A 103096-nucleotide genomic window follows, 5' to 3' on the forward strand; every position below is an offset into this window, starting at 1 on the left:
GTATTTCAATGTGCCGGCCGGCTACGCCATGCTGATCCCGCACCTGGAGAAAGACGCGGCGCTGTGCGAGCGCTTCTTCCGCAACCTGCAAATGATCTTCTATGCCGGCGCCGCCCTGCCGCCGGACCTGTGGGCACGACTGGAGGCGCTGTCGATCCGCACTCTGGGCCAGCGCGTGATCATGACCTCCAGCTGGGGCTCGACCGAGACGGCACCGCTGGCAACGGCGGCGCATTTCCCGATCGAACGCGCCGGCGTGATCGGCGTGCCGGTGCCGGGCGTGCAGCTGAAATTCGTGCCCAGCGGCGCCAAGCTGGAAATCCGCGTCAAAGGGCCGAATGTGACGCCCGGCTATATCGGCAATGCCGAGCAGACGCAGAAGGCTTTCGATGCGGATGGCTTCTACTGCATCGGCGATGCGGCCAAGCTTGCCGATGCCGACGATCCCGCCAAAGGCGTGGTGTTCGACGGACGGATTGCCGAGGATTTCAAGCTGACCACCGGCACCTGGGTGCATGTCGGCGGCGTGCGCGTGGCAGCACTGGCCGCCTGCTCGCCGCTGCTGCAGGATGCAGTGGTGACCGGGCAGGACCGCAGCTTCATCGGTCTGCTGGCCTGGCCCTCGGCGGCGGCCAAGGATATGGCACCGGAAGATTTGCGGCGGCAGATCGCGGAAAAACTTTCCGCCCATAATGCGACCCAGGGCGGTTCGTCCTTCAAAGTGCAGCGCGTGCTGCTGCTGCGCGAGCCGCCCTCGATTGATGCCAACGAGATCACCGACAAGGGCTATATCAACCAGCGCGCGACGCTGGAGCGTCGTCACGCCGATGTGATGCGGCTTTATGCCGATCCACCCGATGCAGACGTGATCACCGTCACCGACAGATAACATCCGCCGCCCTAGATTGCGCGTGCTGCCGAAGCCGTATTTCCGGCGTGGCATCGCAAAGTCTTGGGAGACACGCCGTGACGCGACGTTTGTTCGCCACGCTGGCGTTCGGCCTGACACTGGCCGCCGGATTCGCACTCGGCACCATCGGCCGGTATCCGGCCGGCATGCCGGCGCAAGCCATCGACACCGATATTCCGACCCTGCCGCCGCTGGCCGCAGTGATCGTGCCGACCAACCCGCTGGAAACCAGCGATGCCGAACGCAATCTCTATCCGGCACCGCAGACCGCGCTGCAGATGGCTGAAAGCCTCAATCTCGACGAAGCGCAGCGGCAGACCCTGCGCCAGCTGCAGCATGACCTGGATGCGGAAGTCTCAGCACTTGGTCGCCGCGTGGAAAGCGAAGAGCGCCGGCTGGCGCGCAGCTTCGCCGAGAACAACGTGGAGGCCACCCGCATCGACGCACTGACCGCCCGCATTGCCGCCCTGCAGGGCCGCATCCGCGCCGTGCGCCTGCGCGGCCATCTGGCCGCCCGCGATGCCCTGACGCCGGACCAGCTGCTGCGCTTTGCGTCCGTGCGCGGCTATGCCCCGGCACCGGAAGACCAGCGCGACGACGATCTTTTCCGCTGACCGGCCGCCGTCTTCATTCTGCCCCAATCCCTAATGTATACTGACGGCCATGGTCCGCCCATGCAGCCGCGCCGAGATTGTCGCCGATGCCATCGTGCATCTGCTGGGCCTGGCCTTTGGCATCGGCGCCAGCGTCACGCTGGTGATCCTGATCGCCCTGAACCCTGACCTGCCGCGCGGTATCAGCCTCGGCCTCTACGGCTTCGGCCTGCTGGCCATGCTGATCTGCTCGGCGCTCTACCACATGACCTCCCACGCCCGGCTGAAGGCGGTGTTCCGCCGCCTCGACCATGCCGCCATCTTCGTGATGATCGCCGGCACCTATACGCCGTTTTCGCTGATCCTGATCGGCGGCCTGTGGGGTGCGCTGCTGCTCGGCTTTGTCTGGACCGTGGCGCTGATCGGCGTGTTTCTCAAACTGCGCTATCCACTGCGCTTCGACCGGCTGTCGGTGGCGGCCTATCTGCTGCTCGGCTGGGTAATCCTGGCCGCGCTGCAGCCACTGATCAGCAATGCCTCGCTTGGCGCGCTGATCCTGCTGCTCACCGGCGGCGGGCTATACAGCCTGGGCGTGATCTTCCATCTGTGGGAACGCCTGCCCTATCAGAATGCGATCTGGCATGTCTTCGTGCTGGCCGCAGCCGCCTGTCATTATGCGGCGATCCTGGTCGACGTCGCGCTGGCCTAAGACTTTGCGCCGCGCGCCAGAAAGGCCGGATTGCGGAAATCCTTTTTGCCGTAGGCCAGCGCCGGGCCTTCTGTCGACCCATTCCAGGTGACGACCGCACCGCCGGCGGCTTCCAGCACCGCCTGACCGGCCGCCGTGTCCCATTCCGAGATCGAGGCAAAGCGCGGATAGAGATCGGCCGCGCCCTCGGCGATCTGGCAGAATTTCAGCGACGAACCGACCGTGCGGGTTTCCGGCGCCATCTGCTGCCTGAGCCAGGTATCGACCGCCGGTTCACGGTGGTTGCGGCTGACCAACACCAGCGCGCTGACCTTCGGCACCGGACGCGCCGTGATCGTGCGACCGGCCGCGCCGCTCTGACGGTCGAAACGCAGTGCACCCCGCGGCGTACCCAGCCAGGCAATCTCCAGCGCCGGCGCCAGCACGATACCGAGCACCGGACGACCGGCTTCGATCAGCGCGATATTGACGGTGAATTCGCCGTTGCGCTCGATGAATTCGCGCGTGCCGTCCAGCGGATCGACCAGCCAGAACGGCGCGCTGCCCACTGCCGGTGCCTCGCCGCGCGTCGCCAGCTCCTCGGCCACCACGGGGATCGCCGGCGTCAGCTTTCGCAGGCCGGCCAGGATGATCGCCTCGGCGGCATCGTCGGCATCGGTGACCGGGCTGCGGTCCTCCTTGGAGCGTGCCACAAACGGCGTCGCATAGATCGCCATGATGGCCGCGCCGGCCTCGCGGGCCAGCGGCAGCAACGCCATGGCCAGCTCATGGGGGGCAAGATCGTCATGCGTGGACGTCATCCGGACCTTCGCTTCAGTCTTCGGGTGGCTTGACCGGCCTGAGCGGCACCTGCTCGACATTGATCAGGCGCTTGCCGGCATGCAGGAAATTGACGGTGACGCGCGCACCGATGGCAGACTGCACCTGCCCCTGTCCCCAGTCGGGCTGCAGCGGGTTTTCCACCCAGTCGCCCGGAACGAACGGTGCCAGCATGTCTCTCGCTTGCGGTTGCCTGCCTGCTGCGGACATTCTAGACAGAGCATTGCCGTCCTGCCACCCATGGGTCGTGGGAATTGGGCTGGCGCGAATCACGGGAGCATGACTGCAATGGCCGCCGACGACCTCGATCTTGTCGCCCTGATCTGCTCGCGGCTGTGTCACGACCTGGCCGGCAGCATCGGCGCGGTCAACAACGGCGTCGAACTGCTGGCCGAGGAAACCGATCCGGCGATGCGCGAAGACGCCATCGGCCTGGTGGCGCAATCAGCCAGTGATGCGGCCCGGCGCCTGGGCTTTTTCCGGCTGGCGCTCGGCGCCTCGGGCGATGCTGCCGAGCCGATGGCCTTCGGTGAATTCTCGCGCGTGGCGAAAGCCTATTTCGATGGCGGCAAGCTGAGCCTGCTGCTGCCGGCCACCGTGGGCAACAGCCTGCCCAAGCCGCTGGGCAAGGCGTTGCTGCTCGGCCTGTCGCTGGCGGCCCAGGCGCTGCCGCGCGGCGGCAATCTCGCCCTGACGCAACAGGACAACCGCTGGCAGATCCGCGCCGAGGGCACCACCGTGCGCTGGCAGGACAGCGTGGCCGCCGGCTTCGGCGATGGCGCCCTGCCCGCCGATCCGCAGGCGGCGATGGCGCGCTATACAAAACGGCTGGCCGAAAGCGCGGGCTGTGCCCTGACCACCGGCGTGGCGGAAAACAGCGTCACGCTCGGTTTCGCGCCGCGATGAAGGTTTGACGGCCCAACTGCGACTGATTACCATCACGGGTGACGGTGCCCTTCGGGGCCGAACAGGGAATCCGGTGCGGCTGCATGTGCAGCCTATGCCGGGGCTGCCCCCGCAACTGTAAGCGGCGAGTTTTCGTCATCGAGCCACTGATGCCCCATGCATTGGGAAGGCGACGAACACTGTGACCCGTGAGCCAGGAGACCTGCCGTCAGCCGTGGTCACGCGTGCGTACAATGGGCGGGGTGTCTCATTGGGCATTGTTCATCGCCATCTGTGGCGCTGACGGTCTTACGTGCGAGTGACGTGCCACAACGAGGCCGTCGTCATGCCTGTCATCCTGACCAGTTTCCGCCCCCCCAACCCGCGTCTTGCGAATTGTTATAATATAACGTTATAAAATAACAACAAGCACGACGCCTGATCCATTTTTGGGGGATTACCAATGTTTACAAGAAAACCGGCGGCCCTTGTGGCCGTCTTCGGCCTGTTATCCGGTGCTGGCGATGCCATGGCGCAGGACAGCCGGCCGACCACGCTGCCGGCCATCACGGTTGAAGGCTCGGTGCCGGCCGCGACTGATACCGGTGAGGACTACCGCGTCTCGCGCAGCAGCAGCGCCACCAAGACCGACACGCCGCTGATCGACGTGCCGCAGACGGCCATCGCCGTATCCAAGCAGGTGCTTCAGGACACTGGCGGCACCACGGTGGAGCCGGCGCTGGACTATGTCGGCGGCCTATCCAAGGGCAACAATTTCGGCGGTCTCAATCTCTACGAGATGAATCTGCGTGGACTGAAAACCGTCAACGCGGCCAAGAATGGCTTCACCGCCAATCGCCGGTACGACGGCACCGCCGATGCCGCCAATATCGAACAGGTGGATGTGCTGCTCGGGCCCTCGGCTTCGTTATACGGCCGCGGCGATCCCGGCGGCTTCGTCAATGTCGTGACCAAGAAGCCGTTCACTGAAAACAGCAACACCGTGCAGGGCATGATGGGCAGCTATGGCCTGTTCCGCGGCACGCTGGACAGCAATTTCGTGCTGAGTGACGACAAGAGCCTGCTCGGCCGCGCCAATCTCGCCGTCGAAAGCCGCGACAGCTTCCGCGACCATGTATCATCCGACCGGCAGTTCTTCTCGCCGGTGCTGACCTGGCAGGCCAACAGTCTGACGCGCCTGACTGTGGAGGCCGAAGCGCTCAAGGATGAGCGCGTGTTCGACCGCGGCGTGGTGGCGGTGAATGGCCAGCTGGGCCGCATTCCGATCACCCGCTTCCTCGGCGAGCCGAACGACGGCAAGATCAGCAACGACAATTACCTTGCCTCGGCGCGACTGGAACATGATGTCAGCGATGACTGGACCCTGCGCGCCGGTTTCCTGTCCAAGACCGGATCGATGTATGGCTTTGCCACCGAACCCAATGCCCTGGATGCTTCAACCGGTGTGCTGACGCGCCGGCGCACGCTGCGCGACTACAACTGGAACAGCAACACGGCGCAATTTGAAGCGCTGGGCCATATCGAAACCGGCAGCGTGAAACACACCCTGCTGACCGGACTGGAATACGAACGTGCCCGGGCCAGCGAACATTTCTATCGCAGCAATGCCAGCAGTATTAACATCTACAATCCGGTGTACAGCCAGAGCAGCGTCAATCCTGTACCTTTTTCTGATCTGCTGGATGTATCGGACAGCTATGCCGTCTATGTGCAGGATCAGATCGAACTGAGCGAGCGCTGGCAGGCACAGATCGGCATCCGGGCCGACTGGTTCGAGCAGGATTTCCAGGATCGCGTCAGCCGCAAGTCGGCGCCACAGTCGCGCGAGGGTTACAGCCCGCGTGGCGGCCTCACCTACAAAGTGACACCGGATCTGGCCCTGTATGGCAGTGTGGCGAAATCCTTCCGCCCGGTGATGGATTCCAATACCGGATTCGTCACCACCAGCGATGGCAAGGCCTTCGAACCAGAAACCGGCCTGGGCTATGAAACCGGCATCAAGGCCGACCTGCTGGACCGCCGCCTGAGCGTAACGGCGGCCTTGTTCCACATCACCAAGCAGAATGTGCTGACCAGCGATCCGGCCACCGGCTTCAACGTCGCCGCTGGCGAAGTGCAGAGCCGCGGTCTGGATATCAACCTGGCGGGCAGCATCACGCCGGAATGGCGCATCATCGCTGGCTATGCCTTCACCGATGCGGAAGTGACAAAGGACAAGTCGATTCCGAAGGGCGCCTCGCTGCAGAATATCCCGCGTCACAGCCTGGGCCTCTGGAATGTTTATGAATTCCAGACCGGCAGCCTGAAGGGCTTTGGCTTTGGCGGCGGTGTCGTCACCATGGATGACCGTGCCGGCAGCGGCAACGGCGACGGCTTCACCCTGCCGGGCTTTGCCAAGGTCGATCTGCTCGGCTTCTACAAGCTGACCGAGGCCGCGAAGGTCTCGCTCAACATCTACAACCTGTTCGACACCGACTATTACGAACGCGCCCTGGGGCCCCTGCGTGTGGTGCCCGGCACGCCGCTCAGCGCCATGGCCGCACTGACGGTCACCTTCTGATCCGAATGCTCCACAACCAAAGGAAACCGATAATGATACAGATACGCGCTTATGCCCTGGCCCTCGGCCTTGCCTTGCTGGCCGGCCCCGTGGCTGCCCATTCCGTGTGGATCGAACCCGACCAGGCCGGAAAACTGATGATCCAGAATGGCGATCCGGGCGACCTCGACAGCTACGATCCGGCACGCGTGACCAAGGCCTGGGCTTTCGACAAGGACGGCAAGGCGGTGGCGGCCGAGGTCGAGCGGCTGGAAAAGGCCGCCGCCGTGAAACCGGCCGGCGGCGCCGCGCTGGTGGCGGCATTCTTCGACAACAAATACTGGGCCAAGGGCCAGGACGGCAAATGGAACAACGGGCCGAAGGGCACGGTGAGCAATCCCACCATTGCCGGACCGTCCTACAAGATGCCGAAAACCTATCTGGCACCGGTGGCGAGTTTCGCCAAGCCGCTCGGCCTCGATCTTGAAATCGTGCCGCAGGCCGATCCGGCCACGCTGAAGGCCGGCGACAAGCTGACCGTGCAGGTGCTGCTGAAAGGCCAGCCGCTGGCCGATGCGAGCCTGGTCGGCGACATCTTCCTCGGCCACGAAGTGAAGGCGGAGAAGCTCAAGACCGACAAGGATGGCAAGGTGACCGTGACGGTGCCCAAGCGCGCCTTCGCCGGTGTCGAGGTCAGCCACTTCGCCAAGGATGCAGGCAGCAGCGTGGAAGGCACCTTCTACAACGCCTCGCTGGTGCTGAAGGTCAAGCCATAAACGCTTTCCATCCGGGCAACAAAAAAGCCGGCCTTCACAGGCCGGCTTTTCTTTTGCGTTTTCTCGAACCGCTCAGTGCCCGCCAGCCGCCCGCTTGGCGCCCGCCGCTACCGGTTCGACCTGGTCGCGCAGCACATAGCCGCGACCCCAGACAGTTTCGATATAGTTGTCGCCCTCGGTGGCCGAGGCGATCTTCTTGCGCAGCTTGCAGATGAAAACGTCGATGATCTTCAGCTCCGGCTCGTCCATGCCACCATAGAGATGGTTGAGGAACATCTCCTTGGTCAGCGTGGTGCCCTTGCGCAGGCTGAGCAGCTCGAGCATCGCATATTCCTTGCCGGTCAGATGCAGGCGACCGCCTTCGACCTCGACCGACTTGGCGTCGAGATTGACGGTCAGCTTGCCGGTCTGGATCACCGACTGCGAATGGCCCTTGGCGCGCCGCACGATGGCGTTGATGCGCGCGATCAGCTCGTCCTTGTTGAACGGCTTGGTGATGTAGTCGTCGGCACCGAAGCCGAGACCCTTCACCTTCTTGTCCGCTTCGCCCATGCCCGAGAGAATCAGGATCGGCGTATTCACCTTGGCCGCGCGCAACTTTTTCAGCACGTCATAGCCGTGCATGTCGGGCAGGTTCAGGTCGAGGACAATGATGTCGTAGTCATACAGCTTGCCGAGGTCCAAGCCCTCTTCGCCGTATTCGGTCCGGTAGACGTTGAACCCCTCGGCACTGAGCATCATCTCGATGCTCTTGGCCATGGAGGCGTCGTCTTCGATCAGCAGCACGCGCATGGCGCTCTCCCGCGCTTTTTGATCGGGACACGATCCTGTCCGGATCGGGAATGGCGTTTTTCCGCCCGATTCGGCTTAGTTTACCATTGTTAATAAATGAAGTTAACGCATTCTTTAACGCCCCCCTTTATAGGGGCCGCCTGACCCCCGATATCCATGCTAGATTGGTCGCCGACCCCGCCCTGCCGGGAGGGGTTTACCGGCGGTTAAGGCTTTGACCTGTAGGGTGTTTTTCCCGTTAACCCTTTGAGGCGCCATGTACAGCCTGCTGATGGATCTCGACCGCATCAAGGATGTCAGTTTCACCGGCCGGGTGACCTCCATTCAGGGCCTGCTGGTCGAGGTGGCGGGCGTCGAGCGGCACCTGTCCATCGGCTCCCGCGTCCATGTCCAGACCCGCGACCACCGCAATGTGGAATGCGAGGTGGTCGGCTTCCGCCAGAACCGCGCCCTGCTGATGCCCTATGGCTCGCTGGAAGGCATTGGCCTGGGCAGCCGCGCCGTGGTGGGCGAAGACCAGCCGGTGGTCTATCCCGATGCGAGCTGGCGCGGCCGCGTGATCGACGGCCTGGGCCGGCCGCTGGATGGCGGACCGCCGCTGACCAACGGCACCCGCCCCTATCCGCTGCGCGCCAATCCGCCGCCGGCCAATTCGCGCAAGCGCGTCGGCCCCAAGATCGATCTGGGCGTGCGTTCGATCAACACCTTCATCTCCTGCTGCCGCGGCCAGCGCATGGGCATCTTTGCCGGCTCCGGCGTCGGCAAATCCGTGCTGCTGTCGATGATGGCGCGCTACACCGAGGCCGATGTGAACGTCGTCGGCCTGATCGGCGAACGCGGCCGCGAGGTGCAGGAATTCATCGAGGACGATCTGGGCAAGGCCGGCCTCGCCCGCACCGTGATCGTGGTGGCAACCTCGGACGAACCCGCCCTGGTGCGGCGCCAGGCGGCCTATATGACGCTGGCGGTGGCGGAATATTTCCGCGACCAGGGCAGCCAGGTGCTCTGCCTGATGGACTCGGTCACCCGTTTTGCCATGGCGCAGCGCGAGATCGGCCTGTCGGGCGGCGAACCGCCGACCACCAAGGGTTATCCGCCGACCACCTTTGCCGAACTGCCGCGCCTGCTGGAGCGCGCCGGCCCCGGCACCGGCGACGGCACCATCACCGGGCTGTTCACCGTGCTGGTGGATGGCGACGACCATAACGAGCCGATTGCGGACGCCACGCGCGGTATTCTCGATGGCCATATCGTGATGGAGCGCGGCATCGCCGAACGCGGTCGCTATCCCGCCATCAATATCCTGCGCTCGATCTCGCGTACCATGCCGGGCTGCAACACCGAGGATGAAAACCTGCTGGTGACCCGCGCCCGCCAGCTGATGGCGACCTATGACGACATGGCCGAGCTGATCCGCCTGGGCGCCTATCGCACCGGTTCCGATCCCAAGGTGGATGAGGCGATCCGCTACCAGCCGATGCTGGAAGCCTTCCTCAAGCAGCAGAAGGCCGAACGCGCCGATCTGCCATCCGGCTACGCGCGCCTGGCGGAGATTTTCATCCAGGCCGGCGAATAGGGATGATGGGCTGAAGCATGCGCGGCGTCGGCGGACTGATCCGGCTGTGGAAGTGGCGCCTTGACGAGCGCCGCCGCGTGGTGGTCGATCTGGAAATCCTGCGCGCCGGCATCGAGCGCCAGATGGTCGGCCTGGACGAGGAGCTGGAACGTGAGCGCAAGGTCGCCACCACCAACTATGCCGCCAGCTTCGGCTTCACCAACTATCGCCGCATGAACCGCGAACGCCATGCCAATCTGGAAGTGGCGCGCGAGGAAGTGATCGACCGCATCGCTGCCGCCCAGGAAGAGGTCAACGCCGCCTTCCGCGAGCAGAAGAAATACGAACTGGTGCTCGAGAACTGGGAACGCCGCGAGCGGCAGAAACAGGAAAAGCGCGAGCAGGACGAAATGGACGAAGCCGGCCTGCAGGGCTTCCGCCGCCGCCAGGACCAGGACGCCGAGCGGACGGAGTGATCAGCGCGCCGGCCTGATCCGCTGCAGCAGCCGGCCATCGATGGCGGCCAGGCCCAGCGCCACGGCGGCGATGCCGACGAAATGCCTGGGCGCCAGACTCTCGCCCAACACCAGCACGCCAAGCAGAATGGCGCTGACCGGCACCAGCAGGGTGACCAGATTGACATTGCTGCCGGCCGCCGCCATGACGCGGAAGAACAGCACATAGGCGAGTGCGGTGGAGAGGATGCCCAATGCAAGCAGGGCGGCTGTTGCCTGCAGGGATGGCAGCGGCAGCAGCCAGGTGTGATCGACCAGCAGCGCGAGCGGCAACAGGACCAGCGATGAAAGGCTGAGCTGTCCGGTCGCGACCACGATGGGCTCGACCTGCATGCGACGGAAACGGCGGCCATAGACACCCGAGCAGGCATAAGACAGCGTCGCCAGCAGCACCGCACATTGCGCCGGCACATTGTGTCCCAGGCCATCCAGCAGATCCGCCCCCAGCATCGCCACCACACCGGCAAAACCGAGCAGCACGCCGAGGATGCGATTGGGCGTCAGTCTTTCGTCTCTGGTGAAGGCATGCGCCACCAGGGCCGTCCAGATTGGCGTGGTGGCATTGAGGATCGAGGCCAGTCCGCTGGGAATCTGGCCCTGGGCCCAGATGATCAGAGTGAAGGGAATCACGTTGTTGAGCAGGCCGATGACCAGGCAGGCCCGCCACACCGCCGGATCGCGCGGCAGCCGGCGGCCCAGCAGATGCAGGGCCGGCAGCAGGATAATGGCCGCGATCACCACGCGGCTGGCGGCGATGCTGAGCGGCGGCCACTCGCGCACGGCCAGGCCGATGAAAAAGAACGAGCCGCCCCACAGGATCGACAGCACGATCAACAAACCCCAGACCCGCGCTGTCATCCTCACGCCTCACGCTGCATACTGAAACGATCGTCTCCGTATACCGGTTGCAACCTTGCCGCTATCCGCATCTTGCGCTGATGCGGCCTAGGCCTTGAGTTCGGTACTGGGGCCACGGCTTTCCAGCTCGGGGCTTGGCCAGGGCAGTGGCTTTTCGCGATCATGAAAGCGCAGCGAGCCGACCATGCCGGTGATCGCCAGCGCTTCCTCGAAAATGGCACTGACATCGAGACGGAAGGCGGGGCCAAATTCGGTTTCGCTGCGCAGGATCAGGTCGAGCTGCTTGACGCTGACAAAGCCGTCGAACTGGATCGGACCGGTACTTTCCAGGTCGAAATCGATGATGAAGCGGGTCTGCTTCTGCTGCTTCTTCGCATCCTTGCGGCGGCGCATGAAAATATGAATCGCCTCGACCTTGCCGCCGATCATCATAGGCATCACCAGGGCCTGCCAGTCGTTATCGCCCTGGCGCTGGTTGAGCCGGCCCAGCTCGCGGAAATCGTCGTCGAGTTTTTTCAGCAGCTCGCCCCGGCCGCTCTGCTCCAGCTTACGCACGGCTTCACTGCCGAGCCAGGCCTGCGCGCTGCCAGCAGCGGCTGCCGCCATGAACTGCAGGGCGCTAGAGGCCAGCCGCGCATTCGGCTGCGGCAGCAATTCGGTCTGCAGGCGCTGCGCCAGCGCCGGATCGGCGGCACGCACGGCATCCAGCGTCTGCTGCAGCAGCGGCCAGCCACCCTGCAGCCGCGTCAGGATGCCGGCCAGCGGCGCCGGGCCGAGCGCGGTGGGCGTCGGCGTCGGCGGCTTGGTGATGGCGGCGAGTTCGAGCGCAAGCTGGGTGCCAGGCGGCAGCGCCTGCGGCAGGTTGAGCGACAGCACACCTTGCGGTGTAGCAACCAGCACCTGGCCAGCCTGGCCCTGGCCGGTAACGATGCCGGTGAGCACCTGGCTGGCCGCGCCCGGCGCGAGCAGATTGGCGCTCGGAAGATTGAACGGCTGCGCGCCAGTGGGCTGCAGATGTGGCTGCGGCTGCGGTTGCGAAATCACTGCCTGCTGCAGGATCGCCGGCTGCAACGGTGTCTGCGGTGTCAGCGGCGGCGTCTGCGGCGGTGTGACGGCTGGCGTCTGCGATTGGGCCTGAGCCTGCACCAGCGCATTGGCAATCGCGGGCGCGGCTGGCACGGCGGCCGCCGGCAACTGCGGCGGAACCGCAGCGGGCGTCGCCGGTGTCGCGGGTGCGGCCGGCGTGGCATTTGGCGGCGGTGTCTGCGCCGCAGGCACAGTGGGCGCGGTCGGTATTGCCGTGGGCAGCGTCACGCTCTGCACCACCACCTGCAACTGGCTGCCCGGCGGCAAGGCCGGGGCTGCAGTGCCGACCGGCGGCGTCACCACCACGGCGGTCAGCGTCTGTCCCGGTTGCGGCAGCACCGGTGCGGCGGAGCCGCCCGGCTGCGGCGGTGAAACAGCAATGGCCAGCTGCGCGGCGGTGGGTGGCTGCGCCAGTGCCGGCACCGGCGGCTGCAGCGCTGTGCCGTTGACGCTGACGACCGTGGCCTGCTGCGGATTCTCAGGATTGAGCTGCAGCCTGAGCGCTGCATTCAGCACGGCGAGATTGGCCTGTTCCAGCGCCTGCGCCAGATTGGTGATCGCCAGCGTGTTGCCGGCGGCCGTGCGCACCAGCAGGGTCATGTTGTCACGCGCCACCACCTGCGCCGCGATCTGGCCGCCCTTGGTCAGTTCATTGGCGCTGGAGGCGATCTCGGTGGCCGCACCGCCACCCTGCGGACTGGCGCCCTGCAGAATGGTGTTGGGCGAAGCAGGCGTCTGCTGCGGCTGGCCGCTGACGCCCTGACCGGTCTGGCCCTGGCTTGGCTGCCCTTGGGGTGGCGCCGGCAGCACGCCGGCCGCGGTCTGCGCATTGCCCTGTGGTGATGCGGCGGGCGCGGTGCTCGTGCCGGCAGTCGTGGTGACCGGTGGCGCAGTGGGCGCAAGAGGGCCGAGATCGCTCACACGCGACTCCCGGCCATCAGCGCATGATCAGGGCTGCGCCGGCAGCGGCATGCGCAGCAGGCTGTTCATCAGCGCCTCGACATCCTCGGCCGCCTCGCACATCGGATGACGGGTCAGCAGCGGCACCTGGTTGCGGATGGCATCGCGCACCTTGTCGTCGCGGCGGATCACGCCGGCCAGCGGCGGCGAGTATTTCAGGAAATTCTCCGCCGCCTTGTTCAGCTTGGCATAGGTGCGTTCGCCTTCGCGCGTGGTCGGCGCGATGTTGATGACAACGCGCACATCGGCATTGCGGTCGGCCATGCGGGCCAGCTTGATATAGGCATAGGCATCGGTGAGCGCGGTCGGCTCGTCATTGGTGACGACCAGCGTAATGCCGGCCGCAGCCGAAAACGTGCGCACCACGGCATCGACGCCGGCGCCCAGATCGATGATGACGCGGTCATAGCTTTTCGCCAGCTGCATCAGTTCGTCGCGGATCGTGGTCATCGCCGTCTGGTCGAGCGTCGCCAGCGAGGCCGAACCCGACTTGCCGGCGATGATGTCGAAACCGGCTTCGGACGGCATCACGGCGTCGGCCAGGCTGAAGCGGCCGGCAATCACGCTGCCCAGATCGCGGTCGGGCATCAGGCCCAGCTGGATGTCCACATTCGCCAGGCCGATATCACCATCGAACAGCAGCACGCGCTGGCCCTGGCGCGCGAAGGTATGCGCCAGCGTCACCGACAGCCAGGTCTTGCCCACACCGCCCTTCCCCGAGGCGATGGCAATCACATTGGATTGACGCACGGCCGCGGCTGGATGGCGGACCGGGCGAGCGGGAGAGGACGGCGGCGGTGTCGGCGTCATGGTCATCACGGTCATTCGGCGGCCTTCAGGGCAGCGGGTTTCGGGGAAAAGTACTGCATATCGGTCTCGGGGTCGACGGCGCTGCGGGCATCGGGATCGGCCAGCAGGCGATGGGCGAGTGTGAGCGCATCGCACCGCTCGAAACCCTTGCCGATAAAAGCACTGGCGCTGACATCGGCAAAGGCCAGCCCGCCCAGATCGGCAGCGGCCACCAATGCACCCAGCCGGCGCGCGGCATCCAGGCGGGTCGCGACATAACGCCGCGCACCCAGCGCCACTGCCTGGGCGGCGAGTTCGCCGGCTTCCATGGCATCGGTGCCGGCGGCCAGCACGGCAACCGGTTCGGCACCGCTGGCCTGGATCAGGGCTTTCAGCGCCTTGCGCTCGGCGGCATCGTGCAGGTTGATGCCGGCGGTGTCGACGATCAGCTTGGTGGTGTCAGCGGTTTCGCTGACCACATGATGCAATTCGCGGGCATCGACGGCTTCGATGAAGGGCGCGCTCATCACACGGCAGAGCGCGGCGAGCTGATCGCCGGCGGCGGCGCGGCTGACATCGGTGGATATCACCTGCACGGCACGGCGTTCGATCACGCAGCGGGCGGCGATCTTGGCGGCCACCACGGTCTTGCCGCTGCCCGGCGGGCCGATCAGGATCAGCGGCCGGTTATCGGTGCTGAGCCCCGGGAAGCGGTAGGTTTCATCCAGGGCCTCGGCCAGCGCACCCACCGGATCGTCGAGGCCGACGCGGAGGGCTGCCTGGGTCAGGCGTTCGGCGACGCGACCCGGCACGCCATGCCAGTTCAGTGCGCCCAGGATCAGGTCGCCGACATGCTGCTCGTCCTGCGGCGCGAAATCATCCTCGGGCACGAACAGACGGCCATTGCCCTGGCCATAGCGCAGCGCCTGCGCCTCGGGCGTGACGAAATCGTCTTCACTCTGCTGTTCGATCGCTGCGGTGATCTCGACGCCGGCGCCGTTGCGATGCGTGAAGGTCGAAACGATGATCGCCTCGTCGCCCAGACTCTGGCGCACGAGGTCCATCGCCTCGGTCATCGTTGCTGCCTGGAATGTTTTGAGCCGCATGGTTCAGCCCGTTCTCAGATCTGCGCAATCGTCCGAAGCTTGGCCTTCGGATGGATTTCCTGTTGCGACATCACCACGGTGGCGGGGCGGAAGCGCTCGATGATCGAGCGCACATAGGGCCGCGCCGACGGGCTGGTCAGCAGCACCGGCATATGCCCCTCGGCTGCCAGGCGTTCAAAGGTCTGCCGTACCTGGGTGATGAATTCCTGCAGTCGCGACGGCTGCATGCTGAGCTGGCGATCCTCGCCCTGGCCGACCAGCGCCTCGGCGAAGTTCTGCTCCCATTGCGGCGACAGGGTCACCAGCGGGATATAGCCATCGGGGCTGACATTGGAATTGGAGATCTGGCGCGCCAGGCGGCCGCGCACATGCTCGGTGATCTGGGTGATCGACTGGGTATAGCCGCTGGCCTCGGCAATCGCTTCCAGGATGGTGGCAAAATCGCGGATCGAGATGCGTTCGCCCAGCAGGTTCTGCAGCACGCGCTGCACGCCGTTGATATTGGTGCGGGTCGGAATCACTTCGCTGACCAGCTTTTCGTTGCTCTTCTTCAGCTCGTCGACCAGTTTCTGGGTCTCGGCGAAGCTGAGCAGGTCGGACATATTGTCCTTCACCACTTCGGTCAGATGCGTGGTGATGACGGTGCCGGGATCGACCACGGTATAGCCGCGGAACATCGCCTCGTCGCGCATGCTTTCGTCCACCCACATGGCGGGCAGGCCGAAGGTCGGCTCGATGGTTTCCTCGCCCGAAAGCGCGATGCGCTCGCCGCGCGGGTCCATCACCAGCAGCAGGTTTGGCTTCACCTCGCCGCGGGCGGCTTCCACTTCCTTGACGCGGATCACGTAAGTGGTGCCGGGCAGCTGCATGTTGTCGAGGATGCGCACGCTGGGCATGATGAAGCCCATGTCGATGGCAATCTGGCGGCGCAGCGCCTTGATCTGATCGGTCAGTCGATAGCCGCGCGCATCGTTGATCAGCGGCAGCAGGCTGAAGCCCAGCTCCAGCCGCAGGTCGTCCATCGCCAGCGCGTTGGTGACCGGCTCGTCCAGAGGATTGGGCGCCGCCGGCGGCAGGGGTGGTGGCACGAAGGCGGCCACCGCCATCTTCTTCTCCTGCTCCCAGGCCAGATAGGCGAGACCGCCGGAAACAAGCGCCAGCATCATGAAGGGCAGGAAGGGCATGCCCGGGATCAGCGCGAAGCACAGCGACAGGCCGGCCGACATGCCGAGCGCCTTGACCGAGGACAACTGCTTGGACAGCGCCTTGTCGGCCGAACCGGTGACGCTGCCTTTCGAGACCATGATACCGGCGGCGACCGAGATGATCAGCGCCGGGATCTGCGCCACCAGGCCGTCACCGACCGACAGGATCGAGTAGGTGTTCAGCGCCGCGCCGAACGGCATGCCGTTCTGGATCACGCCGATCAGGATGCCGCCGATCAGGTTGATGAAGGTGATCAGCAGGCCGGCAACGGCATCGCCGCGCACGAATTTCGAGGCACCGTCCATCGAACCGAAGAAGCCGGATTCGTCTTCCAGCTCCTTGCGGCGGACGCGCGCCGTGGCTTCGTCGATCAGGCCGGCCGAGAGATCGGCGTCGATCGCCATCTGCTTGCCGGGCATGGCATCGAGGGTGAAGCGGGCCGACACTTCGGCGATACGCCCGGAACCCTTGGTGATGACGACGAAGTTCACGATCACCAGGATGGCGAACACGATGATGCCGATCACCAGGTTGCCGCCCATGATGAACTGGCCAAAGGCCTCGATCACATGGCCCGCCGCATCGGTGCCCTCATGGCCATGGCCCAGGATCAGGCGCGTGGAGGCCAGGTTCAGCGACAGGCGCAGCATCGTGGTGATGAGCAGCACGGTCGGGAAGCTGGAGAATTCGAGCGGACGCTGCACGAACAGGCAGGTCATCATCACCAGCACCGACATGGTGATCGACAGCGCCAGCGCCACGTCGAGCAGCCAGGTCGGCATCGGCAGGATGAGGACCGACAGGATCGCCATGATGCCGATGGCGAGCAGGATGTCGCCATGGCTGCCGATATTGCCGAGCCGGCCGAAAAAGCTGCCGCCACCGCCCGCTGGGGCGGCTGGAGCGTCAGCCGGCAAATTCTCCGCCATACCCGTCTCTCCTCAACCCGCGCGACCCGGCATCAGGCCGTGACGCGCGTGCCCTCGTTGGCCGCGGGAACCGCGAGGCCTTCGTCGGAATACTGCTTCAGCTTGTTGCGCAAGGTGCGGATCGAAATACCGAGAATGGTGGCCGCATGGGTGCGGTTGCCCAGGCAATGCTTCAGCGTGTCGATGATCAGGTCGCGCTCGACATCGGCCACCGTGCGGCCGACCAGATTGGGCGCGGCGCCGCCTTCGCCATTGGGCGCTTCCGCCGTGGCGCCGGCACTGCGGCCGATCGCATCGGTGAGCGCCGAACCATCGGGCAGGCGGATATCGGCCAGTTCGATCTGCGAGCCCATGGCCAGCAGCACGGCGCGATGCATGGTGTTTTCCAGCTCGCGCACATTGCCGCGCCAGGGTGCCATGCGCAGCGCCTCCAGCGTGGCGGGCGACAGCGGCCGTTCCGGCACGCCATTGGCTTCGGCATATTTCTTGACGAAATGGGTCGACAGCAGCTCGACATCGGCCGGGCGCTGGCGCAGCGGCGGCAGCTTGATGTTCACCACATTGAGGCGGAACAGCAGATCCTCGCGGAAGGTGCCCTTGGCCACTTCATCGGCCAGGTTGCGGTTCGAGGTGGCGATCACGCGGATATCCACCTTGACCGGCTTGCTGCCGCCGATGCGGTCGATCTCGCGTTCCTGGATGGCACGCAGCAGCTTGGCCTGCAGGCGCACGTCCATCTCGCTGATTTCGTCCAGCAGCAGCGTGCCGCCGTTGGCTTCCTCGAATTTGCCGAGCCGGCGCGCGACCGCACCGGTGAAGGCGCCCTTTTCGTGGCCGAACAGTTCCGATTCCAGCAGCGTATCCGGGATCGCGGCGCAATTGACCGACACGAAGGGCCGGTCGGCGCGCGGCGACTTGATATGGATATACCGCGCCATCACTTCCTTGCCGGTGCCGCTTTCGCCGGTGATCATGATCGAGGCGCCACTGGGCGCGACCTGCTCGGCCAGCTTGACCACCTGACCCATCGCCGGGTCGCGGAACAGCATCTGGTGGCTGTCTTCCGCCACCGCTTCCAGCACGGCGGCGATCAGATCGGCCTCGGGCGGCAGCGGCAGATATTCCTTGGCGCCGGCGCGAATGGCGGCCACGGCGGCGCGGGCATCGTTGCCGATGCCGCAGGCCACCACCGGCAGGTTGATGCGTTCAGCCTTCAGGCTGTCGACCAGGAGTTTGACATCGAGGCTGACATCGATCATGGCCAGATCGGCGCCACGGCCGGAGCGCAGCGTGTTGAGGCCCTGTTCAATATCCTCGACCTGGATGACCTTGGCGCCGCGCTGCAGCGCGATGCGCGTTGCCGCGCCGATCTGCCCGTTGAGCGTTCCAAAGATGATCAGCCGCATAATCCGCCCCGACTTCCCGACTTAAAGGTTTTGTGCGGCTCAGCCACCGCGGCCACCCTTGATGATTTCCGTCATGGTCACGCCCAGCCGGTCTTCCACCACCACGACCTCGCCACGCGCCACCAGGCGGTTGTTGACGTAGATATCGATCGCCTCGCCGACCTTGCGGTCCAGCTCGACCACGGCGCCGCGGCCCAGTTTCAGCAGCTGGCTGACCTGCATGTTGGCCTTGCCGAGCACGGCCGAGACATGCACCGGAATATCGAACACGGCCTGCAGATCGGCTGCGGTACGCGCCGCATTCGGATCGTCTTCTTCCATCATCCCGGCGCCCTGGCCGAGGTCCTTCAGGTCGAGATCGTCGCTATCAGCCATACTCGTTCACTCCCCGCCGCGGCTACTCGCCGGGCTCCGCCAGCTGCGCCTGCAGACCGGCCAGATACCGTTCGACGGCCTGATCGACTTCCTGTTCCAGCGCCGCCTGGCGCCGTTCGGCCGAACCATCCGCCCAGTTGATGCGGCAATCGGTCGGCGCCATCGTCTCATCGGGCACCAGAGCCACCTTGCCGCCGAAACCGGATTGCGCCACCAGCTGATCGATCTTGGCATCCAGTTGCTGTACCGCCGGCTCAGCGGCGCGGATCACCAGGCGCGGCTCGTCACGCATGTCATCCATGCAGCGCAGCACCAGGGCTTCCACCTGGTCCATCGGTTGGCGTTCGATCAGCCGGCCGGCCAGCTTGCGGGCAATCGCCACCGCCAGCTCGGTCGCCTCGGTGCGCGCGGCGACATGGGCACGCTGTTCGCTGTTGGCGATATCGCCCAGCATCATGCCGATATGGTGCAGGGCCGCTTCCAGATTGCGCTGATGCTCGCCATGCGCAGCCGCGCGGCCGGCGGCCTCGCCTTCGGCAAAGGCGGCGGCCTTGGCGGCATCGATTTCCTCGGCCGAGTATTTCGGCGGCGGTGCCTTGGGCGCGTAGTTGCGCTCCACCTTCGGGCGGCTGCCGTCGAAGGGCATGTCGAACAGGAATTTGGCCTTGCTTGCCATCAGGGGTTACGCTGCTTTCCCAATCATCAATTGATGCGGCATCAGTAAATAAGCTCGTCTTCGCCCTTGTTGTCGGCCAGCATGATTTCGCCCTTGGCCGCCAGTTCCTTCGCCGAATTCACCATCAGCATCTGCGCCTCGTCGACATCCTTCAGGCGCACCGGACCCATCGATTCCATTTCCTCGCGCAGCAGCTTGGACGCGCGTTCGGACATGTTCGAGAAGAACAGGTCGCGCAGGGTTTCCGAAGCGCCCTTCAGCGCCAGGCCCAGCTTGTCCTTTTCCACGCTCTTCAGTAGGGTCTGCACGCCAGACGGGTCCAGCTTGATCAGATCCTCGAAGGTGAACATCAGCGCCTTGATGCGCTCGGCGGCGTCGCGGCTGCGCTCTTCCAGGGCAGCAAGGAAACGCGCCTCGGTGTTGCGATCCAGGCTGTTGAAGATTTCCGCCATCATTTCGTGGGCGTCGCGGCGGTTGGTGCGCGCCAGGTTCGACATGAATTCGGTGCGCAGCGTCTGCTCGACCTTGTCGAGCACTTCCTTCTGCACCGATTCCATACGCAGCATGCGCATGACGACTTCCATCGAGAATTCTTCCGGCAGCGCGGCCAGCACGCGGGCGGCATGCTCGGGACGGATCTTCGACAGCACCACGGCGACGGTCTGCGGATATTCGTTCTTCAGGTAGTTCGCCAGCACGTTTTCGTTCACGTTGGCGAGCTTGTCCCACATGGTGCGGCCGGCCGGACCGCGGATTTCCTCCATGATCTGGTTGACGCGCTCGCTGGGCAGCGCCTTCATCAGCAGGCGTTCCGTGCTGTCGAAGGTACCGGTCAGCGACCCGGTGGAGGAGAAGTTGTTGACGAATTCGAGGAACAGCTTTTCCACGACGTCGGAATTCACCGCGCCGAGGTTGGCCATGTTCTGCGAGATTTCCTTGATCTCTTCGTCGTCGAGCAGCGGCCAGATCTTGGAGGAATGTTCCTCGCCCAGCGCAAGCATCAGCATGGCGGCCTTGTCCGGCCCCTTCAGCTGACGAAAATCTTTTTCTGCCATAGCGCGCTCCTAGCGACCCGTCAGGCGGCCTGATAGAGCCAGTTGCGGATAATCGACACGGCTTCTTCCGGATGCTTGTCGACGATCTCACCGATCTTCTTCAAGCTGGAGGCCTTCACCTGGCCTTCGATGCGGGCGATGTCGATCATCGACTCGATGCCGGGCGTCGGCGGCGCCATGCCGGCGTCAGGTGCGGCCGGCAATTCGGCGATCGGCGCGCCGCCAACCACCATCGGCAGGCCCGGCATCGCCGGCGTCAGCATGCCCGGCGGAATGTCTTCGCTTTCCTGCGAGGCTTCCAGCACGCGGCGGATCAGCGGGCGCACCACCAGCAGCATGGCGAGCAGTCCGAGCAGCACGTAGCCGGCGATCTCGCCGATGCGGAACAGCTCAGCCTTGGTCAGGCCAAGCAGCACCGGCAGATTGTTGGGGTCAATCTCATCCGGAATGTCGCCCGGCTCGGCAAAGCGCATGGTGACGACTTCGATGGTATCACCGCGCGCCTGGTCGAACCCGATGGCATTGCGTACCAGCGCATTGAGCTGCGCCATTTCTTCGGGCGAGCGCGCCTGGTAGGAGCGCTGGCCCGAACCGTCGACCTGCACGATATTATTGACCAGCACGGCGGCGGAAATGCGGCGCAGCACGCCGGCTTCGCGCACCTGGGTGCGGATGGTCTTGGAGATTTCGTAATTGACCAGTTCCTCGGTGCGGTTGCCGGTCGTGGTCGCCTGGGTACCGCCCTGGCCCTGGGCCTCGGGCAGGTTGTTGGCGACCGAGACGTTCTGCTGGCCTTCCTGGCTCTGGTTGTTTTCGGTGATGGTCTGGGTCGAACGCACCACTTGCTGGTCAGGATTGAACAGTTCCTGGTTGGTGGTGACGCGGTCGAAATCCATATCGACCGAGATTTCCGCGCGCACATTGCCGACGCCGACCGAGCGCTCGAGCAGCGCCTCGACATTCTTGCGCAGGCGTTCTTCCATCACGCGGCGCATATCGGCCATACGGTTGGCCGTGGCGGTGGCTGCATCGGGCTCTTCGCTGGTGCCAGCCAGCAGATTGCCGCGGTCATCGACGATGGAGATGCGGGACGGCTTCAGGTCGGGCACGGCGGAGGCGACGAGATTCTGGATCGCGCGCACCTGCGGCTGGTCCAGCCGGCCGCCCCTGGTCTTGACGATGATGGACGCCGAGGGCTCGCGCTGTTCGCGGCTGAACACCTCGCGCTTGGGCAGCACCAGATGCACGCGCGCCGACTGCACCTGGTCGATTGACCGGATGGTGCGGGCCAGCTCGCCCTCCATGGCACGCAGATGGTTGATGTTCTGCATGAAATTGGTGGCCGACAGCGCATTGGCCTTGTCGAAGATTTCATAGCCGGCGCCGCCGCCCGACGGCAGGCCGCCCTCGGCCAGCTGCATGCGGGCGCGCAGCACGCGGTCTTCCGGCACCAGGATCTGGGCGCCGTTGGCGGCGATCTGGTAGGGGATTTTCTGGGCTTCGAGGCGGGCGACGATCTCGCCCGAGGATTGCAGGTCGAGATTGCCATACAGCAGCGCCATCTTGGGCTGCGTGACCTTCATACCGAGGAATACGAAGAAACCGATCAGAATCGCAGCGGTCGCCGCCAGCATTGCCAGCCGGGCGGGACCGATGTTCCGCATCATATTCATAATTCCGTTCACGGCATCACCCCATGCACCAGGCACGCGTTGCGGACAGGCACCACCTGTCCCTCGACGCCAAAGTAGGAAGCCGGGATGAAAGAGAGGTTAACATCCCGGCAAAATTTGCCTACCGGAATGTTAACCTAAAAATATTGAACAGAATCTTATAGTTAGCTGAATTAGAGCGAACGGCCCGGCGGATCGCGCAGGGTGCCCGGGCGATAGTCCTGAAGACGGGTGGCGCGCAGGCCGGGCAGGCCATGCTGCTCGATGGCGCGTTGCCAGGACTGGAACTCCTCGATGGTCAGGATATAGCGCTCGCAGGCCTCCTCCAGCGTGAGCAGTCCGCCACGCACGGCGGCCACCACCTCAGCCTTGCGGCGAATCACCCAGCGCTTGGTATTGGGCGGCGGCAGCGATTCGCGGGTGATGCGCTGGCCCTCGGGACCGATGACACTGGTCGGCGCCGTCGCCGCACGCGTCTGGGGATTCACAGTCTCGATGATGTTCTGCATGGTGCTCATCCGCCTCTAACAAAAAACCTGAAATGCCGTGCTGACCCGATGGCGATCAGCTCGCCGCCTCTTCTTCTTCGTCATCGCCCGTATTGTCGTTGGTCGGCGCCGGGAACACCGACACCACCTTCTCAGGCAGGAACTTGTTGCCCGACACGACCAGGTATTGCGTGCCGTCGACGGTCTCGAGCGCCTCGACATAGCCGCGCGCATAGACCTTGACGCCATCGACGGTCTTGCCGCCGGCATCCTTGGCCACGACTTCCAGCTTGTAGGTGCCGGCCGGCAGCGCATTGCCCTTGCCGTCCTTGCCGTCCCAGGCGATTTCGGTCTTGCCGGTCTTGAAGCCGCCAGCCTGTTCCGAGGTCTGCGTCACGCTGCGCACGACCTGGCCGCTTGAATTGATGATGTTGTATTTCACGTTGTTGACGCCGGCCGGCAGCTCGTAGGACCAGAAGGCCGCGCCGCCCTGCTGCAGCTTCACCTGATTGTCGTCGACATCGACGATCTTGCCGATGAAATTCAGGTTGTTGCTGCTCTGCTGGGCCGAGAACATGGAGATCAGCTTCTCCAGGTTCTTGTTCTGATTGATCGACTGTTCGACCTGGCTGAACTGCACCAGCTGGGTGGTGAACTCTTTCGAGTCCATCGGCGAGGTCGGATCCTGGTTCTTCAGCTGCGTGGTCAGCAGCGTGAGGAAGGTGTCGAAATTCTTCGCCAGCGAGACACTGGAAGATTCGGACGCCGTCTGCGGTGTGCTGCTGGTGGTCGCGGTGGAGGTGACTGCGGTGACCATGATTTTTCTCCTTGCGGAAAATCAGATGCGGATGTCGAGCCCGCCGCGTGCCGCGGCTGCCCGTTGTGCATTGGTGGCGGCAACCTGTGCCGGATCAGTCTTCAAGCCGGTTTCGGCATATTCATCGCCGCCGCGACCACGATTGCGGCCATTGCCGCCGCCGTTCCCGTCGCGGCCGTTGTTGTCCTGACCCTGATCGCGCAGGGTGAAGCTCAGCGACTGCTGGTCGGTCTTCAGGCCGGAATCACGCAGCGACTGTTCCAGCTGGCTGGCGTCGCGCTGCAGCATCAGCAGCGTGTCGGGCTTGTCGGCGCTGATCACCGCCATCAGGCGACCGTCATGGCCGATCTCCAGCTTGATCTCGACCTTGCCGAGATTGCCGGGATCGAGCTTGATCGAAATCTTGTCGGCGCCTTCGGCAACGCCCTTCTTGATCTGCACCGCGACCTGTTCGCCGGCCGGGATATAGGGATTGAGATGTCGGGCGGCGGTTTGCGCGGCGGTATGCTGGGTGGCCTGCGTTGCCGGCGCGGAGGACGCGCTGACCGACATCGCCTGCTGGTTGGACGAACTGCTGTTATTGCCGGTGGTAGAGGTACTGCTCTGCAACTGCGCTTCCGCATTGGCCTGCAACAATGCGGCATTGAACTTCAATTCCGGGACCGCCGGCTGTGCCGGAGTCTGTGCGGCCTGGGCCTGCTGCTGCAGCAGTGCCGCATCATCGGCACTCTGGTCATCGCCCTGCATGGCGAACAGCGCGGCCTGATCGACCAGCGGCTTCACTGCCGTGGTGGTCGTTACAGCCTGCATATCAATCGTCAGCGCCGGCTTGTCGGCGGATTTGGCTTCGGCCTTCGGGGCGGCTTCAGTGGTCACCACCGGCTTGCCGCCCTGCTGCGCCTGCGCCTGGGTGGCGAGCGCCTGCTGGATGGCGGCGAAATCTTCCGGTGTCACCGTCTGCTGCTGCGACAGCAGGGCGGCGGCGCTGGTTGCGGTGGCGGTCTTGGCCATGGCCGCGGCATCGGCAGTGACCGTGGCGGCGGCGGCATCGTCGGCGATCTGCATCGTCGCGGCGGCGGCGGCCGCGGCAGCCGCAGCGGCGGTCTGTTCGGGCACGTCGCCATGCAGCGCATCGGCAGCAGCCACCAGCGCGGCAGCGGCAGCATCCAGCGGATTGACTGCGGGCACCGTGGCGACCGGCACAACCGGGGTGGCGACAGCGGTTTCCGTCGCCGGCGCGACGACCTGCGTTGCCGCCGGCTGCGTTGCCACCGGCTGCGCCTGCGTCAGCAGGTTGAGAAGGATCAGGGCGGCATCGGCATCCACCGCGACCACCGGCTCAGCCGTGTCGAGGGTTTCATCGGTGCTGGCCGTTTCATCGACCGGGACTTCGGTCTGTTCGCCGGCCGGCGCAGTGTCCTTGGCTTCGGTCTGCGGCGCGGCTTCGGCGGTCTTGTCGGTCTGATCGGCGGTGTCCTTGGTCGACTCCGTCGGCTGCGCCGCATCCTTGGCCGGCTTGGCCTCGCTCTTGGCCGGCTTTTCAGCCGGCTTGGCGGCGGTCGTCTCGCGCGGGCTCGTCTCGCGGGGGGCGGACTCGCTGCGCGGGGCGGCGTCGTCTTCGCTGCGCTGGGTTTCGGCTGCTTCATACTGGGGGCGGTCGGCCACCGGACGCTCAGGGGCGCGGGGCTCCCGGCGGGGTTCGGTGCGGGTGGCGGCCTCCGGCGCAGCGCGTTCGGCGGCCTTGGTCACCGCCTCGCTGCCCTTGCCGCTGAAGGCGCTCCGCAGCACCCGGGCAAACTCGTCGGCACGGCTCGCAGTGTCCTCGGCCGGGGTCTGGCCAAGGGCGGTGGTGGCGGCGTTGTTAACCTGGGTAACTTGCATGGGTAACCTCATTCGTCGCCGGGGTAGAAGCAAGCGACGGGCCAACTCCACGCCACAAAATAACTAATTGTTTTTGCTTGAATAATTGAAACGCCGGGGGCGTTTGAGGGCCGCTGCCTTTGCCGGGCGGCAATTTCTGCCGGTGCCCGGCGGGGCCCTGCCGGGCCGGGCCCGCCAGTCGCCTTGGGCGGGCGAAGCGGCTATGGTCCCGCCGATGTCCGACCCCTTCCAGACCGCCCTGCAGCACCAGCAGGCCGGTCGCCTGAACCAGGCGGCCGAGATTTACCAGAACATGCTGCGTGGCAATCCGCAGCAGCCCGACGTGCTGCACCAGTTCGGTCTGCTGCATCACCAGGCCGGCCGGCCGGCCGAAGGGGTGAAATACATCCAGCGCGCCATCGCCCTGCAGCCGGGCCAGACCGCCTATCTGAACAATGCCGCCCTGCTGTTCATTGCCGCCGGCCAGGCCAAAGAGGCGGTGCGCGCGGCCGAGCAGGCGCTGGCGCTGGACCCGACCGCCGCCGACGCCGCCAACAATCTCGGCCTCGCCCAGGCCATGCTGGGCAATCCTGCCGCAGCCGAAGCCGCCTATCGCCAGGCCATGCGCCTGCGCGCCGGTTTCATTGAGGCACAGTTCAACCTGGCCAACCTGCTGCGCGAGGGCGGCGCCCATGCCGCAGCCGCGGTGGAGTACCGCCAGCTGCTGGAACGCCAGCCGCAGTTCATCGGCGCCCGCATCAACCTGGGCGTCGCGCTCGAACTCTCAGGCGATCTCGATGGCGCCATCGCCGCCTATACAGAGGCGGCACGGCAGCAGCCCGATCTCGCCCTCGCCCATCTCAATCTCGGCCTTGCCTTCCAGAAGCGGCATCGTTTCCGCGAGGCGATTGCCGCCTTGCAGACGGCACTGAAGCATGATGCCGGCCTGGTCGCCGCCCATATGGCGATTGGCCAGTCGGCGCGCGAGCTGGGCGACAGCGCCACCGCGACCGCGGCATTCCAGGCCGCGGCGAAACTGGCGCCGGAATTGCCCGAAGTGCAGGAGGCATTGTCGGCGCTGCTGAGCGGCGCGATTCCCGGCTGGCATTTCCCGATGCTGGCCGATATGGCGCGCAACGATGCCTTCCAGGCCGCCCTGGAAAAGGCCATCACGCCGGAAACCGTCGTGCTGGATATCGGCACCGGTTCAGGCCTGCTGGCGATGATGGCGGCCCGCGCCGGCGCAAAACGCGTGATCGCCTGCGAGGCGCATCCGCTGATCGCCGGCACCGCGCGCGAGATCGTCGCCGCCAACGGCTATGCCGACCGCATCCAGGTGATCGCCAAACGCTCGACCGAACTGGACCTCGCCACCGATATGGGTGGTGTGGCCGATCTGGTGGTGGCGGAGGTGCTGGATGCCGGCCTGATCGGCGAAGGCATGCTGCCGACCAGCCGCGATGCGCTGAAGCGCCTTGCCAAGGCCGGCGCGAAAATCATTCCGGCCTCGGCGCAGGTCGTGGCACAGATCGTGACCCTGCCGCAGCAACGCCAGGTCAATCCGCTGCGCAGCCTGAGCGGCTTCGATCTTTCGGCCTTTGATAAATTCCGCAACCGCTCTGCCCATGGCAATGTGCGCCTCGACCATGAGGCGCATACGGTATTGAGCGAGATCCTGCCGGTGCAGCGTATCGATTTCGCCAATCCGCCCGACTGGACCCGGCCGCAGTGCCTGGCCTGGTCGGCGCCGATCACCCGGGCCGGCACGGCACAGGCCCTGGTCTTCTGGTTCGAACTCTGGCTCGATGAGGCCATCATGCTGTCCACCGGACCCGGCGGCGCCATGCGGCACTGGGGACAGGCTGTCTGCTGGCTGCCGGCCGATCGCACCGTGCAACCCGGCGATGCGCTGGACTTCCGGGTCACGCTGGCGGACACCTATATCGACTTCACGGCACTGTAAGAACGGCCTAGACTGGGGCCATGGCCGTTCCGCCCAAACCCGGCGCTCCACCGCGCCCGCTCGCACCGAAAGCAAATCCCCCCGCGCCCGATGACGAGGCCGCGGAAAAGGAACAGCTGGCCGCCAGCGAGCTGGACGACATCACCCATGCCGAATACCGCCTGCTCTATGACGCGGCCGCACGCAACGTGCTGTTCGCCAAGGATCAGCAGTGGCGCGTGCTGCAGTATTTCACCATCCTCGGCCTGTCACTGGTCGCCATCGGCATTGCCGCGCCTTTTGCGCATGACGTGGCGCGCTTCGTCGCCGGCTTCCTGGTCTTCGTGGGCATCTTCAGTGTGGTGGTGATCGCCATGCTGCAATCCTGGCAGGCCAACGAGCACGCAAAGATGGCCTATCTGGCAGCGGATTTTTCCAACTTCGCGCGCAGCGCCTTGCGGCGCAAGCCAAAGCTAAGCGGCGACATTCACCGCTACTTCATGCTGCTGGCGATGCTGCTGTATATCGTCGTGCTTGACGTGGTCATGGTGCGACTGCTGATCGATATCAGTCGCTGAACACGGCGCCTCAGGTAAAGCTGTAACTGTCCATCGCCAGCGCACCCAGCGCAAAGCTGGCATGTATGCGCTTGGCCGGCGCACCCGGCGTCGCCGCGCCCAGTGCCACATACAGCGGCAGCAGATGTTCATCGGTGGGGTGATTGCGGGTGGCAAACGGCGCCTGCTGGCGATAGTCCAGCAGGGCGGCATCGTCGCGCTGTTCCAGCTTCTGCGCCATCCATTCGGCAAAGGCCATCGCCCAGTCGGCAGGCGGGCCGCTGTCGCTACGATCCAGCTGCCGCAGGTTATGCGTCATTGATCCGGTCGCCATGATCAGCACGCCCTCGTCGCGCAAGGGCGCCAGGGCACGCCCCAGCGCCAGGTGATGCCCCGGATCGCGATGCGACTGGATGGAGAGCTGCAGCACCGGGATATCGGCATCGGGATAGACCAGCGTGAGCGGCGACCAGGCGCCGTGATCGAGGCCGCGTGAGGGGTCGAGCACCGACTTGAAACCGGCGGCTTCCAGCAGGCCATGGATGCGGTCAGCCAGCGCCGGTGCACCGGGTGCGGTGTAGTGCATCTGGTACAGCGCCGGCGGGAAGCCGTAGAAATCGTGGATGGTCTCGGGCTTTGCCGTCGCGCCGACTTCCGGCCATTCGGTTTCCCAATGGGCCGATATGGCGAGGATCGCCTGCGGCCGCGGCCACAGGGTTGAGGCGCTGCGCAGGAACTGATGCGCGGGACGCTGCGGTTCCAGCGTCAGCATGGGCGAACCATGGCTGATGAAGACGGCGGGCAGGCGCTGGGGCTGGGCTGACATCGGGGACTCCGCTGCGCCGCCTGAAATGACGGCGCAGCGTTCACCTAAGTCAGCGGCGGCGAGGCCGCAAGACGTTACTGGGTGGTGACGCCTTACTTGGCGGTAACGGCACCGGTCGGCGCCGACCACTCGGCGGCGCGGCTGCGGAACAGGCCGGCAAGCTTGGCGCCGATGGTCTTGAAGAAGGCCAGGCTCGCCTCGGACCGCAGGGTCACGGCGCGGGCGCGCAGATAGGCCATTTCATCGGCCGAGATGTAACGGACCGGCGAAACGGCGACGCTCATGTCGAAACGCTTGTCGATGTCGGTCATCAGGTTGGTGGACTGGGTGGTGCTGTAGGTCATGGGGGAGGCCTTCCTCTGCTGGGTGGCTGAGGCAAACTCTATCCCGCACTGCACTTTTCATTAATACAGTATTATGGCAGTATTTGATGACTTAAATTCATAAATAGAGCGATCATGAACCGTTACGGCGAAATGGAAGCCTTCGTGCAGGTGGTGGACCAGGGCGGCTTCACCGAGGCCGCCAAGGTGCTGGGCCTGAGCCCATCCGCCGTCAGCAAGCTGATCTCCCGCCTGGAAGACCGGCTGGGTGCCCGCCTGTTGCAGCGGACCACGCGCCGGGTCAGCCTGACCGCCGAGGGCCGCGTCTATGCCGAACAGGTGCGCGAGATCCTCGCCACGATCGATGCGGTGGAATCCAGCATCGGCGGCGCCGAGGCCGAACCGCGCGGCCTGCTGCGCATCAACGTTGCGCATGGCTTCGGCATGACGCAGATCGTGCCGGCAATTCCCGACTTCATCGCCCGCCATCCCAAGGTGGATATAAAGCTGACCTTCACCGATCACATTGTCGACCTGATTGCCGAGGGCGACGATGTCGGCATCCGCCTCAACGATGTGCGTGACGAGACGCTGATCGCGCGCAAGCTGGCAACCTATACACGGATGATCTGCGGCGCACCGCGCTATTTCGAACGATATGGCATTCCACAAACGCCCGCCGATCTTCTGCAGCATCGCGCGATCCACAGCAACGATGTCAATGCGCTGAACCAGTGGTCGATGCGCTGGCCCGACGGACGCGAGGAACAGATCGCCGTGCCGGGCCATATCTATTCCAACAGTGGCGATGCGTTGTTCCGTCTCTGCAGCGAAGGCCTCGGCCTGGCCTATCTTGCCGACTCACTCGCCTACCGCGAGATCGCCACGGGAAAACTGGTCACCGTGCTGAACGACTTCGTCCGCCACAACAGCTGGCCGATCTATGCGGTCTATCCCGCCCGCAAGCATCTGGCCGCGCGCGTGCGCGCCTTCGTCGATTTTCTGGCCGAACGCTTCTCGCCGACGCCGCCGTGGGTCATGACCCCGGAGAGTTAAGCCAGCGCGGCTTCGGCCGCCTGCACCAGCGCCGCCGTATCATCGGCAGTCTTGTCGAAGGAACAGACGAAGCGATACAGGCTGTCGGCCTCGCTCCAGGTGTGGAACAGCGCGCCGCGCTGGCGCATCGCCGCTGCCGCCGCAACCGGCAGCTGCACGAACACCTCGTTGGCCTGCACCGGCCACACAACTTTCGCACCGGGCAGTTTGCCCAGGCCATCGGCCAGTTCGCGCGCGCGCGCATTGGCCTGCCGCGCCAGCCGCAGCCACAGGCCATTTTCCAGCATGGCCAGCAGCTGCACCGACAGGAAGCGCGACTTGGAAAACAGATGGCCGCCACGCTTGCGGCGATAGAGGAAACTCTCCGCCAGCTCGGGCTTGAAGAACACCACCGCTTCCGCTGCCATCGCGCCATTCTTGGTGGCACCAAAGCTGAGCACATCGACGCCGGCACGCCAGGTGAGGTCTGCCGGTGCGCAGTTCAGCCCGGCCACCGCATTGGCAAAGCGTGCGCCATCCATATGCAGCTTCATGCCATTGGCCTTGCAGCGATGAGCGATATCGGCGACTTCATCGGGCGAATAGACGGTACCGGCCTCGGTGGCCTGGGTGATGCTGACCGCCGCAGGCTGCGGATTATGCTGTGAGCCCTTCCAGCCCAGCGCCAGCAGTGCATCCAGTGCGGCAAGGTCGATCTTGCCGTTCTCGCCCGGCACATTCACCAGCTTGGCGCCGCCGGTATAGAATTCCGGCGCATTGCATTCATCGGTGACGATATGGCTGTCCTGATGACAATAGATGGCGCCATAGCCCGGCGTGATGCAGCTTAAGGCCAGCACATTGGCGGCGGTGCCGGTGGCAACCGGAAACACCTTGCAGTCATGGTCGAACAGAACGGAGAAAGCGGCATCCAGTTCGACGCTCCATGGATCGGCGCCATAGGACGATACCGTGCCACTGTTGGCCGCCATCAGGGCGGTCATGATCTCGGGCGCTGCGCCGGCCACGTTGTCGCTGCGAAAATCCATTGCGCTAGTCCTGCTGCTCGATCGTCAAGGGGAGAAAGCCGAAACCGGTGGCCTGGCTGACCGCGCGGAAGGCATGCGGGGCCGAGGCCCGGCCATCATGCACGGCCGAGATCAGCCAGACGAGTCCCGGATCATTGATCATCGCGACATCTTTTGCAGAGGGCTCACTGCGGCCGTTGGGATGACTGTGCCAGTGACCAATAATTGAGTCGTGACCAATCATGGAATTGGTTCGCATCGGATCATCGCGCAGGCGGCGCAGGGTGGCGAAATGCACAGCGGGATCGAGTTCGAATTCGCGTTCTGGATCGGTGGAGATGTTGTCTGCCGGCACGATCTCGCTCACCTGCAGTGCGTCGCCGTCGCCATGCCCGACCAGCAGGGCGCAGGCCTCGCGCGGCCAGGCCGCCTGCCCCAGATCGGCGAGGCGCGCCAGCTGCGCTGCGCTCAGCCGCAGGAGGTTCACTTCTCGACTTTCACCGTGATGCTGCCCAGCGGCTTCAGCGTCTCGCCATCCAGGGCATACAGCCGCTCGGTGCCATCGGCCAGCCGCACGCGCAGGATGATGCGGTTGCCGGTGGCAAATACCTCGGCCACCCGGCTGTTGCGCGGCAGGCTGAACTCCAGGTCTTCCACGACCACGCTGCGCGGTGCCACCGTGCCGCTGCTGGCCGTGCGTTTCGGCCCGCCGGTCATGATCAGCACGATCAGCAGGACGGCAAGGCCCAGGAAGATGACACCCAGACCGATGACGGTGGCCTTTAACCACCGTATCCTCGTCGTCGACTCTTCCGTCGTCTGCTCGACCATGTAAAACACTCCGATGTCCGAACCCAACCCTATACAGCAGAGTAGCGTCCAGCACAGTCTGCCGCCGGTGCCGCCTGACGCGGCCGGCGAACGGCTCGACCGCTATCTGGCCGCCGTGCTGACCGAGCAGCTGGCCGCGGCCGAATCCGGGGCTTCGCTGTCGCGCTCGCGGCTGAAGTCGCTGATCCTCGATGGTCAGGTTCGTCTAGATGGCGCGACGATAACCGACCCCTCCCGCAAGATCAAACCGGGCGAACTCTATGTGGTGGGCGAGCCCAGTGCGGTGGCAGCCGATCCGCAGGCGCAGGATATCCCGCTCACCGTGGTCTACGAGGATGACCAGCTGATCGTGGTCGACAAGCCGGCCGGCCTGGTGGTGCATCCGGCGCCGGGCAATCCCGACCGCACGCTGGTGAATGCCCTGCTGCATCATTGCGGCGACAGCCTGTCGGGCATCGGTGGCGTGAAGCGGCCGGGCATCGTGCACCGCATCGACAAGGATACGTCGGGCCTGGTGGTGGCGGCCAAGACCGACCGTGCCCATCATGCGCTGGCCGCGCTGTTTGCCGAGCATGATATCGAGCGCAGTTACGATGCCCTGGTCTGGGACCATCCCAACCCGCTGCAGGGCACCATCGAGGGCGCCATCGGCCGCGACCCCAAGGACCGCAAGCGCATGGCCATAGTGGCGCGCGGCGGCAAGGCAGCGGTCACGCATTACGCCACACAGAAAATGATTTTCGATGCCCGCGGCCAGCCGGTCTGCGCCCTGGTCCGCTGCACCCTGGAAACCGGGCGCACGCACCAGATCCGCGTCCATATGACCGCCAAGGGCAATGCGCTGATCGGCGATCCGGTATATGGCCGGGCCCGCAACCTGCAGCGTTTCCAGCTCAGCGACCCGGCCCGCACCGCCCTGCTCGGCTTCAAACGCCAGGCGCTTCACGCGGCCACCCTGGGCTTCCGGCACCCGGTCAGCGGCAAGCTATTGCGGTTTGAAAGTCCGCTGCCGGCGGATTTCGCCACCCTGCTGAAACTGCTCTCCACCCAGCGCTCGACGCCGCGTTGACCGGCCATGGGGCAGGCCGGGCTTGACTGGCATCAATGGGTTTTCCTAATTTTCTGGTAAATTCCGCGACTGTGATCGCCGGCACAGTCCGGTCGGGCAGCCGTACTTCCGCCGCATTTGGCCGCTTTGCTCATTGCAAATGAAAGACACGACCACCATTTCTCACACTGGGTCGGGCCCCCAAACCAAGGGTCCGGTCGGGGGAGTTTCATCGATGTCTCGCACAGCCAGTCTGCCTGCCCTGTCCTCCGTCGAAGGGGGGCTATCCCGCTACCTGTCCGATATCCGCCGCTTCCCCATGCTGGAGCCGCAGGAAGAGTTCATGCTGGCCAAGGCCTGGCGTGATCATGGCGACGTGGACGCAGCGCATAAGCTGGTGACCAGCCATCTGCGCCTGGTGGCCAAGATCGCCATGGGCTATCGCGGCTACGGCCTGCCGGTGGGCGAACTGATCTCCGAAGGCAATGTCGGCATGATGCAGGCGGTCAAGCGCTTTGACCCCGACAAGGGCTTTCGCCTCTCGACCTATGCCATGTGGTGGATCCGCGCCTCGATCCAGGAATACATCCTGCGCTCCTGGTCGCTGGTGAAAATCGGTACGACGGCAGCCCAGAAAAAGCTGTTCTTCAACCTGCGCCGCCTGCGCGGCCAGATGAAAGCGATCGATGGTGGTCAGCTGACGCCGGAACAGGTGGAAAAGATCGCCACCCAACTGGCCGTCACCAAGGACGAAGTCATCACCATGGACCGCCGCCTGGCGGCGCCCGACCATTCGCTGAACGCGCCCTTGCGTGGCGATGAAGAGGGCAGCAGCGAGTGGCAGGACTGGCTGGTGGACGAGACTCCGAACCAGGAAGCCCGCCTGGTGGAAGGCGACGAATTCGACAGCCGCAAGCAGCTGCTCGCCACGGCCATGCAGCAGCTGAACGAGCGCGAGCGCGACATCCTGATGCAGCGGCGCCTGACCGAGGAGCCCACCACCCTGGAAGACCTGTCAGCGCGTTATGGCATCAGCCGTGAGCGCGTGCGCCAGATCGAGGTGCGGGCATTCGAGAAGCTGCAGAAAGCCGTGCGCAATGCCGCCCTGGAGCAGGGCATCAGCACCCAGGCCGGCATGGGCCAGATCGAAGGCCAGGCGACCGCCTGACCGCAGGTAAAAAAAGAGCGCGCTGCATTTCTTGCGGCGCGCTCCTGCGTACTGAGTCGGAACTGATCGACTCGAAGAAAATCAACCTCAAAGCATGTCGTCGTCGTCGAGATCGGCGAAAGGATCGATGGTCAGCGGCTCGACGCCCGGCACCTGCGGATTGAGGCCGAGGGCATCGAAGGCGGCGTCGGCCGTCATCGCCTGCAGCCAGATCGACGGTTCGGTGCCGCGGCGCAGCCACTCCAGATTCTGGCGGGCAGATCCCATCGGTGACAGGGCAACCGAAGGCACGGCCGGAATCGCCGGCACCGGATTGTAGCGCTGGCTGTGACGGCGGATGGCGGTAGCCAATGTCTGGGCCAGGTTGCGCAGCACGGTGATATCGCGCGGGCGCCATTCCTGGGCCGTATCGCAGCGCTCGCAGCGGAAAATCGCTGCCGGATTGTTTTGGGCATCCACCAGCAGAAGATCGATGCGGGCCTGCACCTGATCGCGGGCCGCTGGCGTGTCGCCCGGCAGTTCGGGGGCATTTTCGGTCTGCATCGAGGCAAGGCCGCGGGCGGCGGCATCGAGATAGGCAAGGGTGGCTGAGCGCGGAATCACGGCGCCCTCATTGAAACGACCGTCGCGCGAGTCGAGCAGGCGTTTGCAGATCATGTCGCCACTGTCGTCGAAGAACCAGATGCTGACGCGGGTGGCGGCGGCGACCTCGACAGCGTCAAGGCAGATCGCCTCGCACAGCGCGGTCATGCCATCATGGCCGAATGTGTATAAAGCTGCTTCCTGCGTCCTGAGCATCAACCCCTCCCGGGTCTGCAAACTCGATGGCTGCAGTGTCGTCCGGGTAGCGGCTTAGCGGCAGGTTACGGCTCGATAATAGGGTGTTACTTTTCAGTAACACCGACTTATCCACAGCTACAACCGCACCGCGATCAATCCTCGAAGGGATCCTTCATCAGGATGGTGTCCTCGCGCTCCGGCGAGGTGGAGAGCAGCGCCACCGGTGCACCGATTAACTCCTCGATCCGGCGCACATATTTGACCGCCGTCGCCGGCAGGTCGACCCAGCTGCGCGCGCCCTTGGTGGTTTCGCTCCAGCCTTCCATGGTCTCGTAGACCGGCTTGGCCGCGGCCTGGTCACCCATGCCGGCGGGGAAATAATCCAGCACCTTGCCGTTCACGTCATAGCCGACGCAGATTTTCAGTTCCTTCAGGCCGTCCAGCACATCCAGCTTGGTCAGCGCGATGCCATGAATGCCGTTCAGCTTCACGGTCTGGCGCACCAGCACGGCATCGAACCAGCCGCAGCGGCGCTTGCGCCCGGTGACGACGCCGAATTCATGACCCTTCTCGCCCAGCCACTGGCCGATATCGTCAGTCAGTTCAGTGGGGAACGGGCCTTCGCCGACGCGGGTGGTATAGGCCTTCACGATGCCAAGGATAAATCCGAGCGAGCCCGGGCCGAGGCCCGAACCGGCCGAGGCCGAGCCCGCCATGGTGTTGGACGATGTGACATACGGATAGGTGCCGTGATCGACATCGAGCAGCGAGCCCTGCGCGCCTTCGAACAGAATACGCTTACCGGCGCGGCGGGCTTCATCCAGATCGCGCCAGACCGGCGCGGCATAAGGCAGGATTTTCGGTGCGATCTCGGCCAGCTGCTTCAGCAGTTCGGCACGGTCCACCGGCTCGACGCCAAAGCCGCGGCGCAACGCATTGTGATGTGACAGCAGGCCATCGACCTTGCGGCCCAGCGTGGCGGTATCGGCCAGATCGCAGACCCGGATGGCACGGCGGCCGGCCTTGTCCTCATAGGCCGGGCCGATGCCACGCCGCGTGGTGCCGATCTTGACGCCGCCATCGGTGGCATCCTCGCGCAGGCCATCCAGCTCGCGATGCAGCGGCAGGATCAGCACGGCATTGTCGGCCACTTTCAGATTGTGTTCGCCGATCTCCACACCCTGGCCGCGCAGCTTGTCGATCTCGGCAAACAGCGCCCAGGGATCGACCACCACGCCATTGCCAATCACCGCCAGCTTGTTCCGGCGCACGATGCCCGACGGCAGCAGCGACAGCTTGTAGACATTGTTGCCGATCACCAGCGTATGGCCGGCGTTATGCCCGCCCTGGAACCGCACCACGACATCGGCGCGCAAGCTAAGCCAATCGACGATCTTGCCCTTGCCCTCGTCGCCCCACTGGGCGCCGACCACGACCACATTGCTCATCTCAACGATCCTTCACGCGAAACGGATTAGACGGACTGGACGGCCTTGCCGTCCCACCAATGACTGCACCCGGCGGCCTTGGCCGCCTTTTTGATCTCAATGTTTTCCTTGGCCAGCGCGGCCCAGGTGGCACGGCCATCCTGGCGCAGCTTTGCCGCCGCGGCCCGCGGCGTGCCATAGGGCAGATAAACCAGCTGCGGCACTGCCTGCGGCGGCAGGGCGCGCATCACGCTGTCGAGATAAAGCGTGAAGCCGGTGGCGGTTTCGCCGGCCGGCGCGGTGTAGCGCCCGCCACGGCCCAGCTCGCCGCGCACATTGCGGGCAAACAGCGTGAACGCAATGCCGGTGTGATATTCAAAGCCGCGGAATTCGCCGGGATCGAGCGTGACCAGCAGATCGGGGGCCGCTGCCGAAACCTCGGCCACCAGCCGGTCGAGATCGGCAACGATCCTGGCTGCCGTGTCCGGCAGCTTCAGTTTTTTCAGGCCGTCGAGCGCAGCCTTTGCCGGGCCGGTGAGCGCCAGCAGTTTCAGCAGCGTGGGAGCCGCAGCGCCGCCGACAGCCTTCAGTTCGGCGGCATCTTTGCGATCCAGGGCGCGGCGTGCCGCGCGGGCCTGTTTCGGCTCCAGCCCATGGGCTGCGATGATCGCCGGCGCCAGCAGCGGCTGGGTGATATCCAGCGACAACCCGCCGACACCCAGCGCCGCCACGGCTTCGGCCGCCAGCACGGCGACTTCCACATCGGCCGCCAGTGCATCCGACCCGATCAGCTCGACACCGGCCTGGGCGAACTGGCGTTCGGGGCGCAGCTGCGTGCCACGCACGCGCAGCACCTGGCCGGCATAGGCCAGCCGCACCGGCCGCGCCGAATCCTTCATGCGGGTGGCGGCGATGCGTGCCACCTGCAGGGTGATATCGGTGCGCAGGCCCATCATGCGCTGTGACACCGGGTCCATGACGCGGAACATCTGGCCGGCGAGATCCTGGCCTGAGCCGGCCAGCAGGGTTTCCTCGAACTCGATCAGCGGCGGCTTGACCCGGGCATAGCCATGGGCGGCGAAGCTGGCGATCAGCTTCTCGCTGGCCTGGGCCTCCCATTCGGCGCGCGGCGGCAGCACATCGCGCAGGCCGGCCGGCAGCAGGCCGGCGGCTGCACTGGTCTCGCTGTCATTCGCTGGATTGCGTCCGCGCGGGGCCATGATCTGATCGTCCTGTTCAGCGATGCTTGAAATCGGCTTTGCGCTTTTCGGCGAAGGCGCTCATGCCTTCCTTCTGGTCTTCGGTGGCAAAGGTGGAATGGAAGACCCGGCGCTCGAAACGGATGCCTTCAGCCAGGGTGCTCTCGTAGGCGCGATTGACCGATTCTTTTGCGATCATCACGATCGGGCGCGACAGGCTGCAGATCTTCTCGGCCGCCTTGATCGCCTCATTCAGCAGTTCAGCCGCCGGCACCACGCGGCTGACCAGGCCGGAACGCTCGGCTTCCTCGGCATCCATCATGCGGGCGGTGAGGCACATTTCCATCGCCTTGGACTTGCCGACAAAGCGCGTCAGGCGCTGGGTGCCGCCGGCACCGGGAATGGTGCCGAGATTGATTTCCGGCTGGCCGAATTTCGCCGTATCGGCCGCAATGATGAAATCGCACATCATCGCCAGTTCGCAGCCGCCGCCCAGCGCATAGCCTGCCACCGCGGCGATCACCGGCTTGCGGCAGCGCGCGGCGCGCTCCCAGTCACGGGTGATGAAGTCTTCCTTGTAGACATCCATATAGGTCTTGGACTGCATCTCCTTGATATCGGCACCGGCGGCAAAGGCCTTTTCCGAACCGGTGATGATCATGCAGCCAATGGCATCGTCCGCCTCGAAAGCATCCAGGGCACGCGTCAGTTCCTGCATCAGCGCGGCATTCAGGGCATTCAGCGCCTTGGGCCGGTTCAGCGTGATCAGGCCGATCTGGCCGCGCGTCTCCACCAGGATGTTCTCGTAGGACATGACTGTTTCCTCTGGTTTCTGAAGTTATTGCTGGTCGGGTAACAGCTCGAAGCGCACGGTCAGCGCCCCGTCGCGGCCGGCGAAGCTGAACCGCAGCCGCTCGCGTTCGCGGCGATACTGTTCAGCGCCCAGCGCCTGCCAGCCGAGTTGCGGCAGGGTCGTGGAATAGAACTGGCGCACGGCGGCGGCCGTGACCGCCCCCTTGGCCTCGGCATTGGCGATGCGGCCGGAGGGTTTGTCGAAAACGGCGGCGGCATCGGCATTTTCAGCCAGGCCCGGCATCAGCGGCACGTCTTCGGAGATGGAGAGAAAACCGGCCGCCGCACGGGCGCCCGGGATCAGGGCGTCTGAAAGGCTTGCACGAATCCCCGCCAGCGCCAGACCGCCGATGACGACACCATCCATAAGGGGTGTGGCCAGGACGAAAAGTGCAGCTAGCGCCGGGACCGGGAAACACCTCCAGCCGGGGCGGAACATGGCCGGGAATTTGGCAGGTCGGGGCGCTTTTTGGAAGCCCTGGAGGGCCTGAGAATCGCTACTTCTGGCAGCGTTTGCAGAAGAAGGTCGACCGCCCGGACTGCACGATCCGCTGCACCTTGGTCTTGCAGGTGACGCAGGCCTCGCCCTCACGGTCATAGACGCGGAAGCGGGTCTGGAAATAGCCGAGTTCGCCGTCGGACTGTACGTAATCGCGCAGGGACGAGCCACCAGCCTCGACCGCCTCGCCCAGCACCGCCTTGATCGCCGGCACCAGTATTTCCAGCTTCTCGGCCTTGACGCTGCCGGCCAGTTTTTCCGGGCTGATGCCGGCGCGGAACAAGGCCTCGCAGACATAGATATTGCCCAGGCCCGCCACCACGGTCTGATCCAGCAGGGCGGCCTTCATCGGCGCCTTCTTGCCCTGCAGTGCATCCCGCAGCACAGCTGCGGTAAAAGCATCGTCCAGTGGCTCCGGCCCGATTCCGGCCAGCAGGCGATGCGTGCTCAGCTTTGCCGCCGGCACCAGGTCCATCATGCCAAAGCGGCGCGCATCGTTGAAGGTGACGGCCGAGCCATCCTCGGTGGCGAAGATCACATGATCATGCGGGCCGATATCGTTGGGCCAGCCGGCGCGGATCACCATGCGGCCCGACATGCCGAGATGGATCAGCCAGACCAGATCACCTTCCAGCCGCACCAGGATGTATTTGGCACGGCGCTCGAGCGCCTCGACCCGGCGGCCCTGGATGGATTTGGCGAAATTCTTCGGCAGCGGAAACCGCAGATCGGGGCGGCGCGCCTCGATACGGGTGATGCGCCGGCCCTCCAGTTTCAGGGCCAGCCCCCGGCGGGTGGTTTCCACTTCGGGCAGTTCAGGCATGACGATCCTCTGGGCTGTCTCTATACCGTTCCGGACCCATTTCGGCTATGGTCTGCCGCCATGAGCCACCCCGACCCGACCCCGGACAGCAAGCCGGGAAACGAGACCCATTTCGGCTTCCGCAACGTGCCGGAAGGCGACAAGGCGCGCCTGGTGCGCGGGGTGTTCGATTCGGTTGCCAGCCGCTACGATGTGATGAACGACCTGATGTCGGGCGGCGTCCACCGGTTGTGGAAAGCCGCCATGATCGACTGGCTCAATCCGCATGGCACCATGACCGTGCTGGATGTGGCGGGTGGCACCGGCGACATCGCTTTCCGTATCCTTGACCGCGCCCCGCAGTCGAATGTGATCGTGGCCGATATCAACGTGTCCATGCTCGAGCAGGGCCGCAACCGCGCCATCGACCAGGCGCGCCTCGGCCGCCTGACCTGGGCCTGCATGGATGCCGAGACGCTTGCGCTGCCTGACCGTTCGGTGGATGCCTATACCATCGCCTTTGGCATCCGCAATGTCACCCATATCGAGGCGGCGCTGGCCGAGGCGTACCGCGTGCTGAAGCCCGGCGGGCGTTTTCTCTGCCTGGAATTCTCCACCGTGCGCAATCCGGCGCTGGCCAAGATCTACGATATCTACAGTTTCAACCTGCTGCCGAAACTGGGCGGGATCGTTGCCGATGATGCCGATTCCTATCGCTATCTGGTGGAAAGCATCCGCCGCTTTCCCAGCCAGGAACGCTTTGCTGCCATGATCGAGGCCGCCGGCTTCCGCAATGTGGCGGTGCGCGATCTCACCGGCGGGATCGCCGCCATGCATTCAGCCCGCCGTATCTGACCCGGTGCCGACTGACGTGCTGACCGATCTGCGCCATCTGCTTCGCCTGTTTGCCATCGGCCGCTGCTTCGCGCGCCACGATGCACTGTTCCTGTTGCGCGAGTCGGCATTCACCCCGCGCGGCGCCCAAGTGGCGCTGGATCTCTTCGGGCGCGTTTTCGGCCGCAGGCGAGCGCATTTGCGGCCCGGCGAACGTCTGGCCGCGGCACTGGGCGATCTTGGGCCCAGCTTCATCAAGCTTGGACAGGTGCTTTCGGTGCGGCCCGATATCGTCGGCCCCGCGATTGCCGAGGATCTCGGCCGCCTGCGCGACAAACTGCCGCCATTTCCCTGGGAACAGGCGCATGCGATCCTGAGCGCGGAACTGGGTGTGCCGCCGGAGCGGGTTTTTGCGGATATCGAGATCGAGCCGGTGGCAGCGGCCAGCGTGGCGCAGGTTCACCTGGCCAACACCACGGAAGGCCTGCCCGTCGCCGTAAAGATCCTGCGCCCCGGCGTTGAGCAGGCCTTTGCTCGCGATCTTGCCCTGTTCGCCTGGCTGGCCGATGCCGCCGAGCGGCACCTGCCGGGCATGGCGCGCCTGCGTCCGCGCGAGGTGGTCGCCGCACTGCATGACTGGGTTGCCATTGAACTCGATCTGCGACTTGAAGCGGCTGCAGCCTCGGAACTGCGCGACAACTTCATCGACGATGCCGATGTCATCGTGCCCGCCATCGACTGGCAGCGCACCGCGCGCCGCGTCATGACAGTGCAGCGGATCGGTGGCATCGCCATTGAAGATCGCGAGGCCCTGATCGCCGCCGGCATCGATGTGACGGCCGTGGCCGATCGCGTGATCCGCGTCTTCCTCAAACAGGCACTGCGCGATGGCTATTTCCATGCCGACATGCATCACGGCAACCTGTTCGTAGCAACCGATGGACGTCTGGAACTGGTCGATTTCGGCATCATGGGCCGGCTCGACCTGAAGACCCGGCGCTTCATGGCAGAAATGCTGGGAGCATTCCTGACCGGCAACTGGCGCCGGGCCGCAGAAGTGCATTTCGAAGCCGGCTATGTGCCGGCCGACCGCTCGATCGATGCCTTTGCCCAGGCCTGCCGTTCGATCGGCGAGCCCATTCTCGACCGGCCAATGGCGGAGATTTCGATCGGCCGCCTGCTGGCGCAGCTGTTCCAGATCACCGAAACCTTCGGCATGCAGACCCAGACCCATCTGCTGCTGCTGCAGAAGACCATGGTGACGGTGGAGGGCGTGGCGCGCAGCCTGGATCCGGAGATCAACTTCTGGAATGCAGCCCGCCCGGTGATCGAGGCCTGGGCCCGGGAGCATATGGGGCCAGAGGCCTATTTGAAGGAAACCGCCAGCAGCCTGTTCGACTTCGCCCGCAAACTGCCGCAGGTGGCACGCGATCTCGAAGCGCTGGCGGAAACGACGAAAGCCGAGGGCCTGCAGCTCAGCCCGGCCAGCATAGCCGCACTGGCGGAAACCCAGGCGCTGGCCAATGCGCGCCGGCGCCGTCCGCTGCTCTGGGCCCTGTGGGCCATCGCACTGCTGCTGGCCCTCGCAGTACTGCTCTGAAAGACGCGCGCCCCGAAAAAAGAAAAGGGGCCGGTTTCCCGGCCCCTTCCCGAACAGACGTTTTGCCCGACTTAGAAGTCGAAGCGGAAACCGGCCGTGCCGAAGGTCTGCTTGTAGTCACCCGTGCTGGTCGCCTGGTTGGCATCGGTGTAGTCCACCACGCCAATACCACTGTAGAGCAGGATGCCTGCCGCCAGCTGATAGGTCAGGCCAAGACCGTAATAGTCCATGTCGGCACCCGCGATGTTGTTCGAGGTGTTCGGACCGACCGGATTCTTCGAGGTCCACCAGTCGGCACCGACACCGATCGAGCCCGGGCGGACGCCGTTCGTCAGGTAGCGCAGACCAGCGGTCCAGGCCTGCTCGCGATCGATCTGCACAACACCGGCCGTCGAGCGGGTGATGGCCACTTCTTCACTGCGGAAGCCACCGCCGAGCTGAACGGTCGAGCCGTCGCCGACATTGTAGGTCACCGTGGTGCCGAGCGAGTAACCGCTCAGACCATTGACGCCCGGCTGGAACGAGTTGCCGGTGACACCGGAAACCGTCACACCGCGCTGCTCGATGTTGGTCATCGTATACGAGGCAAACAGCGCCACGTCGAACTGACCAAAGCTCTCGATGTAATTGCCGGCGAACTGGGTCAGATCGCGCAGGTTACCCGAGGTCTTGGTGCCGAACGGGCTGGAGCCGCTGCCCTGGTTGCACGAGCTGAGCGCATTCGACAGGCTGCCCGAAGCAGCGCCATCGGCGTTGTTCGTGACCGTGCCGAGCACGCTGTCGTCTTCACAGGCATCCGGCACGTAAGACGCACCGAGCATCAGACCCTTGCCGACCTTCGAGCCGAAGTAGCGGTTCGAAGCGGTGTAGATATTGATGCCCTGCGAGTCATTGCCGTTGTTGCGGTACCACATCTGCGGATTGATGCGGGTGGCCGTCAGCTCGTTCGGCGAGTTGGTGCCGATGCCGGGAATGGCGGTCGGCGCGAAATAGTTCATCTTGGCCGATACGCGGTCGGTCGAACCGATATCGACGCGACCATAGGCGTCATGCTCGAACCAGGCATAGGATTCGTCGATCTGGTCGCTATAGGTCGCGCCTTCCAGTTCGACACGGCCACCGACCTTCATGCCGTTATCCATCACGGCGCGGATGGTGAACCAGATTTCGGTATCCGGACGGCCGAACGTCATATCACCCTCGTTCTGCTGGGTGGTATTGGCGTTGGTGCCCTTGTCCTGGATCTTGAAGGCCTGGTTCATATAGCCGCCCAGCGAGACGCTGATCGGTTCGGCCTTCACCTGCGCGGAGGCAACATCGGCCACGAACAGGCCGGCAGCCGCCACCAGGGCAGTTTGCAAGAGGAGAGTCTTTTTCATCCGGTGGGTCCTTTGTTTGAGGATGGTGTCAGCATCGTCGGGTGGCCGCACTGGTGCTTCCCGCTGGAAGCCGGATGAGACATGCGCGCCGGACCGGATTTTGTCAATTCAAGGCCTGTCATTTCAGGCCTTTGGGAGAAACTGGTTCCAGGGTGTGGCCGATCGGCCATCAAAACCTGTAACCGCAGTCACAAGACAGAAGAGTCACAACAGTTTCACAAAAAAGAAAAGGGGCCGGTTTCCCGGCCCCTCTCCGAACAGATTTGTGCTCGACTTAGAAGTTGAACACGAAACCGGTCTGACCGAAGGTCTGCTTGTAATCGCCAGTCTTGGTGGCCGGCAGCTGGTCGGTGTAGTCAACAATACCCGCACCGACATAGAGCAGGATGCCCGCGGCGAGCTGATAGGTCAGGCCCAGGCCGTAGTAATCCATGTCCGAACCGGCAACGTTCGCCGAACCGGCACCAACCACATTGCTGCCCGTCCACCAGTCAGCACCGATACCGATCGAGCCTGCAGCCGCACCGTTGGTCAGGTACTTGATACCAGCGGTGTAGGCGGTTTCCGTACCGATGACCGGATTAACCGACGCACCAGCTGCGCGCACAGCGAAGACTTCTTCGTTGCGGTAGCCGCCGCCGACCTGAACGGTCGAACCGTCACCCACGTTATAGGTGATGGTGGTGCCCAGTGCGTAACCGGCCAGACCATTGGCACCCTTCAGGTAGGGATTGCCAGTCACACCGGTAACAACAGTGCCACGCTGCTCGACATTCGTGCGAGTGTACGAAGCGAACAGAGCGACGTCGAAGGACCCAAAGCTCTCAAGGTAGTTACCAGCGAACTGGATCTGATCCTTGAGGTTACCCGAGGTCTTGGTGCCGAACGGGCTGGTGCCCGCACCCTGGCCGCAGGACGACAGGGCATTGGACAGCGCACCGGTCGTGGTGTCGTTGTTGGCAGTGACCGTGCCGAGCACGCTGTCGTCTTCACAGCCATCCGGAACATACGACACGCCGAGCATCAGGCCCTTGCCGACCTTCGAGCCGAAATAACGGTTCGAGGCGGTGTAGACGTTGATACCCTGCACGTCGTTACCGCTGTTGCGGTACCACATCAGCGGAGAGATGCGGGCGGCCGAGGCTTCTGCCGGGGCAGTGGTGCCGATACCCGGAATGGCGGCCGGGGCGAAGTAGTTCATCTTCGACGACACGCGGTCAGTCGAACCCACTTCGATACGACCGTAGGAATCGTTTTCGAACCAGGCATAGGACTCGTCGATCTGGTCGCCGTAGGTCGCGCCTTCCAGCTCGACGCGGCCACCGACCTTCAGGCCGTTGTCCAGCACCGCGCGGATGTTGAACCAGATTTCAGTGTTCGGGCGGCCGAACGTCATCGAACTCTCGTTCGCCTGCGTCGTGTTGGCGCTGGTGCCCTTGTCCTGAATCTTGAAGTTTTGTTCCATGAAGCCGCCCAGCGATACGCTGATCGGCTCGGCCTTCACCTGCGCGGAGGCAACATCGGCCACGAACAGGCCGGCAGCCGCTACCAGGGCAGTTTGCAGAAGCAGAGTCTTCTTCATTTCCACTTTTCCTCTCCCACCGGGATTAAGGGTTGACGTGCTAGTCACTAGCAATGAGCAAACAGCCTGCAGGGGCTGAATGACCGCAGTCATGTAGCCATTACGCCGGCGCAAGTGTCAATTTAAGCAACCGCTTGCCGCGCGCTTTTGCCCGCTGTGTTGCCAATGCGCCACACCGCACTTGGCAGTCGGGAGTGGGCATTCTATTGAGAAGCAAGGCTCGATTGAGGTCGGTCATGAAGCAGGATCCCGCCCGGATGTGGCGTGACGCAATCGCATTATACGACCAGGGGCAATACGCCCCTGCCCGCGTCCTTTTGACCGCTTTAAAACCGCTGAAACCCAACCACCCCCCCCTGTTGCATCTGCTGGCGGTCTGTAAATTCCGGCTTGGGAATGTCGACGAGGGATTATGCGATCTACAATTATTGATTGAAAAAAATAAGGAATTACTATCTGCAAGAATTGATTACGCGACGATACTGAATGAAAATGGGGATATTAATAAATCAATTCTAGTATTAAGAGAATCCCACAAAGATTATCCACATGATGCCGGTGTCGGTCTCAACCTGGCGATCACCCTGGCACAGGCTGGGGAGTGGGAAAGCTTTGACGACCTGAGCCGACAGCTCATCGCGCAGAATCCGGCACCTGAAATCCTGTGGATGCGGGCCTTGGTCTGCCTCAGCTATGGCCGCTTCGAGGAAGGCTGGTCTTATTATGGCGCACGCTGGCGTTTACCGCCGACCGCCTGGAATACACCGCGTCGCGACCTGGGATTGCCTCCCCTTGCACCCGGAACACGGCCAACAAAACCCTTCTGGCTCTGGACCGAGCAGGGAATCGGCGACGAAATCCTGCTCGCGAGCGTACTGCCAGAGGCCCGCAAGGCTGGCTTTGACTTTATTTTCGGCTGTAATTCGAGAAATATTCCGCTTTTCCAGCGCCGCTTCCCTGATCTGCAAGTCAAGGACATCAACACAGTCACACGGGCAGACCTGCCCGGCATCGGGCTACAGATGCCCTTGGCAGACCTGACGGCCCTGCTGCGCCCCGATTCGGCCAGTTTCGGCAACCAGGGTGCCTATTTGCAGCCCGACCCAAGCCTTCGCGACAATCTCCGGCAGCGCTATCAGAGCCGCCAGCCCGGCAATCTCCTAGTCGGGATTTCATGGGACAGCGGCAAGGCGTCCCGCGCGCGGCAGAAATCGACAGCCCTGTCTGACTGGCTGCCGATCCTGCAGACCCCGGGGATCACCTTCGTAAACCTGCAATATGGGTATACACAGCCGGCCCTGGCCGAGATGCGAACCAAATTTGGCATCGATATCCTGCATGACAGCAGCGTGAATCCGCTCGGCCCCACCGACCCTGCGGCAGCCCAGATCGCGGCCATGGACATGGTCATCACCGTGAGCAACACCGCGGCCCATATTGCCGGGGCGCTCGGCGTGCCCAGCCTGGTGCTACTGCCGGCAACTTATGGCCTGCAATGGTACTGGTTCCGTGATACCGAGCGCTCGCCCTGGTATAGCAGCCTGACCCTGTTGAGACAGCAAAGAGCGGGCACATGGCATCCGGTCATCGCCGAGGCCAAGGCCCGTCTCGAGCAGTTTATCGCGGGGCAGCAGCTAAAATAAGGCATATTCCCTTTTATTCCAAATCGTTACGCCGAAAACCCAGTCTAGTCCTGTGCCGGCCGCGATCGATACAATCCTGTTTCAACCCATGTCCGAAGCTAGCCGGCGATTGGCCTGAAAAGCCAATTCGTGGTATCCAGCGCGCTCGAGTATTTTAGGAGGTTGGCCGCAATGGCTGTTTATCGTCCGATCCGGACTCGCTGGGCCGGCCTGGCCATGGCCACGGCCCTGCTTGCATTGACCGGCTGTGCCGCCGAAGGCGACGGCCAGACTCAGACCTATTATCCGGAGAAGGGTTACGGCAACAGCTACGACCCGTCGCCAAACGCAGACCGGCAAACGATCTGGGGCTCTGGCGGCCTGAACCTGTTCGGCAACAATAAAAAGGACGATGGCACCGGCGGCGGCGGCATTGGCGTCAACAGCTTCCTGTGGCGCGCCACGCTCGACACGGTTTCCTTCATGCCGCTGGTCTCTGCCGATCCTTTTGGCGGCGTCATCATCACCGACTGGTATACCCCCCCGCAAACACCGGGCGAGCGTTTCAAGGTGACGGTTTACATCCTTGATCGCGCCTTGCGCGCCGACGGTTTGCGCGTTGCCGTCTTCCGCCAGGTGCGGCAGGGCGATAACTGGGCTGATCAGGCTGCCGCACCGAACACAGCCATCAGCATGGAAAATGCGATCCTGCAGCGTGCGCGCGAATTCCGCATGGAAGCTGAGGCACGGCGCTGATCCCAAACAGGAACAGTCGCCGGCTTCGGCCACCCCCGTCGTCGTCTAACATCGGAACCGTTTATGTCCCGCTATAATGCCAAGGCGGTCGAGACCAAGTGGCAGGCTGTCTGGAACGAACGACAGGCCTTCCGCGCTGAAGCCGATCCCAAGCGTCCTAAATATTACGTGCTCGAGATGTTTCCCTATCCGTCGGGACGCATCCATATGGGCCATGTCCGCAATTACACGCTGGGCGATGTCGTCGCCCGTTACAAACGGGCGCGGGGCTTCAACGTGCTGCACCCGATGGGCTGGGATGCCTTCGGCCTGCCGGCAGAGAATGCCGCCCAGGAGAAGAAGGTTCATCCCGCTGCCTGGACCTACGACAACATTGCCAACATGCGCGCCGAGCTGCAGCGCATGGGCCTGTCGCTCGACTGGAGCCGCGAACTCGCGACCTGTCATCCAGGCTACTACAAGTATCAGCAGAAGCTGTTCCTGGATTTCCTCAAAGCCGACCTGATCTATCGCAAGGAAAGTTTCGTCAACTGGGATCCGGTGGATCACACCGTGCTCGCCAACGAGCAAGTGATCGATGGTCGCGGCTGGCGCTCCGGTGCAATCGTCGAGCGACGCAAGCTGTCGCAATGGTTCCTCAAGATCACTGCTTATGCAGATGACTTGCTCGATACACTGCAGACCGGGTTGGAGCGCTGGCCCGAGCGCGTCAAGCTGATGCAGCAGAACTGGATCGGCAAATCAGAAGGCGCACGCTTTGCCTTCGCGCTGAAAGATCGCGCCGACACCATCGAGGTCTACTCAACGCGCCCGGACACGCTGTATGGCGCCAGTTTCGTCGCGATTGCCGCCGATCATCCACTGGCCGCCGAAATGGCGAAGAGCGATGCCAAGCTCGCTGCCTTCATCGAGGAATGCCGCCAGACCGGCACGGCGGAAGCCGAACTGGAAAAGGCCGAGAAGAAGGGCTACCGCATCCCGGTCGAAGCCCTGCATCCTTTCGATCCGGCCTGGACCCTGCCAGTCTATGTGGCGAATTTCGTGTTGATGGAATACGGCACCGGCGCCATTTTCGGCTGCCCCGGTCACGACCAGCGCGATCTGGATTTCGCCCGCAAATATGATCTGCCGGTGAAGGCGGTTGTTGCGCCGAAGGGGGAAGCCACCATCGAGATCGGCACCGAAGCCTTTACCGAAACTGACGGCACGATCGCAATCAATTCCGGTTTCCTCAATGGCCTCGATGTCACGGCTGCCAAGCGCACCGCGATCAAAAAACTGGAAGAGCTGAAGATCGGCGAGGGTACCGTCACTTTCCGCCTGCGTGACTGGGGTGTATCGCGCCAGCGCTATTGGGGTTGCCCGATCCCGGTGATCCATTGCGAGAGCTGCGGCATCGTGCCGGTCTCGGACGCCGACCTGCCGGTGCAACTGCCCGACGACGTCACCTTCGACAAGCCGGGCAACCCGCTGGATCATCATCCGACCTGGAAGCACGTGAACTGCCCGACCTGCGGCAAGGCGGCCCGGCGCGAAACCGATACCTGCGATACCTTTGTCGACTCGTCCTGGTATTTCGCCCGCTTCTGCAGCCCGCGTGCCGATGTGCCGATGGTGCAGGAGGAGGTCGATTACTGGCTGCCGGTCGATCAGTATATTGGTGGCATCGAGCATGCCATCCTGCATCTGCTCTATTCGCGCTTCTTCACCCGCGCATTGCGTGACACCAGCCATGTCTCGCTGCCGAGCGGCGAACCTTTCGCCGGCCTGTTCACCCAGGGCATGGTCTGCCACGAGACCTATAAGGATGCCTCCGGCGTCTGGCTGCAGCCGACCGAGGTGAAAAAAGACGGCACCAAGACCGTGCATATTGTCACCGGCGAACCGGTGACGGTCGGCCGCACCGAAAAGATGTCGAAATCGAAGAAAAACGTCATCGACCCCGGCCTGATCATCGATACCTACGGCGCCGATACCGCGCGCTGGTTCATGCTGTCTGACAGTCCCCCGGAACGCGATCTGGAATGGAGTGAATCCGGTGTCGAAGGTGCCTGGCGCTTCACCCAGCGCCTGTGGCGTCTGATCGCGGAGCCGCGCGGCCCGATTGCGGCCAAGGCAGCCGCCATGCCGGCAGAATGGCCTGAAACGGCCCTCGACCTGCGTCGCGCCTTGCATAAGACAGTCGCCGCGCTGACCCAGGATCTGGAGCAGTTTCACTTCAACAAGGCCGTCGCCCGCATCCATGAATTCGCCAACCTGTTGGAGGCGACCAAGGGAGATGATGCCGCGACCGCCTGGGCCCGCCGCGAGGCGCTCGAAGCCCTGGCCAAGCTGATCGGCCCCATGGTGCCGCATCTGGCAGAGGAAATCTGGCAGGCGCTCGGCCATGACGGCATGCTGCTGGAGCAGCCCTGGCCGGTGGCCGATGCCGACCTGGCCCGCGACGAGACGGTGACGATTGCCGTGCAGGTCTCGGGCAAGCTGCGCGCCACCATTGAAGTTGCACGCGACATGGATCAGGCTGCGCTTGAGCAACTCGCGCTGGCCAACGACAATGTCGTGCGCGCCATGGACGGCAAGCCGGCGCGCAAGGTGATCGTCGTCCCGAACCGGATCGTCAATGTCGTGGTCTAGGCTATCCCGCACCATCCTCTGCGCGGCCCTGCTGGCGGCTGTGGTATCAGGCTGCGGCTTCAAGCCGCTATACCGGCAGAATAATGACAGCGATACGGTGCCGCAGTTTGCCCAGATCGCCATCGCGCAGCCGGAAGACCGCGTCAGTCAGCAGCTGCGCAATCACCTGCTTGATATGCTGACCCCGCATGGCGCGCCGGATCGGCCGAGCTATCTGCTGGAATACCGCATCACCGAAGCGGTTGGCTCTGTCTTCGTGACGCGCAGCGAGGAAATCACCCGCAACAATCTGCAATTGTCGGTGTCCTGCTATCTGCGCGATTACCAGGGCGGCACAGTGGTGTTCTCCCTGGCGGCGACCAGCCAAGCCTCCTACAACGTGACACAGGCAGACTATGCCAATCTCGTGAGCGAGAAGAATGCCCGCGAGCGCGCCCTGCGCGATGCGGCCGAGCAGATCCGGCTGCGGCTGGGCAATTTCTTCGACCGCCAGCAGCAGCGCCAGACCAAGTCATGAAGCTGGCAGCGCGCGAGGTCGAAGGCTTCGTCAAGCGGCCTCGCCCTGATATCCGCGCCGTCCTGCTGTTCGGCAGCGATGCCGGCCTGATCCGCGAGCGCGCCAAGGCCATCGCCAGAAGCGCCTGCGAAGATCTCAACGATCCCTTCCGTGTCGCCACCCTGACCGGCGCGCAGTTGCAGGACGATCCTGCCCGCCTGGCCGATGAGGCGGCGGCCATGGCCCTGACCGGCGGTCGCCGCGTGGTGATGATCTCCGGCGCCGGCGACCGCAACGGCAAGCTGTTTGCCGGTTTCTTCGACGCCCCGGCCGGCGATGCGCTGATCGTGGTCGAGGCCGGCGAACTCACCGCACGATCCTCGCTGCGGGTCGCCTTTGAGGACTCGAATATCGCCGTCGCCCTCGGCTGCTATGCCGACGACCAGCGCGTCCTGCAGGGCCTGGCCGAAGACATGGTCAAGGAAGCCGGCAAGAAGATCGCGCCGGAAGCCATGGCCTATCTGCTGGACAATCTGGGCGCCGATCGCATGATCACCCGCGGCGAGATCGCCAAGCTGCTGCTGTACAAGGGCGAGGATGCCACGCCGATCAGCCTGGAAGACTGCGAGGCCGTGATCGGCGACAGCTCGACGCTGTTTCTCGACGATGCTGCCTTTGCCGCCTTCGGTGGCGATTTCAATCTGCTGACCGATGCCCTGACCCGCTGCGAGGGCGCCGGCGAGTCACCGGTGGCGATCCTGCGCGTGGCACAGAAGCATGGCCAGAAGCTGCACCTGGCCGCGGCGGGACGTGAATCCGGCAATCGCATGGACCCGCAGCGCCTGGGTGTGCACTGGACGCGGCGCGACGGCTTCGAGCGCCAGACCAAGCTGTGGTCCAGCGACCGGCTGATGCGCGCGCTGGAAATCCTCACCGATGCCGAACTGATGGCGAAAAGCACCGGCATGCCGGCGGCGGCGGCCTGCGGCGACGCGCTGCTGCGCATCGCCCGGGCCGCACGCGTCAGTCGCTAGGCCGTACCGAAATCCAGGATGCCGGCGGCACCGTCCTCGGCACCGGCCAGCAGGTAGCGCCCATCGGCACTCCAGCTGAGCGCTGTCACCGGTGCATCGCCCAGCCGCTCGAGATCGATGCTCGACTGGTCGTTGATGCGGCCGAGCTTGAGCTGGCCGTTCACATCACCCGAAGCGATCAGGCCATGGCGCGGATGACAGGCCACCGTGGTGACAATGGCGCCGCGGCTGAGTTCGAGCGGCGCCGAACCCATCGGCCCTTTGCCCTTGCAATCCCAGACCACGACCACTTCGGCGCCCGAGGTGGCAAGCCAGCGGCCGTCCTTCGACCAGCTGAGGCTCTTGGGCTTGTTCGGATACCCGCTCATGCGCATGTCGGCACTATCCGACAGCCGCCAGCCATGCATTTCGTTTTCCTGCGTCGCCGTCATGACGAATTTTCCGTCTGGCGACCAGGTGACCGCGACATGCGAGCTTTTCCAGGCCAGCCGCTTGGTCGGCTGCGCCTCGGCCTTGCACCACCACAGCGACACGCCGCCGTAATGCGACACGGCAATGCGCTTGCCCTTCGGATTGAAGACCAGGCCGGTGACCGTGCTGGGATGATCCTCGAAAACCGCAATCGGGGCGCCCTGTGGACTCAGCAGCCCGACGCGCTTGCCGGCACTATAGGCAATACCGCCCTCGGAAACCGCGACATGCTCCACCCATTTGCGCGGCACGACTGCAAGCTCGCTGCCCTCGCCGGCCACGGTGGTGAGCATCACCCTGCCGTCATCGCCACCCGACACGAAGCCCTGGCCATCGGGGGAGGCCGCCATGCAGAGCAGTGCGGCATCGGGATGCGCCACCAGGCGCCGCGTGGTATCGGCATCGGGCGTGGCAAACGGGCGCAGCGCGATCGAGCCATCGCCGAGGCCAAAGCCGGCATGGCCGGCGGCATCGGCAGAGGCGGCCGCCACCACGCCGGATTTGAACTGCCAGAGATAGGCGCGGAAGCCGATCTGCGCGCCGGGCGCGGCTTTAACGGGGTTCGACATCAGGCGCGGCAGGACTCAAAGCCCTGCTGCAGGGCGGATCGGTCTAGATCGCGGCCGATGAACACCAGCCGCGAGACATGCTTTTCATCGGCGCGCCAGGGCCGCTGGAAGTCGCCATCCTTGATCATATGCACGGCCTGGAAGACGAAGCGCTTGTCGCTGCCCTTGAAGTCGAGAATACCCTTGCTGCGCAGGATATTCTGGCCTTGGGTCGCCAGCAGCTCGCCGATCCAGGCATCGAACTTGCGCGAATCGATCGGCGTATCCACGGTCAGCGACACGCTTTTCACCGTGGTGTCGTGGATGCTGTCGCCATGGTCATGATGGTGATCATGCCCGCAATGCTCGTCATGCACATGGCCCGGTTCGCCATGGGCCGGGTTATGGCCGTGATGATGATGGTCATGGTCGCAATGCTCGTCATGCACATGGCCATGTTCGCCATGCGCCGGATTGTTTTTCAGGAAATCGGGTTCCAGGTCGAGGATGCGGCTGAGATCGAAGGCGCCGCGATCCAGCACCTTGGCGAGATCCACGTCGCATTTGGTCGCATGATGGATCTGGGCAAACTGGTTGACGCTGCGGATACGGCGCTCCACCTCGGCCAGCTCGGCCGGGGTCACCAGATCGGTCTTGTTCAGTATGATCACATCGGCAAAGGCGATCTGCTCCTCGGCCTCGCGGCTGTCCTTCAGCCGCGCCGGCAGATGGCGGGCATCCACCACGGTGACGATCGAATCGAGCCGGGCCCGGCGCGACACGTCTTCATCGACGAAGAAGGTCTGCGCCACCGGGCCGGGATCGGCGAGGCCCGTGGTTTCCACCACGATGGCATCGAACCGGTCCTTGCGCTTGAACAGGCCCTCGATGATGCGGATCAGGTCGCCGCGCACGGTGCAGCAGATGCAGCCGTTGTTCATCTCGAAGACTTCCTCGTCGGCATCCACCACCAGCTCGTTGTCGATGCCGATCTCGCCGAATTCATTGATGATGACGGCATATTTCTTGCCGTGATTCTCGGTCAGGATGCGGTTCAGCAGCGTGGTCTTGCCGGCGCCCAGATAGCCGGTCAGGACGGTGACGGGCGTCTGTGCGGTCTCAGATGACTGTGCCATAAGCGGATATCTCCGGCCGATGCGGCCATGCTATTGAATTGTGGAATTTGGGCGTAACCATAGTGGCCTGATCGCCCAAGTCCAGCCTTGGACCCCGAGACCGACACCGCATGCCAAGCCTCTGAATCATGTCGAAGAATCGTGCAACCTACAGCCTCACCCTGCCCAGCCCGCTGGGCTCGCTGACCGTGACCGCCACCACGGCCGCCATCGTCAAGCTGGACTGGGGCGGCCGGGGCGCCAAACCGGCGCCGCTCGACACGCCGGCAGAAGCCCAGGCCCTGCTGGCCGAGGCCGCGCGCCAACTGGAGGCCTATTTCGGCGACGGCAAATTCCGCTTCGACCTGCCGCTGGAACCGGCCGGCACCGACTTCCAGCAGGCGGTGTGGGATTTCATGCTGGCGATCCCGGCCGGCCGCACCCGCAGCTACGGCGAGGCCGCCACCGCCATCGGCAGCGGCGTGGTGGATTCCCGGGCGGTGGGCAGCGCCTGCGGCGCCAACCCGATCCCGGTGATCATCCCCTGTCACCGCATCCTGGCGGCCGGCGGCGATGCCGGCGGCTATTCCGGCAAGGGCGGGCTGGACACCAAGCGCTGGCTGCTGCGCCATGAAGGCGCCTATGTGCCCTCCGAACAGGTCAGTCTGTTCTAGTCTTCCCTTGCCTATGACGATTGTCCCCTACATCCTGTGCCAACAGGATGGGAGGCGGGCCGGTGCAGGTAGCCACGCAGTATCTGGGACATCTGCCCTATATGCCGATCGAGGAGATGGGCGATCCCAGGGATCGTGTCGACCACCCGATCCTGCGCCAGCTCTATGGCGCATGGGAGAGCCGGCGCGGACAGCGCATCGCACCCGCGCGCAGCGATATCGATCCCATCGAGTTTCGCACCGCCGTCGGCTGGGTCAACCTGATCGATGTCAGCCAGGGTGCCGGCCGCTTCGTCATGCGCGTGCTCGGTGGTCGCACCGAGCAGATGTTCGATCTCGGACCCGATTTCCGCACCCCTGAGGATTTCGACGATCCGGAATTCCGTGTCGCGGCGGTCGGCTATATCGACTGGTCGGTCGTGCATCGCAAGCCGCTGCGCATGTTCCGCGACATGTTGACGGCAAAACAGCGCTACCGCTTCGAGGGCCTGGTGCTGCCGCTGTCGGACGATAACCAGAGCGTGAACATGGTTCTGGCTGCCGGAATCCCGCCGCTCGGCGGTTGATTGCCCGCGCGCGGAGTCGCTAGAGTCCGCGCCATACATATCCGGCGATATCACACAGGAGGAACGCGCAATGGCGAAGACCATCACGATCAACGCCCATGATGGCGGCACATTCAGCGGTTACCTGGCAGAACCTGCGTCTGGCAAAGGCCCCGGCATCCTGGTCATCCAGGAGATCTTCGGCGTCAACCAGGTGATGCGCGACATCTGCGACGATCTGGCCCGCCAGGGCTATGTCGCACTCTGCCCCGACCTGTTCTGGCGCCAGGAGCCCGGCGTCGACATCACCGACAAATCCAAGGCGGAATGGGACAAGGCCTTTGCGCTGTTCGGCGGCTTCAATCTCGACAATGGCGTGGAAGACCTCAAATCCGCGCTGGCGGTGCTGCGCAAGCTCACCGGCGGCAAGGTCGGCACGGTGGGATACTGCCTCGGCGGCCGACTCGCCTTCCTGATGGCGGCGCGCAGCGATGTGGATGCCGCCGTGGCCTATTACGGCGTCATGCTGGCCGACCATCTGGGTGAAGTCGGCAAGATCAGGAAGCCGCTGCTGATGCATTGCGCCACCGAGGACAAGTTCGTGCCCAAGGATGCGCAGGCCAAGGTGAAAGCCGCCGTGGCCGCCAATCCCGCCATCACCCTGCATGAATACCAGGGCAACGATCATGCCTTCGCCCGCGTCGGCGGCGAGCATTACGACAAGGCGGCGGCCGATCTGGCCAATGGCCGCAGCGCCGACTTCTTCAAGAAGCATCTGTCCTGAGCGACGTATAGGAAAACACACAATGGTTCACGCGATCCGCATGCACGCCCCCGGCGGCCCCGAAGTGATGAAGTGGGAAGAGGTCGAGGTCGGCGCGCCCGGCGCCGGCCAGATCCGGCTGAAGAACACCGCCGCCGGCCTGAACTACATCGACACCTATCACCGCACCGGCCTGTACAAGCTGCCGCTGCCGCTCACGCTTGGCATGGAAGGTGCCGGCACCGTCACCGCCGTGGGTGACGGCGTGGCCGATATCAAGGTGGGCGACCGCGTCGCCTATGCCTCGGCGCCGCTCGGCTCGTATTCGGAAGAACGCCTGATGCAGGCCGACCGCGTGGTGGTGCTGCCCGAGGGCATCAGCGACCAGACCGCCGCCGCCATCATGCTGAAGGGCATGACGACGGAATACCTGGTTCAGCGCACCTACAAGATCAAGGCCGGCGATACCGTGCTGTTCCATGCCGCCGCCGGCGGCGTGGGTCTGCTGTTCGGCCAGTGGGCCAAGGCGCTGGGCGCCACCGTGATCGGCACGGTGAGCACCGAGGACAAGGCCAAGCTGGCGAAGGCCCATGGCTACGACCATATCATCAACTACCGCACGGAAAACTTCGCCGAGCGCGTGAAGGAGATCACCAAGGGCGCCGGCGTGCCGGTGGTGTATGACGGCGTCGGCAAGGACACCTGGGCCGGTTCGCTCGACTGCCTGTCACCATTTGGCCTGATGGTCAGCTTCGGCAACGCATCCGGCCCGGTGCCGCCGTTCGAGATCACCACGCTGGCCGGCAAGGGCTCGCTCTATGTCACGCGGCCGACGCTGGTCACCTACACGGCAAAACGCGCCGATCTGGTCAAATCGGCCAACGACCTGTTCGCGGTGGTGAAGAGCGGCAAGGTGAAGGTGGAAATCCCGCAGACCTATGCGCTGAAGGATGCCGCCCGCGCCCATGCCGATCTGGAAGCGCGCAAGACCACCGGTTCGACCCTGCTGCTGCCGTAAGGCACCTACAACACAGATCGTCACACCACAACAAAGACCGTCACCCTCGGATTTATTCCGAGGGTCCATCTGCGGGCTCCCGAGATGTGGATGCCTGGGATGGACCCTCGGGACAAGCCCGAGGGTGACGGTTTATGGAGTGGCCCGGCTTATGGGTTGGACCGCCCAGCCCGCCACTGCCATGCGGTAGCGGCCTACCTCTTCCGTCATGGCGGCGGGTTTGCCATGCTGCCGCCGCCATGACCGACCTTCTCAGCCTCGCCGCCGGCAACCTGTTGTCGCCGATGATCCTCGCCTTCGTGCTCGGCGCGGTGGCGGCCTTCCTCCGTTCCGATCTTGAAATCCCCGAGGGCGCCGCCAAGGCGCTGGCGATCTATCTGATGTTTGCCATCGGCTTCAAGGGCGGCGTCGCCATGCACAGCGCCAGCGGCTGGGCCCTGGTCGGCGCCATTGTCGCCGCCCTCGCCCTCAGCCTGGCCCTGCCGGTGCTGGCCTTTGCGCTGCTGCGCGGGGTGTGGCGCCAGCCACGCATCAATGCCGCCGCCATCGCCGCCCATTACGGCTCGATCAGCATCGTCACCTTCGTGACGGCGGCGGAATTCCTGCGCAGCCGCGACATCCCCTATGAGGGCTATCTGGTTGCCATGACGGCGGTGATGGAAACCCCGGCGATCCTGATCGGCCTGCTGCTGGCCGGCCGCCAGACGCAACAGGGCATGCAGCATGGCGCCAGCGAGCGCGGCGCCCTGGTGCGCGAGGTGCTGGTCAACGGCTCGGTGATGCTGCTGGTCGGCGGCTTTATCATCGGCTGGATCACCGGCGATGCCGGCCTGGCCAAGATCAAGCCCTTCGTCGCCGACCTGTTCAACGGCGCGCTCTGCATCTTCCTGCTCGATATGGGCCTGGTGGCGGTGCGCCAGGGCCGTGCCGCCAAACACTTCCCCCGGGCGCTGATCCTGTTCGGCCTGGTGATGCCGCCGATCGGTGCCGCCTGCGGCTTCCTGGCTGCAGCAGCCCTTGGCCTCTCGGTCGGCGGCGCCATGCTGCTGGCGGTGCTGTCAGCCTCGGCCAGCTATATCGCCGTGCCGGCGGCCATGCGCCTGGCGCTGCCGGCCGCCAATCCCTCGCTGTCGGTGACACTGGCGCTGGCGATCACTTTCCCCTTCAATGTCGCCATCGGCCTGCCGCTGTACCTGATCGTGGCGCAGCGGCTTTTCGGGAACTGACCACATGGCCCATCCGCGCAGGAAGATCGAGATCATCGTCGAGGCGCCGCTGCAGAAGCCGGTGCTCGACTGGCTGGCCCAGCAGGGCGTGAAGGGCTGGAGCGTGTTTCCGCGCGTGATCGGCGGCGGGCGCCATGGCGAACGCAGCGGCGACGACATCACCCGCGCGTTTGACAATGTGATGATTGTCGCCATCGCCAGCGAGACGGTGGCAGCCGCCGTGCTGGATGGTTTCCACACCCGCTTCGCCGATGCGGTGGCGGTGGTCTACACGTCCGCTGTGGACGTGGCCCGGCCGGACCGCTTCTAATGGACCCGAAAACCCCCGCCCAGCAGGCCCGCGCGGTGGCGCGCGCCTGCCGCACCGCCAGTCTCGCCACCATCATGGCCGGCAATCCCGGGCACCAACCTTATGCCTCGCTGGTGCTGGTGGCCTTCGACCATGATGCCGCGCCGCTGCTGCTGATCTCGCGGCTGGCCGACCATACCAAGAATATTCTGGCCAGCGACCGCGTCAGCCTGCTCTGCGACGGAACAGTTGGATTGTCTGAGCCGCTGACCGGCCCGCGCGTCAGCCTGCTCGGCATGGCCGAGAAAACCGACGAGCCGCGCCACCGCGCCCGCTACCTCGCCCGCCATCCTTCAGCCGAAATGTATGCCGGCTTCGGCGATTTCGCGTTTTACAAAATCCATGTCGAGCGCGCACATATCGTCGCCGGCTTCGGCAAGATCCACTGGCTGGATGACTATCTTTATGCCGGCGACAGCGCGGCGCTGGCCGCGGCCGAAGCCGATATCCTGCAGCATATGAACACCGACCATGCCGATGCCGTGCAGCTCTATGCCACGAAGCTGCTGGGCAAAAGCGGCGATGGCTGGAGCCTCTGCGGCATCGATGCCGAGGGCGCGGATTTGTTGCGCGATGGCGAGGTCGCGCGGCTCGGTTTCGCCAAGACGATTGCGACGGCCGAGGAAGCCCGCGTCGAACTGGTGCGGCTGGTCAAGCAGGCGCGGGGTTCCTGATCGTTATGCAGCAATGAAATCCAAACCGGATTCAGCCCCGTTTCTGTCGGTAATCGTTCGGGCCTATGAAGCATATGGCGCAGAGCCACCAGTCCTACAACGCGTCATCAACTCACTGTCACACGTAGCCAAAACGCGATCTGACCTCGTGGAACGGTATGGCAATGCCATGCAGGATCAGAGTGCGAAAGAGATTGATTCACTAATTCGTCAGGTCGATCTGGAATTGATCAAGCTGGTCGAATCACACGCCATAAACCCTGCGAAGGTCACTCTTTTCGCCAACTTAAAAGTCAACGCCACGACCAAACGATTGCATATCGGAAACAGCATGACGTCAGTGCCCCTCTTTACATGAAAAAGCCCGCCGGTCTTGCGACCGACGGGCTTCGTCACGTCCTGCGTCCGGGGAGGACTTGCGCGGACGGTAATCTAAAAACCGCTTACCAGCTGGTGACGACGGCCTTCTGGTATTTCTGCTCGACAAAGGCCTTCACCTCCGGCGACTGGTAGGCCTTCACCAGCTTGGCGTATTCCGGCTTGTCCTTGTCCTGGGTGCGCACCGCGATAATGTTCACATAGGGCGCCTTGGCGCCTTCGGTGGCGATGGCGTCCTTCACCGGCGACAGGCCGGCGGGGATGGCGTAGTTGGTGTTGATCGCGGCGGCGTCCAGCTCATCGAGCGCGCGCGGCAGCTGGGCGGCATCGAGTTCGACGATGCGGATCTTCTTCGGGTTATCCGTGATATCCAGCGGCGTCGCCTTCAGGCCGGCATCTTTCTTCAGCTTGATCAGCCCGGCCGATTCCAGCACCAGCAGGGCACGGCCGCCATTGGTGGGGTCGTTCGGGATGCCGAGGCGGGCGCCACTGGGCAGCGCGCCGAGATCCTTCACCTTCTTGGAATAGACGCCCATCGGGAAGTTCACGGTATAGCCGATAGGGCTAATCTTGTAGCCGCGATCCTTCACCTGCGCCTCCAGATACGGCAGGTGCTGGTAGGAATTCACGTCGAGGTCGCCAGCATTGAGCGCGGCATTGGGCTGGATATAGTCGCTGAATTCGACGATCTGGATCTTCAGGCCGTCGCGTTCGGCCACCTTCTTCACCTGCTCGAAGATTTCCGCATGGGGCCCGGCGGTGACGCCGACCTTGATCGGCTTGTCCTGGGCCACAGCGGGCAGGCTGATGAAGGATGCGAGCGCGAGAGCGGCAAGCGAACGACGGGTAAGAGACATGATGGTTTCCTTTTCTGGTGGGGAGACGGGTTTTTTGAAATTCAACGGTGACTGAGGCGGCGCACCAGGCGGTCGCCCGCCGACTGCACGCCCTGCACGAAGACGATCAGCACCAGCACGACGGCGAGCATCACCTCGGGCAGGAAGCGCTGGTAGCCATAGCGGATGCCGATATCGCCCAGGCCGCCGCCGCCGACCGCGCCGGCCATGGCGGAATAGCCGATCAGGCTGACCAGCGTGATGGTGAGGCCGGCGACGATGCCGGGCAGAGCCTCGGGCAGCAGCACTTTCACCACGATCTGCAGCGGCGTGGCGCCCATGGCCTCGGCGGCTTCAATGAGGCCGGCCGGCACTTCGCGCAGCGCGGTTTCCACCAGGCGGGCGATGAAGGGAATGGCGGCAATCGTGAGCGGCACCACGGCGGCGGCCGTGCCGATGGAGGTGCCGACCACCAGGCGCGTGAACGGGATCACCGCGACCATGAGAATGATGAACGGCGTGGAGCGCGCCGCATTGACCACCAGCCCGAGCACGCGGTTGAGCCCGACATTCTGCAGGATGCCGCCGCGATCGGTGAGGATCAGCACCACGCCGAGCGGGATGCCGAAGGCGGCCCCGATGGCGCCGGAAATCCCGACCATCACCAGGGTTTCAAGCAGGCCGTCAAACAGCAGCGCGATCAATTGCGATGACATCTTCAAGTTCCTCAACAATGAGCTGGCGGCTGGCCAGATAGGATTTGGCGGCGAGCAGCTTGGCGTCGTCGCCGCGCGCCTGCACCACCATGACGCCGAAGGGGCGGCCCTGGATCTCATCGATCCGGCCATGCAGGATATTGAGATCGAGGCCGAGATTGCGCGACAGCTCGGCGATCACCGGCGCATCGGCATGGGGCCCGGTGAACAGGATGCGCCACAGGCGCGCATTCGCGACAGGCTGCGCGGCCAGCCGCTTCTGCAGCGCCGGCGGCAGGGCGAAGCCGATCAGGTCGGCCACGAAACTGCGCGTGGTGGCATGCTGCGGCCGGGTGAAGACATCGTAGGTGGCGCCCTGTTCGATGATCTGGCCGCGCTCCATCACGGCGACGCGGTCGGCGATTTCCTTCACCACCGCCATCTCATGGGTGATCAGCACCACCGTCAGATTGAGGCGGTCGCGGATATCCTTGATCAGCTTCAGGATCTGTTCGGTGGTTTCCGGATCGAGCGCCGAGGTCGCCTCGTCGCAGAGCAGCACCTTGGGATCGGTGGCCAGCGCGCGCGCAATGCCGACGCGCTGCTTCTGGCCGCCGGACAGCTGCGCCGGATAGCGGTCGGCCTTGTCGGCCAGGCCGACCAGATCGAGCAGCGGCGTCACCTTGGCGCGGATTCCGGCCTTGCTTTCGCCACGCAGTTCCAGCGGCAGCGCCACATTGTCGAACACGTTGCGCGCCGACAGCAGGTTGAAATGCTGGAAGATCATGCCGGTGTCGCGGCGTGCCGCGCGCAGCTCGGCGGCTGGCAGCGCCGTCAGATCGCGGCCGGCGACCAGCACGCGGCCCTCGGTGGGCCGTTCCAGCAGGTTGATGACGCGGATCAGCGTGGATTTGCCGGCGCCCGAGCGGCCGATCACGCCGAAGATCTCGCCCTGTTGCACGGTGAGCGACACCTGGCGCAGCGCCTCGACCGAACCGGACTCGGCGTCAAAGCGCTTGGTGATGTTTTGCAGGTCGATCATGGCACTCAACGGTCAAACGGCAGGAAACTGAGCGACAGCAGATCGCCACCCGCATGCCAGTCGGGCGGCAGTGCCAGCGGATCGGTCAGCGAGGTGGCCTGATCGGCCCAGGCCACCATGGCGTTGTCGTTGCTCACCGCCTGGCGGCTCACAGCGCTCAGGCGTTCCGGCGCCAGGAAGGCCGTGAAAGCCGCCTGCAGGCGGCTGCCGAGTGCAAGACGGCGACCGCGGTCGTGATGCGTCACATGGATGGGAACTTCCAGCTGGATATCGGTCATGGTCTTACCTCCAGGCGCGGCTGTGCTGGTTATCGTTGGCGGCACGCTGCAACACGCGCGCGGCCCGTTCCGCATCGGCGGTGCGGCGGAACAGCTGCTGCTCGATGGCGGAGAATTGCGGGGTGGAGGCGAAGAAGCGGAACCCGCCGCGTTCGCGGATCACCAGGCCGGCGGCCTCGCCGGCCGCCTCGATCAGATAGGCTTCACTCATGGGATAGCTCCGTTGGCCAGCCGGGGCTGGCAGTCATGTCGCGGGAAAAGATGAAGGCAGGCGGGCTGCGTTCAGCGACAACAACAGAAGCGGGGGGTGCGGATGGTCATGGGTCGTCTCCGAGTTCAGATCGGGCCCACGCGTGTCTCCACGTCGTGGCGCTTTAGCGTTGGTGCGCGGCGCAAGCTGCCCTTCAAATCCCGCGATCCGGCCGTGACCGGATGATGCCTATATTCCACACCCGTATCGCCAAGTCAAGTCTATTTCACAGTATATGATGCAAACTGGGAATATCTCACACGCAGATACAGCATAGCTCTGTTCAAGCTATTGATCTGATTGGACTGATGGACAGGGAAGCTGGCTGGCTCAGTCGGGGTCGGCCCGCCAATGCCCCATAATGACGGACCGACCACAAACCTCGTCACGACCAGCAGAGTGACGAGGCCGACTTAAGAACCGCACCGGAGCGCGATGTCGATGAGTATATGCGAATGATTTGCAGTTACAAGTCTTATCTGGCCGCCCCCATGCTTTTTTCACTCTTTGCTTTGCATGCTCTAGGCGGGTTGGGGAAACGGGGACTGAGCGCAGCGTGGCAGGACAGATCGAAGCAACCGTCGAGATCGTGCAGCGGCCGCGCCTGCGCCGCCTGCTGGAGTATTGGCAGGCCCGGCGTGGCGACCGCGCCATGCCAGGCCGGCAGGATATCGATCCGCTCGATCTGTCCTGGCTGCTTGGCAATATCTCGCTCGTCGATGTGGTGCACGGACCGGACGGACCGCGCTATCGCTTCCGCCTGGTCGGCACGCGCGCGGTGCAGCGCTTTGGCTATGATCCGACCGGACGCTGGCTGGACGACCTGCCGGAGCCGGCCTATCGGCAGCATGTCGCCAAGGCCTATGCCGAAGTGCTGCAGCGCCGCCTGCCGCTGGTCGAACGGCTCGACATGCTGATCGACAACCGCACGCATGATTATGAAATCCTGCGCCTGCCGCTCAGCAGCGACGGCGCGAGCATCGACATGATCCTGCTGGCCGCCGACTTCTTCAATCCGGAGATCTAGGCGCTCTCAGGGATGCAGCTTCAGGCTCTTCACGGCCTTGTCGACCGCCTTGCGCTCGCCATGGAAGGCCAGGCCTGCCCAAGTCTGTGCTGTCACATCACCTTCGGCAAACACCGCGCGGTTGGCCGCATCATGCCCGGTGGCAAACATCGCCTCCACATAGGGCGCGATGATCACATCCTGGGCGCAGGCGCGGTCATGGGCTTTCTGTAACTCGGCAAGCGTGGCGGCAAACACCAGGATCGGTTGGCCGCAGAGCGCGGTGTAGCGGCGGCCGGACGCATCGACATAGGCTTCGCCGATACAGGCCGGCACGGATGCTGCGATGCCGCTGGACAGGAAAGCGGTGACATTCAGTTTCTGCCACGGCGCCAGATCCTCGCGCACGACAATGGCGATCTTGGTGGTGAACACAGGCGGTCCTCTTGCGTTATCGAACGCCGGGAAGACTGCCCGTCAGGCCGTGGCCGGGTCTGGAAGATTTGTGCAGAGCCGGCGATAGGCCGCCGGCGTCATGCCATAGGCACGGCGGAACCAGCGCCCCAGATGGCTCTGGTCGGCAAAGCCGGTGGCCGCCGCCACATCGGCCGGCATGCTGCCGTCGGCCAGCAGACGACGGGCGTGATTAAGCCGCCGCTGCACCAGATAGGCATGCGGCGACAGGCCATAGGCGGCCGAGAAGGCGCGCGTCAGGCGGAAGCGGTCGGTACCGGCAGCGCTGGCCAGGTCATCGAGGCCGAGATCGCGGTCGAAACCCGCATCCATGGCGTCGCGGGCCAGCCGGGCGGCCCGTGGCGCCCGATACTGACGATCGGCGCTGCCGGCAAACCGCTGCGCCAGCCGGGCGACCACGGCATCCAGCGCCGCCTCGCGCGCCATGCGGCTGTCGGGGGCTGCGATCTGCTGGCGCGCGGCGCGCACTGCAAAGGCGAGCCCGGCATCGTCATCCAGCGTGCGCGGAAAGTGAAAGATCGTGTCGGCGGGCGCGCGGCCGGTATACAGCGCGGCGGCATCGCGCAGCCAGCACGGATCGAAATACAGCATCGTGTAGATAAAGCCGTCGGGCTCGCGCGCCTCGCCATCATGGGTGTCGCCGGGCTCGAAGAAGATCAGCCGCCCCGGCGTGCTGCAATGGATGGCGCGCCGGCAGCGGAACTGCTGCACGCCCTGCTCGGTGATGCCGACCAGCACCTGGTCGTGGAAATGCGGGTCATAGGCATGGGCATGGAAACAGGCGCGCACGGCTTCGGTGCCGCTCTGCGGATCGCGGGCAAACACCAGCCAGTCTGCGCCTGTCTCCATGCCTGTCCCGGTTACTTGATGACGCCGCAGGCAATGCGAGGGCCGCCGCCGCCCAGCGGGGCCGGCGTATCGTCGTAATTGTCACCGCCGGCATGGATCATCAGCGCCTTGCCGGCCAGATCCTTCACCTTCAGCTGCGGCGCAATCACCGGCAGCGTGGCAGTGCCGTCGCCATTGACCACCAGCGGCGGCAGGTCGCCCTTGTGGCCACCCTTGCCATGCGGGCCATGATGCTTGCCGGTCTTCATCGGATCGTAATGCCCGCCGGCGGCCATGCCGGCGGCCGGCGCATTGTTCGCGCCCGGACCGGGGCCGCAATCGGGCTTTTCATGCACATGGAAGCCATGCGGGCCCGGCGGGTTGAGGCCGGTGAGGCTGGGCGTCAGCACCAGGCCATGCTTGCTGTCTTTGGCCATCACGGTGCCGATCTTGGCGCCAGTCCCGGTGGCGCTGATCGCCATGATGTCGATACTCTTTTCGGCGGCAAAGGCCGTGGCAGTCGTAAGGGCGAGGAAAGACGACAGGGCGGTCGTCAACAGAATGCGTTGCATCGCGGTTCTCCTTATGGCGGACGTTTCCCGATACCAACTATAGCGCCAAAGCGGCGGAACCATGGCGCAAAACGCCAACGGGCGGGGATTGTGCCCCGCCCGCCGCGATCGGTCCGTGTAAGCCGGATCTTACGTATTCATCGAATCGAAGAAATCGGCGTTGCTCTTGCTGTGCTTGATCTTGTCGAGCAGGAATTCCATCGCATCCTGGCCGCCCATCGGCATGAGGATGCGGCGCAGCACCCACATCTTGGCCAGCACGCCCTTGTCGACCAGCAGCTCTTCCTTGCGGGTGCCCGACTTGGTGATGTCGATGGCCGGGAAGGTGCGCTTGTCCGACAGCTTGCGGTCGAGAATGATTTCCGAGTTGCCGGTGCCCTTGAACTCTTCGAAGATCACTTCGTCCATGCGCGAGCCGGTTTCGATCAGCGCGGTGGCGATGATGGTGAGCGAGCCACCCTCTTCGATATTGCGGGCGGCACCGAAGAAGCGCTTCGGGCGCTGCAGCGCGTTGGCATCCACACCGCCGGTCAGCACCTTGCCCGACGACGGCACCACGGTGTTGTAGGCGCGGGCCAGGCGCGTGATCGAGTCGAGCAGGATGACGACATCGCGCTTGTGCTCGACCAGGCGCTTGGCCTTTTCCAGCACCATTTCGGTGACCTGCACATGGCGGCTTGCCGGCTCGTCGAAGGTGGAGGAAATCACCTCGCCCTTCACCGTGCGCTGCATGTCGGTCACTTCTTCCGGGCGTTCGTCGATCAGCAGAACAATCAGGTAGACTTCCGGGTGATTGTGGCTGATGGCATGCGCGATATTCTGCAGCAGCATCGTCTTGCCGGTACGCGGCGGCGCCACGATCAGGGCGCGCTGGCCCTTGCCCTGCGGCGAGATCAGGTCGATGACGCGGGCCGAAACATCGCGCTTGGGGCCGCCGGAAATGATCTTTTCGACCTTGGCGCTGCCACTGCGGCTCTTCAGCGTCGAACCCTTGACGGCAGGTGCGGCCGCAGCCGGCGCCTCTTCCTCCACCGCCGGCAGCTCCATCTTCAGGCGCTCGGTCGGATACAGCGGCGTCAGGTTGTCGAAATGGACCTTGTGCCGGCTCTGCTCGGGGTCTTCGTAATTGATCGTGTTGACCTTGAGCAGGGCGAAGTAACGCTCGCCGTCCTTCGGCGCACGGATGGTGCCCTCGATGGTGTCGCCGGTGCGCAGGCCAAAGCGGCGGATCTGGTTGGGGCTGACATAGATGTCATCGGGGCCCGGCAGGTAGTTGGCCTGGGCGGAACGCAGGAAGCCGAAGCCATCCTGCAGCACTTCCAGCACGCCCTCGCCGGTGATCTCGACTTCCTTGTCGGCCAGCTGCTTGAGGATCGCGAACATCATGTCCTGCTTGCGCAGGGTGGATGCGTTCTCGATCTGCAGCTCTTCGGCAAAGGCGAGCAGGTCGGTGGGGGATTTGGTTTTCAGTTCCTGGAGATTCATCGACGGACTCGCGGACTCAGGCTAGAGCGGATGTGTTTGGGAGATTTGGGCGCCGGCTCCAGGGTGGAGCAGCAGCCAGTGAAGGGGGATGTCGAGAGCCGCCCGCGCAGATTCCGCATCATGGACTGGTATTCGAAATCGTGCGGAAGGGGTGCCAGAACGGCGCCAGCCCGAAAGAAGATGGGCCGGTTGCCTAAGCGAAATAGCAATGCGCGCCGGGTAAGTCAAGGGCGGGCGGCAGTGTGATCTGCCGCCCGCCCTGTAACAAATTAGCGATCCGCTGGCACTCAGCCGGCGATATTGAGCGCCAGGAACACCGCGCCAACCGCCGCCACGCCAGCACCGGCAATGCGGTTGAACTGCGGCAGGCTGTTGATGACGGTGATCTTGCGCCACGCCAGCACAACCGCCGCGGCGATCAGATACTGCGTCACCGCCAGGCCGGCGAGATAGGCCACCAGCGGGGTAGCTTCGGCACCGAAGATGGCTTCCGCCAGCGCATGGCCATGCAGCAGGCCGGCGACCGCCAGGATCGCGGCGAACAGGCCGTCATTGATGGCGCGCGGGCTGAGCAGCAGGAAACCAAGCAGGATAACCGAACCGGCGATCAGATATTCGCCGCCGGGGATGGTGATGCTGCCCAGATGCAGCAGCGAGCCGGCAAAGGAGCCAACCACGAAGGCGAGCGGCAGAAGCAGGCCGCGCGCCCGCGGCGCCGCCAGCAGGCCGGCTGCGAGAATGAAGACGAAATGATCGAAGCCGAGGATCGGATGACCAAAGCCGGACAGCAGACCTTCGCTCAGCGTCGATGGCGTGACACCACCCATCGGATGGTGCGCCAGGGCGGGTGCAGCATAGGCCAGGGCCAAGGTAACAGCGGCAAGAGTGACAGAACGGACCATGATGCACCTCCCGTGCAAACATCTCGAAAAAAGCAAACCGGCCATTGCATCATCCCCCGATGCAGGGCGGTCCGCCGGAACAGCGATGGCAGGTCTCCGGGCTTGCGGGTCGCTGTCGGCTGCACCGCCTTCCCGGGTCATTCATCATCGCGATGAGTATCCCAGTGGCACTCTGGCGCAGGACTCGCCGCCTACCGTAGCGGGGGCTGCCGCGGCCTGAGAACGCCCCCCTGAAGAGGGTTAAGTCCCGCACCGCGTTCCCTTTTCACCACCGCATCGGATCGTTTTGGCGAATCGCCGCGGCGGACCATCGCCGGCGACCTTAAGTGCCTGGGGAGATGCCGTCAAATAGACCGGCCCGCCCGGCGATCCTGCGGCAAACCGCGCCCTTGCCCAAAGCCGCCCCCGGGGGTAAGCCTGTGCGCCATGCGTAGCCTGCCGGCCATAGCCCGCCTTCCCCGCCCCGCCGCAAGACACGGTCTTGCGCGGCTGGCGGCGCTGGTGGCGCTTTGCGCACTGCTGTTCCACGGCCTGCTGCCGCTGACCCATCAGCTCGCCCGCCAGATCCAGGCGGCCCAGGGCATCGAACAGGTCGTGCTCTGCTCGGCGCTGGGATTCCGCACCGTGGCCCTGAAAGACGGCGCCCCGGTCGATACCGATCCGGCCAAAAGCGAAAAAAGCAGCCGCATCTGCCCGGTCTGCTTCGCCACCGCCGGCCTGAACCATGCGATCCTGCCCGTCGGCATCGTGCTGGCGCTGCCCAGCCTGGCGATCACGGTGCTCTATGGCGCGACGCCGTCCAGCACGGCGGCTTCGGCATCCTCTCTGCCGCCCCAGGCGCGCGCGCCCCCGGTTTTCGCTTCCTGAACTAAGCCACCGCTTCGTCTGTTTTCAGGATTCCGGGAGTTTTCCCAATGTCGATCACCAAATTTGCGGGCGCCGCGGCGCTCGCCACCCTGCTTTCATCTCCTGTTCATGCCCATATCGTCGCCGATCCGGCCGAGGCGAAACCGGGCAGCTATTTCCGCACGGCACTGCGCGTCGGCCATGGCTGCGGCGCTGGCAAGCCGACCACGGCGATCCGCGTGACCATCCCCGAAGGCGTTGCCAATGCCAGCGCCCAGCCCAAGCCGGGCTGGGAAATCACGGTGGAAACCACCAAGCTGGCGCAACCGATCGATGCCGGCCATGGCCACAAGACCGACACGGTGGTCAGCGCAATCAACTGGCGCGGCGGCAGCCTGCCGAACGAGCAGTTCGATGAATTCGGCCTGGTTCTGAAACTGCCCGATGCGCCGGGCCAGCAGCTCTGGCTGCCGGTGATACAGACCTGCGCCGGCGGCGAAACCCGCTGGGACCAGATTCCGGCGGCCGGCCAGAGGGCCGAGCGGCCGGCGGCACTGATCCGCATTGCCGGCGATGCCCCGCAGGCCAGCGTGAAGGCCGGCGACATCCAGGTGCTGCAGCCGTTTGCCCGCGCCACGCCGGCGAAAGTGGGCGGCGTGTTCCTGACCCTGAAGAATGCCGGCGGCACGGCGGACAAGCTGCTGAAGGCCGCCTCGCCGGTGGCCGAGACGGTCGAGCTGCACACGCATATCAAGGATGGCGATGCCATGCGCATGCGTGCGGTGGACAACATCCCGGTGCCAGCCCATGGCCAGACCGCACTGGAGCCCGGCGGCTATCACGTGATGCTGATCGGCCTGAAGCAGGCGCTGAAGGAAGGCACCAGCTTTCCGCTCACGCTGACCTTCGAAAAGGCCGGCACGGTGACGCTCAGCGTTCCGGTGCAGAAAGCCGGATCGTCGGGCATGCCGACCGCCGGCGGCCACCAGCACAAGCACTAAGCCAGATCCATCTTTTTCGGGTTCGACGCCACGATTCTGCGCGGCTGCGGCCGCCGCATGTCTGCGCGTTGCGTCCCGACCTTGTCAGCGAGACCATCCATGACCTGCAATCCAACCCCGTATTTCGTCACCCGCAGCACCGCCGAGCGGCTGCTGCCACGCCTGGCCCTCGCCCTGCTGGGGGCCACCGCCGCGATCGCGCTGCTGGCCCCTGATGCCCGCAGCCAGACCATGACCCAACCGGTCACCGTCACCGCAAAGCCGGAAGACGAGGCGATCACCGTGCCCGCGGCCGAGGAGGCCAAGCGACGCATCGAGAAAACCGCCGGTGGCGTCGATATCGTCACCAGCGCGGAAATCCGCGATGGCCACGCCAACACCGTGCGCGATGTCCTGGATTACGTGCCCGGCGTCTTCGCCCAGTCGAAATACGGCCAGGAAGATTCGCGGCTCTCGATTCGCGGCTCCGGCCTGTCGCGCAACAACCACCTGCGCGGCACCCGCATTCTGCGCGACGGCATCCCGATCACCGATGCCGATGGTGGTGGCGACACCATGGAAATTGATCCGCTCGCCGTGGACTATACCGAGATCTACAAGGGCGCCAATGCGATGCAGTATGGCGCCTCGCTGCTGGGCGGTGCCGTCAATTTCGTCAGCCCGACCGGCCGCAGCCAGCCGGGCTATATGGTGCGGCAGGAATTCGGCAGCTTCCAGTCGATGCGCAGCCAGTTCGGCGTCGGCATGGCATTGGGCCAGTATGATTACTACGTGACCCCGACCTACAGCCATTCCGAGGGCTTCCGCGACCACTCCGATCAGGATTACAGGCGGCTGAACGGCAATCTCGGCTATCGCTTTGGTGATGGCGCCGAGACACGCTTCTTCCTGTCGGCCGCCGATATCAACCAGAAGATTCCCAGCAGCCTGACGCGCGCCCAGGCCCTGGCCAATCCGAAGCAGGCCGCGGCCGCCAACTTCCAGGGCAACACCAAGCGCAATATCGACAGCCTGCGGGGCGCCAACAAGACCAGCTTCCTGACCGACAGCGGCGAGGTGACGGTCGGTGCCTTTGCCGCGCGCAAGGACCTGTTCCATCCGCTGTTCGGCGGCTTCAACCGGGTGATCGATAATTATGAACTGAACGGCGGCGGTTTCGCACGCTGGACCGACGAACAGCAGATCGCCGACCATCGCAACGAGACCACACTGGGTATCAATTACTTTGGCGGCCGCATGGAGGCCAAGCAGTTCAACAATGTGGGCGGATCGCGCGGCGCCCTGCTGTCGGATTCCGACCAGATTTCGCGCACCACCGAAATCTACGGCGAGAACGCCTTCTATGTCGTGCCGACGGTGGCATTGATCGCTGGCCTGCAGGGCACCTTTGCCTATCGCGAATACAAGGACGAGTTCCTCGGCGACGGCAACCAGTCGTTCAAGCGCAACTATGACAGCATCAACCCCAAGATCGGCGCGCGCTGGGACTACGCACCGCAGCAGCAGCTGTTCACCAACCTCAGCTGGTCGAACGAGCCGCCGCCGTTTTCCGAACTCGGCACCACCGGCGTGCAGAATAACCTGAAGGCACAGGACTCGAAGACCCTTGAACTCGGCACCCGCGGCAAGGCCGGTGATTTCGCCTGGGATGCCGCCCTCTATCGCGCCTGGCTGCAGAATGAATTGCAGTTCCAGACCGTGGGCAATACCACCAACGTGTTCAATGCCGATGAAACCATTCACCAGGGCATCGAGCTGGGCGGCGAATGGATCGCGCTGCGCGACGTGGTTTCGAAAGACGACAAGACATCGATCCGGGCCGCCTATACCTATAGCGATTTCCATTTCGATGGCGACCGCGTCTATCGCAACAACGACATCCCCGGCGCACCCCGGCATTTCCTGCGCAGTGAGCTGCGCTACAGCCATGCCAGTGGCTGGTATGGCGGGCCGAATGTGGAATGGGTGCCGCAGGGCTACTATGTCGACAACGCCAATACCCGCGCGTTGAAGACCGATCCCTATGCCCTGCTCGGCGCCAAGGCCGGCTATGACTTCGGCAACGGCCTCAAGCTGTTCGTCGACGGCCGCAACCTGCTGGACAAGACCTACATCTCCAATGTCGGGGTCGCGGCCACCGCGACCGCCACCTCGACTCTTTACAATCCGGGCGATGGCCGGGCCGTGTATGTCGGCGCCGAGTACCGTTGGTAACGCTCGACGATAGACTGCCGACAGCTCCGGAGCGGGACATACCGCTCCGGGGTCTGCTGCCGGCCATCACCGTTCATGCGGCGGTGGCCTTCGGCCTGATCGGCGCGATCGCGCCGGTGCTGCGCGATGCGGATCCGATCGTCTTTGAAATTCTGCTCGACCTGCCCGGCCCGACAGCCAGCGCCCCGCCGGCCCCGGCCGCAGCCGCGCCGCCAGAGCCCGCGCCCGAACCCGAACCTGAGCCCGAGCCGCAGCTGGCGACACCTGTGCCGCCGCCCAGGGTCGAGCCCAAACCGCGCCCGCCGGTTCGCCCACGCCCGGTTCCTGCCACCGGCCCCGCGATCACGACGCCCGGGGAAACGGTTGCCGACACTCCGGCTCCGGCAATGGCTGCTGCACCGGCTGTGGCGGCGCCGGCGGCAGCAGTGCCGGCCGCGCCTGAGCAGACACCGGCTTATGCACCGATCCTGCTCGACTGGCTGGCGCGCCACCGCGACTATCCGCGCACGGCCCGCCTGCGCCGCCAGGAGGGCGCGCCGCATATCGCGCTGACCCTGGACCGGTCCGGCCGATTGCTCGAACTCCGGCTTGTCCAGCCCAGCGGCCACAGCGCGCTTGATGATGCAGCACTCGGCATGGCACAGCGGGCAGCGCCCTTCCCGCCGCCGCAACTGCCGCAGGGCAGTGACAGGGTCACCTTCATCGTCCCGATCCGCTTCAACCTCGAACGTCCGGCGCAATAGGGCTGGACCGGCGTCGGACGAATCAGAATACTGGCGCGATGAAGCTGCTGCACCATCACTCCGATCTTGGCTGCTGGGAAATGGCATTGGCGCCACCGGCGCCGGCCCTGCGCGGCCTGGTCGACACTTACAGTGGCTATGACGAGCGCAACACCCGCTTCACCCGTCGGCATGAGCTGCCCGGTATCCAGGCGGTGCTGATCGTCAATCTGGGTGCGCCGATCACCATCATCGATACCGACGGGCATACCCTTCCCGTCGCCAGTGGTGCCGGTTTCGCCGCCGGCCTGAGCGATGCCTATGCCGTCTCGGACTCGACCGGCAGCCAGCGCGGCTTCCAGGTGATGTTCACGCCGCAGGGCGCGCGGCGCTTTTTCGGTCTGCCGATGCGCGCGCTGACCAACCGGGCCTTCGATCTGGCCGATCTGCTCGGACCGGTTGTTGCGCGAGACTTGATTGAAGGCTTGCAGGCGGTCAACAGCTGGGACGCCGGGTTTCGCCTGCTCGATGCCATGCTGCAACAGCGCATGGCGATTGCGCCCGGCTTCGACATCGCCGGCGCCCGCGAGGCATCCTGGACGCTGCGGCAGCTGCAGCAGAGCCACGGCCGGATGACGGTGGCGGCGCTCGCCACCGAACTCGGCTGCAGCCGCAAGCTGCTGGCTGCACGCTTTCGCGAGCATGTCGGCCTGACGCCGAAATCGGTGAGCCGCATCCTGCGCTTCCGCCATGCGCTCACCCTGATCGATGCGAAGCCGGCCCGCTGGAGTGCGATTGCCCAGGATGCCGGCTATTTCGACCAGGCACATTTCGCCAACGACTTCCGTCAGCTGACCGGCCGCACGCCGGGCGATTACCTGGCCGACCGCCTGCCCGATCAATACGGCCTGCCGGTCGGCTGAACCGCCGCCGCATCAGGTTACATTTTTCCAATACGGCGCGCCGCACCCCACCTATTTTCGCCGCGCCATCATTGGAGACGCGCATGACCCCCAGCATCTATCCCTTCCTGCAGTATCGCGACGCACCGGCCGCACTCGCCTGGCTGGAAAAAGCCTTCGGGTTCAAAACCGTGATGTCGCACCCGGATGGCAAGGGCGGCATTGCCCATGCAGAACTGCAGCTCGGCCAGGGCATGGTGATGCTCGGCAGCCGGCAACCGGATGGCCCCTTTGCCCTGTCGACGCCACAGGAAGCCGGCTGCACCACGCAGGGCGTTTACATCGTGGTGAAAGACATCGACGCCCTGTTCACCCGCGCCAAGGCCGCCGGTGCCCGCATCGTCATGGAGATCCGCGATACCGATTACGGCTCGCGCGATTTTGCCGCCCGTGATCCCGAAGGGCACCTCTGGAGCTTCGGAACCTACGCGCCGGCATTCGCCGCGGATTAAACATTTTTCATCCGGCCGATTTTCCGTCGTCAGGCCAAGACTTCGCCACAGTTCCCGGGCTAGGGTCGCGCCGTTCAGTCTCGCCCTCCGCCCGGGAATATCCTCATGCCGCGATCCGCCAGCCTCAGCTTCGCCCGTGCCTTCTGGACACTGGCCAAACCCTATTTCACCGACCGCAAGGAACGCCGCAGCGCCTGGGGCCTGCTGGCAGTGATCGTGATCCTGAATCTCGGCAGCGTGGGGCTCAGCGTCTGGTTCAACCAGTGGTACAACGACTTCTACAATTCCCTGCAGGAGAAGGATTTCGAGGCCTTCAAGACCCTGCTGCTGCATTTCACCGGCGTTGCCATCGCCTTCATCGTGGTGGCGGTGTATCGCCAGTATCTGCAGTCGATGCTGCAGATCCGCTGGCGCCGCTGGCTCACCGAGCACTGGCTGAACGACTGGCTGGGCGGCAAGCGCTACTACCACATGCAGATGCTGGGCCTGGGCACCGACAATCCCGACCAGCGCATCGCCGAAGACCTGCGGCTCTTCCCCGCCTATTCGCTGACGCTGACGCTCGGCCTGCTCAATGCCGTGGTCACGCTGGTGTCTTTCCTCGGCATCCTGTGGAACCTGTCGGGCGATTTCGCCATCACCCTTGGCGGCACCGACTATGCGATTCCGGGTTACATGGTCTGGGTCGCCATCATCTATGCCGCCGCCGGCACCTGGCTGACCCATCTGATCGGCCGACCGCTGGTGAAACTGAATTTCGACCGGCAGCATATGGAAGCCGATTTCCGCTTCCATCTGGTGCGCGTGCGCGAACATGCCGAGGGCATCGCCTTCCAGCATGGCGAAACGGTCGAGCGTGTGGGGCTGGGCGCACGCTTCGCCGCCGTGTTCGGCAACTTCTACGACATTATGCGCAAGCAGAAACAGCTGACCTGGTTCACCGCCGGCTACAGCCAGATGGCGGTGATCTTTCCCTTCGTGGTCGGCGCGCCGCGCTATTTCAGCGGCGCCATCCAGCTGGGCGGCCTGATGCAGATCAGCTCCGCCTTCGGCCAGGTGCAGGAGGCGCTCAGCTACATCATCACATCCTATTCCGAAATCGCCGAATGGCGCGCGGTGATCGACCGCCTCACCACCTTCCGCACCGGTCTGGACCGGGCGCGCCGGATTTCCACCCAGTCGCAGATCACGGTGGCGCAGACCGGCGATGCCCTCAGCGTCGATGCCCTGACGCTCGACCTGCCCGATGGCAAGCCGCTGATGCGCGCTGATGGCCTGCGGCTTGCGGCTGGCGACAGCCTGCTGGTGCAGGGCCGTTCGGGCAAGGGCAAGACCACCTTGCTGCGCGCCATCGCCGGCCTGTGGCCGTTCGGCACCGGCCGGCTGCAGCGCCCGGCCGACGATGTGAGCCTGTTCCTGCCGCAGAAGCCCTATCTGCCGCACGGCACATTGCGCGCAGCCCTCGCCTATCCGCGCGACCCGGCGCAGTTCTCCGATGCCGAGTACCGCGCCGCGCTGGTCGCGCTCGATCTGTCCAAGCTGGAAAACCGGCTGGATGAAGAGGCCGTGTGGGAGCAGCAGCTGTCGGGCGGCGAGCAGCAGCGCGTGCAGCTGGCCCGCGCCCTGCTGCTGAAGCCGCAATGGCTGTATCTGGATGAAGCCACATCGGCGCTGGATGACACCACCGAGGAAAAGGCGCTGGATGCCCTGCGCGCTTCACTGCCGCAGACGGCGGTGTTCAGCATCGGCCACAAGCCGGCGCTGGTGGCGTTCCACCGCCAGCGCCAGATGCTGGACGGTGCCGCCGCAGGCGAGCCGTCGCGGCTGGTGGCAGCGCCAATGAGCGGGGCGACTTAGCGCCGGCCACCCCAGGGGCTGATGCGGCGGCGACCGCCCGAGCTGGGCACCGAACCGCTGCCGGACACGGCCGGGCGCACCGGCATCGGCGACGACGCGGCATAGGCCGGCTGCTGGTAGGACCGGGCGCCAGACATGCCGCCCGCCAGCTGCATCAGCGCGGCGACGCGGTTCTCGGTGCTCGGATGCGTCGAGAACAGGCTGTCCATGGCGCCGCCATGCAGCGGGTTGATGATGAACATATGCGCGGTGGCCGGATTGCCCTCGGCCTGCGCATTGGGCACCTGTTCGACCGAACCGCTGATGCGCTGCAGCGCCGAGGCCAGGGCCTGCGGATTGCCGCTGATCTCCGCACCCGCCTTGTCGGCGTCGTATTCGCGGCTGCGGCTGATCGCCATCTGCACCAGCATGGCGGCAATTGGCGCCAGGATCATCACGGCAAGGCTGCCGATGATGCCCAGACCGCTGCGGTTGCCCTCCGCGTCACGGCTGCCGCCGCCGAAGAACATGGCGAAATTTGCCAGCATGCCGATGGCGCCGGCCAGCGTCGCGGTCACCGTCATGATCAGGGTGTCGCGGTTTTTCACATGCGCCAGCTCATGCGCCATCACGCCGGCGATTTCCTCGCGGCTGAGCCGATGCAGCAGGCCGGTGGTGGCCGCCACGGCGGCATTCTCCGGGTTGCGGCCGGTGGCGAAGGCATTGGGCTGGTCGTTGTCGATGACATAGACCTTGGGCATCGGCAGCCCGGCGCGCTGCGCCAGATGCTGCACCATGCCGTAGAATTCCGGTGCGGTCTGCGCATCGACCTCGCGCGCGCCATACATGGAGAGCACCATCTTGTCGCTGTTCCAGTAGGCAAACAGGTTCATGACGGCGGCCACCGCCAGCGCGATCAGCATGCCGGCCTCGCCGCCGATCAGGAAACCGACCGCGCCGAACAACGCCGTCATGGCCGCCAGAAGCAAACCCGTCTTGAAGTAGTTCATGGTCTCCCAACCTCTTTCCGTGGCGGACCGCCCACCTGCCAAAAGCTTTCCGGCCAGCCCGCACCGCTATATGTAAGAAGCCCGTACCCCGCCGCAAGATGGTGCCGCCATGGCCGACGATCCGAACCAGCCGAAAGACGCCGTCCCCTCCCTGGATGGCAACGCCACCGATACCCGGCCCATCGACCCCAAGACCGGCAAGCCGCTGGCGCCGGCCCAGCCGGCGATCAAGCTGACCCAGGCGCCAGGCGAGGAAGACGGCCCCAAGGGCCCCGAACCCACCCGCTACGGCGACTGGGAACGCAAGGGCATCGTGTCCGACTTCTGACTGGCGTCTGAAGCCGATTTAGGAGCCGATTGCGCCGGAATTGCGGCGACAGAGCCACCCTGCACGGCTTGCGCGCCATCGGCCCATGCCTATACTCCGGCCCGATTTTCCCGGCTTTCCCAAGCAGAGTTAAGGAGTGCGCCCGATGAGCGGCAGCAAGCATGGCAGCGTCAAGAAGGTGGTCCTCGCCTATTCCGGCGGCCTCGACACCTCGGTGATCCTGAAATGGCTGCAGGAAACCTATGGCTGCGAGGTGGTGACCTTCACCGCCGATCTGGGCCAGGGCGAGGAACTGGAGCCGGCGCGCAAGAAGGCCGAGATGTTCGGCGTGAAGCAGATCTTCATCGAGGATGTGCGCGAGGAATTCGTGCGCGACTTCGTCTTCCCGATGTTCCGCGCCAATGCGATGTATGAAGGCCTCTACCTGCTCGGCACCTCGATCGCCCGGCCGCTGATCGCCAAGCGCCAGATCGAGATCGCCCGCGAGGTCGGTGCCGATGCGGTCTGCCATGGCGCCACCGGCAAGGGCAACGACCAGGTGCGCTTCGAGCTGGGCTACTATGCGCTCAACCCCTCGATCAAGGTGATTGCGCCCTGGCGCGAATGGGAACTGACCTCGCGCACCACGCTGATCGACTTTGCCGAGAAGCACCAGATTCCGATCGCCAAGGACAAGCGCGGCGAAGCGCCCTTCTCGGTGGATGCCAACCTGCTGCATATCTCGGCCGAAGGCAAAGTGCTGGAAGACCCCTGGGTGGAAGCGCCCGACTATGTCTATTCGCGCACCGTCGATCCCGAGAAGGCGCCGGACCAGCCGGAATATATCGAGGTCGAATTCAAGACGGGCGACGCGATTGCGGTGAACGGTCAAAAGCTGTCGCCGGCCGCGCTGCTGACCAAGCTGAACGAACTGGGCGGCAAGCACGGCATCGGTCGCCTCGACCTGCTGGAAAACCGCTTCGTCGGCATGAAGAGCCGCGGCATCTATGAGACGCCCGGCGGCACCATCCTGCACATGGCCCATCGCGGCATCGAGCAGGTGACGCTGGATCGCGGCGCCGCACATCTGAAGGACGAGATCATGCCGCGCTATGCCGAGCTGATCTACAACGGCTTCTGGTTCTCGCCCGAGCGCGAGATGCTGCAGGCCCTGATCGACAAGAGCCAGCAGAATGTCGAAGGCACCGTGCGGCTGAAGCTGTACAAGGGCTCGGTCAGCGTGGTCGGCCGCAAGTCGCCCAAGTCGCTCTACAGCCTGGCGCATGTCACCTTCGAGGAAGACTCGGTTTACGACCAGAAGGATGCGGCCGGCTTCATCAAGCTGAACGCGCTGCGTCTGCGTCTGCTGAACCGGCAGAAGACTTAAAGCCAAGCTTCGCTGACTGGCGCAGCACCAAAAGGCGGGCCCTCTGGCCCGCCTTTTTCATGCCTGTAGCAGCGCCAGGCCGAAAACCCGGTTTTCGGGCGAAACCCGAAAGTTGTGTCGCGTTGTTGTCACGCAAGGCCACAGTCTGGTCGCAACCGGACGCGCGCAATCGCGCTTAAGCTCACGGCAGCCTGAAGGGGCTGCGGCCGGCTGCTTGCATCCGCCGCTCCCGTAGAAAACAGGAGATCCGCCATGACGACTGTGCGCCGCGTGCCCGCTGCCACCGCCTATCGCCGGACCACCAAAGCCACCGAACGCTATATGGAAGAGCGCCTGTGGCAGCGCGCCCTGCGCCGCCTGGAAGGCCCGGCCAAGGTGGAGAAGCCCAAAAACCGCGCCATCGCATCCTTTGCCGCCGTGCTGCGCGCCGTGCATTCCAAGCTCGGCCGCTACGTCGATATCTACGTCTGATATCGACGTCTGATCTCGCCTATACCGCCGGCAGCCGCGCCAGCTTGTCGGGATTGCGCATGATGAAGACGTTGCGCACCGCCCCATCCATGATATCCAGCGCCAGCGCCAGATAAGGCACCTCGCCATCCAAAAGCAGCCAGCCAGGCTGGCCATTGATGCGCGCATTCACCTGCCGCAGCCCCGGCGGCAGCTTGCGCCGGATGCCGATGAAGAAGCGTGCCACCTTGTCCGGCCCGTGGATGATGTTGAGCGCTGCCGCCGCCTTGCCGCCGCCGTCTGACCACAGCATGGCATCCTCGGCCAGCAATCCGGCAAACTGCGCCGCATCGCCCGCTTTCGTGGCACGGGAGAATTTCTCGGCCAGGGCGCGGGCTGCCGCTTCGTCGGCGGCAAAGCGCGGGCGTGCATCCTTCAGGTGTTTCTGCGCCCGGCTTACCAGCTGGCGGCAGGCGGCCTCGGTTTTCTTCAGTGCAACGGCGATCTGCGGATAGTCGTAATCGAAAGCCTCGCGCAGCAGGTAGGCGGCGCGTTCGGCGGGCGTCAGCCGCTCCAGCACCACCAGCAGCGCCATCGACAGGTCATCGGCCATCTCATGGGCCGCTTCGGCGCCGGTGACAGTGACCTCCAGTTCGACCAGCGGTTCGGGCAGCCAGATGCCGGGATAATGTTCGCGCTCCGCCTTGGCGGCACGCAGGCGGTCGATACAGAGGCGGGTACAGGCCGTCACCAGCCAGGCTTCCGGGTTGAGGATCGCGCTGCGGTCGGCGCGATGCCAGCGCAGATAGGTATCCTGCACGGCATCCTCGGCATCGCCCACGCTGCCCAGCATGCGATAGGCCAGGCCGAACAGCCGGCGGCGATGCGCCTCGAAACGCGCGCTGGCGTCTTCCTGTGCCGCATCATCTTTCGTCACGGGGCATCCTTTCGCTCAGATACCCCTTAGACGGATCGGCACTGCCGGCTGTGACAGCCAGGGCCGGATCGACGACGGCTATTCTGCGGCGCGACCTTCCGGGCTCTGATCCAGGGTCTGGTTCTGGCCAGCCTGCCGCAGAACCGCCTGCTTGGCCAGTTCCGTGGCGCGGCGGTTGCGGCGCTTCAGCCACCACATCATGGTGCCGGTCACTGCAAACAGGGGAATGATCACCCCGGATACGAAGACCAGGAATTTGTAGAGGCCGCCGAGGCCGGTACCGTAATGCAGGGCGCGCTGCCAGGCGATGATCGTCTCGCCGGTGGAAAAGGTTTTCGGATCGAACACATCGATCACGCTGTGCCGCCAGGGATCGATCAGCACGGTGATGCTGGGCGCGCCATCCTCTGGCACGCCGCGCACCAGACCGATACGCAGTGCCTGCTCCGGCCGGGTCGGCAGAAAGGCATTGAGGAAGCGCGCATCGGGCACCTGGTCCTGCGCCAGGGCGACCGCATCATTCAGTGCGATGGCGGTCTGCCCCGGCTGCGGCCGCTCGACACGGGCCTGGAACATCGCAGCCCGCATGTCGCGGCCGGGGAACACGGCATTCACGACGGCGCCGAGCTGTTGCGGGAAGGCGATATAGACGCCGGTGAAATTCACCAGCAGGAACAGCAGCAGGGTCCAGATTCCAACACTGCCATGCAGGTCGCGATGCAGCCGCAGGCCCTTGGCACCCTTGCGGATGGTGAAGGCAGATTTCCACTGCCCCGGACGGGGCCACCAGATGATCAGCCCGGACGTGCCAAGAACCAGCATGGCAACACCGAGCCAGCCGACGAGTTCGCGGCCCAGGCCGCCGGTGATGAACAGATGGCCATGCAGGTCGTGGAAGAACCGCACCCAGCCGGTCATCGCCTGCTGGGTATCCAGCACCTGCAGCGACACCGGATCGACCAGGATCTGCCGGCTGCCGGCAAACGGGCTGACCGTCGGCACCGCGCCCTGGGCACCCGCCTGGCCCTGCGCACCGGCCTGCGGCGCGCCGCCGCGCATCTGCTGGCGTTCGCCGGCCATACCGGGCCGCGACAGCCGCACGGCGGCGGGCTCGCCGATCTCTGAGGGCCAGCGCACCGCGATCGGCAGGCGGCCCGGTTCAGCATTGGCGGCCTGAACCGCGGCAACGATCTCGCCCGGGCTGCGCCATTCGCCCGGCGTCGTCGCCTGCGGCCCCGCCTGGCCGAGCAGATGCTCGATGTCATGGGCGTAGACCAGCACCGAACCGGTGATGCCCATCATCACCAGCGGCAGCAGCAGGATCAGTCCGACCCAGAGATGCAGTTGCTGCAGCCAGTAGCGCACGGTTTTCGGTTTGCCGGCCATGAGGAAGCGTCCCGTTCTAGCTGTCGGCCCAGCGCCGCAGCAGGTTGTGATAGATGCCGGTCAGCTGCACCACCTGCGCATCGGCATTGCCGAGCCGGGCGACCAGCTGCTGGATGGAGGTATCGAGCTGGAACAGCATGCTGCGCTGACCATCGTCGCGCACCATGCTCTGCAGCCAGAAGAAGGAGGCGACACGGGCGCCGCGGGTCACCGGGGTGACGCGATGCAGGCTGGTGGAGGGATACAGCACCATGTCGCCGGCCGGCAGCCTGGCACGATGCTCGCCATAGGTATCCTCGACGATCAGCTCACCACCGTCATACTCGTCGGGTTCGGCGAGGAACAGCGTGCAGGACAGATCGGTGCGGATGCGGAAGTCCGCATTGGGAAAGCCGCGGATCGCGTTGTCGACATGTATGCCAAACGACTGTCCACCGGCATAGCGGTTGAACAGCGGCGGAAACACCTTCAGCGGCAGGGCGGCCGAAATGAACAGCGGACTGCGCTCCAGCGCATCCAGCACCATCTCGCCGAGCTGGCGCGCCTCCGGCGCCGTTTCAGGCAGCTGCATGTTGTTCTTGGCCAGGGCGGCCTGCGGGCCCGAAGTGATATTGCCATCGACCCACTGCGCCGCATCCATCACCTGCCGGCAATGGGCAACCTGCTGCTTGCTCAGCACCTGCGGAATATGCAGCATCATGGCCAGGCTCCCCCTCGAAAGCCGTTGCGGGTCAAGACGGAAAAGCCCCGCCCGGTTTCAACACGGGCGGGGCGCGCGTTTCCTGCGCGTGGTTTGAACGCTTGCTCAGAACTTCAGACTGGTGGTCAACAGGGCAGTCCGGCCGGCGCCCGGCGTGCCGTGGCCGCCGCCCGGATGGACGGTTTCCAGATAGAACTCGTCGGTCAGGTTCAGGAGGTTGAGCTGCAGCTCGACATTCTTGGTCAACTGGTAGCTCAGCATCGCATCGAAGACCGTGTAGCCAGACAGGTCGTTCTGGTTGGTCGTGCTGATGGCACGCTCGCCAACATACTGGGCACCGAAGCCGACGGTGAAATCGGCAGGCAGGCGATAGGTCGTCCACAGGGTGTAGGTATGGCGCGGCACCTGGCCAACCTTGGCGCCCAGCTCGGCGGGATTCTTCGATTTGGTCACCTCGCTGGTCATGTAGGTGTAGCCCGTCATCACCTTCCACTTGTCGGTCAGTTCGCCGGTGATGTTGAATTCAACGCCATCGACCCGTTGCTCGCCCTCCAGCACGACCTGATCGAGAGAATTGTTCGGGTCTTCTGTGCGTGCATTGGTTTTTTCAGTGCGGAAAATGGCGGTGGCCAGGTTGAGTTTCTTGTCCAGCACGTCCCACTTGGTGCCAACCTCGTAGCTGACATTGGTCTCCGGCGCGACATTCACGTTGGCCGCATTGGTCAGCGCATTCGATAACGACAGGCTTTCTGCGGACGGGTTGAACGATGTGCCGTAAGAGACATAGACGCTGCCATTCTCTTCCGGCTTGTAGACCAGGCCTGCGCGATAGCTGAATTCCTTGTCGGTACGGCCGAGCGAGGTGGTAACGCCGGTCGTTGCGGTGGAGTCGCTATGGGCGTCGAAATAGTCCCAGCGCAGGCCGGTGACCAACTCCCATTGCGGATCCAGCTTGATCGTATCAAAGGCATAGAGCGCCGCACCTTGGGTTTCGACCTGTGACAGCGCCCCGCGCGAATAGGTGCCGTAGGACTGATAGGGATTTGGATTGGACAGGTTGCCAATCGGCACCCCGGTATAGCTGAAAGCCGCGTTGCGATAGGTCTCACGGCTCAGTTCGAGGCCAGTCACCAGGATGTGACCGGCAAAGCCGGTATCGAAGCGGCTGGTCACATCGGTCTGGTTGACCAGCAGCGTATTCTTGCTGTCGCGACCCGACGCATTGCCCGTGCCTGTCGTGGAATTGTGGCCAAGCTGGTTTGCCGCAATATAGGCGGCTGAAATGCGCGGCGGCGACACGATCATGTAGCGCAGGTCTTCACCGTACCGCAGCTGGTTGCGCAGCGTGTAAGTGTCGTTGAAGTCATGCTCGAACAGCATGGTGCCGACATCGGTTTCAGTCTGTTCGGTCTCGATATTGTACAGGCCGTAATAGCCGCTCTTGCGGGCCTGATCGGGCACGCGGCCGTTGATCAGCGGCAGGCCGTAGTCGGGCTTGTTGTCCTGTGACAGATGGAAATAGCTGACCGTCACCCTGGTCGGCTTGTTCATCCCCAAGGCCAGCGTCGGCGCGAAGCCCCAGCGTTCGTTCTCGATCAGATCGCGGCCTTCAACTTCTGACTGGTGACCCAGGGCATTCAGGCGCAGGGCCGCACCATCAAGCCCGAGCCAGCCATCCAGCGGCTGATTAACGTCGACGGTCGCGCGCAGCGTTTCGTTGGTGCCCACCGTGATATCGGCATTCTGGAAGGCATTGCGCTTGGCGGTCTTGCTGACCTGGTTCAGCGTGCCGCCGGTGGAGCCGCGGCCGGCATAGCTGGAGGACGGGCCCTTGAAAATCTCGATCTGCTCAAGATTGAACGGATCGCGGGTGGTCTGCGCCATGTCGCGCATGCCATCCAGCGTCATGTCGTTGTTGGCGGCGAAACCGCGGATGCGGAAATTGTCGCCCTGCGCACCGCCACCCTCGCCACCCAGCGCGGTGATGCCCGGTGTGCTGCGGATCACGTCCTTCAGCGTGGTGGCTGCACGCTCCTCGATCACCGATTGCGGAATCACGTTGATGGTCTGCGGCGTGTCCAGCAGCGGCTCGGTGAACTTGCCTGACTGCACACGGTCGATCTTGTAGTCCACGGCAGGATCGGCCGGTGAACCGGCCGGCTTCTGGCCTTCCACTGAAATGGCCGGCAACTGCGTCGGCTTGCTCTCCTGCGCCATGGCCGGCAGACCGGCGGCGCCAAGTGCAACGGCAGAAGCCGCGCCCAGGATATGCGGCGCGACGCGGCCGAGCCGCAGGCGGCCAACGGTGGGCGTGACAACAGGAAGGGGGGTATCAGACAAAGCCATGGTTCACCTCGGAACAAAGGGTGGGAACCTGGCTGGCACCCGGAACCTGAAGCAGGGCCGGGAAAGGCTGGCTGGGTCGCGCTCTGGGCCCGGAGAATCCAAGCCACAGCAATAGGTTAAGGGAAGAACGCCCGTCTGGCCGCCGCCCTCAAATTGATCCGCATCGGGATTGATTCGCTGCGGAACGCGGATGCAATATCATTGGCTCAGTCGCTTTTGCAACTCATTTGCATAAACATTCCGATCACAGTGGCTTCCGTGCAACAGGCACCATATTGAAAGCAGGCCATATATTAGACCCGGCTGGAATAACGCAGGATTCAGATGCCTCTTCCGTTTGGATCTGGAAACGGCCCATAAACCCAGATCATGAAACGCACATCCCTTATCCTGTCTTCCACCGTCGTCGTTGCCCTGCTCGCCGGCGGCGCCTGGTGGTTCTGGTCGGCACGCGCCGATACCAAGCCGGCCTTCCGCACCCAGACCGTGGCGCTGGGCAGCGTGGAAGACACCGTCTCCGCTGTCGGCACCCTGCAGCCGCTGAATTATGTCGATGTCGGCACCCAGGTATCGGGCCAGTTGAAGGTGATCGCGGTTGATTTCGGCCAGCGCGTTGAACAGGGCCAGCTGCTGGCGCTGATCGATCCCACCATCTACGAAGCCCGCGTCGCCGCCGACCAGGCCAACCTGATGGCCTTGCGCGCGCAGAAATCCGACAAGCAGGTGCAGCTTGCCCTGGCCGAGCGCCAGTTCGAGCGGCAGAAAAACCTGCTGGCCGGCCGCGCCACCAGCCAGGATGCCTATGACAGCGCCGAAGCCAGCCGCAAATCGCTGGTCGCGCAGATCGCCGTGCTGGACGCCCAGATCCAGCAGGGTGAATCGACCCTGCGGTCCGACCAGGCCAGCCTGAGCTACACCAAGATCTATGCGCCGATGACCGGCACCGTGGTGGATATCACGGCGCGCCAGGGCCAGACGCTGAATGCCAACCAGCAGGCGCCGATCATCCTGCGCATCGCCGATCTCGACACCATGACGGTGAAGACCCAGGTGTCGGAAGCCGATGTGCCGAAGCTGACGCTGGGCATGACCGCCTATTTCACCACACTGGGGCAACCTGATAAGCGCCGCGAGGGCAAGCTGCGCCAGATCCTGCCGACGCCGGAAGTGGTCAACAACGTGGTGCTGTATTCGGCCCTGTTCGATGTCGCCAATCCCGAGCGGGATCTGCTGACCCAGATGAGCGCGCAGGTGTTCTTCGTCATCTCGAAAGCCGAGAATCTGCCAGTGGTGCCGATGGCGGCGCTGCGGGCCATCCCCCAGGGCAAGAACCGTTACGGCCTGCGCGTGATCGAGAATGGCACGCCGGTGCGCCGCACCGTTGAAGTCGCCGCCAGCAACCGCGTCAATGCTGCCGTCAGCAAAGGCCTGGAGGTGGGTGATGTGGTGGTGATCGATGTGACCGCGACCAGGTCGCCGGCCGCTGCCGCGCAGCAGCGGCCAGGCCCGCCGCCGCGATTGTAAGCCCATGAACGTGATGCTTCCGGGCAGCGAGACGACGGCCGCCATTCATCCGGCGCCGATCATTTCCCTGCGCGACATCCGCAAGACCTTCTATCGCGGCACCCTAGCCGTGGAGGTGCTGCATGGCATCTCGCTGGATATCCATGCCGGCGAATTCGTCGCCATCATGGGTGCCTCGGGCTCGGGCAAATCGACGCTGATGAACCTGATCGGTCTGCTCGACCGGCCGACGCAGGGCAGCTACCGCTTTGATGGCGATGAAGTCTCCACCCTGGATGCCGATGGCCGCGCCCTGCTGCGGCGCGAGGCCTTCGGCTTCATCTTCCAGCAATACAATCTGCTGCCGTCTGAGTCCGCCACCGCGAATGTGGAGATGCCGGCGATCTATGCCGGCCTGCCGCGCAGCCAGCGCCGCGAGCGCGCCGAAGCCCTGCTGAGCCAGCTGGGCCTTTCCGACCGCCTGGATCATCGGCCGACGCAGCTCTCGGGCGGCCAGCAGCAGCGCGTTTCGATTGCGCGCGCGCTGATGAATGGCGGCGCCGTGATCCTGGCCGACGAACCGACCGGCGCCCTGGACAGCAAAAGCGGCGCCGAGGTGATGCGCCTGCTGCATGACCTGAATGCCCAGGGCCACACCATTCTGTTGATCACCCACGATCACGAAGTGGCCGCCCAGGCCAACCGCATCATCGAACTGAAGGACGGCAATATCATCGCCGACCAGCCGGTGACGCATCCCGAGATTGAAACCGCGCCGGCGCAGGCCACGCCGCTGCGCCCGGCCCGCGGCCGCAGCACCGGTTTCGCCCTGTTCGACGCGCTGGAAGCCGGCCGCATGGCGCTGCAGGCCCTGCACAGCAACCTGCTGCGCACCCTGCTCACCCTGCTGGGCATCATCATTGGTGTCGCCTCTGTGGTCGCCATGCTGGCCATCGGCGACGGCGCCAAGCAGTCGGTGCTCGACCGCATCACCGCCATGGGCACCAACCTTCTGCTGATCCGCCCCGGGGCACCCAACATCCGCCAGGCCGGCGGCGTGACGGCGACGCTGACCGCAGACGACGCCGATGCCATCGCCGCCGAGGTGCACAACATCCTGGCCTCGGTGCCGGAATATACCGGCAATGTCACCGTGCGCACCGGCAGCCGCGACTATGTCACCCAGGTCAATGCCACCACCGCACCCTTCCCGGTGGCGCGCGAATGGCCGGTGGCCGAAGGCATCTTCTTCTCCGAAAGCGACGTGAAATCCTACCTGCCGGTGGCGGTGATCGGCCAGACCGTGGCCAACAACCTGTTCGAGGGCACCGACCCCATCGGCCGCTATGTGCTGCTCAACAATATTCCCTTCCAGGTCATCGGCATCATGAGCCCGAAGGGCGCCACCCCCTGGGGCGCCGACCAGGACGACATCATCTACGTGCCGCTGAGCACCGGCATGCTGCGGCTTTTCGGCCAGCGCTATGTGCGCACCATCACAGTCCAGGTGCAGGACGTGAAGCAGATCAATGACACGCAGGAGGATATCCGGCAGCTTCTGATGGCGCGCCATCGTGCCGAGGATTTCCAGATCCGCAACATGGCCTCCATTATCGAAACCGCCATGGAAACCCAGAACACACTAACCATCCTGCTGGGCTCGATTGCCGCCATCTCGCTGCTGGTCGGCGGCATCGGCGTCATGAATATCATGCTGGTCAGCGTGACCGAACGCACCCGCGAGATCGGCGTGCGTATGGCCACCGGCGCGCGGCGCTTCAACATCATGATGCAGTTCAATTCCGAGGCGCTGGCGATCTGCACGCTTGGCGGCCTGATCGGCGTCGCGCTGGGCCTCAGTGTCACCTGGCTGTTCGCCTATTTCGGCCGCCCGGTGATCTTCTCGCCCGAACCGGTGCTGCTCGCCTTCTTCTGCGCCTTCGCCACCGGCCTGCTGTTCGGCTATCTGCCGGCGCGCAAGGCCGCCGATCTCGATCCTGTCGTCGCTCTCGCTGCGGAATAATCCATGTCGTCCCCTGCCCGCCTGACGGCCACCGCCGTCGTCCTGGTCTCGCTCGGTGCCTGCTCGATGGTGCCTGACTATTTCAAGCCCAAGGTGGAAACCCCGGCCGCCTGGGACAGCCGCCAGGATGCCGTCAACCTGTGGCCCGATGCGCAATGGTGGACCGGTTTCAACAGCGCCGAGCTGAACCGGCTGATCAGCGAGGCCCAGGCCAACAACACCGACCTGCGCGTTGCCGTCGCCCGTATCCGCCAGGCCGAGGCCCAGGCCAAGATTTCCGGCGCCGATCTCTATCCCACGCTCGGCGCCGATGGCAGCGCCACCCGCACGCGCCAGGGCCGCAACACCGGCACCACGACAACGACCACGACGACCAGCAACAGCGCGGCCCGCAACGGCTCGACGATCCGCAACAGCTTCAGCACTGACCTCACCGCCGGCTATCAGGTCGACCTGTTCGGCGGCAGTGCCGCCACCGCCGATGCGGCGCTGACCCGGCTGGAATCCAGCCGCTACAACCGCGAGACCGTGGCGATCACGCTCTATGCCGATATCGCCAGCACCTATTTCCAGCTGCTGTCACTGCGCGACCGCATCCGCCTGGCCAATGAAACGCTGGGCGCCGCCCAGGGCATCCTCGACCTGCTAGAGACCCAGCGCAGCAACGGCATCATCACCGATTACGAAGTGGCGCAGCAGCGCAGCAGCGTTGCCACCCAGCGCGCCACTGTCGCCAGCCTGCAGCAGACCGAACGCACCACGCTGGATGCGCTGGCCGTGCTGCTCGGCCGTCCGCCGCAGGGCTTTGTCGTGCAGGGCGACAGCCTCGCCGCCCTCACCCTGCCGCCGGTCACGGCCGGTTTGCCCTCCGAACTGCTGCTGCGCCGGCCCGACCTGCGCAAGGCCGAAGCCGATCTGCGCGCCGCCAATTTCGATATCGGCGCCGCCCGTGCCGCGCGCTTCCCCAGCCTCGATCTCACCGGCCGCATCGGCACGCAGAGTGCCCAGACAGCGACCCTGTTCGATCCCGGCACCATGATCTACTCGATTGCCGCCGGGCTGACCGCGCCGATCTTCCAGGGCGGCCGGCTGGAAGGCGGCGAGGAACTCTCGCGCGCCACCAAGGATGAACTGGTCGAGACCTATCGCGGCGCCATCCTGAGCGCCTTCCGCGATACCGAGGATGCGCTGGGTGCCACGGTGCATACCGGCCGGCAATACGGCTTCGCCTCGGAAGCCTTCAACCAGGCCAACGACGCCTATCGCATCGTCGACTCGCGCTATCGCGCCGGCACGGTGGGCTTCCTCGACCTGCTGGATGCGCAGCGCTCGGTCTTCGCCGCCAACGACACCATGGTGCAGGCGGCGCTGAGCCGCTACAGCGCCAATGTCAGCCTGTACAAGGCGCTGGGCGGCGGCTGGGATGGCAGCGTGACCGGCCCGGCCACACCGGCGAACTAAGCTTTCATTCACCATACCGGGCGGGAATAAATTTCCGCTGTGGCAGAAGCTGCAGGCAGCGTCGCGCATACGGCGTTATCGCTGCACAACCAATTCAGTCTCTTACCACATGGTTAATCGGCGCAACCCGCTGGCATGACTTCTGCAACTTCGCTGCGCAAAAGCAGAAGGTGACAGGAGAGCGCGATGTCTGCAGTGACGCTGCCGGGGACAACCAAGTTTGAGCTGCCGCAATCCGGGGTGCCGGTGACCGGCCCCATCTATGGCCCGAAAATCAATTACGCGGACTGGCTGACCTATATCACGCCGGAGAAGGTCTCAGGGGTTCTGGGACACACCTTCGAGCTGCCGCCACCGGGCGTACCGGTCGTCAATCATACGACCGGCGAAGAGGTCACCCGGTGGCAGATGCGAAAGATCGCCGACATGGATGCCGACGAGCGCTTTCGCCACAGTGAGACAAGGGCGGGTGCGATCGCGAGCCGGAGAGAGGCGCTGCAGAATTACGACCGGGTAAAATCGGAAATCGAGGACAAGCTCGCCGGAGAACGCAAAACCCGCCAGGAGCTCGTCGAGAAACTCGACAGCCTGCCGCTGGACGGCGAAGACCGCGCGATGCGTGATCTGCTGCTGGGCTACATCAAGCGCCTCGACAACTCGATCAGAGAATCGCAGGGCCGCCTGGAACGGCTGGAAGAGAATTTCGGTCCCGAGGGCACCTATCGCAAGGACATTGCGCATGGCCTGTCGGAATGGATGATGAGCGGGACAATCTACAGTGAAAAGCTGATCGACAAGGTGTTCGGCTCGAAGACCGTGGACGAGATTCTGGAGAATGTCGGCAAGCTGTTCCTCGACCTGAAGAAGAAGCTGGCGGAACTGCCGGCCGATGCGGATCCGCACGCGCGCAATGAAACGCGGCAGTATGCTCTGCGGGTGCAGACCTGTTTCGACTCGGTCAAGGACCGTCTGAAACGCGAATTCAACTGGGAAGGCGGCGACCTCGACCTGAGCCCGGCCTGGTTTGCCGGCAAGACCGACGGTTTCGATCTGGCCAAAGAACTCGGCTACACCGATCCCATGGACATCCAGGATGCCTTCCTGGCCGCGATTGCCGGCAGCGACGAGACCTGGCCCGATGGCGTGAGCCGCAATCCCATCGACATCATCGACCATTTCCTGAACCGGATCGAAAGCAGCATCGCGACCACGCGCGGCCGCCTGAAGCCACCGACGGACGACCCGGCCTGGCTGCCATCGGGCTGGCAGGACATGGGCTGGATTCCGATCCGCGACAAACCCGCAGCGCAGACCGCGCCAGGGTATCAGGGCAAAATCACCAATCCGGCGCTGATCAACGAACTGGCTGAAGCGGCCGAATAGCCGCCCTGTCCTGCTGCTGCGGCACGGCCTGCTGGGACCTGGCCTGTGCCGCGCGCTCCAGCCAGTCGGCCTGCGCCGCCCAGTGCTTCACCGGCATGTCGCGCTTGAAGAAGCCGAAATGGCCGATGCGCTGCAGCCCCCAGTCGCGCGGCGCCACATGCAGCCGCTCGATGAAGGCATTGGGATAATAGTCGACCAGCGCATCGACGCCCTTCTTGGGGCCGAAATCGAGATCATCGGCAAAGCTGATCAGCCGCATATCCGCGCGCAGGGCGTGGTTGTAGGGCCGTAGCGGCCGGCCGTCATCGCCCACCAGGTAATGCGGCGAGCAGCACCAGCGCCGCCAGTCGCGCGCCACGCCGCCCGGCAGCGGCTGTCCGCCCAGCCACCAGCCCGGAATGCGGTCGATCAGGGTGACCACGAGCGGAAACGCCACATACCACGACAGGAACAGCCGCAGCTGATGCGCGCGCGACCAGTTGCGCCAGTAGCCATGCTGGGAAGCAATCGCCAGCACGGCGGCGATCTCGCCGGCCTGCGGCAGCAGGCCCAGCATCTGGCCGCCGAAGGAATGGCAGACCATGGTGCGGCGCGCACCCGGCAGGCGGCTGGCGAGGAAATCGGCGGCGGCGGGAATGTCGCGCCGGCCCCAGTCGAGCATGCGCGGCGGCGGCGCGGCCGGGCTGCGCGGCGAGCCGCCGATGCCGCGATAATCAAAGGTCAGCACGGTGAAGCCGCGGCTGCCGAGATAGGCGGCGAAGCTTTCGTAATAGCGCCGCGCCACGCCGGTGGCGGCATTGACCTGCACGCTGACGCCGTTGCCCTGCTGCGGCTCGAACAGGGTACCGGCCAGGCGCTGGCCATCGGCAACGGGAATCGAAACGGATGTGATGGTGATCTGGGGTGCGTTCGGAATCATGCTCATGGGGCGCGACCCTAGAAGCGTCGATTCCACCGCAGCAATGACGTGGCAGGTCAATTCGCGCGACTGTGAACCGTTGCCGCAGCGTCAGTCCGATTCGTTTGACTCACAAGCGCGTGAGTCGCCGGCTCAGGCCGCCTGGCGCTTGCGCGCGGCTGCAGTCGTATGCAGCCAGTCGCCGATCTCGGCCCAGCGCTGCGCCGGCATCTCGCGCTTGAAGAAGCCGAAATGGCCGATGCGCGGCAGACCCCAGTCAGCCGGCATCACATGCTGCCGCTCGATGCGCGCCTGCGGATAATACTCGGCCAGCCGGTCGACGCCTTTGCGCGGGCCGAAATCGAGATCGTCGCTAAAGCTGATCATGCGGATCGGTGCGCGCACGCGATCATTGAACGGCCGCAGCGCGCGACCCTGTTCGTCGCAGACATAATGCGGCGAGCGGCACCAGCGCGACCAGTCGGCCAGCACGCCGCGCGGCAGCGGTTCGCCGCCGAACAGGCGCGACGGCGCCTTCGCCCGCAGCACCAGCAGGGTCGGCACCAGCATGTACCAGGCGAAGAACAGCTTGGCCTGATGCGAACGCGGCCAGTTGCGCCAGTAGCCATGCTGCGAGGCGACGGTGACGATGGCGGCGAAAGCCTCGACCTGCGGCATCAGGCCGAGCACCTGGCCGCCGAAGGAATGCCCGAGCAGGGTGGGCGTCAGCGCCGGAAACTGTTGCGCCAGAAACCGCGCCGCCGCCGGCACATCCTGCAGGCCCCAGTCGAGCATGCGCGGTGCCGGCGCGCCGGGTGTCTGTGCCGAGCCGCCGATGCCGCGATAGTCATAGGTCAGCACGGTGAAGCCGCGCCCGGCCTGGTAACCGGCGAAGGCATTGTAATAGCCGCGCGGCACGCCGGTGGCGGCATTGATCTGCAGGCTGAGGCCGTTGGACTGCTGCGGCAGATACAGCGTGGCGGCCAGCTGCTGGCCATCGCTGCAGGGAAGGGTGACCGGTTCGGAGGAAAAGGCTGTGTCGCTCATGCGGCGACTCTAGAAAAGCGCTGCCGCGGCCGCAAACGCATAAGCCGGTGGTTTCAGGTGAATCCGGTTCACCTGACGCTGCGCCGCGCGGCGTTTTTCTTCGCCGCTGGCGTCTTCGCCACCGCCAGCCGCTTCGGCCGGTGCGGCTTCATCGCGGCCTCGGCGCGCTGCATCAGCTCCAGCAGCCAGTCGCGCAGCGCCTGGATGGCAGGACGGTTCGCCTCCGTCTTGCGGCAGGCCAGCCAGTAGCCATGCTGCAGCGGCACCAGCGGCCCGAACGGCATCACCAGCCGGCCCGTCGCCAGCCGCGGTCCGATCAGCGGCGCGATGCCGAGCGCGATACCCAGCCCATTCTCGGCTGCATCGATCGCCTGGGTGACGCTGTCGACAAACACCTCGCGGCCGGGCCGGAAGGCCGGCAGCCCGGCGGCGGCCAGCCATTCGCTCCAGCTCTGCGGGAACTGGGTGAAATGGATCAGCGTCACCTCGCGCAGGTCGGCCGGCTTGCGCAGGCGCTTCAGCAGCGCCGGCGTGCAGACCGGGGCCACACTGAGATCGGTCAGCTTGGTCGTCGCCAGTCCCGGCCAGCTGCCATCGCCATAGCGCACGGCGGCATCCACCGCGTCGCGGGCGAAATCTGCATTGCGCACGCTGGACTCGACATAGACGCGCAGGCCCGGCCGGCGGTTCAGGAATTCCTCCAGATGCGGGATGATCCAGCCGGCGGCGAAATGCGGCACCGCCGACAGCCGCATTTCCTCGACCGGCTGCTGCGGCGAGCGGCCGAGACGCAGGCTGACCTGCGCCACCTGGTCAAACGCGCGCCGCACGGTGCCGAAATAATCCTGGCCGGCCTCGGTGAGGCGGATCTCGCGGTTGAGCCGGCGGAACAGCGGCAGGCCCAGATGCTGCTCCAGCTGCTTGACCCGGTGGCTGATCGCCGAGGGCGTGAGATTGAGTTCGGCGGCGGCGGCCTTGAAGCTCAAGGCACGCGCGGCGGCGTCGAAGGCTTCCAGGGCGAGCAGCGGCGGCAGGCGTTTCGACATGACGCCAGATTAGGACGATTCAGCCGGATGGGAAGCCGTGACGTGACGTCAGACAGGCCGGAAAAGGCTGCCGCAGCGGCAGCCTGCCGGTGTCACAGGGTCTTCGGGTCGATCTTTTCGCGATAGCAGGCCGCCGTCAGGGTGTTCTGCAGCAGGCAGGCAATCGTCATCGGGCCGACGCCGCCGGGCACCGGGGTGATGACACCGGCGACTTCGGCGGCGGAGGCGAAATGCACATCGCCGACCAGCCTGGTCTTGCCGTCCTCTTTCGGCACGCGGTTGATGCCGACATCGATCACGGCGGCACCGGGCTTGATCCAGTCGCCGCGCACCAGCTCGGGCTTGCCGACGGCGGCGATGACGATATCGGCCTGGCGGCAGAGCGCGGGCAGATCTTTGCTGCGCGAATGGGCGATGGTCACCGTGGCATGGGCGGCCAGCAGCAAGGCTGCGACCGGGCGGCCGACCAGGATCGAGCGGCCGATCACCACCGCATTGGCGCCGGCCACCGGCACGCCCGCCTTTTCCAGCAGGATCATGCAGCCGAGCGGCGTGCAGGGGGTGAGCGCATCGATGCCCTGGTTGAGCTTGCCGGCATTCACCGGATGCAGGCCATCGACATCCTTGCCCGGAGCGATCGCCTCGATGATCGCCTGGGTGTCGATCTGTTTCGGCAGCGGCATCTGCACCAGGATGCCATCCACGGTCGGATCGGCATTCAGGGCGGCGATGATCTTCAGCAGGTCGGCTTGGCTGGTATTGCCCTCCAGCTTGATCTCGTTGGAGATCATGCCAGCCTCGCGGGTCTGGATGCCCTTGTTGCGCACATAGACCTCGCTGGCCGGATCGTCGCCAACCAGCACCACCGTCAGCCCCGGCAGCCGATCGGCGCGCGCCTGAAAGCGCTGCACCTTCGCCGCCACCTCGGCGCGCAACGCCGCCGCCACTGCCTTGCCATCGATCCGGGTTGCACTCATCGGGTCACTCCTTCAGGACAAGCGCGGCGAGCCAGGGACGCAGCGCGCCATCGAGCGCGTCGGCCTCGCCGCTGATCAGAATCTGTTTATGCCGGTCGGTCTCGCCGGCCACCACGCTGAGCCGGCCGGGCGGCAGCTTCAGCTGCTTGGCCAGCAGCCGCAGCAGCGCATCATTGGCGCGGCCCTTCTCGGGCACGGCGGTGACCTTGGCCACCACTTCAACCCCGCCATCGACGGTGGGCTTCAATCCGTCGATGCCGTCGCGGCTGGCCTTGGGGGTGAGCCGCACGAAGAGGCGGAGTCCCTCCGGTTGCATGCGGTATGGCTTCGGCGCGGTCAGCGGCGGCTCTTAGAGAACCAGTGGCGCGATGTCGTTCCGGATCAGCTGGCGCAGGAACAAGATTAGCAAGATCAAGACGATGGGCGATATGTCGATGCCGCCCAGGTTGGGCAGGATGCGCCGGATCGGTCGCAGTACCGGTTCGGTGATGCGATAGAGGAAATCGCCAACCGCATAGACGAAGCGGTTTCGCGTATTGATCACGTTGAAGGCAATCAGCCAGCTCAGGATGGCCGAGGCAATCAGAACCCATGTGTAGAGTTCCAGGATGGTGTCTATCAGCCAGAACAGGGCATACATCGGCGGCTTCGCGCTCCTCTGAGGGGCTGTTCGGGGCGGCCGGCAGACGCCATCGTCCCGGGTGATGCTGGGCCTGAGTGATACTGGCAGGGCCGGCGAAACGCAACCCGAGCAACCAGCAAAGGGAAGTTGATCACCCCGGAAACGCCGCCAAAAAGACGGGAAAACCATGGCAAAAGCGGGGTGCAACGGCTGGTAGTCGATCAGCCCCGGCGAACCGGAGCGAAAGGCGCCCCGGACGTTTCTGGGCGGTAGACAAAGCCGGGCCCGTTTGCTACTTGCTTGGCCGCCCGGCCCGGACCCTTGCGAGGTCCCGTTTTCGACCCGGCCGGCGCACCGGCTTGGGGCCGTAGCTCAGATGGGAGAGCGCCTCGTTCGCAATGAGGAGGTCAGGGGTTCGATTCCCCTCGGCTCCACCAATTTTCCTGATCCGCCATGGAAACCCCGGCTCTCTCCGACATCCCGCACACGGCCGCGCGCTTCAACGTGGTCGGCACCAGCGGCAGCGGCAAATCGGTGTTCAGCCGGCGGCTGGCGGAGATCCTGCGCGCGCCACATATCGAGATGGACCGGCTGTTCTGGCGCGCGCACTGGCAGCAGGCCCCCGAAGCCGAATTCCTCGCCGATCTGAAGGCGGCGCTCGACGCCCCGTGCTGGGTGCTGGATGGCAACTATTCCCGCAGCATCCCGGTCAAATGGGCGAATGTCGATGTCGTGATCTGGCTCGACTATCCCTTCACTGTCACCGTCACGCAGGCCGTGTTGCGCGCCATACAACGGGCATGGCGCAAACAGGAACTCTGGCCCGGCACCGGCAACCGCGAATCCTTCCATCAGACTTTCTTCAGCCGCCAATCAATTCTGTGGTGGACGATCAAGACCTTTGCCAAGCACCGCCGCAATTATGAAGCCCTGATGGCAAATCCGGACTTCGCCCATATCCGTTTCATCCGGCTGCGCCGCCGCAGGGCGGCGGAAGCCTTTCTGAACCAGCTGCAGCAGGCGCGCTGACGGGGTCGCTCACCCGATCTCGAGCACCACATTGCCGGCGGCGCCCTGCTCCACCGCTTCATGCGCCTGCACGATCTGCGCAAGCGGAAACTTTGCCGCGATCCGCGTGACCAGCTTGCCCGCCTGCAGGATCGCATCCAGATCGGCAAGGGCCGCGCGGCGGTCTTCCGCCGTCAGCTCGTAGACGACGAAGAAGCGCAGGCTGAGCCCGCGGAACAGCAGGTCGCGGAACGGGATCGGCACGTCGCCCATGGCATTGGAGCCATAACAGACCAGCGTGCCATGCGGCGCCAGCACGCCCTTGGCCAGCAGCGGCGCGGTGGAGGAAAGGTCCATGTCGATGATCGCATCGACACCACGGCCATCGGTGAGCGCCGCGATCTTTGCCGCGACATCCTCGCTCTTGTAATCGATCACATCCGCAGCACCCGCCGCGCGCGCGGTGGCGGCCCGCGCGGCAGAGGCCGTGCCGATCACGCGCAGGCCGCGCGATGCGGCGATCTGCGTCACGTAATGCCCCACGGCCGAGGCCGCGCCGGTCACCAGCACGGATTGCGCCCCCGCAGCCTGGGCCAGCCGCAGGGCATGGATGGCGGTGAGCGCGGGAATGCCGAAACAGGCGGCGGTGTTGAAATCCACCGCATCGGGCAACGGCACGGCCTGCGCTGCGGGCAGCGCGATATACTCCGCCGCCGTACCGAGCGGCCGCTGCCACTGGCCGTTCCAGATCCACACGCGCTGGCCGACTTTCGTGGCCGCATCCACGCCGGCGCCCACCGCCGCGATCACACCGGCGCCATCGCTGTGCGGCACCACCAGCGGCCAGGCGAGTGGCCGGCCGCGCCGGCTTTTCACATCCGATGGATTGACGCCGGAGCTGTGCAGCCGCACCAGCACCTCGCCGGCAGCCGGCTGCGGTGTCGGCTGTTCGCCCACCACCAGCACGTCTTTCGCCTCGCCGTTTTTTGTGTACCAGGCCGCTTTCATGCTCGCTCCATCCCTGTTGCTCAGACCGGCCTGAACACCGGGATCACCCGGCCGTCCGCCAGCGTCTTGAAATCCACTGTCACCGCCATGCCGATGCGGATGGCGTCGAAATCGCAGTCGACGATGTTGGTCATCATGCTTGGGCCTTCGGCCAGTGTCACATAGGCGATGGCATAGGGCTCGGGCACGCGGCGCATGATGCTGAAGCTGTAGATGGTGCCGCGCCCCTCGCCCGCCTGCCACACGGTTTTGTCGCTGAAGCAGAAGGGACAGAGGCTGCGCGGATACCAGTGCACCTCGCCGCAGGCTTCGCAGCGCTTGACCAGGAAGCGCCGCTCGCGGCAGGCCTGCCAGAAGGGCTCGGTCTCGGGATTGGACGGCAGCGCCAGCGTCTCGGCCATGCGACTTACTCCCGTTCCAGGATGAGGGTGGCGCTGCCATGCCGGGTGCCGAGCGAGCCGCCGGTGCCCTGGGCCAGCGCCAGGTCGCAGTTTGGCACCTGCACCTTCGGATGCGCCTCGCCACGCAGCTGCCGCACCGCCTCGATCACCTTGGTCATGCCGCCGCGATTGGCCGGATGGTTGTTGCACAGCCCGCCGCCATCGGTGTTGAACGGCAGCTTGCCCACGCCGGAGATCAGGTTGCCATCGGCCACGAAGGCCCCGCCGCGGCCCTTTTCGCAAAAGCCGAGGTCTTCCAGCTGCATCAGCACGGTGATGGTGAAGCTGTCGTAGATCGAGGCGTATTTGATATCGGCGGGTGTGACGCCGGCTTCGGCAAAGGCTGCCGGGCCGGACCAGCGCGCACCGGAATAGGTGAGATCGATCTTGCCGCCCATCTGGTGCTTGGGCGCCTCGCCGGCACCACGCAGCCGCACGCGCGGCCGTTTCAGGCTGCGTGCGATTTCGGGCCGCACCACCACCAGCGCGCCGCCGCCATCGCTGATGACGCAGCAATCCAGCCGATGCAATGGATCGGCGATCAACGGCGAGTTGACCACATCCTGCACCGTCACCACCTCGCGCAGCATGGCATGCTCGTTCCACTGCGCATGCTGCGACGCCGCCACCTTGATCCAGGCGAGCTGTTCCGCCGTGGTGCCATACTCGTGCATGTGGCGCATGGCGCACATGGCATACATGTTCACCACGGTGGGGTTATAGAAATGCTCGAACGGCACGTCGGGGGCGGCGGCGTTCCACACCCGTGGCGCCGTGCCGGTGGCCATGCCTTCGCTGCGCGGCCGGCCAGCCAGCGTGATCAGCGCGACATTGCATTTGCCCGCCGCAATCGCCTGCGCCGCATGCGAAACATGAATCAGGTAGGACGAGCCGCCGGTATCGGTGGAATCGACATGGCGCAGCGTCAGCCCCATATAGTCGGCCATGCTGAGGGGGCCGAGGCCCGGCGCATCGCCGGCACAGAAATAGCCGTCGACGTCGTCTTTGCTCAGGCCCGCATCGTCCAGCGCGCCCTTCGCCACTTCGGCATGCAGCTGCGCCAGCGAGAGATCGGTGGCCTTGCGGGTGGGATGTTCAAAGGCGCCGGCGATATAGGCCTGGTTGCGGATCGACATCGGCGCGGCGCCCTCATGCGTTTCTTGTCCCGGGCACCAGTGTAAGCATTTGGCCGGCGGGGAAAAGCCGCGGCCGATAGCGCTTTATGCGGCTGGCTTGCGCCCGAGCCAGACGGTTGCACTGGGGCCCTCGCCAAAATGTTGTCGCCGCTGCGTCATCTCGGGCAATGGCGTCAGGGGCGTATAGATCAGCAGCAGCGCCGCGCCGGTCTCGGTGCGGGTCGGCAGTCCAAGCCGGCCGATATCGGCCGCGCCGCTTTCAAACAATAGCCGTGCGGTGTACCAGACCGGGATGCCCTCATCCAGGGCACGGTGAATCACCGCATAGCGTGCGGCCCGCACCTCGGGCGTGGCATAGTTCAGCACCATGCCGCCGCGCGGATTGCCGCGAAACAGGAAAGCCAGTTCCTCGCCCACCACGCCATAGGTGAGATTGCGCTCAGCATCACGGCGGAAGGTCATGGTCCAGGGCAGCATGGCTGGCGGCACCTTCGCCGGCGCAATCGCATGCAGGTCGGGCAGCAGATCATCGCCACACAGCGCCCGCCAGTGCTGCAGCAATGGCAGGGCCGGTGCGGGCAGCACTGCATCCGGCGCCACCACGATGTCCATGCCCGCAGACACGGCTAGACGACCTCGAAGGGATCGTGCTCCACCTTGATGCCCGGCGCGGGCGGCAGCATGCGGATCGGGCCGGCGCGGTCGTCGGAGGCGCGCAGGGTCTCGACCACGATGACGCATTCCACCGCGGTGGCGCCATCGGCCAGCGGCATCACCAGGCGTTCGGCGGTGACAATATTCTCGGGGTCGCCGGCGGTAAGCCCGGGCAGCGTATAGACACTGCGGCAATAGAGCGGCTTGCGGCGCTGGATCAGCTCGGCCAGCAGGTCGCGCATATGGCGCATATAGGCGGGATCGGTGAGCGCGCCGAAGGCTTTCGCATCCATGCCCTCGGGCATTTCGCGGAACCAGCGCGCGATCTCCGTGCCGCAGAGCTTCAGACGGCCGAGATCGAAATTGCCGCGCGTGGTCTCGGCGATCAGCAGATGCGGCAGGATGATGCGCGGAATCGTCGCCACATCCAGCAGGCGGATATCGGGAATGTTGACCGGCATCGGCAGGGTGCGCCAGAAGTCGCGCGCCGCCTTCAACACCGGATTGGCCTCGATGATCATTGGCCGTCCTGAACAGCAATCGGGAGGCCAGCTTATGCCGAAAGCGAAGCGCGAGCGTTAGGTTGAGATTCGGATATGGGGCGCCGGCCTTTCGCATCTGCGAGACAGTTGCAGACTGTGGCGCCATTGCCACGGATCACACCCACGCTGCAGCCCTGGCTTGATCGGCCGGACACAGCGCTCATATCGAAGGATTGCCGCTGTTGCCCATCGTGAATCTGTCGTCGCAGCCATTGGATCGAACCGGATCGCATGGGATCGCATTGGCTTCTCTTGGATCACATTGGCCTCCAATCGGCTTCCCTTGGCTCTGAATGGGATCGCCCTGGCCGCGCATGGGCCTGGCCCGGCGCCGCATCGGCGCCAAGTTGTATCGTTAAATCAATCGCTTGCCGGAAAACGCGCCGCCGTGGGCGGTTATTCCATCGCCAGAATGGTGTTTTTCACCAGCGGGTAGATCTGGCTGTTCCAGCGCTTGCCGCTGAACACGCCGTAATGGCCGACGCCGGCCTGCAGATGATGCCGCTTCATATAGGGCTTGATGCCGGTGCACAGGTCATGCGCCGCCACCGTCTGGCCGATGGCGCAGATATCGTCGCGCTCGCCTTCCACGGTGAGCAGGGCGGTTTTCTTGATCAGTTTGGGATTCACCAGCTTGCCGCGATGCATCAGCTCGCCGGTGGCCAGCCGATGCTGCTGGAACACCCATTCCACCGTTTCGAGATAGAAATCGGCATCCAGGTCCAGCACGGCGAAATACTCGTCGTAGAAATCCTTGGTCTTGGTCGCCTGCGCGATGTCGCCCTTCCACAGATTCTGGAACAGCTCGACATGCGCCTTCACATGGCGGTCCATGTTCATGCTCATGAAAGCCGTGAGCTGGATGAAGCCGGGATAGACGCGGCGGCCAACACCGGGCAGGCCGGGCGGCACGGTGGCGATCAGCTTCTCGCGGAACCACTCGATCGGGTGTTCCTTGGCAAGATCGTTCACCTTGGTCGGATTCATCCGCGTGTCGATCGGGCCGGCCATCAGCGTCATCGAGCGCGGCGCGGCCTTGTTCTTCTCTTCCGCCATCACGGCCGCCGCGGTCAGCGCCTGCACACAGGGCTGGCACACCGCCACCATATGGGCGCCGGGGCCGATCACCTCGAGGAACCGGATCAGGTGATCGACATAATCCTCAAAGCCGAAACGGCCGGCCGAGAGCGGTACATCGCGGGCATTGTGCCAGTCGGTGATATAGACATCGTGATCCGGCAGCATGGTGGCCACCGTGTCGCGCAGCAGGGTGGCGAAATGGCCCGACAGCGGCGCGATCACCAGCACGCGCGGCTGCACGCCGATCCGCGCCTGCGCCGCCTCGTCGAGATCCTTGCGGAAATGCAGCAGGGTGCCGAAGGGGGTCACATGCGCCGGTTCTTCCACCACCGGCACCTCGCGGTTGCCGACCCGCACGCTGTCGATGTGATACGGCGGGCGGCCGTGGCTGAGGCCGGCGCGGGCCACCATTTCGGTGGCCGCGGCAAAACCGCGCAGGAACGGGTTGCTGCCGGCGGCCTGCTGCAGGCCGGGCAAGGCCTGTTCGGCCAGCGCCCGCAGGGGCGCCATCAGGTTGGCTTGGGTCTGGTAGGCCAGATACATCATGAAATCTGAGCGGCGAGGGCCATTGCTGGAGTATTCTGGAGCTGCGTGTTCTGGAGCTGTTGCGTCTTGGCTGGTCCCGGCTGGAGGCCGCCCTCCCCCCTGGAGTGCGAAAATGCCGGCCCGCCGCCTTATCGCTAAAAAAGCTAATGCAGTTTGTGCTGCAATGCGAGATATATGTAGCAGACTAAAGTCTGGGGACCTATGGGGGACGCCGGCGGATGAAGGCCACACTCACCATCAGCAGCAAGAATTACTCGTCCTGGTCGCTGCGCGGCTGGCTGCTCTGCCGCATGGCCGGGCTGGATTTCGAGGAAGTCCTGCTCTCCAGCGACGACCCCTCAACCCGGGCCGAGCTGCTGTTGCTGTCGCCCAGCTTCCTGGTGCCGCGGCTGACCCATGGCGCGGTGTCGGTCTGGGATACGCTGGCGATCGCGGCTTACCTGGGCGAAATCTTCCCCGATGCCGGCCTTTTGCCCACCGATATGGCGCAGCGTTCGCATTGCCGCTCGATCTCGGGTGAGATGCATTCGGGCTTCGCCAACCTGCGCTCGGCATTGCCGATGAATCTGAAAGCGCATTATCCGGGCTTCAAGGTCTGGGCTGGCGCCCAGGCCGATATCGATCGCGTGGTGTCGATCTGGCGCGACTGCTTCACCGCCTATGGCGGGCCGTGGCTGTTCGGCGCCAAGCCGACGGTGGCCGATGCGATGTATGCCCCGGTCTGCTCGCGCTTTCTCACCTATGACGTGAAGCTCGATCCGGCCTGCGCCGCCTACTGCCAGACCGTGATGGCCTGGCCGATCATCCAGGACTGGATCGACGCCGCGAAAGCCGAGCCCGACGAGCTGGATGAGCTCGACGTCGAGTTCTGAGCCCTAGACCACGCCGCCGGCACGCACCACCAGCCGGCGCAGGGTTTTCAGCAAGGCCGTGCTGCATGGATCGCGTCCATTGAGAATCAGCACCAGGCCCGGACGGCTGAGTTCCAGCGCCTTGGCGAATTCGTCGATGCTGGTATTGGCCACCTTGCAGGCCTCGGTGATCACCGCCAGGCCGTCTTCCGCGATATAGCTGTAACCATCCGCCTCGCGCACCTGCAGGCGCATCAAGCGCTTGGCTACCGGCGGTGGCGGCGCCTTGGGTTTCGGCGCGGCGCGGCGCACCGGTTCGGCCTGCAGCGGTGCCGGCGTGAATGCGCTCGGTGCAGAGGCGATGCTGAAATCGTCCAGCGCCAGGCTGCTGTTGATCTGCTGGCCGATCTGGTCGCGGATCTTCTGCATCATCGTCGCGTTGGGCGCGGTCAGCTGATACTGCGCAGTATGGTCGGTATGGAAAGTGCTGATATCATCAAGCCGCGACAGGCGACGGCGCAGGAAGGGCTGACT

104 protein-coding genes, 1 tRNA gene and 2 riboswitches are annotated in these 103096 nt (G+C 64.7%); of the genes, 46 read left to right on the forward strand and 59 right to left on the reverse strand.

The genetic code is table 11. The features are described 5' to 3' along the window. From AAG821_RS11970 to AAG821_RS11980, 3 genes are all read left to right on the forward strand, one after another. On the forward strand, positions 1-889 hold an 889-nt coding region (locus AAG821_RS11970; protein WP_341916286.1), incomplete at its 5' end, for an AMP-binding protein. Positions 890-966: 77 nt separating this feature from the next. After that, positions 967-1524: a Spy/CpxP family protein refolding chaperone gene (locus AAG821_RS11975; RefSeq protein ID WP_341912539.1), complete on the forward strand. Its 558-nt coding sequence runs from the start codon at positions 967-969 to the stop codon at positions 1522-1524. A gap of 49 nt (positions 1525-1573) precedes the next feature. Then, entirely contained in the window at positions 1574-2212 is a 639-nt protein-coding gene (locus AAG821_RS11980; RefSeq protein ID WP_341912540.1) for a hemolysin III family protein, read from the forward strand. Here the strand turns inward: AAG821_RS11980 and cysQ are convergent. Both cysQ and AAG821_RS11990 read right to left on the reverse strand, forming a co-directional pair. Beyond that, entirely contained in the window at positions 2209-3012 is an 804-nt protein-coding gene (gene cysQ, locus AAG821_RS11985; protein ID WP_341912541.1) for a 3'(2'),5'-bisphosphate nucleotidase CysQ, read from the reverse strand. The genes AAG821_RS11980 and cysQ overlap by 4 nt on opposite strands. 13 nt (positions 3013-3025) lie before the next feature. Continuing rightward, a complete protein-coding gene (locus AAG821_RS11990) occupies positions 3026-3205 on the reverse strand; it encodes a DUF3553 domain-containing protein (RefSeq protein ID WP_341912542.1) in 180 nt (59 codons plus the stop codon). Between the two features lie 114 nt (positions 3206-3319). On the opposite strand from AAG821_RS11990, the gene AAG821_RS11995 reads away from it, so the two are divergent. The 3 genes from AAG821_RS11995 (at position 3320) to AAG821_RS12005 (ending at position 7252) form a co-directional block, all read left to right on the forward strand. Further along, positions 3320-3937 carry a histidine phosphotransferase family protein gene (locus tag AAG821_RS11995; RefSeq protein ID WP_341916287.1) on the forward strand — a complete coding sequence of 206 codons (618 nt, stop codon included), beginning with the start codon at positions 3320-3322 and terminating at the stop codon, positions 3935-3937. Between the two features lie 25 nt (positions 3938-3962). Further along, positions 3963-4162: riboswitch (cobalamin riboswitch) on the forward strand. A gap of 217 nt (positions 4163-4379) precedes the next feature. Further along, positions 4380-6497: a TonB-dependent siderophore receptor gene (locus tag AAG821_RS12000; RefSeq protein WP_341912546.1), complete on the forward strand. Its 2118-nt coding sequence runs from the start codon at positions 4380-4382 to the stop codon at positions 6495-6497. Positions 6498-6529: 32 nt separating this feature from the next. Then, positions 6530-7252, forward strand: a complete 723-nt coding sequence (locus AAG821_RS12005; protein WP_341912547.1) for a DUF4198 domain-containing protein — start codon at positions 6530-6532, stop codon at positions 7250-7252. 72 nt (positions 7253-7324) lie between these two features. Here AAG821_RS12005 and AAG821_RS12010 read toward each other — a convergent pair whose 3' ends face one another. Continuing rightward, a complete protein-coding gene (locus AAG821_RS12010; protein ID WP_341898082.1) occupies positions 7325-8044 on the reverse strand; it encodes a response regulator transcription factor in 720 nt (239 codons plus the stop codon). Positions 8045-8300: 256 nt separating this feature from the next. Between AAG821_RS12010 and fliI the strand changes: the two genes are divergently transcribed. Both fliI and AAG821_RS12020 read left to right on the forward strand, forming a co-directional pair. Further along, positions 8301-9620, forward strand: coding sequence for a flagellar protein export ATPase FliI (gene fliI, locus AAG821_RS12015; RefSeq protein WP_341912549.1), 1320 nt, complete (start codon positions 8301-8303; stop codon positions 9618-9620). Positions 9621-9637: 17 nt separating this feature from the next. Further along, complete coding sequence (locus AAG821_RS12020) at positions 9638-10075, forward strand: flagellar FliJ family protein (protein WP_341912551.1); 438 nt, start codon at positions 9638-9640, stop codon at positions 10073-10075. On the opposite strand, the gene AAG821_RS12025 is transcribed toward AAG821_RS12020, so the two are convergent. From AAG821_RS12025 to AAG821_RS12085, 13 genes are all read right to left on the reverse strand, one after another. Next, positions 10076-10972, reverse strand: a complete 897-nt coding sequence (locus AAG821_RS12025; protein ID WP_341912553.1) for a DMT family transporter — start codon at positions 10970-10972, stop codon at positions 10076-10078. An 87-nt stretch (positions 10973-11059) separates the two neighbouring features. After that, positions 11060-12979, reverse strand: a complete 1920-nt coding sequence (locus AAG821_RS12030; RefSeq protein WP_341912555.1) for a hypothetical protein — start codon at positions 12977-12979, stop codon at positions 11060-11062. A 27-nt stretch (positions 12980-13006) separates the two neighbouring features. After that, positions 13007-13843 carry a MinD/ParA family protein gene (locus tag AAG821_RS12035; RefSeq protein WP_341912557.1) on the reverse strand — a complete coding sequence of 279 codons (837 nt, stop codon included), beginning with the start codon at positions 13841-13843 and terminating at the stop codon, positions 13007-13009. Further along, positions 13840-14913 (reverse strand): hypothetical protein, encoded by a 1074-nt coding sequence (locus AAG821_RS12040; protein ID WP_341912559.1) that lies wholly within the window; start codon positions 14911-14913, stop codon positions 13840-13842. Before AAG821_RS12040 ends, AAG821_RS12035 begins: the two co-directional genes overlap by 4 nt. Before the next feature lie 14 nt (positions 14914-14927). Continuing rightward, positions 14928-17048 (reverse strand): flagellar biosynthesis protein FlhA, encoded by a 2121-nt coding sequence (flhA, locus tag AAG821_RS12045; RefSeq protein ID WP_341912561.1) that lies wholly within the window; start codon positions 17046-17048, stop codon positions 14928-14930. 32 nt (positions 17049-17080) lie between these two features. Continuing rightward, positions 17081-18454 (reverse strand): sigma-54 dependent transcriptional regulator, encoded by a 1374-nt coding sequence (locus tag AAG821_RS12050; RefSeq protein WP_341912562.1) that lies wholly within the window; start codon positions 18452-18454, stop codon positions 17081-17083. A gap of 39 nt (positions 18455-18493) precedes the next feature. After that, positions 18494-18829 (reverse strand): flagellar motor switch protein FliN, encoded by a 336-nt coding sequence (gene fliN, locus AAG821_RS12055; RefSeq protein WP_341912564.1) that lies wholly within the window; start codon positions 18827-18829, stop codon positions 18494-18496. 22 nt (positions 18830-18851) lie between these two features. Further along, entirely contained in the window at positions 18852-19505 is a 654-nt protein-coding gene (locus AAG821_RS12060; protein ID WP_341912566.1) for a hypothetical protein, read from the reverse strand. 41 nt (positions 19506-19546) lie between these two features. After that, positions 19547-20560 (reverse strand): flagellar motor switch protein FliG, encoded by a 1014-nt coding sequence (gene fliG / locus AAG821_RS12065; protein ID WP_341912568.1) that lies wholly within the window; start codon positions 20558-20560, stop codon positions 19547-19549. 20 nt (positions 20561-20580) lie between these two features. Beyond that, on the reverse strand, positions 20581-22227 hold the full coding sequence (gene fliF / locus AAG821_RS12070; RefSeq protein ID WP_341912570.1) for a flagellar basal-body MS-ring/collar protein FliF: 1647 nt from the start codon (positions 22225-22227) through the stop codon (positions 20581-20583). A gap of 179 nt (positions 22228-22406) precedes the next feature. Beyond that, a complete protein-coding gene (locus tag AAG821_RS12075) occupies positions 22407-22742 on the reverse strand; it encodes a DUF1153 domain-containing protein (protein WP_341912571.1) in 336 nt (111 codons plus the stop codon). A 55-nt stretch (positions 22743-22797) separates the two neighbouring features. Continuing rightward, entirely contained in the window at positions 22798-23538 is a 741-nt protein-coding gene (locus AAG821_RS12080; RefSeq protein WP_341912572.1) for a flagellar hook assembly protein FlgD, read from the reverse strand. Between the two features lie 21 nt (positions 23539-23559). Then, positions 23560-25419 carry a flagellar hook-length control protein FliK gene (locus AAG821_RS12085; RefSeq protein WP_341912573.1) on the reverse strand — a complete coding sequence of 620 codons (1860 nt, stop codon included), beginning with the start codon at positions 25417-25419 and terminating at the stop codon, positions 23560-23562. A 214-nt stretch (positions 25420-25633) separates the two neighbouring features. Between AAG821_RS12085 and AAG821_RS12090 the strand changes: the two genes are divergently transcribed. Next, complete coding sequence (locus AAG821_RS12090) at positions 25634-27361, forward strand: tetratricopeptide repeat protein (protein WP_341912574.1); 1728 nt, start codon at positions 25634-25636, stop codon at positions 27359-27361. A gap of 20 nt (positions 27362-27381) precedes the next feature. Beyond that, complete coding sequence (locus tag AAG821_RS12095) at positions 27382-27918, forward strand: hypothetical protein (RefSeq protein ID WP_341912576.1); 537 nt, start codon at positions 27382-27384, stop codon at positions 27916-27918. A gap of 10 nt (positions 27919-27928) precedes the next feature. On the opposite strand, the gene AAG821_RS12100 is transcribed toward AAG821_RS12095, so the two are convergent. Both AAG821_RS12100 and AAG821_RS12105 read right to left on the reverse strand, forming a co-directional pair. Beyond that, positions 27929-28723, reverse strand: a complete 795-nt coding sequence (locus tag AAG821_RS12100; RefSeq protein WP_341912578.1) for a class III extradiol ring-cleavage dioxygenase — start codon at positions 28721-28723, stop codon at positions 27929-27931. 92 nt (positions 28724-28815) lie between these two features. Continuing rightward, positions 28816-29067, reverse strand: a complete 252-nt coding sequence (locus tag AAG821_RS12105; RefSeq protein ID WP_341912580.1) for a hypothetical protein — start codon at positions 29065-29067, stop codon at positions 28816-28818. 114 nt (positions 29068-29181) lie between these two features. On the opposite strand from AAG821_RS12105, the gene AAG821_RS12110 reads away from it, so the two are divergent. Continuing rightward, complete coding sequence (locus tag AAG821_RS12110) at positions 29182-30102, forward strand: LysR family transcriptional regulator (RefSeq protein WP_341912582.1); 921 nt, start codon at positions 29182-29184, stop codon at positions 30100-30102. Here the strand turns inward: AAG821_RS12110 and AAG821_RS12115 are convergent. The 3 genes from AAG821_RS12115 to AAG821_RS12125 are packed head-to-tail and all read right to left on the reverse strand — an operon-like array spanning position 30099 to position 31940. After that, on the reverse strand, positions 30099-31130 hold the full coding sequence (locus AAG821_RS12115; RefSeq protein WP_341912584.1) for a low specificity L-threonine aldolase: 1032 nt from the start codon (positions 31128-31130) through the stop codon (positions 30099-30101). The genes AAG821_RS12110 and AAG821_RS12115 overlap by 4 nt on opposite strands. A 4-nt stretch (positions 31131-31134) precedes the next feature. After that, complete coding sequence (locus AAG821_RS12120; protein ID WP_341912586.1) at positions 31135-31596, reverse strand: M67 family metallopeptidase; 462 nt, start codon at positions 31594-31596, stop codon at positions 31135-31137. Continuing rightward, a complete protein-coding gene (locus AAG821_RS12125) occupies positions 31593-31940 on the reverse strand; it encodes a hypothetical protein (RefSeq protein ID WP_341912588.1) in 348 nt (115 codons plus the stop codon). The genes AAG821_RS12120 and AAG821_RS12125 overlap by 4 nt, the downstream gene beginning before the upstream one ends. 13 nt (positions 31941-31953) lie before the next feature. Between AAG821_RS12125 and AAG821_RS12130 the strand changes: the two genes are divergently transcribed. Next, positions 31954-33009 carry an RluA family pseudouridine synthase gene (locus tag AAG821_RS12130; protein ID WP_341912589.1) on the forward strand — a complete coding sequence of 352 codons (1056 nt, stop codon included), beginning with the start codon at positions 31954-31956 and terminating at the stop codon, positions 33007-33009. Between the two features lie 214 nt (positions 33010-33223). Beyond that, the gene (gene rpoH, locus AAG821_RS12135) at positions 33224-34156 is read left to right on the forward strand and encodes an RNA polymerase sigma factor RpoH (protein ID WP_341912591.1); all 933 of its coding nucleotides are present in this window, start codon (positions 33224-33226) and stop codon (positions 34154-34156) included. Positions 34157-34243: 87 nt separating this feature from the next. Here rpoH and AAG821_RS12140 read toward each other — a convergent pair whose 3' ends face one another. The 6 genes from AAG821_RS12140 to mutM all read right to left on the reverse strand — a co-directional run bounded on the left by AAG821_RS12140 (position 34244) and on the right by mutM (position 39736). After that, a complete protein-coding gene (locus AAG821_RS12140; protein ID WP_341912593.1) occupies positions 34244-34954 on the reverse strand; it encodes a hypothetical protein in 711 nt (236 codons plus the stop codon). A gap of 134 nt (positions 34955-35088) precedes the next feature. Further along, positions 35089-36384, reverse strand: a complete 1296-nt coding sequence (locus AAG821_RS12145) for an adenylosuccinate synthase (protein WP_341912595.1) — start codon at positions 36382-36384, stop codon at positions 35089-35091. A 26-nt stretch (positions 36385-36410) separates the two neighbouring features. After that, positions 36411-37583, reverse strand: a complete 1173-nt coding sequence (locus AAG821_RS12150) for an ATP phosphoribosyltransferase regulatory subunit (protein ID WP_341912597.1) — start codon at positions 37581-37583, stop codon at positions 36411-36413. A gap of 16 nt (positions 37584-37599) precedes the next feature. After that, a complete protein-coding gene (locus tag AAG821_RS12155; RefSeq protein WP_341912599.1) occupies positions 37600-38376 on the reverse strand; it encodes an enoyl-CoA hydratase in 777 nt (258 codons plus the stop codon). 24 nt (positions 38377-38400) lie between these two features. Beyond that, positions 38401-38781, reverse strand: a complete 381-nt coding sequence (locus tag AAG821_RS12160; protein WP_341912601.1) for a hypothetical protein — start codon at positions 38779-38781, stop codon at positions 38401-38403. 130 nt (positions 38782-38911) lie between these two features. Then, a complete protein-coding gene (gene mutM / locus AAG821_RS12165) occupies positions 38912-39736 on the reverse strand; it encodes a bifunctional DNA-formamidopyrimidine glycosylase/DNA-(apurinic or apyrimidinic site) lyase (protein ID WP_341912603.1) in 825 nt (274 codons plus the stop codon). A 60-nt stretch (positions 39737-39796) separates the two neighbouring features. Here mutM and ubiE point away from each other — a divergent pair, with 60 nt between their 5' ends. Together ubiE and ubiB are read left to right on the forward strand one after the other, a co-directional pair. Beyond that, positions 39797-40570, forward strand: a complete 774-nt coding sequence (gene ubiE / locus AAG821_RS12170; protein ID WP_341912605.1) for a bifunctional demethylmenaquinone methyltransferase/2-methoxy-6-polyprenyl-1,4-benzoquinol methylase UbiE — start codon at positions 39797-39799, stop codon at positions 40568-40570. 16 nt (positions 40571-40586) lie between these two features. Next, the gene (gene ubiB, locus AAG821_RS12175; protein ID WP_341916290.1) at positions 40587-42149 is read left to right on the forward strand and encodes a 2-polyprenylphenol 6-hydroxylase; all 1563 of its coding nucleotides are present in this window, start codon (positions 40587-40589) and stop codon (positions 42147-42149) included. Between the two features lie 71 nt (positions 42150-42220). Here ubiB and AAG821_RS12180 read toward each other — a convergent pair whose 3' ends face one another. Together AAG821_RS12180 and AAG821_RS12185 are read right to left on the reverse strand one after the other, a co-directional pair. Beyond that, positions 42221-43528: a porin gene (locus AAG821_RS12180; RefSeq protein ID WP_341912610.1), complete on the reverse strand. Its 1308-nt coding sequence runs from the start codon at positions 43526-43528 to the stop codon at positions 42221-42223. A gap of 274 nt (positions 43529-43802) precedes the next feature. After that, the gene (locus AAG821_RS12185) at positions 43803-45110 is read right to left on the reverse strand and encodes a porin (protein WP_341912612.1); all 1308 of its coding nucleotides are present in this window, start codon (positions 45108-45110) and stop codon (positions 43803-43805) included. A 236-nt stretch (positions 45111-45346) separates the two neighbouring features. Between AAG821_RS12185 and AAG821_RS12190 the strand changes: the two genes are divergently transcribed. The 5 genes from AAG821_RS12190 (at position 45347) to holA (ending at position 51652) form a co-directional block, all read left to right on the forward strand. Beyond that, the gene (locus tag AAG821_RS12190) at positions 45347-46753 is read left to right on the forward strand and encodes a hypothetical protein (RefSeq protein ID WP_341912614.1); all 1407 of its coding nucleotides are present in this window, start codon (positions 45347-45349) and stop codon (positions 46751-46753) included. 171 nt (positions 46754-46924) lie between these two features. Beyond that, a complete protein-coding gene (locus tag AAG821_RS12195; RefSeq protein WP_341912616.1) occupies positions 46925-47488 on the forward strand; it encodes a DUF3576 domain-containing protein in 564 nt (187 codons plus the stop codon). Between the two features lie 63 nt (positions 47489-47551). Continuing rightward, positions 47552-50122: a leucine--tRNA ligase gene (leuS, locus tag AAG821_RS12200; protein ID WP_341912618.1), complete on the forward strand. Its 2571-nt coding sequence runs from the start codon at positions 47552-47554 to the stop codon at positions 50120-50122. Then, positions 50109-50639: an LPS assembly lipoprotein LptE gene (gene lptE, locus AAG821_RS12205; RefSeq protein ID WP_341912620.1), complete on the forward strand. Its 531-nt coding sequence runs from the start codon at positions 50109-50111 to the stop codon at positions 50637-50639. Before leuS ends, lptE begins: the two co-directional genes overlap by 14 nt. Then, a complete protein-coding gene (gene holA / locus AAG821_RS12210) occupies positions 50636-51652 on the forward strand; it encodes a DNA polymerase III subunit delta (RefSeq protein WP_341912622.1) in 1017 nt (338 codons plus the stop codon). The genes lptE and holA overlap by 4 nt, the downstream gene beginning before the upstream one ends. On the opposite strand, the gene AAG821_RS12215 is transcribed toward holA, so the two are convergent. Together AAG821_RS12215 and AAG821_RS12220 are read right to left on the reverse strand one after the other, a co-directional pair. Next, complete coding sequence (locus tag AAG821_RS12215; protein WP_341912624.1) at positions 51649-52692, reverse strand: WD40 repeat domain-containing protein; 1044 nt, start codon at positions 52690-52692, stop codon at positions 51649-51651. The two genes, holA and AAG821_RS12215, sit on opposite strands and share 4 nt — an antisense overlap. Further along, positions 52692-53807 carry a GTP-binding protein gene (locus AAG821_RS12220; RefSeq protein ID WP_341912626.1) on the reverse strand — a complete coding sequence of 372 codons (1116 nt, stop codon included), beginning with the start codon at positions 53805-53807 and terminating at the stop codon, positions 52692-52694. Before AAG821_RS12220 ends, AAG821_RS12215 begins: the two co-directional genes overlap by 1 nt. Positions 53808-53935: 128 nt before the next feature. Here AAG821_RS12220 and AAG821_RS12225 point away from each other — a divergent pair, with 128 nt between their 5' ends. From AAG821_RS12225 to AAG821_RS12260, 8 genes are all read left to right on the forward strand, one after another. After that, complete coding sequence (locus AAG821_RS12225) at positions 53936-54460, forward strand: methylated-DNA--[protein]-cysteine S-methyltransferase (protein ID WP_341912628.1); 525 nt, start codon at positions 53936-53938, stop codon at positions 54458-54460. Between the two features lie 62 nt (positions 54461-54522). Further along, positions 54523-55026, forward strand: coding sequence for a PAS domain-containing protein (locus AAG821_RS12230; protein WP_341912630.1), 504 nt, complete (start codon positions 54523-54525; stop codon positions 55024-55026). Between the two features lie 70 nt (positions 55027-55096). Continuing rightward, positions 55097-55789, forward strand: coding sequence for a dienelactone hydrolase family protein (locus AAG821_RS12235; RefSeq protein ID WP_341912632.1), 693 nt, complete (start codon positions 55097-55099; stop codon positions 55787-55789). A gap of 22 nt (positions 55790-55811) precedes the next feature. After that, complete coding sequence (locus AAG821_RS12240) at positions 55812-56786, forward strand: quinone oxidoreductase (RefSeq protein WP_341912634.1); 975 nt, start codon at positions 55812-55814, stop codon at positions 56784-56786. 239 nt (positions 56787-57025) lie between these two features. Continuing rightward, the gene (locus tag AAG821_RS12245; protein ID WP_341912636.1) at positions 57026-58012 is read left to right on the forward strand and encodes a sodium-dependent bicarbonate transport family permease; all 987 of its coding nucleotides are present in this window, start codon (positions 57026-57028) and stop codon (positions 58010-58012) included. Between the two features lie 4 nt (positions 58013-58016). Then, positions 58017-58322, forward strand: a complete 306-nt coding sequence (locus AAG821_RS12250) for a hypothetical protein (protein ID WP_341912638.1) — start codon at positions 58017-58019, stop codon at positions 58320-58322. Further along, positions 58322-59035 (forward strand): DUF2470 domain-containing protein, encoded by a 714-nt coding sequence (locus AAG821_RS12255; protein WP_341912640.1) that lies wholly within the window; start codon positions 58322-58324, stop codon positions 59033-59035. The genes AAG821_RS12250 and AAG821_RS12255 overlap by 1 nt, the downstream gene beginning before the upstream one ends. A gap of 13 nt (positions 59036-59048) precedes the next feature. Then, on the forward strand, positions 59049-59393 hold the full coding sequence (locus AAG821_RS12260) for a hypothetical protein (RefSeq protein WP_341912642.1): 345 nt from the start codon (positions 59049-59051) through the stop codon (positions 59391-59393). A gap of 85 nt (positions 59394-59478) precedes the next feature. Here AAG821_RS12260 and AAG821_RS12265 read toward each other — a convergent pair whose 3' ends face one another. Genes AAG821_RS12265 through AAG821_RS12285 form a run of 5 tightly spaced genes read right to left on the reverse strand, consistent with a single transcriptional unit; the run spans position 59479 to position 62475 of the window. After that, complete coding sequence (locus AAG821_RS12265; protein WP_341912643.1) at positions 59479-60270, reverse strand: MetQ/NlpA family ABC transporter substrate-binding protein; 792 nt, start codon at positions 60268-60270, stop codon at positions 59479-59481. Between the two features lie 41 nt (positions 60271-60311). Next, positions 60312-60965, reverse strand: a complete 654-nt coding sequence (locus AAG821_RS12270) for a methionine ABC transporter permease (RefSeq protein ID WP_341912645.1) — start codon at positions 60963-60965, stop codon at positions 60312-60314. Beyond that, positions 60934-61986, reverse strand: coding sequence for a methionine ABC transporter ATP-binding protein (locus AAG821_RS12275; protein ID WP_341912646.1), 1053 nt, complete (start codon positions 61984-61986; stop codon positions 60934-60936). The genes AAG821_RS12270 and AAG821_RS12275 overlap by 32 nt, the downstream gene beginning before the upstream one ends. A gap of 5 nt (positions 61987-61991) precedes the next feature. Continuing rightward, positions 61992-62264 carry a hypothetical protein gene (locus AAG821_RS12280; protein ID WP_341912647.1) on the reverse strand — a complete coding sequence of 91 codons (273 nt, stop codon included), beginning with the start codon at positions 62262-62264 and terminating at the stop codon, positions 61992-61994. A 4-nt stretch (positions 62265-62268) separates the two neighbouring features. Then, entirely contained in the window at positions 62269-62475 is a 207-nt protein-coding gene (locus tag AAG821_RS12285) for a hypothetical protein (protein ID WP_341912649.1), read from the reverse strand. Positions 62476-63070: 595 nt separating this feature from the next. Here AAG821_RS12285 and AAG821_RS12290 point away from each other — a divergent pair. Beyond that, the gene (locus tag AAG821_RS12290) at positions 63071-63541 is read left to right on the forward strand and encodes a PAS domain-containing protein (RefSeq protein ID WP_341912651.1); all 471 of its coding nucleotides are present in this window, start codon (positions 63071-63073) and stop codon (positions 63539-63541) included. Between the two features lie 6 nt (positions 63542-63547). Here the strand turns inward: AAG821_RS12290 and AAG821_RS12295 are convergent, their stop codons facing one another. The 5 genes from AAG821_RS12295 to AAG821_RS12315 all read right to left on the reverse strand — a co-directional run bounded on the left by AAG821_RS12295 (position 63548) and on the right by AAG821_RS12315 (position 67781). Next, complete coding sequence (locus tag AAG821_RS12295; protein ID WP_341912653.1) at positions 63548-63955, reverse strand: DUF2000 family protein; 408 nt, start codon at positions 63953-63955, stop codon at positions 63548-63550. Between the two features lie 42 nt (positions 63956-63997). Next, on the reverse strand, positions 63998-64843 hold the full coding sequence (locus AAG821_RS12300) for an AraC family transcriptional regulator (RefSeq protein ID WP_341912655.1): 846 nt from the start codon (positions 64841-64843) through the stop codon (positions 63998-64000). Positions 64844-64854: 11 nt separating this feature from the next. Beyond that, the gene (sodC, locus tag AAG821_RS12305; protein ID WP_341912657.1) at positions 64855-65394 is read right to left on the reverse strand and encodes a superoxide dismutase [Cu-Zn] SodC; all 540 of its coding nucleotides are present in this window, start codon (positions 65392-65394) and stop codon (positions 64855-64857) included. A 129-nt stretch (positions 65395-65523) separates the two neighbouring features. Continuing rightward, entirely contained in the window at positions 65524-66879 is a 1356-nt protein-coding gene (gene rho / locus AAG821_RS12310) for a transcription termination factor Rho (RefSeq protein WP_341897160.1), read from the reverse strand. 287 nt (positions 66880-67166) lie between these two features. After that, positions 67167-67781, reverse strand: a complete 615-nt coding sequence (locus tag AAG821_RS12315; RefSeq protein WP_341912658.1) for a HupE/UreJ family protein — start codon at positions 67779-67781, stop codon at positions 67167-67169. Positions 67782-67850: 69 nt separating this feature from the next. Further along, a riboswitch (cobalamin riboswitch) is annotated at positions 67851-68108 on the reverse strand. 99 nt (positions 68109-68207) lie between these two features. Between AAG821_RS12315 and AAG821_RS12320 the strand changes: the two genes are divergently transcribed. The 7 genes from AAG821_RS12320 to AAG821_RS12350 all read left to right on the forward strand — a co-directional run bounded on the left by AAG821_RS12320 (position 68208) and on the right by AAG821_RS12350 (position 75835). Next, a complete protein-coding gene (locus AAG821_RS12320) occupies positions 68208-68648 on the forward strand; it encodes a DUF2946 family protein (protein WP_341912660.1) in 441 nt (146 codons plus the stop codon). A gap of 47 nt (positions 68649-68695) precedes the next feature. Then, on the forward strand, positions 68696-69628 hold the full coding sequence (locus tag AAG821_RS12325) for a DUF1775 domain-containing protein (RefSeq protein ID WP_341912662.1): 933 nt from the start codon (positions 68696-68698) through the stop codon (positions 69626-69628). 99 nt (positions 69629-69727) lie between these two features. Next, positions 69728-71842 carry a TonB-dependent receptor gene (locus tag AAG821_RS12330; protein WP_341912664.1) on the forward strand — a complete coding sequence of 705 codons (2115 nt, stop codon included), beginning with the start codon at positions 69728-69730 and terminating at the stop codon, positions 71840-71842. An 83-nt stretch (positions 71843-71925) separates the two neighbouring features. Further along, a complete protein-coding gene (locus AAG821_RS12335; protein ID WP_341916292.1) occupies positions 71926-72585 on the forward strand; it encodes a TonB family protein in 660 nt (219 codons plus the stop codon). A 38-nt stretch (positions 72586-72623) separates the two neighbouring features. Further along, positions 72624-73487: a helix-turn-helix transcriptional regulator gene (locus tag AAG821_RS12340; RefSeq protein WP_341912668.1), complete on the forward strand. Its 864-nt coding sequence runs from the start codon at positions 72624-72626 to the stop codon at positions 73485-73487. An 83-nt stretch (positions 73488-73570) separates the two neighbouring features. Further along, on the forward strand, positions 73571-73978 hold the full coding sequence (locus AAG821_RS12345) for a VOC family protein (protein WP_341912670.1): 408 nt from the start codon (positions 73571-73573) through the stop codon (positions 73976-73978). A gap of 105 nt (positions 73979-74083) precedes the next feature. Next, a complete protein-coding gene (locus AAG821_RS12350; protein ID WP_341912672.1) occupies positions 74084-75835 on the forward strand; it encodes an ABC transporter ATP-binding protein/permease in 1752 nt (583 codons plus the stop codon). Here AAG821_RS12350 and htpX read toward each other — a convergent pair. Further along, a complete protein-coding gene (gene htpX / locus AAG821_RS12355) occupies positions 75832-76824 on the reverse strand; it encodes a zinc metalloprotease HtpX (RefSeq protein WP_341912674.1) in 993 nt (330 codons plus the stop codon). The genes AAG821_RS12350 and htpX overlap by 4 nt on opposite strands. A 109-nt stretch (positions 76825-76933) precedes the next feature. Here htpX and AAG821_RS12360 point away from each other — a divergent pair, with 109 nt between their 5' ends. From AAG821_RS12360 to AAG821_RS12370, 3 genes are all read left to right on the forward strand, one after another. Then, positions 76934-77152, forward strand: coding sequence for a succinate dehydrogenase assembly factor 4 (locus AAG821_RS12360; protein ID WP_341912676.1), 219 nt, complete (start codon positions 76934-76936; stop codon positions 77150-77152). Between the two features lie 145 nt (positions 77153-77297). Continuing rightward, positions 77298-78518, forward strand: coding sequence for an argininosuccinate synthase (locus AAG821_RS12365; protein WP_341912678.1), 1221 nt, complete (start codon positions 77298-77300; stop codon positions 78516-78518). A 252-nt stretch (positions 78519-78770) separates the two neighbouring features. Next, complete coding sequence (locus AAG821_RS12370) at positions 78771-78989, forward strand: hypothetical protein (RefSeq protein WP_341912680.1); 219 nt, start codon at positions 78771-78773, stop codon at positions 78987-78989. 19 nt (positions 78990-79008) lie between these two features. Here the strand turns inward: AAG821_RS12370 and AAG821_RS12375 are convergent, their stop codons facing one another. From AAG821_RS12375 to AAG821_RS12390, 4 genes are all read right to left on the reverse strand, one after another. After that, a complete protein-coding gene (locus AAG821_RS12375; RefSeq protein ID WP_341912682.1) occupies positions 79009-79905 on the reverse strand; it encodes an RNA polymerase sigma-70 factor in 897 nt (298 codons plus the stop codon). Between the two features lie 78 nt (positions 79906-79983). After that, positions 79984-81291 carry a PepSY-associated TM helix domain-containing protein gene (locus AAG821_RS12380; RefSeq protein WP_341912684.1) on the reverse strand — a complete coding sequence of 436 codons (1308 nt, stop codon included), beginning with the start codon at positions 81289-81291 and terminating at the stop codon, positions 79984-79986. A 16-nt stretch (positions 81292-81307) separates the two neighbouring features. Then, entirely contained in the window at positions 81308-81991 is a 684-nt protein-coding gene (locus AAG821_RS12385; RefSeq protein ID WP_341912685.1) for a Fe2+-dependent dioxygenase, read from the reverse strand. A gap of 105 nt (positions 81992-82096) precedes the next feature. Beyond that, positions 82097-84337, reverse strand: coding sequence for a TonB-dependent siderophore receptor (locus AAG821_RS12390; RefSeq protein WP_341912687.1), 2241 nt, complete (start codon positions 84335-84337; stop codon positions 82097-82099). Positions 84338-84706: 369 nt separating this feature from the next. Between AAG821_RS12390 and AAG821_RS12395 the strand changes: the two genes are divergently transcribed. The 4 genes from AAG821_RS12395 (at position 84707) to AAG821_RS12410 (ending at position 90707) form a co-directional block, all read left to right on the forward strand. Further along, positions 84707-85861 carry an efflux RND transporter periplasmic adaptor subunit gene (locus tag AAG821_RS12395; protein WP_341912689.1) on the forward strand — a complete coding sequence of 385 codons (1155 nt, stop codon included), beginning with the start codon at positions 84707-84709 and terminating at the stop codon, positions 85859-85861. Between the two features lie 13 nt (positions 85862-85874). Beyond that, entirely contained in the window at positions 85875-87863 is a 1989-nt protein-coding gene (locus AAG821_RS12400; RefSeq protein ID WP_341912722.1) for a MacB family efflux pump subunit, read from the forward strand. A 3-nt stretch (positions 87864-87866) separates the two neighbouring features. Beyond that, positions 87867-89324, forward strand: a complete 1458-nt coding sequence (locus AAG821_RS12405) for an efflux transporter outer membrane subunit (RefSeq protein ID WP_341912691.1) — start codon at positions 87867-87869, stop codon at positions 89322-89324. A 186-nt stretch (positions 89325-89510) separates the two neighbouring features. Then, positions 89511-90707 carry a hypothetical protein gene (locus AAG821_RS12410; protein ID WP_341912693.1) on the forward strand — a complete coding sequence of 399 codons (1197 nt, stop codon included), beginning with the start codon at positions 89511-89513 and terminating at the stop codon, positions 90705-90707. On the opposite strand, the gene AAG821_RS12415 is transcribed toward AAG821_RS12410, so the two are convergent. The 6 genes from AAG821_RS12415 to AAG821_RS12440 form a co-directional block, all read right to left on the reverse strand. After that, positions 90679-91632 carry an alpha/beta fold hydrolase gene (locus AAG821_RS12415; protein WP_341912694.1) on the reverse strand — a complete coding sequence of 318 codons (954 nt, stop codon included), beginning with the start codon at positions 91630-91632 and terminating at the stop codon, positions 90679-90681. The two genes, AAG821_RS12410 and AAG821_RS12415, sit on opposite strands and share 29 nt — an antisense overlap. A gap of 126 nt (positions 91633-91758) precedes the next feature. After that, on the reverse strand, positions 91759-92652 hold the full coding sequence (locus AAG821_RS12420; RefSeq protein WP_341912696.1) for an alpha/beta fold hydrolase: 894 nt from the start codon (positions 92650-92652) through the stop codon (positions 91759-91761). 68 nt (positions 92653-92720) lie between these two features. After that, positions 92721-93698, reverse strand: a complete 978-nt coding sequence (gcvA, locus tag AAG821_RS12425; RefSeq protein ID WP_341912698.1) for a transcriptional regulator GcvA — start codon at positions 93696-93698, stop codon at positions 92721-92723. A gap of 92 nt (positions 93699-93790) precedes the next feature. Beyond that, positions 93791-94675, reverse strand: a complete 885-nt coding sequence (gene folD, locus AAG821_RS12430) for a bifunctional methylenetetrahydrofolate dehydrogenase/methenyltetrahydrofolate cyclohydrolase FolD (RefSeq protein ID WP_341912700.1) — start codon at positions 94673-94675, stop codon at positions 93791-93793. 4 nt (positions 94676-94679) lie between these two features. Beyond that, entirely contained in the window at positions 94680-94991 is a 312-nt protein-coding gene (locus AAG821_RS12435) for a DUF167 family protein (RefSeq protein ID WP_341912702.1), read from the reverse strand. 33 nt (positions 94992-95024) lie between these two features. After that, entirely contained in the window at positions 95025-95315 is a 291-nt protein-coding gene (locus AAG821_RS12440) for a YggT family protein (RefSeq protein ID WP_341912704.1), read from the reverse strand. A gap of 343 nt (positions 95316-95658) precedes the next feature. Between AAG821_RS12440 and AAG821_RS12445 the strand changes: the two genes are divergently transcribed. Then, a tRNA-Ala gene (locus AAG821_RS12445) sits at positions 95659-95734 on the forward strand. A 16-nt stretch (positions 95735-95750) separates the two neighbouring features. After that, positions 95751-96326, forward strand: a complete 576-nt coding sequence (locus tag AAG821_RS12450; protein ID WP_341912706.1) for a hypothetical protein — start codon at positions 95751-95753, stop codon at positions 96324-96326. Between the two features lie 9 nt (positions 96327-96335). Here AAG821_RS12450 and AAG821_RS12455 read toward each other — a convergent pair whose 3' ends face one another. The 6 genes from AAG821_RS12455 to phaZ all read right to left on the reverse strand — a co-directional run bounded on the left by AAG821_RS12455 (position 96336) and on the right by phaZ (position 101711). Beyond that, positions 96336-97313, reverse strand: coding sequence for an NADPH:quinone reductase (locus AAG821_RS12455; protein WP_341912708.1), 978 nt, complete (start codon positions 97311-97313; stop codon positions 96336-96338). A 20-nt stretch (positions 97314-97333) separates the two neighbouring features. Then, positions 97334-97714, reverse strand: coding sequence for an OB-fold domain-containing protein (locus tag AAG821_RS12460; RefSeq protein ID WP_341912710.1), 381 nt, complete (start codon positions 97712-97714; stop codon positions 97334-97336). Between the two features lie 5 nt (positions 97715-97719). After that, positions 97720-98889, reverse strand: a complete 1170-nt coding sequence (locus AAG821_RS12465) for a thiolase domain-containing protein (protein WP_341912712.1) — start codon at positions 98887-98889, stop codon at positions 97720-97722. Between the two features lie 84 nt (positions 98890-98973). Further along, a complete protein-coding gene (locus AAG821_RS12470; RefSeq protein WP_341912714.1) occupies positions 98974-99513 on the reverse strand; it encodes a hypothetical protein in 540 nt (179 codons plus the stop codon). Positions 99514-99515: 2 nt separating this feature from the next. Continuing rightward, a complete protein-coding gene (locus AAG821_RS12475; protein WP_341912715.1) occupies positions 99516-100064 on the reverse strand; it encodes a hypothetical protein in 549 nt (182 codons plus the stop codon). A gap of 417 nt (positions 100065-100481) precedes the next feature. Next, positions 100482-101711 (reverse strand): polyhydroxyalkanoate depolymerase, encoded by a 1230-nt coding sequence (gene phaZ, locus AAG821_RS12480; RefSeq protein WP_341916295.1) that lies wholly within the window; start codon positions 101709-101711, stop codon positions 100482-100484. A gap of 218 nt (positions 101712-101929) precedes the next feature. On the opposite strand from phaZ, the gene AAG821_RS12485 reads away from it, so the two are divergent. Continuing rightward, complete coding sequence (locus tag AAG821_RS12485) at positions 101930-102583, forward strand: glutathione S-transferase family protein (protein WP_341912719.1); 654 nt, start codon at positions 101930-101932, stop codon at positions 102581-102583. 3 nt (positions 102584-102586) lie between these two features. Here the strand turns inward: AAG821_RS12485 and AAG821_RS12490 are convergent. Then, a partial coding sequence (locus tag AAG821_RS12490; RefSeq protein WP_341912721.1) for a hypothetical protein occupies positions 102587-103096 on the reverse strand: 510 nt, incomplete at its 5' end.

This window comes from Ferrovibrio terrae, from assembly GCF_943372915.1.
Lineage (GTDB): Bacteria > Pseudomonadota > Alphaproteobacteria > Ferrovibrionales > Ferrovibrionaceae > Ferrovibrio > Ferrovibrio terrae_A.

Bases quoted from the DNA above. Each gene is read 5' to 3' on its own strand.
- AAG821_RS11980 (WP_341912540.1), top strand. From the start codon at position 1,574: ATGGTCCGCCCATGCAGCCGCGCCGAGATTGTCGCCGATGCCATCGTG.
- cysQ (WP_341912541.1), bottom strand. From the start codon at position 3,012: ATGACGTCCACGCATGACGATCTTGCCCCCCATGAGCTGGCCATGGCG.
- AAG821_RS11990 (WP_341912542.1), bottom strand. From the start codon at position 3,205: ATGCTGGCACCGTTCGTTCCGGGCGACTGGGTGGAAAACCCGCTGCAG.
- AAG821_RS11995 (WP_341916287.1), top strand. From the start codon at position 3,320: ATGGCCGCCGACGACCTCGATCTTGTCGCCCTGATCTGCTCGCGGCTG.
- AAG821_RS12000 (WP_341912546.1), top strand. From the start codon at position 4,380: ATGTTTACAAGAAAACCGGCGGCCCTTGTGGCCGTCTTCGGCCTGTTA.
- AAG821_RS12005 (WP_341912547.1), top strand. From the start codon at position 6,530: ATGATACAGATACGCGCTTATGCCCTGGCCCTCGGCCTTGCCTTGCTG.
- AAG821_RS12010 (WP_341898082.1), bottom strand. From the start codon at position 8,044: ATGCGCGTGCTGCTGATCGAAGACGACGCCTCCATGGCCAAGAGCATC.
- fliI (WP_341912549.1), top strand. From the start codon at position 8,301: ATGTACAGCCTGCTGATGGATCTCGACCGCATCAAGGATGTCAGTTTC.
- AAG821_RS12020 (WP_341912551.1), top strand. From the start codon at position 9,638: ATGCGCGGCGTCGGCGGACTGATCCGGCTGTGGAAGTGGCGCCTTGAC.
- AAG821_RS12025 (WP_341912553.1), bottom strand. From the start codon at position 10,972: ATGACAGCGCGGGTCTGGGGTTTGTTGATCGTGCTGTCGATCCTGTGG.
- AAG821_RS12035 (WP_341912557.1), bottom strand. From the start codon at position 13,843: ATGACCGTGATGACCATGACGCCGACACCGCCGCCGTCCTCTCCCGCT.
- AAG821_RS12040 (WP_341912559.1), bottom strand. From the start codon at position 14,913: ATGCGGCTCAAAACATTCCAGGCAGCAACGATGACCGAGGCGATGGAC.
- flhA (WP_341912561.1), bottom strand. From the start codon at position 17,048: ATGGCGGAGAATTTGCCGGCTGACGCTCCAGCCGCCCCAGCGGGCGGT.
- AAG821_RS12050 (WP_341912562.1), bottom strand. From the start codon at position 18,454: ATGCGGCTGATCATCTTTGGAACGCTCAACGGGCAGATCGGCGCGGCA.
- fliN (WP_341912564.1), bottom strand. From the start codon at position 18,829: ATGGCTGATAGCGACGATCTCGACCTGAAGGACCTCGGCCAGGGCGCC.
- AAG821_RS12060 (WP_341912566.1), bottom strand. From the start codon at position 19,505: ATGGCAAGCAAGGCCAAATTCCTGTTCGACATGCCCTTCGACGGCAGC.
- fliG (WP_341912568.1), bottom strand. From the start codon at position 20,560: ATGGCAGAAAAAGATTTTCGTCAGCTGAAGGGGCCGGACAAGGCCGCC.
- fliF (WP_341912570.1), bottom strand. From the start codon at position 22,227: ATGATGCGGAACATCGGTCCCGCCCGGCTGGCAATGCTGGCGGCGACC.
- AAG821_RS12075 (WP_341912571.1), bottom strand. From the start codon at position 22,742: ATGCAGAACATCATCGAGACTGTGAATCCCCAGACGCGTGCGGCGACG.
- AAG821_RS12080 (WP_341912572.1), bottom strand. From the start codon at position 23,538: ATGGTCACCGCAGTCACCTCCACCGCGACCACCAGCAGCACACCGCAG.
- AAG821_RS12085 (WP_341912573.1), bottom strand. From the start codon at position 25,419: ATGCAAGTTACCCAGGTTAACAACGCCGCCACCACCGCCCTTGGCCAG.
- AAG821_RS12090 (WP_341912574.1), top strand. From the start codon at position 25,634: ATGTCCGACCCCTTCCAGACCGCCCTGCAGCACCAGCAGGCCGGTCGC.
- AAG821_RS12095 (WP_341912576.1), top strand. From the start codon at position 27,382: ATGGCCGTTCCGCCCAAACCCGGCGCTCCACCGCGCCCGCTCGCACCG.
- AAG821_RS12100 (WP_341912578.1), bottom strand. From the start codon at position 28,723: ATGTCAGCCCAGCCCCAGCGCCTGCCCGCCGTCTTCATCAGCCATGGT.
- AAG821_RS12105 (WP_341912580.1), bottom strand. From the start codon at position 29,067: ATGACCTACAGCACCACCCAGTCCACCAACCTGATGACCGACATCGAC.
- AAG821_RS12110 (WP_341912582.1), top strand. From the start codon at position 29,182: ATGAACCGTTACGGCGAAATGGAAGCCTTCGTGCAGGTGGTGGACCAG.
- AAG821_RS12115 (WP_341912584.1), bottom strand. From the start codon at position 31,130: ATGGATTTTCGCAGCGACAACGTGGCCGGCGCAGCGCCCGAGATCATG.
- AAG821_RS12125 (WP_341912588.1), bottom strand. From the start codon at position 31,940: ATGGTCGAGCAGACGACGGAAGAGTCGACGACGAGGATACGGTGGTTA.
- AAG821_RS12130 (WP_341912589.1), top strand. From the start codon at position 31,954: ATGTCCGAACCCAACCCTATACAGCAGAGTAGCGTCCAGCACAGTCTG.
- rpoH (WP_341912591.1), top strand. From the start codon at position 33,224: ATGTCTCGCACAGCCAGTCTGCCTGCCCTGTCCTCCGTCGAAGGGGGG.
- AAG821_RS12140 (WP_341912593.1), bottom strand. From the start codon at position 34,954: ATGCTCAGGACGCAGGAAGCAGCTTTATACACATTCGGCCATGATGGC.
- AAG821_RS12145 (WP_341912595.1), bottom strand. From the start codon at position 36,384: ATGAGCAATGTGGTCGTGGTCGGCGCCCAGTGGGGCGACGAGGGCAAG.
- AAG821_RS12150 (WP_341912597.1), bottom strand. From the start codon at position 37,583: ATGGCCCCGCGCGGACGCAATCCAGCGAATGACAGCGAGACCAGTGCA.
- AAG821_RS12155 (WP_341912599.1), bottom strand. From the start codon at position 38,376: ATGTCCTACGAGAACATCCTGGTGGAGACGCGCGGCCAGATCGGCCTG.
- AAG821_RS12160 (WP_341912601.1), bottom strand. From the start codon at position 38,781: ATGGATGGTGTCGTCATCGGCGGTCTGGCGCTGGCGGGGATTCGTGCA.
- mutM (WP_341912603.1), bottom strand. From the start codon at position 39,736: ATGCCTGAACTGCCCGAAGTGGAAACCACCCGCCGGGGGCTGGCCCTG.
- ubiE (WP_341912605.1), top strand. From the start codon at position 39,797: ATGAGCCACCCCGACCCGACCCCGGACAGCAAGCCGGGAAACGAGACC.
- AAG821_RS12180 (WP_341912610.1), bottom strand. From the start codon at position 43,528: ATGAAAAAGACTCTCCTCTTGCAAACTGCCCTGGTGGCGGCTGCCGGC.
- AAG821_RS12185 (WP_341912612.1), bottom strand. From the start codon at position 45,110: ATGAAGAAGACTCTGCTTCTGCAAACTGCCCTGGTAGCGGCTGCCGGC.
- AAG821_RS12190 (WP_341912614.1), top strand. From the start codon at position 45,347: ATGAAGCAGGATCCCGCCCGGATGTGGCGTGACGCAATCGCATTATAC.
- AAG821_RS12195 (WP_341912616.1), top strand. From the start codon at position 46,925: ATGGCTGTTTATCGTCCGATCCGGACTCGCTGGGCCGGCCTGGCCATG.
- leuS (WP_341912618.1), top strand. From the start codon at position 47,552: ATGTCCCGCTATAATGCCAAGGCGGTCGAGACCAAGTGGCAGGCTGTC.
- lptE (WP_341912620.1), top strand. From the start codon at position 50,109: ATGTCGTGGTCTAGGCTATCCCGCACCATCCTCTGCGCGGCCCTGCTG.
- holA (WP_341912622.1), top strand. From the start codon at position 50,636: ATGAAGCTGGCAGCGCGCGAGGTCGAAGGCTTCGTCAAGCGGCCTCGC.
- AAG821_RS12215 (WP_341912624.1), bottom strand. From the start codon at position 52,692: ATGTCGAACCCCGTTAAAGCCGCGCCCGGCGCGCAGATCGGCTTCCGC.
- AAG821_RS12220 (WP_341912626.1), bottom strand. From the start codon at position 53,807: ATGGCACAGTCATCTGAGACCGCACAGACGCCCGTCACCGTCCTGACC.
- AAG821_RS12225 (WP_341912628.1), top strand. From the start codon at position 53,936: ATGTCGAAGAATCGTGCAACCTACAGCCTCACCCTGCCCAGCCCGCTG.
- AAG821_RS12235 (WP_341912632.1), top strand. From the start codon at position 55,097: ATGGCGAAGACCATCACGATCAACGCCCATGATGGCGGCACATTCAGC.
- AAG821_RS12240 (WP_341912634.1), top strand. From the start codon at position 55,812: ATGGTTCACGCGATCCGCATGCACGCCCCCGGCGGCCCCGAAGTGATG.
- AAG821_RS12245 (WP_341912636.1), top strand. From the start codon at position 57,026: ATGACCGACCTTCTCAGCCTCGCCGCCGGCAACCTGTTGTCGCCGATG.
- AAG821_RS12250 (WP_341912638.1), top strand. From the start codon at position 58,017: ATGGCCCATCCGCGCAGGAAGATCGAGATCATCGTCGAGGCGCCGCTG.
- AAG821_RS12255 (WP_341912640.1), top strand. From the start codon at position 58,322: ATGGACCCGAAAACCCCCGCCCAGCAGGCCCGCGCGGTGGCGCGCGCC.
- AAG821_RS12260 (WP_341912642.1), top strand. From the start codon at position 59,049: ATGAAATCCAAACCGGATTCAGCCCCGTTTCTGTCGGTAATCGTTCGG.
- AAG821_RS12265 (WP_341912643.1), bottom strand. From the start codon at position 60,270: ATGTCTCTTACCCGTCGTTCGCTTGCCGCTCTCGCGCTCGCATCCTTC.
- AAG821_RS12270 (WP_341912645.1), bottom strand. From the start codon at position 60,965: ATGTCATCGCAATTGATCGCGCTGCTGTTTGACGGCCTGCTTGAAACC.
- AAG821_RS12275 (WP_341912646.1), bottom strand. From the start codon at position 61,986: ATGATCGACCTGCAAAACATCACCAAGCGCTTTGACGCCGAGTCCGGT.
- AAG821_RS12280 (WP_341912647.1), bottom strand. From the start codon at position 62,264: ATGACCGATATCCAGCTGGAAGTTCCCATCCATGTGACGCATCACGAC.
- AAG821_RS12285 (WP_341912649.1), bottom strand. From the start codon at position 62,475: ATGAGTGAAGCCTATCTGATCGAGGCGGCCGGCGAGGCCGCCGGCCTG.
- AAG821_RS12300 (WP_341912655.1), bottom strand. From the start codon at position 64,843: ATGGAGACAGGCGCAGACTGGCTGGTGTTTGCCCGCGATCCGCAGAGC.
- sodC (WP_341912657.1), bottom strand. From the start codon at position 65,394: ATGCAACGCATTCTGTTGACGACCGCCCTGTCGTCTTTCCTCGCCCTT.
- rho (WP_341897160.1), bottom strand. From the start codon at position 66,879: ATGAATCTCCAGGAACTGAAAACCAAATCCCCCACCGACCTGCTCGCC.
- AAG821_RS12315 (WP_341912658.1), bottom strand. From the start codon at position 67,781: ATGGTCCGTTCTGTCACTCTTGCCGCTGTTACCTTGGCCCTGGCCTAT.
- AAG821_RS12320 (WP_341912660.1), top strand. From the start codon at position 68,208: ATGCGTAGCCTGCCGGCCATAGCCCGCCTTCCCCGCCCCGCCGCAAGA.
- AAG821_RS12325 (WP_341912662.1), top strand. From the start codon at position 68,696: ATGTCGATCACCAAATTTGCGGGCGCCGCGGCGCTCGCCACCCTGCTT.
- AAG821_RS12330 (WP_341912664.1), top strand. From the start codon at position 69,728: ATGACCTGCAATCCAACCCCGTATTTCGTCACCCGCAGCACCGCCGAG.
- AAG821_RS12340 (WP_341912668.1), top strand. From the start codon at position 72,624: ATGAAGCTGCTGCACCATCACTCCGATCTTGGCTGCTGGGAAATGGCA.
- AAG821_RS12345 (WP_341912670.1), top strand. From the start codon at position 73,571: ATGACCCCCAGCATCTATCCCTTCCTGCAGTATCGCGACGCACCGGCC.
- AAG821_RS12350 (WP_341912672.1), top strand. From the start codon at position 74,084: ATGCCGCGATCCGCCAGCCTCAGCTTCGCCCGTGCCTTCTGGACACTG.
- htpX (WP_341912674.1), bottom strand. From the start codon at position 76,824: ATGAACTACTTCAAGACGGGTTTGCTTCTGGCGGCCATGACGGCGTTG.
- AAG821_RS12360 (WP_341912676.1), top strand. From the start codon at position 76,934: ATGGCCGACGATCCGAACCAGCCGAAAGACGCCGTCCCCTCCCTGGAT.
- AAG821_RS12365 (WP_341912678.1), top strand. From the start codon at position 77,298: ATGAGCGGCAGCAAGCATGGCAGCGTCAAGAAGGTGGTCCTCGCCTAT.
- AAG821_RS12370 (WP_341912680.1), top strand. From the start codon at position 78,771: ATGACGACTGTGCGCCGCGTGCCCGCTGCCACCGCCTATCGCCGGACC.
- AAG821_RS12380 (WP_341912684.1), bottom strand. From the start codon at position 81,291: ATGGCCGGCAAACCGAAAACCGTGCGCTACTGGCTGCAGCAACTGCAT.
- AAG821_RS12385 (WP_341912685.1), bottom strand. From the start codon at position 81,991: ATGATGCTGCATATTCCGCAGGTGCTGAGCAAGCAGCAGGTTGCCCAT.
- AAG821_RS12390 (WP_341912687.1), bottom strand. From the start codon at position 84,337: ATGGCTTTGTCTGATACCCCCCTTCCTGTTGTCACGCCCACCGTTGGC.
- AAG821_RS12395 (WP_341912689.1), top strand. From the start codon at position 84,707: ATGAAACGCACATCCCTTATCCTGTCTTCCACCGTCGTCGTTGCCCTG.
- AAG821_RS12400 (WP_341912722.1), top strand. From the start codon at position 85,875: ATGCTTCCGGGCAGCGAGACGACGGCCGCCATTCATCCGGCGCCGATC.
- AAG821_RS12405 (WP_341912691.1), top strand. From the start codon at position 87,867: ATGTCGTCCCCTGCCCGCCTGACGGCCACCGCCGTCGTCCTGGTCTCG.
- AAG821_RS12410 (WP_341912693.1), top strand. From the start codon at position 89,511: ATGTCTGCAGTGACGCTGCCGGGGACAACCAAGTTTGAGCTGCCGCAA.
- AAG821_RS12415 (WP_341912694.1), bottom strand. From the start codon at position 91,632: ATGAGCATGATTCCGAACGCACCCCAGATCACCATCACATCCGTTTCG.
- AAG821_RS12420 (WP_341912696.1), bottom strand. From the start codon at position 92,652: ATGAGCGACACAGCCTTTTCCTCCGAACCGGTCACCCTTCCCTGCAGC.
- gcvA (WP_341912698.1), bottom strand. From the start codon at position 93,698: ATGTCGAAACGCCTGCCGCCGCTGCTCGCCCTGGAAGCCTTCGACGCC.
- folD (WP_341912700.1), bottom strand. From the start codon at position 94,675: ATGAGTGCAACCCGGATCGATGGCAAGGCAGTGGCGGCGGCGTTGCGC.
- AAG821_RS12435 (WP_341912702.1), bottom strand. From the start codon at position 94,991: ATGCAACCGGAGGGACTCCGCCTCTTCGTGCGGCTCACCCCCAAGGCC.
- AAG821_RS12440 (WP_341912704.1), bottom strand. From the start codon at position 95,315: ATGTATGCCCTGTTCTGGCTGATAGACACCATCCTGGAACTCTACACA.
- AAG821_RS12450 (WP_341912706.1), top strand. From the start codon at position 95,751: ATGGAAACCCCGGCTCTCTCCGACATCCCGCACACGGCCGCGCGCTTC.
- AAG821_RS12455 (WP_341912708.1), bottom strand. From the start codon at position 97,313: ATGAAAGCGGCCTGGTACACAAAAAACGGCGAGGCGAAAGACGTGCTG.
- AAG821_RS12460 (WP_341912710.1), bottom strand. From the start codon at position 97,714: ATGGCCGAGACGCTGGCGCTGCCGTCCAATCCCGAGACCGAGCCCTTC.
- AAG821_RS12465 (WP_341912712.1), bottom strand. From the start codon at position 98,889: ATGTCGATCCGCAACCAGGCCTATATCGCCGGCGCCTTTGAACATCCC.
- AAG821_RS12475 (WP_341912715.1), bottom strand. From the start codon at position 100,064: ATGATCATCGAGGCCAATCCGGTGTTGAAGGCGGCGCGCGACTTCTGG.
- phaZ (WP_341916295.1), bottom strand. From the start codon at position 101,711: ATGATGTATCTGGCCTACCAGACCCAAGCCAACCTGATGGCGCCCCTG.
- AAG821_RS12485 (WP_341912719.1), top strand. From the start codon at position 101,930: ATGAAGGCCACACTCACCATCAGCAGCAAGAATTACTCGTCCTGGTCG.